This window comes from Enterococcus sp. 3C7_DIV0644 (assembly GCF_002141235.1).
GTDB lineage: Bacteria > Bacillota > Bacilli > Lactobacillales > Enterococcaceae > Enterococcus_D > Enterococcus_D entomosocium.
Genome location: NZ_NGLK01000001.1, coordinates 461184 through 576526, shown reverse-complemented (window position 1 = coordinate 576526; position 115343 = coordinate 461184). Strand labels below are relative to the sequence as shown.

The following is a 115343-nucleotide window of genomic DNA, read 5'->3' as shown; positions in this document are numbered from 1 at the left end:
GATGAGACGATCGAAGAGTTGGCACCCACGCCTCCCTTGGATGCCTTCGATAGTGAAGAGATGCAGGAGTTATTGGGGGAATTAGACGCTGAAGAACAGGAAAATCCTGAGAACTTCTACGATCGCACCGAAGGCAATGAAGAAATGGAGGAGCCACCGTCATCAGACTTGATCGATGGTCCACCAGATCTCTGGCAAGAACCGGTCCTTGTCGAAGCTCACTTCAGCTATTCCTTTCGACGAAACCAACAACCGGTCATGCAGAAAATGAGTGGGGAACTGCTGCTGCTCAATCCTGCTGATCCGGTTGCTGAGTGGACCTTTGAAGCAGCCAACTTGACCTATAGTTATTATCTTGAAGGGTATCGTTATTTTGTTCGAAACTGGGCGGAGTCGCAGCTAGCCAGCCCCTTTTCCACCAATGAAGAACCTACGGGATTCACGTATCTCGGAGAACAGGGAACGATTGACCAGTCGTCATTTGATTACACGACGACAGAATCTGGGTTAGGCAGTGCCTTTCAATTGCCAGAGATGATCAGTGCGTTTCCCGATGCTGCTGGGTTGTATCCGACCCAAACGGTGAAAACGCTAAGCAGCTTTGTCTCTGAAAGTCCTGCCCAGATCGATTCAGAAGCCATCATGATCGAATTCGGCTCTTTGAGCGATTACCGTCAGATCGATCGCAACACTTGGATCTATAATCCCGATGATGGCTGGTTTTATTATAGTTTCCCTTTGGACCGATCCTATCAAAGTGAAGACGGTTATGGCGTCACCCGTTCACTGATCGAACAAGTGATGATCGATACAAGTGTCGCAGACGATAGCCATCTTGCCTACGAACTTTTACCGAAAGTCGAAGTCATTCAAGCTTCTGATCGACAATCATTAAAGGAGGTCTTTCAGTTAGACAATGATCGCCCAGAGAGTGCTACTGCGATCATCTATCGGCATTTGTACTCACTTCAATAAGTTGCTAGAAAATAAGTCAAGGAGAGATTCACGTGAAAATGGTCATTGAAGAAATTGAATACCGTTATTTTCTTCAATACGGGAAGTATTTGGATTATTTCTACCAACAATATATGCAAGCGAATGTCGAAGATCCTGATGTTGAAAAAGGGATCGCCGAGATTCAGCGACTGGTTGAAGAAGAAAGGTATCATTATATCAGGGAACGAATCCGAATCACACGCAAAGCCAAAAAAAGTATTCCATTAGCTGACTACCCTGATTTCAATAAACTGATTCACTGGGGGTTTGCCCTTAGCAAATTATCTTTTCTTGACCCAGATACAAGTATCAACCAGCTAGAAGAAAAGGATTCTCCTTGATCGGGGGCTAGGCAAAAAGCAGGTGATGAAACTGAAAAAAGGCAGACAAGCACATAAAGTACTTGATGAATCAGGGTTCAGCCTTGTTGAGATCCTTGGAGCGATCGTCATTCTCGGGATCGCAATGGTCATGATCGCCATGCTGATCATCCAAAACAACCTGATCCTTAGCTACAATACCCGAATGGAAGAGGCCATCGCAGCACGAGATGATGTCAAGGAATGGCTAATCTACCGGGCACAGACTCAAGACTTGGCGGATTTGAATATCGGGATCTTTACGGCTAGACCTTCTTGGATGATGGTCGATCCAGATGATCCCTCAGAAGTTCGCCGACACCATTTGGTCCTCGATAATTCAGGGATTCAATACAATGCGCAAGGGCAACCGATGTATGAAGAAATCCCGATTGCTGTAGATGATCTTAATCGGGGCCGATTTATTCGCAAGGTGGTATACGATCATTCTGGCGCTCATTTGCCGCAGCCCCTGGTAAATTCGGAAGAAAATCGCCTCTATATGGGAACGTACTTGTCGGAGAATGAAGAAACCACCAACTATTTGGTCAAGGTCTCCATTCGCGAAGACCCCAGACATGGACTGCGAGAAGACAGTTACGACCGTCGTCAGCTCGGGCTCGGACTTATTATTCAGGTCTTCGATAAACAAACGGGCGCATTTTTGACAGAAACGTATCTGCATTGGGTAGTAGACTATTGAAAGGGCTGGCTGTTCTTGCGGAAGTTGCAAAGGAGGGGCGCAGATGAAGCATCGATTACAGGATGAGCAAGGAATCACGCTTGTCGAATTGTTAGGGGCGATGGTCATATTCGGCATCATCATTGCACTCTTTTCTGGGACACTCTTTTTGATCGTCCAAGCCTCTGTTCGTCAAGGTCGAATTGCTGCCTTTCAAGGGATAGCGAATGAAATCTTGGCGCAAGCAGACCGAATCGCCAAAATTGATGGTATCTATGAACATGCGGGGTATTTAGGAAAATATGATAGTCTTCTTTTCCACGAGGAACATATTGTCAAAACAATGCCCGAAGGAACCTTAGGGGCAACGATTACGGAAGAGGGCAGTCCGCGAATGGTTGTGACTGATATCACAGATACCAACAATATTCGTGCCAGAGTCTATGATACGAAAGATCCTACGATTAAGTTAAAGATCATTCAACAAAAAAATGAGAATGAAGCGACGTTGACCCATCACTATACGCCAAATTATCGCGATACGTTCAGTATCCAGACCAAGTTTTTCGTTTTATTTTACACGGAAACGATCAACTTTGCGGATTATTATGATGATTTGACTGGGTGGTGGCAGATGGAGGATCTGGTCACTGATTACCACAAGCAGATTATCTATAAACGAGAATTTACGATCAATTATCGTGACAATGAGAAAGCAAGAGGGGGGGTACCCGGGAATGGAAGATGGTAGACAAAATGAAGCTGGTTTTGCGCTGATTTATGCCCTCGCGGCGATCATTCTTTCCTCTTTGATGATTGGCTTGGTCTTCCTTGTTGCTCGAAATGTCAATTCACAAATTCGAACGATAGATAGCTTCCGTCGAGTGGAAGATGTACACGAATATTCCTTTCAACTCGCTTCTCAGGAGCTAAAACTGAGAATAGATGATTTCATCACTCGAACCATGCAGAATGGCGGCTTCTATTCTAATAATAATGAATGGCAAGACCATCTAGATAACGAACTGAGATTTGTGCTGGACGAAGTCGATGTGAATGAGAACATCGATGATAAATTTTCTTTTACCTCCTCTGTCGTTGACTATGAATATAATGAGATCGCCCCTTATGTAATGACCAAATCTGGTGGGGAGCAAGGATGGATCCAATCCGCCTCGATGCTGCCAGATAAAACCAATCTTCAAATCATTATTCAAATTCAATCGCAAGTCACGGATCAGACGCAATTGGCTGAAGGGCAACCGCGAGTACATACAGCTTCTGCCGAATATATCTATGAAATGCAGCTTGAAGAAGAAGACCTCGAACAAAGACAAACACAGCTGGATATTTGGCGAAACATTTTTTATCCCTATTACTTACCCTCTACAGCAGGGCAAGCGGTATCCGCCGATACTTGGGTTCGAAAATTGTTTGAAGTCGCCGATTTTCAACGCGTACGTCCATCGTTTGATTATCTCGCTTTTGAATCGGATGACTTCTTGCAATTCGGGTTTGCCAACAATGTCCTGCAAGATTTTCAAGACGGCAGATTTTTAGATTTTCGAACAAAGCCGATTCTTAATTGGCTGCATTTCGATGGTTCCTTTTTCTTTAATCATGGGGTCCAGATGGAAGGACAGGGAAGCGGGCAATTTTCGGCAAAAAGTCTGCTTGCGATCCAGAATGATGGCGGACAGCCTAGTAACGGGTTGAACGTGATCAAAGACATCTTCTTGCAAGCCGGTTTAGGAATGTATATCGATTTGGGCAGTCGAGCTGGCAGTCGCTTGGTCCTATCACAAGCATATACGGATATCCTTGCTGGAAACGTATGGATCAACAACACCAATAGTTCGGCTTCGAGAGTTGAGCAAGAAGGGGTTCTTTTTGCTGAAGGCCATCTAAATGTTTCCGTAAATTCACCGGATGCGGGCACTGGGTTAGGCGAATTAAATACCAATTATTTTAATTTTTATCATCGAGAAGCCACGAAACAGAACCCTGCGGCAGATGGTAGTTTGACGTTTATGAAGCCGTCGATGGTTCTGACGAGCAGCAATTTTTATGCGGGACCAGTCACGGAAGGCTCGATCGTGCATAGTACCGAAGATACGGAACGAAGGATTACTGTTTATGGTGATTTTATGCTGACGAATACGATGATGCCTAGTGGTGGAACGATCGATGATTTCTCGTATTTTCAGAATCAAAATCAATTCACAGTGCCCCATGACCCGTCAAGAATCACATTGGATGGCAGCAATACCATAATGGAGGTTCACGGGCTTTCATTTATCGATGCGCCGAAAACTGCTCGTAGATTGGCATTAGCAGAAGCCGGCAGTTCCGCGGTTTTTGATTCTTATTATGAAGATCCAGCGTATTGGAATCAAATCACCTTAAAAAATGGTGCCCAGCTGATCTTGGGTCATACAGGCGTTGAACCCTTTCATTTAGCTGTGGATAGAGAGTCGACCTTTGTCATGGAAATACTGCCAGATTTGGCATTATTTGACCCGACTTTTTTAGCAACAGGGGCTCATAACCGTCGTCTTGAAGGAACGGTCGTTCTCGTACCTTACTATATGGATGACCAGGTGGAACTAGAAAATCAACTGCAACAATTAGGCGTCAATTATCGCGTCCGCGACTTTGAAAGTCAGGCGCAATCGGGGGAGGTAACGATCCTCAGAAGTTTTTTGGATCGAAACATGTGGTCTGATGATGAAGCATATTTAACCGTTACACGAATGTTTGACTATATCAACAAACTCGATTATTGAAAGGAGGGCGCCAGTTGCCGCAATCAAGTGAAAGAACGCCACGTAGAAAACCTAGAAGGCCTCTCAAAAAGTCAGAGAACACCACAAGTTCAACCACTGCTGAGAAAACACAAACAGGCAACCTGTTTGACTTAGAGATCAGCTCAGAGGTTTTGTCACTGATCCCCCGCTCGTTTGCCAAACAGCACAGCGTCTTTCCATTAGAAAAAAAAGGCAACCGCTTGACCGTTGCGATGGCAAACCCTGGGGATTATGCGGCGATCAATGAAATGCGTTTGATCACTGGGTTATTGATTCGTCCGCAAAAAGCCCACAATGCCGATATCCAACAACTGATCGTTCGCGATTACCCTTCTGAGATCAGTTTGGATGGCTTGAGCGACTCTCTCGTTGAAACCATCGATCCAGAAGGTGACTCAAAATTAGATGATTCGCCAATCGTAAAATTGGTCAATACCCTGCTGCAAGATGCAGTGGATCGGGGCGCCAGTGATATCCATTTCGATCCCCAAGAAAAAGGATTAGTTGTCCGCTTACGGGTCGATGGGGAGCTTCGTACCCATGAAAACTTGCCTAAGAGTATTCAGACTGGTGTGACTTCACGACTGAAAATCATTTCCTCCTTGGATATCACCGAAACACGTGTGCCACAAGATGGTCGGGCAATGATTCGTAACGGGGGCAACGTGGTTGATTTGCGGGTCTCGGTTTTGCCTGTCATTCATGGGGAGAAAGTTGTGATTCGGGTGTTGGATCGCTCCAGTGGCATTCGGCGCCTAGATGAGTTTCGCTTTGAACCGAAGGTATTGGCAACCTTTAAAGCGATTTTGCATAAACCCCACGGGATCATTCTTGTCACTGGACCGACAGGATCAGGGAAATCCTCTTCCTTGTATGCGGCGCTGCAAGAGTTGAACACGCCTGAGATCAATATTATCACCGTCGAAGACCCAGTGGAGTTTCAGCTGCAAGGCATCAACCAAGTGGCAGTCAACAGCAACGTCGGTTTGACCTTTTCCGCTGGGTTACGGTCGATCTTGCGACAAGACCCCAATGTCGTGATGGTGGGAGAGATTCGAGATGGCGAAACGGCGGAGATTGCGATTCGGGCTTCCATGACCGGGCACTTGGTATTATCCACCCTGCATACCAATGATTCCGTCAGCACCATCAATCGCTTAGTCGACATGGGGGTAGAACCGTTTCTGGTCGCTAATGCGTTAGAAGGCATCTTAGCTCAACGGCTCGTCCGAACCCTTTGTTCTTCTTGTAAGACAGTAGGACCAGCCAGCGACAAGGACAAGCAGTTATTTGAATCCTATGGCATCACGGTTACGGAACTGGCACAGCCTGTGGGCTGTCCAAAGTGTGGCAATACGGGATTCAAAGGGCGAATGGCCGTCCAAGAGCTGTTGACGATCGATGCCAAGCTGCGTCGTATGATCACGAACAAAGCGACCAACGACCAGCTGATGGATTATGTTCAGGAACGAAAGATGCGCTTTTTGTTGGATGATGGGTTAGACAAAGTGCAACAAGGCTTTTCCACCATCGAAGAAGTCTTGAAGGTGGTCGCCGCAGAAGAGTGAGGCACGGATTGATTTATCGGTGATCTAGGGATCACCGAAGAACTACATACATTATTTTAAAAGGAAATGCACATAGAAAGGGGCTGGTTTAATGGATCAAACGAGAGTGGCAACACAAGAGCGAGCAACCAAAAGGGCGACGAGAGAAAAAACAGCTCCGACCCGTACCCGCATTCGGGAAAATCGTGAACTGAGAGAAAAAAAACGTGCCCACAGTCGCCAGAGCGATCAAGACCGATCTGTCTCGACGCGGGAGATCATTCAAAAAGCAGAACGGCAAGCAGTGACAAAAACGACGACTGCCAGCAGTACACAGGGCGTCAATCGCAACGAAGCGGCGCAATTTGCTGCCATGCCACCTAAAGAGCGGATCGATCATTGGTTGATGATCGCCGTCGAACAAAAAGCATCGGATATCCATTTAGTCGAAGGCGTACCGCCGATTTTTCGTCGCCACGGCGACTTGCTACCGATCGAAGGGGTTCCGACCATCGACACCAAGGACATCGAAGCCATTGCCGAAATCCTTTGCAACCAACGGCAATGGGAGGAATTCAAGGGAAAAGGCGAGACCGACTTGGCCTACGAACTAGGCGACATCTGTCGCTTTCGGGTCAATATTTTCCGCCAAAAAGATACCGTTTCGATCGCCTTGCGGCAGATCCCCATCGAGATCCCGAAGCTAAGCAAACTCGGTATGCCGACCGTCTTGCGGACTCTGATCCATAAAAGCCAAGGCTTGTTCTTAGTTACAGGGCCGACCGGTTCAGGGAAATCAACGACACTGGCTGCGATGCTGGACTATTTGAATGATACCAAAAAGACGCATATTTTGACGTTGGAAGACCCGATTGAGTACATCCATAACCACAAAAAAAGCATCGTTGCCCAGCGCGAAGTCGGCAGCGACACCATGTCCTTTGGCAATGGCTTACGAGCTGCCCTGCGTCAAGATCCAGACGTCATCTTAGTAGGGGAGCTACGAGATTTTGAAACAATCTCGATTGCTTTGACGGCAGCGGAAACGGGACACTTGGTATTAGGAACCTTGCATACGTCAAGTGCCCCAGCGACTATTGAACGGATCGTCGATGTCTTTCCTGCCGATCAGCAGACTCAGATTCGTACACAGCTTGCTGGCGCATTACTAGGGATCTTGTCCCAGCGCTTGCTGCCAACGATCGATGGCAACGGACGGGTAGCAGCAACCGAAATGATGCTCAATACCCGAGGGATCGCCAGCTTGATCCGTCAAGGGAAAACCCACCAGATCCATAATATGCTGCAGATGGGAAAAAACGAAGGCATGCATACCATGAGCGCTTCTTTAGAAGAACTCGTTGCTGCGGAACGGGTCGATGCCGATGTGGCAGATAACTTGATGGAGGAAGGGGGCGAATAGCCGATGGCACTCTTTGCCTATCAAGGCACCAATGTCCGAGGCGAAACGTTTTCTGGCAGCTTACGTGCCAATTCCTCCGTTGAAGCCCGCCAAAAGCTGCGCCAAAAGCATATCAAAGTCAACAGTTTGATCGAACAGCCAGAAACCTTGGCGAATAAAGAGATTCAACTCTTTACAAAAGTTTCGTTAAAACTGCTGGTAGGGTATTTGCGCCAGTTTTCGACATTGATCGCTTCGGGGATCACGATTGTTGATGCCTCACGAATGCTGGAAGAGCAACAAAAAAACCCGAATTTCAAGAAAATTCTTGGCGAAGTTCGGGATGAGATTGATAGCGGACGCCCGCTCTCAGAAGCCTACAAAGATCATCCCAATGCCTTTCCGACACTTCTGACCAGTGTCATCGCTGTTTCGGAGATGTCTGGATCACTGGAAGGAAATTTGAAGGATATGGCGGATTACTATGAAAAAAGCGCCGAAAACCGCAGCGGGATCGTCACAGCGATGGTCTATCCGATTATTTTAGTGATTTTAACCTTAATCGTGGGGATCATTTTATTGGTGATGATCGTACCGATGTTCGTGGAAGTATTTGAAGGATTTGATGCGGATCTGCCGACGATCACCGTCGTAACGATGGCGATCAGCGAGTTCCTTCAGACCAGAGGGTGGGTTTTAGCCGTCTTGATCGTCGGATTTTTCGTCGGACTGTGTATCGCGCGACGCAATCCAACCTTCGATTTCGCTTTTCAAAGTTTTCTATTACGTATTCCGTTGGTGGGCGATATGATCACCAAAAATAGTTTTTCATTATTTATGACAACCATGTCGACACTGCTTAGCAGCTCTGTCGGTATGGTGACCGCCTTGAATATGAGTCGGGATGTCGTTTCCAATAAATACATCAAGCGAATCATCGATAATTGTGCCTTTCAAATTGAAGAAGGTGGCAAGATCAGTGATATCTTTCGTGGCAACATGATGGTCCCGATGTTAGTGACCCAGATGGTCGAGATTGGCGAAAGTACTGGTTCCCTAGAGGACATGCTGAAACGATTGAGTATCATCTATCAAAAAGAAGTTGATGAAACCAGTAAGCGACTGAAAACGATCATGGAACCGATTGTCATCTTGATAATCTGTGTGATCGTTGGCTTGATCGTTGCGGCGATCATGATCCCGATGTTCGATTTATTCGGTGCGATCCAAGGGTAATGAATTTTGGTATTATCAAGCCACCTAGACGGCTTGTTTAATATATATGGAAGAAACAGGAGGAGTAAACACACTATGATTGATGCAATTTTAGCAGAAGAAACAACGGACAATCGATTGAATAAATTATTGAAAGACGAGCGCGGCCTCTCCTTGGTCGAGTTGCTGGCAGTAGTCGTTATCTTAGCGATCATCGCTGGGATCGGGGTTATTGCGATTGGGAACGTGATTCAAAATGCTCGAGAAGATGCAGTTGTTTCTGATATTCAACAAGCTTTCTCAGCAGCAGTGCTCTATCAATCAACTAATAGCAACTTGAATGACGGGACAGCTAACGCGGTTTTAGATTTTACCTTAGAAGATGTAATGGATGATGGATTACTAAACAGTACATCATGGGAAGATACTGATAATGTTATGTTTTATATCGGATCAACAGGTGCTTTAACAATGTATGCTCCAGCTGGCGTTTTAAAGGCTGGACAAGAAAATAGCAACGAGATAGGTGTTCTCGGTACTGGGTTAACACAAAATCAAATCAATGGTTTAACTCGAGAGTATGTATTTGGAGATCCTCAACCAGCTCCTCCACCGTTATAAGATATTAATTTTTTTAGGAAACTAAAAACACCTCAAGTCACTAACCTGACCTAAGGTGTACGGCAACTCAACCCCCCAGGAAAAAAGGAGTTTTTTATGAACGAAATTTTGCAACAGATCCCAATGGGCCTAATCATTGGTTATCTTTTCATCATAGGAATGTGTCTAGGTTCTTTTTTCCTAGTGGTTGGTTGGCGGGTTCCCAAAAAGGAATCCCTGCTGACTCGCTCGCACTGTGATGACTGCCAACAGACATTAGGTGCAAGGGACCTCATTCCAGTTTTATCATACCTTATTTTAAAAGGCAAGTGCCGTAAGTGTCAAAAAAAGATCCCGCTGATTGCTTTTCTTTATGAAGTGTTGATCGGCATGCTATTTACGGGTACGACCTTGCTGTTTTGGGGCACTGCTGAAGTGATTGCCGCTTGGTGTTTATTAGCCTTATTAGCCATTATTTCTGCCAGCGACATCTTCTATCAGCTGATCCCCAATAAAGTGTTAGCCCCTTTTTTCGCCGGAGGGATCGGTTTACGGTTGATCCAACCGCAAAATGAGTTTTGGTGGTATTGGCTCGTCGGCTTCTTTGCTGGCTTCTTGCCATTGTATCTATTAGCGGAGCTCAGTAAAAAAGGCATGGGTGGCGGCGATATCAAATTATTTGCCGTCTTAGGTGTGTATATCGGCCCAGTGCAAGTCTTGACGGTTTTATTTGTCGCTTCTTGCTTGGCAGTGATCTTTTACGTGATCCAAATGCTACGGGGCAAAGTCAAAAGCCGCTACATTGCTTTTGGTCCCTTTATCGCCATTGCTACCGGCATGGTTTATCTTGGCAGCGGCTGGTTCCTTTGAATTGGGTTGCTGACCTTGGCGTTTGCTTGATTTGCTAAGCAAGCGTTGTACATAGAAATAACGTTGGTTCCTTCATATAAAACCAACAAGAAGAAAGCAGGTCCTCGTATGTTTGGCAAAAAAACAATTCCCCGCTTAGTAGGGATCGACATCCAAAAAAACTGCATCCGTTACTGTACCAAAAAAGGTGACCGTCTCAAATACGGCGAGCTGGTTGTGAATGGTACGATTTTTAAAGATGATAAGCTGCGCAATCCTGATAGTCTTGAAGCCGCCTTCAATGAGATTGCCAAACGCTTGGGATTACGCACGATGAGTGTGGTGATCACGGCACTAAATTCTCGTCTGCTGATCAAACAGATCCCAATCGGTAAGATGAACTCGGAAAAAGAGATTCGCGAGTACTTGTATTTTGAATTGGGGGAGTCCATCTCTTTGCCTTTTGAAAACCCGATTTTTGATCTACTGATCCTTGGTAAAGGTAACAAGGAAAAAGCACCAAAAGCACAAAAGAAAAAAGCCAGCAAGAAGGAAGAGAAAGCAGAACCGCAAGCTGTGGTCATCCAGCGGAATCGGTTTACCATCAATGGCAATGTGCCAGTCGTGGTCACATCAGAGCCGATTTTGATTCAACTCGGCGACACATTGAAAAAAGGCGGCCATCAGCTGATGGGCGTCGATTGCAGTTTTCTGGCGTATAGTCGTATGTTTCAGCGACAGATCAACTGGAGTGAAAATTTTGTGCTGGTCGAGTTAGATGCTGGCATCGCTAATATCACCTTTTTTGAAGAATTGGTGCCGACTTACGTGCAGTATGAAGATTATAATCAAGCCAACTGGAAATATATTGAAAAAGCCCAATCTGTGCAAGTGAACTTTAGGGAAAGTGCGGAGATCCAAGCACTGGAAGGGTTAGCAGAAACCTTGAATTCGGTGATTGCTTACTATTATCAGGAAATCTCGCCTGATTGTGAATTGAAAAAAATCTACTTAGTCGGCGGTCATCCAATGCTGCGGAAAGAAGTCCAAGAAATATTTCATGAGTTGTCTTCTTTGCCGGTCAAAACGATTTCCGCAAAAGTAAGTGAAACCAGCAAGAAAAAAATTCCCGACCGCTATATCTTGGCTGCGGGATTAGCGACGAAAGAGGTGTAACCATGAACATCAATCTATTGCCTAATAAATTTATCCGTAATCGGGCGTTTGAAGTCATTCTTTCGGTTTCGCTTCTCCTTTCGTTAGTAGTCGTTGGGGTTTGTGGGTTAGGCTTTTGGTATTATCAAAGGCTGGTGACCAATAATCAAAGCAATATCATGTCTAGTCAAACAGAGCGCATCGTTTTCCAGCGCCAGTTAGAAGAGATGCTAGCGTCAAAATCTCAAGACCTGCAAGAATTCATTGCCTTGCAAAAGCAAGAGAAATATTTCACAGCGCCTATTATGGAAACCTTTGAGGAAGTGGCATCAGGAATCGATGTGACCATCAATTCGTATAATTTGCTGCTAAATGGCGAGGGGACAATGTCCGAAACAGCCCAAGACGGTACACCATTGTTTCCTTTGGTGAGCATGGCAGTCCAAGGGGATGTTTATGAAAGTCTGATTCGCCTTAAATCGGCTTTTGAAGCAATCGATTGGGTACATCATGTGACTTATCAATCTTTTTCTCATAGTTCAACGCCGCAAGATGGGCGCATCACTGTCTACCTCTCACGAATCGCTGCACCACAAGTGATCAGTGAAGAGAGCGAAGAGGAAAGCGAGGTGGAAGCGGATGACTAAAGTCTTTTTCTCCAAAAAACACATCATCATCTCCGCGGTAATTGCGCTAGTTCTCGCTACCTCCGTACTTATTTTCTGGCTATTTTTACTGAATCCCAAACGTGCCGAAGGGATCGAATTGGCTCAGGAATTAGCTGGGATCGAAGCAGAGATCCGCGACATTCAGGAACAGCTGGTTTACCTACAAGGGGAACCAGACCTTCTTTCCTCAGAGACGGTCAATGAGGTGCCGATCATTCCCAATGGCATGGCGATCGAGTCTTATTTTACCGATCTCGCTGCCCTTGAAACGGAATTGCCGATCACGATTTTGCAATCGACCTTTAATGAGGAGATGCTTTACCCTACACCAGAACAAATGGCAGATCAGACTGGTGACAATCCTTTGGCTACGCAATTTCGGGTCACAAGGATCGGCTTTGACCTCCTGAGTGAGACGAATGAAGGAATCGTGCGTTTTATTGATCGGATGGAAAACCTGAATCGCTTTTTAAAAGTTGAATCAGTCGAATATCGGCAAGGAAGCAATACGTCAGGAGCAGATGCGTTTTCGGCAAGTGTCGTTATCAAGCTGTATTATCTATCAAGCTTTGAAACGGGACAAGAACTGTTGGAGTAATCAAAGGAAAGGGGTGCCTAGATGAAATCATTTACTGTTCTAGCGACTGTCTCGAAAATCAAACTGGCTGCCGCTGCATTAGGGGTCTTTATCGTTATTTCTGTCTTGTATGCGGTCTTTGCTATCCATGGTGGCAATTCTTATGAAGTGTCCGGTCACTTTGACCCAGAAACAGGACAATATGTATTGACGATCGAATCGGAACAAGCCGCTGGCGAGACGCTTTTCTTGATGGCAAATCATGAAGCGCTGGTGTCATTAGAAATGTTTGAAATGCTTGAGCTTGAGGAAGCGACCTTGCATCCAGCTGAACAAGAGGGTGTTTATGGTGTGGCGATCGAAGTGGCGCCTACGGAAGAAACGTTGTCCTTGGCATTACCAGTTTCTTTAGGAGAAGAAGAAGCCATCGAATTTGTCCTTAAGCGGGGAAATCGGACGCTGCAAAAAATCGCTCCGCCTTCTCTCGAGGAACGACAAGCCTTGCGATTGGAAGCTGACAAGGCTGTAGAAGAAGTAGCCTTGCTTGACATTCAGCAGCAGGAAACCAATGAGTCAGCGGCAGTCGAACTGCTTTCAGAACGGGCGACACAGGGAGAGCGTGCCGAAGTTTCGGACTATCAAGCGCTGCGGGCTGCTTTTAGTGATTCATCGATCTCTGAAATCGTGTTTCTCGCTGACATTACCGCTGATTATACGGATGAGGCCAACAATCGTTTAACAGCGTTGGATCGGTCGGTGTCCATCGATGGGAATGGCTTTACCTTAACCACACCGAAGCGTTTCAACACGAACGGGACACCAAACTATAGCACGAATCCTACTGGACGTTTCTTTGAACTGACGACTACCCATGATCATCAGCCAGCGGTCTTTGAGTTGAAAAATATGACGATCGATTTTCAGGGAAACAATCTAGGATTAAACGCGTTGATCTATCAACAATCGTTGGCAGCCTCAGCTTTTTGGACGGTCAAAATAGAAAATATCGAGGCAAAAAGTGGTGTGCTAGAGGGAAGTACAGGCAATAATTTCCTTTATTTGCAACAAGGAAATCTCGAGATTCGCGGAACATTCCATTGGGTGGCTCACAGGAACCCAGCCGCGGGCAACAGTTCAGATACTGGCAGCTTTAATGTCAAAAGTGTCTTGATCACAGATGAGGCGGATGTCAAGATCTCAAATACGCAGCCGATTTTTCGGCTCCGACCAGACAACAATAATATCTCAACCTCGTTTCGGGTCAATAAGGGTTCCAAAGTAGATCTCTATAGTGTCCAGTGGCAAGCAATTTGGGCAAATCTCGAAGGACGTACTAACGAGGTGATTTTTGAAGTCGATGGAGAAGGCACGGTCTTAAATGCCTCATCACAAATGAATTTAGCGGGAGCGAACGGCGCAATCATTTCCTTGATTGGACAACGGGATGAAACGCAAAATAAGTTTTCTCGTACGATTATTTCTGGTGGTGCGGTCGTAAACTCCTATTCTAGAGCGCCTGCTCCCACGAGTGGTGTACCGAGAGGAACCACTGCTTTTGTCAATCAAATTTCAAAAGCGGGATCGACCACCAAACTCGGCGGCAATGTGACGGTAACTGGGGAAGGGTCGCAGTTTAATATGTTTGGTGATGGGCAACATCATGAGTATGGTTCAGTTATGCGGTTTCGCTTAGTCGGGGAACAGACCTTTGTGCTTGCCGACCAAGGGAAAATGAATATCGTCAAATACCACGGAAATGCGGCTGCAGTGCGGATGTACGGGCGGAACAACGAGTTCTATGTGGAGTCAGCCGGTCAGTTGAATATCTTTAACCATGCAGGCACCAGAACTGCGGCAGATGATGGCATCTATATTGATGAAACAGGTTTTGCCGTATTTGATCAGTACAATGATGAAGAACGAGAATTTGACCCATCTGCTGATTCCACCATTACTGCCAGTAATGGCTCAGATACGGCTGGTCGACAAGGCATTCAATTTCCTCTTGATGGCAGTGGAACTTCGGTTTTTCATGCACAAGGTGAAAACAGTCGAATCCATATCTATGCACATCGTGGACCTGCTGTTTGGATGCAAGGCGGAGAAGCCGAGTTCTTAGCTGGAAAAGACGCGACTTTTCGAATGGAAGGTCGGACCCTAGGTGCAAATAATGGAATAATCAGTTCGGTTGCCAGAAGCAATTTTGTGATTGATGAACCACTGTTTTATGACTTCCGAAATAATCGTCCGAATGGCGGACAAGCTTTTTCTAATTCGAACCGTAACAGTACCTTTATGTCTAATCGTGTTGGACTAGCGGTTTGGGAAAAGCGCAACGACGTGAATCTAGATGGTGATCCGGACAATTTCTGGAATCCACTGAGCTATCAACTAGGCAATGTCAATTTTGCACAAATCGTTAGTCCGCAGCCGGGAGAGCCTTTTTCAAATGAATTCAACAGTACGACTTTTAGGGGCGGGAATGCCTACACGCGATTTTCTGCCAATAATTATCCGCCAATGATCCAGCACTTAGTGACCCCGACCAATGCCGACAAAACCTTTTATGCCAAAGCGGTCGTTCCGTATGAATACACGGGGGCGATTCGCGATGCTTGGGATGATGAGGTCTGGGTGGAAGTTGCTTTGAAGGACGAAGCGGGCAACCAGCTTGAAACGCAATGGCTTTCCTCCAAATCAACTGTCGATGTTTTTGGTGAGGTGCATAATGGTGTGATCGCATGGACGCGGGACGACTTTTTCAAGACAGGTCAACGTTTTGAAGTGCTGCGTGCCCACCGAGGATTAGACCCAACGATGGAGGATGTTGATGATTCGATTTTCATTCATGCAACAGAAGAGAGTATTGCCGCTTTGCCTGATGCGGTCGTCGTGGATGTACGACCACCGACTGGTCTGCAAGTGGCAGAGGATCAGGTCTTTAATGAACGGACGACAACAGTTTCGGGGATCATGGATTTTCATTCTCCGCAAGACGACCAGCCAAAAGAGCGAGTCGCCATTTATGCGAGTACCGCGCAAGGATTGATCCGTGATGCTTCAGGTGACCCATATGTCATTACGCTTGATGCCGAACAAGGCAACTCCGTGCCATGGCAGTATCAATTACCTCGTCGCCTTGATCCTGAAGAGGATGTGTATATCGAATTTTACGCAAAAGATTTCGCAAATGATCGTTACGACGATTTCGTAGGAACCTTACCAGATACGACCACGACGGAACCCAATGGTCAGTTGGGGAGCACGAATCCGTCCGCCAGCGATTACGAGGACTATTTAGGGTATCGTGATGCCATTGGCGATGATCGTTTCCCACCAGCGCTCTCCTTTGAAGTCACCAGTATTCGACCTTCTGACCCATCGATTACGTTGCGAGTACCGCAAAGCTTTGATCGTGATGAAGAAGGCAATCCGATTATCACCGTCGGCAATCAATTGATCTTGCGGACGATCGTAGAAAGCAACGATGCGCGAAATTCTGGGAAAGACGATATTGAAAATGCTGTCGTGACGCTAGATATCTCGCCGAATTTATTGACGTTCTTAAATGTCGATGCGCTCGTGTATCAAGACAATATCGCCTCGGCAACTCTTTCTGGCGATCGTATCACGATCCACTTAGAACGCCCAATCGCACCTGGAGATCGCATAGAATGGAACTTGATTGCTCGGGTGGATGAACAGGCAGCTGCTGGTAATGTTCTGACCCCGGTAACGATCAACGGTAGAGTTTCGGGGAATCAACCAGAGACGGAAAACATTTTGATAGGGGAAGACAGTCTCACGCTTCAGACCGGTACACGCGCTGTCACTGGTGAGTTGATCAACCTTGCTGTTCATAACAATCAGCTGCAGATTTTTTATTCCAATCTTAGTACCTTTGACGTCTATATGGATGGCACCTTTTATCGAACATACAACGTGCAGCAAAGACCCGTAACGGATTCTGTCACCCTTGATATTCCTGTTCATGACATCCGTAATTTGATTTCTGTGCGCTACAAAGATGAAAATGGCGCAGACCGTGTTTCTTATTGGAACAATATCTGGGACTTCATCGATTAAACGTGAATAACCTTTTTTAAAACAAACAGAAGAAGAACAGTCTTTCACTGCTGGATCCGCTTGTTGACCAAATTGCCTTGGTCAACAAGCGGGGAGCTATGTAGGAAAGGCTGTTTTTTTGTGGGGAAATTACTGGAGGAAAAGGGGAAAGCAGGGTTTTTGTTCCGCAGGTTTTTTCGTGCTAGACTAAAAAGCAGAAGCACGTGAAGCAACAGCAAAACGGAGGGAACAAAGAAAGGACGTGCCGCAATGGCAACAACAGCCAAAGAAACCAAAGTACATGATGTATTTGAATCGATCGCTTCCCGTTATGATCGAATGAACGGTATTATCTCCTTTCAGCTGCACAAACGGTGGCGCAAGGACACCATGAAACGGATGGCAGTACCAATGGGTGCTGAGATATTAGATTTATGCTGCGGGACCGGGGATTGGGCGTTTGCTTTAAATGAAGCGGTCGGTCCGACGGGGCAAGTGACCGGCGTTGATTTTAGCGAAGAAATGTTAACGGTTGCCAAAGCAAAGGCAAAGAAAAAGCAACAAACGCAGATCCAGTGGCAGACTGGCAATGCGATGGCATTAAGCTTTCCAGACGAGCACTTTGATTATGTGACGATCGGGTTCGGGTTGAGAAATGTCGCGGATCGCCAACAAGTCTTGGCGGAGATCCATCGGATGCTGCGCCCAGGCGGGAAAATCGTTTGTCTGGAAACATCACAGCCCACACTGATCGGCTGGCGGCAACTGTTTACTTTTTATTTTCACCATGTCATGCCGTTATTTGGCAAACTGTTCGCCAAAAGCTATCAAGAATATTCCTGGCTCCAGGAGTCTGCGCGGGATTTTCCTGACAAGGAGGCATTGAAACGAGAATTTCAGGCAGCTGGCTTTGATGTGTTACAAGTCAAAAGCTATGCAGGAGGTGCGGCGGCGATGCATATGGGCGTTAGACCTCAAAGCTAACGGCGTTTTTTTTCGATAGAAGAGCGACGAAATGAAAGAGACCATCAAGCGGATTGATGGTCTCTTTGCGTTGAGCAATTCAGAAAGTCTGTACTAGTTATTTTTTGTTTGGTCGTAAAACGATGTTGGTGTATAACCAGATGGTCACCACGTAATAAATGGCATAGAGAGCAATAAAGATGCCAAAGGGCAGCCATAGATCGTGGTACGGATCGATCATCAATGTTGTGAACATTTGTAATCCGAACAAGACATGGATCATCCCTAAGATACCAGGAACTAGGAAGAGCACTCCAATCTCTTTGCGGATCGATCCTTTCAATAAGCTAGTCCGGGTTCCGATTTTTTTCAACATCGTATAGCGTTGAATGTCGCTGTTGGCCCCAGAAAGAATTTTAAACATCAAGCAGCTTGCTAACATCGTCAAGAAGGCGATCCCCAAGAAAAAGCCCATAAATTCAAAACCGGAGAAGAGACCATTATACGTGTCATAGACGAAGACCCGTTGCGAAAAATTCGTATCGGCAGTTTCAGTAGTATTGGTTTCTTGGTTTGTTTGCGCCAATTCATGTAATGCATCGTAACTTGCTTGAAAGTCTTTGACTTGCACCATTCGCAAGCTGGATTCAGGGGCATTGATTGTATCAAAAGCGGTTTGATCGACAACTTGGATCTCTTTGCCTCGTTGTTCTTGCAAGAGGTAGCTACGCAATTGGTCCTGCGCGGTGATATCTTTGGCTAATTGGTCTCCCGACAGCTTGTTGTAGGTAACGTCGATACTCATCTGATTCGTACTGGTGCTGAGCAAGTTGTTCTTGTTGAATTGATCTTTATTGTAATAAAGGGTGTCGTCTGTTTCCTTCAGACTATATGTGACATCAAGAGTCGGCTTTAAGGCTGCAACTTTTTCGTCAGAAGCATTTTGGGCATTATTCAAATACAAGTCATAAGGGGCAACGGATTTTGCCATAATTGGGATCTCGTTTTTGAAGCCCAGACCAACAGTCAAAGCACCTAATGCTAGAGCAAAGAGCATGGCTACCATCGATAGCATCTGCGTATAATCACGAATCCGAAAGCTTAGCTGAGACAAGGTGAAATTGTTTAACCTTTTCAAAGCAATGGCATCGGTCCTCTTCAGCAAAGATAAAATCGTGATGATCACGGAACGAAAGACGAGGTAGGTCCCTAAAATAATAGTAACTAGGGCAACACCGATCCCCACCAATTGGAATTTCATCAAGTCGCTCATCATATAATAACCGACTGCTAAAGAACAAATCCCTAAGACAGTTTGCAAAAAGAGCATGAAAGGACGTTGCTTGACTTGCGCCGGTGTGCTGGTTTCTCGTAACAAGGCTAAAATTGATTTTTTGGCAATTGCCCGTGCATTAAAGATAGCAGCGATCAAAAAGAGAATCGAGAAGAATGCAAGTGTCACGACTAATGCTTGTAGATTAAAGGCCGCATAATGGCTGATCTGTAAATTTAATTGGTTCACTAGTAAGGTATTGACACCACTGGCTAATCCAATACCTAGTAATGAACCAACAGCAGTGGCGGCGATCCCGACCAAGAATGTTTCAATGAAAATCATTTGGGCGATCTTACGTCCTTTGGCTCCTAGCATCATAAACATGGCATAGTCTTTTTGCCGCATCGCCATTAAGAAAGAATTGGCGTATAAAATGTAGGCAAAGGTGATGATCCCCAATAAGACAGAACCAAAGCGAAAGATAAAGACCACCATACTGATGATCGAGTTGCTTTTTAAAAAGGCTTCATTGCTGGCCATTGATTCGAACATATAGAAGATGGCTGAGGCCATGACTAAACCAGAAAAGAGGACGATATAATCCTTCAACCGGCCTTTGATTCCGGTAAGTGATAATTTCCAAAGCATGTGTTCTTCCTCCTTATTGTTCCAAGTTTCCTAGAATGACAAGGATCTTGCGGTAAAATTCTTCCCGGCTTTGATCCTCACGTTTCACTTCTTGATGGATCTTCCCGTCCTTGATAAATAAAATACGTTGGCAATAGCTGGCAGAAAGGGGATCATGAGTGACTAATAAAATCGATACTTGGTCATTGGTATTCAAGTCGTCCATCATATTTAATAAGTCTTTGGCACTTTTTGAATCCAAGGCACCTGTCGGTTCATCTGCAAAAAGAATCGTTGGTTCCGTGATCAAGGCTCGAGCGGCTGCCACCCGTTGTTTTTGTCCACCTGAGATTGCTGCCGGATAGTTGTCGAGTATATGCGTGATAGACAAACGTTCTGCGACTCGTTTGATCCGTTGTTGGATGATCTTTGGTTTGACCCCTTGTAAAGAAAGGGGCACCGCAATGTTTTCAGAAGCTGTTAAGTTTTCTAGGAGATTGAAATCTTGGAAGATGAAGCCAATTTCACGGCTGCGAAAATCTGCCAAGGCATCGCCTTTTAGTTTGGTGATGTCGCTGTTGTTGATGCGGATCGTACCTTTGGTTGGATGATCCAAGGTTGAAAGAATGTTCAACAAGGTAGACTTACCGGAGCCTGAAGCTCCCATGATTCCGATAAATTCACCTTTTTCAATATCAAAGCTGATGCCTTTCAAGGCTTCGGTTTGTTTTTCGTTGGCTTTTCCGTAAACTTTAGTAAGTTCACTTGCTTGAATAATTTTTTCCATGATTAAGTTACGCTCCTTTTAATTGAGTTAGTGCTTTTGCGGGAATGTCTTTTTCTTTGACCTCTTCATAGCTGGTCACGCCTTTTTTCTCATTCCAAGTAAGTTTCAAATAGGCTTCTTTACGCAAAGGCCGCTCTTGGAAACCATTGAAATCAAGGGTTTTGCTTTTGCCATTTTCGTCATAAGCCGGTAGTTCATAGTGGTATTGAGTATAGACATTGCCACTGTCATCTTTAGAAGTCGTCTTTTCGCCATCTGTCGTGATTTGGACATAATAGCTGTCGCCCCCCATGATGACTGATTCAGCAATTTGCAATGCACCAAATCCCACAAGCACGACAACTGCTAGTCCAATCAAAAATTTTTTCATAAATAGGTCACCTCGTTTTTTATTATGATGAAAGTATAACGCTAGTTTTCTGAAAAGGAGTGTGAAAAATCTATCAATAAACTTTCAATTTTGTCACGAGGAACGAACAAAAAAACGTTTCTGAATTGTGTGATCCACAAATCAGAAACGTCATTTGCTTGTTACTCTTCAGTCATATTTTTTGCGAAACAGTTCAACGACTAGTTGTCCCTCATCATACATAATGGCGGCTTCATCGATCATTAATCCCAATAAATAGTAATCTTTTTCTTCATGGATCGTTTGATGACCGCCCAACAGTTCAACGTAATAGTTTTCCAAGGTACTGTCTCTTGGTGTATTGAGCATGTTGATAAAATGTTCTAGATCAGAGGGCTGTTCAGGGAAAGGGCCCTGCACGACTGCTTTGAAACCTTCTGCTTCAAAGGCCATCTCGCTCGTTATCTTTTGACAGTCATGGGACAAAAAGTAGGTGACTACTTCATCGACGATTCGTCGTGCCCGTTCTTTTTCAATCATTTTTTTCGCCGCCTTCTGATTTGTTGGTATTCATCTAACAATGGTACCATTGCCGCCGCGACAAATCCACTGGAAAAACCGTTATTGTATAAGTTCAATCCTCCATGTAAATAAGTGATATTTGTGACCAGTGCTGCATGGACGATGCCTGCTAAGATACCAGCTACAGGACCATAATACCCACTGATCGGAGCTAAACTTGTTCCAAAGATCGCTGTGAGTAATAAGCTGAAGGTGGATACATCAGAAGTCAAACCGACTTTGGTGGCTAAGACCACCCCAATCATCACGGGCAAACTATTTTTCCAATGGTTTCCAAAGGCACTGAAACCAATCACGGTCAATACAGCCCCTAAAAGTGGACCGGAAAGCTCGCCTTGCAGCAGGAAAATAAAGACTAACATCAAGAGCCCCATCATTGCCATGTTCATCATGGTGATTCCTAGTGAAAAAATTGTGACATAATCGGTCATCAGTTTCCCAGAAGTTTTAAAAAGATCCGTTAAACCTTTTATCGATCGTTTATTTAAAAAATAACCAATAAAAAACAAGAAAAAACAAAGGATGAGCAAGAAAGCCGTCAGATAATAGTGATAGTCAGTCGTCAATTGCTTGTTCGAATAGACTTCCATGTCGAATAATCGTAAAAAGCTAGTGAAAAACATGGTGATAATACCGGTGGCAAAGCCAATATTGTACAAAGAAAATCCTTGATGGAATTGTAAAAATTGTGCTGCCAGTGGGGGGAGTGTTAAGCCAATCAAAATGCCGATTCCATAACCTAACGCGATTCCTAGGGGCAAAGGTAAGCCTAAGCCAAATGCTAAGTAACTAATGACGGGTGAGGCAGCACTGCCAAATAAAGCGACAAGTGAGTACTGGGTTGAGGGCCGTTGCTGTATGTAAGAGTATAGATAGACACCCAAGGGAATGGGGATTGAGTTAAAGATGTTTTTTCCAAAAAAAGAAAAGCCGGATATGGTAAAGAAAGCGGCGATCATCGGACCACTAATAATGGTTCCTTGCTTTTTAGCAAGCAGGATACTGATCAAAGTCAATAAGCCGCTATTCAAAAAGGCGCTTCCGAGATTGCCGATTGCAAAATAATCAGAAATCAAATTGCTAGGGGCATTCAAAATAGCCAACGATCCTTGCCACAATGCCTGAGGCGGCGAGGAGAACAAGCCGAGTAGAATCAACACACAGCTGTAAGCCAGAAGCAACCGCTGAGTTAAGAGCTGTGAGATCGGTGCAAAAGGTTTCGATTTCGTTTGTAAGAAAATTCGTTTGTCTGACATAGTTTCACTGAACGCTCCTTTTTTTCATAGTATCACATCTTTTCTCGTCTAAGAAGGTTTTTTTGACAGTTTCCACAAGGCGCTTTTCGAAAAATATGAGAGAAAAGGAACGCCATAAAAGAAAAACTTAAGAATATTTGAAAAAAAGCAATAGCGATTTATCAATGATTTTCGTCTTATTTTCAATAATTTCATAGATTGATGAAATTATTGACGGAAAGAGTTTTGAGAAAATTGTTATAATTTAGTTAATCTCGTTCAGATTTTCTAATAAAAAAGCCATTTTAAGATAAAAAAACTGTTTGCTTGGTTTTTTTATCAGTGAATCACAAATGAGGGGATTTAATAAGGAGGAAGAGTATGAAGAAAACGAAGTTTGGCATGATTACTTTATTGGCAGCGCTTGTTTTAGGGGCTTGCGGACAAAGTAACGGAGGTGGAACAGGTTCGACAGATACAGGAGAGTCGTCATCAGACGCTGCAGCATCCGATATCAGCACATTACCGCTAGCGGTAGTCAATGATGATGAAGTGATTGAAGGTGGAGTTTTAGACGTTGCTGTAGTAATGGACACTCAGTTCCAAGGATTATTCCAGTGGGAGTTCTATCAGGATGCCTATGACCGTGACTTTATGTTACCAAGTCATGAATATCTATTCTTACAAGATGAGGATTTTAAGATTATTGATGGTGGACCTGCAGACTTAGACTTGGATGTCGAAAACAATAAAGCGACGATCACATTACGTGATGAACTAAAATGGTCGGACGGGGTAGATGTTACAGCCGAAGATGTCATTTTTTCTTATGAAGTCATTGGTCATCAAGACTATGATGGCGTTCGCTACAATAATGACTTTACTAATATTGTTGGAATGGAAGAATACCATAGCGGTGAAGCAGATACGATTTCTGGGATCACAGCAGTTAGCGATAAAGTAGTTGAGATCGAATTTAAGGAAATGCATCCTGGAATGCAGCAATCCGGTGGAGCAATTTGGAACGCGGCATTACCAAAACATACCTTTGAAGGTATTGAAGTAGCAGATATGCCATCCAGTGATCCTGTACGGACAAACCCAATTGGTTTTGGTCCTTACAAGATGACGAATATCGTACCTGGGGAAACCGTAGAGTATGTTCCGAATGAACATTATTATGGGGGAACACCAACATTAGAAAAAATTGTTATGCGTAATGTTCCATCTGCATCGATCAATGAAGCACTAAATGCAAAACAATATGATTTAGTATTGAAAATGCCAACAGATACGTTCGATACGTATCAAGATATGGATGGCTACCAAATGTTAGGACGACCAGAACAATCTTACACCTATCTTGGTTTTAATTTAGGAACATGGAATGACGAAACAAATAGTGTTGATTTTGATCCAAACGCAAAAATGGCCAACAAAGCATTGCGTCAAGCAATGGGCTATGCTATCGATAATGATGCGATTGGTGAGCGTTTCTACCATGGCTTGCGTTCAAATGGTACAACATTGATCCCACCGGTTTATGGTAGTTTGCACAGCACTGATGTGGAAGGCTACCACTTAGATATGGATAAAGCAAATCAACTCCTAGATGATGCTGGCTTTATCGATGTTGATGGTGATGGCTTCCGGGAAGATCCAGATGGCAATAAATTAACTATCAATTTTGCTTCAATGTCAGGTGGAGAAGTGGCACAACCACTGGCGGATTACTATGTCCAACAATGGCAAGAAATCGGTTTGGATGTCCAATACTCTACAGGACGTTTGATCGACTTCCAAGCATTCTATGACAAGTTGAAAAATGATGATCCAGATATCGATGTTTTCCAAGCTGCTTGGTCTACTGGATCAGATCCATCACCAACTAGCTTATGGGGACCAAATTCAGCCTTTAACTACACTCGTTACGAGTCTGAACGCAATACAGAATTGTTAGCAGCCATCGATTCAAATGATTCCTTCGATGAAGAAAAACGTAAAGAAGCATTTGATGCATGGCAAGAATATGCATTTGAAGAAGCGTTTGCTATTCCGACATTGTACCGTAACCAAGTATTGCCGGTCTCTGATCGTGTCGCAAACTTTACGTGGGCATATGATCCAGATCATAATCCATGGGCGACTATCGGAGTGACTTCAGAATCTCGCTAATCGATTTATTGAATCACTGAAATCAAAAGTGAACAACGCTTTTGTCGTTTTCTGAAAAGCCAGCTCAGTTTACTTCTATAGTTAACCGGAGGGATGAGTTGTGCAAAATCAAATCTGGGTCAGGATAAACCAGATACGTTTTAAGATTTTAGCCCGAGAACCAGTTAGGTCTGCGCACCTAACTGGTTTTTTGTGTACAAGTTAGGCCAGCATTTGACTGAAAAACGCCTGTCCTTCAATGAGCAGACAGGCGTTTACGAAAAAGATAAATCATGCTTGTAAGGATATAGGATGATTCAAAGGGAAGAATGTTAAATGGAGATATTCGTCACGGTATGAATCAAGTTTTGCAGGTCATTTTTATGGTTCTGGTAACCGGCTTGTTCGATAACGATTAAGCTGTTTCTTAACACTTCTTTGTTTAATTGAGAAGATTGCAAATAGGAGTAAATTTCTTGATACAAGACTTGATGGATTTTCAAATAAAAATACAGAGGTGTATTAGGCAAGGGATGAGACAAAAGCATAAACTTGTTAAGCAGATAGGAATCCTTACTTTCACTGGCAAAGGCGCAGCCATTTAAGATCACAACACTTAACAGATTTGCATAAAAGGGATCATTGGCGTAGTGAAGGATTTTTTTGATCCCATGATCTAAGTAATAACTGATGGTTTCTTGGTCAAAAATAAATAACAAATTTGAGAATAAGTTCAACTCAAAGCGCCCCCAGGTTTCGATATCAAACAAGTATTGCTTTACCAGTTCAACTTCTTGGGTGTAAGCTCCTCGATTCATCAGAAATGATTCACGGTTGAGCAGCAGCAGGCCTTGGACATACAAAGAATAATAAAAAAAATTTTGTGTCTCAAAGTAGCGTTCCTCAAGGCTAGTCAAGTAGTCGATAGTCAGTGTTCGATCATAGTATCGGGTATAGAAATCTTGCACCAGCTGACGTTTTTGACCTGTGGCTTCGCTGTCGATCAACAGACTGAACTCATGAACCGTGATATTCATTTTGTCTAAGTAGTCAAACAAGGTTTGTGAAGAGAGATTTGTTTTGCGATTTTCGAAAGAAGAAAGGGTGGTGCGAGAGGAAATACCTTCGGCAAGCTTGGCTTGCGAGATTTTGCGATCTGTGCGCAGTTTTTTGATTAAAGAGCCTTGCTGTTTCATGGGGGACCTCCTTAATTGTGACGCATTTCTGAACAATGTGATTTTAATAACATGTTATCAAATATAATAGGGTATAGCAAATAATAAAGGAGGTCGTTTTTCATGGAATTTGAACCATTTGGTCCTTGGGAAATCAACCCATTTAAAAACTAGTACAGGCTTTCATTTAGATACTTGTCATTGAAGGATCAGTGACAGATTGATAAATGAAATTTAGTTTACGTCCTGCTTTTTTCGCGGCGAACTGCGAACATTCTAAGCAGGAAAGAGAAGATCTTGAAGAATCGAAAGGTTATTTGGTTGATTCCCCCACTCAAAGAGACCTTTTCGTTTGTGGAAGTCATGAAACGCATGAATCGCGCAAGGTGGTCAGTCCCGTTGAATGTCTGTCATGCACCAGACCTTCCCCAATTTTCTGATTCTTTGTGATTGATCGTCTTTCAAGCATCATACTTCCAGCTATGACCGTAATGCACGAAGATTACGGTTTTTTGTGGTCTTATTGTGCTACACAGTAAACCTTGTATTTCAAGTGAACTAAAAGACCAAAGCTAGAAAAGAAATTCAGTGAGAAAGATAGTGAAAAAAAGTCAAAAACAAAAAAGAAAAACGTTTGCAAAAAAAGTGTTGACATTTTTTCTCAGAATGAGTACTATTATCTCAACGGAACACGAGAGTGTTCTCATTACTGGATTCGTTACTGTTCGGCAGGCAAGACCAGAGGAAAAAAGTGCATTGATTACCCAAAGTTTCTTGGGTTGTACACTTTTTTGCTTTGGTCTTCTTTTTTTGCTCCATTATTTCTATTCGCTAAAAAAGAACCGGTTCCAAGGTAAGGTCCAGTCATTGATCATCAAAGGAGGGGAGAAGTAAAACGCAATGAAGTGCCAGCTAGGTTTGACGATATCCTGCAGTACTGCCTGGAGCAGACATTCACCTCGTCACTTAATGGCAAGTCAGAGAAAGAAAAAAATACAAGACCTTCTGCATAGACGTCAAACGATGCAAAGCTGTGTATGCGCTATGCTGATCAAGGAGGATCGTTCGTGAAGATTATCAAGAGGATCAACAACAATGTTGTACTTTCAAAAGAAGATGAAGTTGAAGTGATCCTAATGGGAAAAGGGATCGGCTTTCAAACGAAACCGGGTGACCTGATTCCGGCTGAGCGAATCGAAAAAAAATACTACCCAGAAGATGACTTGACAGTGGAACATATGTCGAAAGTCATGACGAAGGCTGACGAGAAACAAATGGCCGTCATTTATGAAATCGTGCGTCTTTTTCGGGAAAGTGTTGGAACCGATTTCAATCCAAACGTTTATTTCACACTGATGGATCATATCTTGTTTGCCATCAGTCGTCAAAAGCAAGAAATTGTTTTGACCAATCCCATGCATTGGGAAATCAAGAAAATCTATGCCAAGGAATATGCGGTCAGTGTCCAAGCGGTCGAGTTGATCCGCAAAGAGCTGTATCCCGATTTTTCGCAAGAAGAAGCTGCGTTTATCACTTTGCATTTCGTCAATGCGCAAATTGAAAAAAGCGCCAATCAAAGTGCCTATGAGCACACCGAGTTGACCAACAATATTTTACGGATCGTTAAGTATAGCATGAACATCGAGTACGATGAGAATTCTTCCTACTTCCAACGGTTTGTGACCCACATTCGCTATTATTTAATTCGACAAAGTCAAGAAAAAGAAGAGCCAGTATTGGCTAATCCGATGATTGCCTTGGCTTTCAGCAGCTATCCGAAAGAAAAAGAAACCGCAGATTCGATCAAAGAATACTTATTTGAACAAAAGGGCTGGCATGTCAACGATATGGAATTGATGTATTTGATTCTGCATATCGGTAACTTAGCCGCTCACTCAAAATTAACCTAAGAATGGAAATGGATTCGTTACAGTTCGGCTGGCAAGACCTGCACTTTCTTACAATACTCGTTGAGGAGACCCGTCTCGTTTTTTATGGGTGATACTCCTGCTTGTTTATTGTAGAAATGGCCGGTCTTTTTATTTTTATTAAATGATCTATTAAAAAGGAGAAATCAAAATGGCAAAATATACTGAATTAGCACAAGACATTTTGGCCCACGTTGGCGGCAAAGAAAATGTCTCTTCTGTAAAACACTGTGTGACTCGCTTACGTTTCCACTTAAAAGACGAAAGCAAAGCAGACACAGATTATTTGCAAAAACGTGACGGTGTCGTGACCGTTGTCAAAGCAGGCGGACAATACCAAGTGGTTATCGGTAATCATGTGCCAGATGTTTACGATGAAGTGCTGAAAGTCGGCGGATTAGCCGATGGCGGCAGTCTTGATATCGACGAAGGCGACGAAAAGAAAGGCAGTTTGTTTGACCGCTTTATCGATGTCATCTCAAGCTTGTTTCAACCGTTCTTAGGTCCATTAGCGGCAGCCGGTATTTTAAAAGGGATCACGGCGCTACTTGCAGCAACTGGGATGGAAGCGACCAATGGAATCTATGTAGTAATGAATACCCTAGGCGATGGTTTGTTCCAATACTTACCTATGATCTTAGCCGTAACTGCTGCAAAGAAATTCAAGATGAATACCTATACAGCATTAGCGATTGCAGGTGCGATGGTCTATCCTGGTTTAGCAGAAAGCGTTGCTGAAGCGAGCAAAGTCTTTGGTCTAACCTTGACCTTACCAGCAGGTGGCTACTTTAATAGCGTACTGCCGATTATTTTAGCGATTTTTGTCGCTTCGAAAATTGAACAGTTTATGCGCAAAGTTACACCTGATGTAGTCAAAATGTTTGTGGTTCCTTTTGTAACGATTTTGATCACTGTGCCGTTGACCTTCTTTGTGGTAGGTCCAGTCGCAAATACAGCATCTAGCTGGATCGGTATTGCTTTCCAAGCGGTTTATGATTTCAGCCCAATCATTTATGGATTTGCTTTAGGGGCATTATGGCAAGTATTGGTAATGTTTGGTCTTCACTGGGGTCTTGTGCCATTGGCGATCATGGATATGGCGCAAAACGGCTCTTCGATTATTTTGACCGCCGCAGTGCTACCATGTTTCACGCAAACGGGTGTGCTAGCAGCGATTTGGTTGAAAACGAAAGAACCAAAAGTCAAACAAGGCGCAATGCCAGCATTGATCTCATCGATCTTCGGTGTGACTGAACCTGCGATCTACGGTTATACTTTGCCAATGAAAACACCATTTATCGTTTCTTGTTTAGTTTCAGGTTTCGTTGGTATCTACTTGTCAATCTTTAACGTTACTGGTTACGCAATGGGCGGTATGGGTATCTTCTTGTACCCTGCATATATCGATCCAGCAACAGGCAGCTTCCATAGCGTGATCCACTTAGCCATCGGTACAGTTATTGCAATCGTAGCGTCATTTATCATCATGATGTTATTGAAAGTACCAACTTTGTATACAACTGTTGATTCACCAGTCGACGGTCAAGCAACACCAGCAGCACCAGCACCAGAAGCGAAAACCGTTTCTGCCAGCGTCAAAGATGAAACAGTCAAAAGCCCAGTAACCGGTCAAGTGGTTGCTTTAGCAGATGTGGAAGACAAAGTCTTTTCTTCAGGTGCTATGGGAAAAGGGATCGCCGTTGAACCAGCGATCGGTGAAATCACTGCTCCAGCAGATGCAGAAGTCAAAATCTTGTTTCCAACAAAACATGCCATCGGCTTAGTCACTGAGGATGGGACAGAATTATTGATCCACATCGGCATGAATACGGTGGAACTTGAAGGCAATCACTTTACTGCCTACATCAACCAAGGAGACAAAGTCAAAGCCGGTCAAAAATTGATCTCATTTGATACTGAAGCGATTCGTGCGGAAGGCTATTCCTTACTGACACCAGTCATCGTCACAAACTCTAACGACTACAGTGACATCCAAACGACACAGTCAAAAGAAGTAACAGCGAACGACAATTTGATCGAAGTCGTAAAATAAATGCGTTTATCGGCACGTCGTAGGATCAGTAAGAATGCTTTCTTGCTGATCCGCTGTGTCGATCAATAAAGAAAAAGAAAGTAGGCTAATCATGACAGAAAAACAATTTCCAGAAGGCTTTTTATGGGGCGGCGCCACTGCAGCCAACCAATTTGAAGGAGCATGGAACGAAGGCGGACGTGGCCCAGCGACATCCGATACGGCGATCGCTGTCAAACCAGAAGACCGCAAAAACATGGCAGAATTTGCTGCACCAATGACTCGGGAAAAAGTCTTGTTTGCCTTAAATGACAAAGAAGGCTTGTATCCAAAACGTTGGGGATCAGATTTCTACCATCGTTACAAAGAAGATATCGCCTTGTACGCAGAGATGGGCTTTAAAACGTTCCGTCTGTCCATCGCTTGGTCAAGAATTTTTCCAAATGGTGACGATGTTCAGCCAAATGAAGAAGGCTTGCAATTTTATGACAACGTGTTTGATGAGTGTGCAAAATACGGGATCGAACCCTTAGTGACCCTCTCTCACTACGAAACACCTATCGGGATCGCGTTAAACTGTGGCGGCTGGAAAAATCGCCAAGTGATCGATTTGTTCGTCAAATACGCAGAAACTGTGTTGACCCGCTACAAAGACAAAGTCAAATATTGGTTGACCTTCAATGAAATCAATATCATGGGGATCTCTGGCTATGTTGGCGGTGCCTTGTTATCCGAAGATGGCACGCAAAACCTTTCTGACATGTATCAAGCTGTGCATCATCAATTTGTGGCTTCTAGTTTAGCAACAAAATTTGCCCACGAAATCAATCCTGATATCAAAGTAGGGATGATGTTGGCACGGATGCAAGCCTACCCAGCTACACCAAATCCAGCAGATGTGATGGAAGAAATCAAGCGTGACCACGAGAATCTCTTCTTCTCTGATGTCCAAGTTCGTGGGAAGTATCCAGCGTATACGAAGCGCTTCTTTAAAGAAAACGGCATCGAAGTGACCTTCGAAGATGGCGATTTAGACATTCTTGCGCAATACCCTGTCGACTTCATGTCCTTTTCTTACTACATGAGTTCTATTGCCCGCCACAATCCTGAAGAAGGCGGCGAAGCAACGGCCGGCAACTTTTCTTTAGGCGAATCAAACCCATACTTGGAAGCCTCTGACTGGGGGTGGCAAATCGATCCAATCGGCTTGCGTGTGACTTTGAATAACTTGTACGACCGCTACCAAGTACCATTGTTTATCGTTGAAAACGGCTTAGGTGCCTTGGATACGGTGGAAGAGGATGGTTCGATCCATGACAGCTATCGAATCGATTATTTGAAGGCGCATATCGAACAAATGTATGAAGCGATCGAAGATGGTGTGGAATTGATGGGCTATACGCCTTGGGGTTGTACCGACTTAGTTTCGGCTTCAACGTCAGAAATGTCGAAACGCTACGGCTTTGTCTATGTAGACGCGGATGATGAAGGAAACGGTAGCTTTGACCGTTCCCGTAAAGATAGTTTTTACTGGTACAAAGAAGTCATTGCTACCAATGGCGGTAGTTTGTTACAGGATTAAAAATAAACCAAAGCGGCTCTCAAAAAAGAGAGCCGCTTTTTTGTTGTGCTCAGTAAAAAAAGAAGAGAAAGGGGGGTAGCAGCTGCCATGCTAGAAAGATCAATGAAACAGTCAACGCCCATTTTTTCATTTTGGGCTTAGGCACAAGGGATTCGGGCATCAAATAGACGAGAGAGAATACTGTAAGAAAAAACAGCAGGGTCAGTGGTTGGACGACAAAGGTCAGCCAGTTCATAGGGTAAGCTCCTTTTATGAGGATAGATGATTTGTTCTTTTGTGTTATTATTTTGCAAATTCATTATATATTTAGTTCGTTAAAAAGGCAAGGAGCTCATGGAATAACGATCGTGTGCAGGAAGGGGGGAGAAAAACGAGTGGCACATCCTTGTATTTTGATTCGAATCTTTCTAGAGTAACACAGTAAGCTTGAGGTTAGAATCAGAACTAGCAATAAAAAAGCCCCTTTTCAGGGGAGGGGAGTTCTTTAAAAAGATAGGAAGAAACCCGTGTATTTGATGAAGCTATTGGTCCTTAGTTACTGGGGACCTGACTAATTTACGTGGAAAACCCGCCACTGTCATTCACCGTTTTCTGATCCTCAAGTAGAAAATAAAACAAAGAAGACTAGCCGAAATCAAGAAACCCATAAAATAGAAAGTTAGCTGCATGTCAGGCATCGTATAGGAATACTCTAAAATCTTACAAACAAAGATCACTAAAGAAACCGTGATGGATAAGGAAACCCATGTGAAACGCGGCAATCGTTTCGTTACGATGATCAATCCTAACGAAAAAAAGATGACTGGTACCCAAAAGATCAAGCGAGCAAGTTGGATCATTTTATCTCTCCTCATTCAAATTGATTTGAGTAAAAGGATAGCTTACAACGTTTGTTATTAAAAATAATAACCATTGTTTCTGAGCATTTTTTCGGAAATTGTGTCTTTAACTTAAAGCATGAGCGTAATGTTTCTCTTTAAATTCTTTTGGTGTTTGCCCGGTAACGGCTTTGAAATTGCGGATAAAATGGCTTTGATTGGCGAATGCCAACTGGGTGCTGATTTTTTCGTAGGAAAAATCTGTGAACAGCAATAGATGCTTGGCTTCGCTGATCTTTCGTTCCTGAATGTAGCTGTGGATCGTTTTGTTCATTTCTTTTTTGAACTGATTACATAGATGGGTCTTATGTTTTTGAGTGATGGCTGCGAGATCATCAATGGTCACTTTTTCATAGAGATGGCTGTCGACATAATTAACAATCGTCTTGACCAACAGTGATTTTTGCGCCAGCGGATAGCTATGCAGAAGCTCCATAAAGCGGTAGGTGGCTTCTTTGATATAGCGGAGGCACTCCTCGGCAGAATGAATATAAACCAGACCTTGGATCAATGAATCAGATAAGCCGAATGCTTGGTTGACTGGTACTCCTTCATCAATGCTCATGCGGGTCACGACAGCGACAAAGGCCGAAAACTTTAGTTTTAAGCCTTCCAGTTCATGAGGGGAAAGGGAAACACTGTAGGTCTCTTTCATTTTGTTAAATACCCAGACTACTTTTTCCGGCTCGTTTCGTTTGATGTAGTCAAGATAGCGCAATTCAAAATGATAGGAATCAAAGGTAGCTTCATGCACACGGCGTTCATAAAGATTGGTTTCCAAGCTAAGATCTGTTTGCATGGATCGGTCGTGGGATTCAGTTTGGTAATGCCAATGGATTTGGTCTTTTGCCAACGGCTGCTCCGCAAAAAGCGTATAAAGTAGCTGGATGTATTCTTCAAAGGAGTATTTGTCTTCTTTGGAATAGTGCACATTGTAGTGGTATTCATGTTCAAGAAATAGGTAAGACGTATCTGGTGTACCAATCACTCCACAGGGTCCGATGACCATATAACAGGTTTTTCCAGCTAACTGAAACGCAAAACAACCAAGCATATATTTGCCGAAATGATAGAGATTTGCAACTGGGCCGTTCGTTTCTTCCAAATAGTGTTTCAGAGGATTCTTGGCTGGTAAGGTGAGTGGGGGATACAGTGGAGTCCCTTCTTGATCCAAGAGAATCATCGGGATCAAATATTTGCGATAAAGCAGATCCATGGCGGTCGTAAGTGTTGTTTTGTTCATGAGACACCTCAAAGTCCAAACATTGTTTTTTCTTTTAGTATAACGTAAATTTTTTAGCATTCAATAAACAATTTATTATAAACACTAGTTTTTTAGTATATCTAAGGAAGGATTCTTTCTATAATTCAGATAAATAAAACGGTTACAGGAAGGAGTAAACATGGATAGTAAAAAATTGAAAGAATTGTTTCAGCAATTGACGCCAGAAGAAAAAATCGCTCAGACGATTCAATTGAATGGCAGTTTAGTCATTGAAAATGAGGTGATGACTACTGGCCCGATGCAAGATTTAGGGCTTCCACCAAATTTGAAGATTCACGAGATTGGTTCGATTTATAATGTGAACGATTACCAAAAATTGATTCAGTTACAGAGGGAAACGTTAGCACACAGCCGACTAAAGATTCCTATGCTGTTTATGTCGGACGTCATCTACGGGTTTCGAACGATTTTTCCGATTCCCCTTGCCCAAGCAGGTTCCTACGATTTTAATTTGATCGGGCAAGCCGCTGAGATGACCGCCAAAGAATGTTACCAAAATGGCCTTCATGTGATCTTTTCACCCATGCTGGATCTTGTTCGCGATCCTCGCTGGGGCAGAGTGATGGAGTCGCCAGGAGAGGATGTGTATACGGCAAAACGTTTTGCTAAAAGCGTCGTGACCGGCTACCAAGGCAATCTTGATCAAGGAGTGGCAGAAAATCACGTTGCTGCTTGCATCAAACATTTTGCTGGTTATGGTGCACCCGAAGCGGGCAGAGAATACAATACGGTCGATATGTCCAATCAGCGCTTATTCAATGAATATTTGCAACCCTATCAAGCGGCGATCGAAGCCCAAGCACTGCTAGTGATGACGGCCTTTAACCTATTGAATGGTGAACCTGCAACGGGTAGCCGCTGGCTGAACCGAGAGATTTTGCGCGAACGTTTCGGTTTTGATGGGGTACTGGTCTCCGATCATGCCGCCATCAAAGAATTGGTCTCCCACGGTTTTGTCAAAGATGAACGGGAGGCCGCTCAGAAAGGTTTGGAAGCGGGCGTTGATTTTGATATGATGACATCGGTCTATGCGACGCACTTGCCAGAACTGATTAAACAACCCGAATTAGCCGCGTTGCTGGATGAAGCAGTCTGGCGAATTCTCGTACTAAAAAATCAATTAGGTTTGTTTGAGGAACCCTATCGAGGGTTGAAAACGCAACAAACTGGAGAAGTTTTGTCGGATGAAGCCAAAGAGCTAGCCGTTAAGCTAGTAGAAAAAAGCTGTGTGCTGTTAAAAAATGAGGGCAGCTTACCTTTGAAAAAGGACCAAACCGTCGCTGTGATCGGTCCTTATGGAGAAAGCCGGTTGACCTTAGGTTTTTGGGCGTCAGTCAGCGGCAAGCCACAAGACACGATTCCTTTAAAAACCGGTTTGCTGCAGCATTTCGCACCCGAAAACTTGATCTTTGCTCGTGGATACAATCTATTCGACTCGTATGAGCAATTTGGTCCTTTAAAAGCCGGGATCGAACAGCTGAATGGACCGATCGAACCAGAAGATCAGTTGCTTTTGGAAGCCATGGAAGCCGCCGAAGCCGCCGAAGTTATCGTCTTGACTTTTGGAGAGCAGTTTTTGGAGAGCGGCGAAGGGGCATCAAAAGCTCATTTGCAGCTGCCATTGAAACAAATTCGTTTGATCCAAGCGTTGAAAAAGACTGGCAAGCCTTTGATTGGCGTGCTTTACACTGGCAGACCGTTAGTCTTAACACAAGTGGAAGCATTATTTGATAGTCTGTTGCTCGTATGGTATCCAGGAACGATGGGCGGGATCGGGATCGCCAATCTGTTGAGTGGGCAGGCTTCTCCGACGGCAAAACTGGCGATGACCTTTCCTCGTAGTGAAGGACAGATCCCACTATACAGTGCCCAGCTGCCAACGGGCAGACCTTTGACAGATAGTGAGCATTCTGATCGCTTTTTGTCAAAATACCGCGATGAATCAAATGAACCCTTATTCTCATTCGGAACAGGTCTTAGTTATAGTTCGTTTACTGGAGAATGGCTTGGTAGTGAAGTATTTAGCGAGACGATCCAATTGGCTTATCGAGTGAAAAACCAATCAGCAACAGCTGCAGAAACCGTCATTCAACTTTATCTCATGCAGCGTCCAGCGGCAGTGGTTCGTCCAAGTCGCCAATTAATCGCAAGTGACCTCATCTCATTCGCGCCCCAGGAAGAAAAAGAGCGCAGATTGTCATTGCCATTGTCAGAACTTGTTTTCTATGACAATCAAGGGAAGAAACACATAACCAAAGGTACTTATCGATTTCTAATGCGGATCGATCAAAAAGAAACGATGCTTAGTGTAACGATCTAAACTAAAGGAGTGAGAGAAAATGGAAAAATTAGAAGCATTTTTAAGTAGCAAACTATTACCAATGTCACAAAAATTACAACAAAACAAAGTATTGGCCGCTTTGATGGAGGGTTTTATTCGAACAAGTCCCATCACTTTAGGAATTGCGTTTATCACGATCATTGGAAATTTTCCGATTCCCGGTTGGACGGACTATTTGACGAAAATTGGCATCTTCCAGCATGTTGAAGCGATCACCAACGGAGCAACTGGCGTTTTTGCCTTGTATGTTGTATACAGTTTGGCGTATTCTTACGCAAAACTATTAGGAAGCAATGAACGCAATTCAGCGATTATTTCTTTAGCTAGTTTCATTATGTTGATGCCACAAACCGTCGCAACAACTGTCATGCAAGATGGCCAAGCAGTGGAACAAACGATTGGTGCCTTGAAGCTTGATTTCTTAGGCGGACAAGGACTGTTTATCGGCATGCTGACCGCTTTGTTGGTCACTCGCTTTTATGCTTTCTTATCGAGAAAAAACATTATGATCAAGCTACCGGATAGTGTTCCCCCAATGGTAACCCAATCTTTAGCACCAGTGTTTGTTGTCACGATCATTTTTGCAGTCGTCTTTGTCTTACGTGTCTTATTTGGGTTTACTTCATCCGGTTCGATTTTCCAATTCTTTATCGATGTGATCAATGCGCCGTTGAACTCCTTAGTTGCTAGCCCGCTATCGATCATCATCATTATGGAAGTATTAGCTGTTTTATGGTTTTTCGGAATTCATAATGCAGTTTTACAAGGACCGCTCGGGGCGATTAGTATGACCATGGTCGTTTCAAATATTGCTGCTTACCAACAAGGACAAGCGCTGCCTTATCTGATTCCTTCAGTGATTTATATGGGCATGTATGCTGCTGGCTTCATGGGCTTTGTGACCTTCTTTATGATCCGCAGCAAATCGGCAAAAATGAAACAATTAGGAAAATTGTCGTTTATCCCGTCGATCTTTAACATCACAGAGCCAATCATGTTCGGGATGCCGATTATTTTGAATCCGTTGTTCTTTATTCCGCAAGTCTTTACACAATTGATCGCTGGCTTTGTGACCTGGGGATTGGCAACAACGATCCTCCCAATCAGCTTGAATCCAACCATGAGTCTATTGCCATGGACCACACCGACTTTTATCAAAATGCCCTTTTCAGGAGGACTTAACTACACGATCTTAATGATCATCTGTATGCTGATCGGTATTGTTATGTGGTATCCGTTTCTAAAAATTGCGGATAAAAAAGAGTACGAATTAGAAATGGCTGCTGAAAAAAAGCAAGCAAGTGAAGCAGCAAAAATGACAGAAAAAGTCGTGGAAGAAATTCAAGCGTAAACAAAGGAAGTGGCACATTTGGTTTATTTAGGAATTGATATCGGTGGGACGCACATCAAAACGGGATGGGTCGAACACGACGAGGTCAGTAAACGACGCACCATTTTAACCCCTGTAGCTTTTGAACCCTTTAAAGAAGCTATCAAAGGGCTATTGCAAAGCTATGCCCGTCAAGTTTCTTTCACGAAAGTGGCTATCGCAGTCCCTGGTTCAGTTAATGAAACAGGGACGGTCTTCTTTGGTGGTGCCTTGCCATACCTTGATGGGGTAAATTTGCCAGAATTGATCTGCCAGTTAAGCGATGGCATTGTGACAGAGGTTACTGTCGAAAACGACGCAAAAGCCGCCGCGCTAGGGGAAATGAAAGCCGGCAATCTGCAAGGGATCCAAAATGGTGCGGCGATCATTTTAGGAACCGGCGTGGGAGTTGGTCTTTGTCTCAATGGAAAACTCTATCGTGGGCATCATGGACAAGCTGGTGAAGTCAGTTTTATGATTCGTGACCGACAAATGAGAGGCGCGGACTCTTTTGTGGGGATCGGTCTTTCGGCTGTCGGATTAATTGAGCGTTTGGCTGCTAGTATGGCTATCGCGCCTGACGGTCCTTTGGTCTTTGATACCCTTACGAAAACTGCTGATCCTGAGGCAGAGGCTTTATTTTTAACTTATACCAAAGAAATCGCTGTCTTGTGTTTCGATCTTCAGTGTCTTTTAGCTCTGGAGAAAATCGTTATCGGTGGCGGGATCAGCCGTCAGCCACGCTTGATCGAAGCCATAGCTAGCAGCTATCAAGCTATTTTTAAAACCGCACCAATCATTGAGAAAACGCTGCAGCCAGTTGCGATCCAAGCCGCTTATTTTCAAGCGGACGCCAATTTGATCGGCGCAGCCAAGGAGGAACCGTGGGATGAGTAAATTTCCGGAAGCATTTTTGTGGGGAGCATCCACTAGTGCTTATCAAGTAGAGGGCGCATGGGCAGAAGACGGCAAAGGTCCCTCAGTGCAAGATATCAAAGAGATTCCGCAAGGGACCACTAATTTTAAAGTAGCATCAGATCACTATCACCGATATGAAGAAGATGTGAAATTGTTTAAAGAATTAGGGTTAAAAGCCTATCGTTTTTCCATATCATGGAGTCGAGTCATGCCCGATGGTCAGGTCAACCCAGCAGGATTGGCGTTTTATCAAAAACTGATCGATCTGCTACTAGAAAACGAGATTCAACCGATCGTCACCGTTTTCCATTTTGACCTGCCCGTTGCGATCGCGAAGCAAGGTGGGTGGGAAAACCGAGAGACGATCCAAGCATTTGCTGATTACTGCCAAGTACTGTTCGAAAACTTTGGTCATCAAGTCCCGCTATGGCAAACCATCAACGAGCAAAATGTGATGGCACTTGCTGGTTCGGTCATTGGTACGAGTCAAAAATCCATGAAAGAAAAATTTCAAGAAAATCACCATATGCTAGTGGCCCAAGCATTGGTGACCCAACAGTTTCATGCCGGTAATTTTAGCGGCAAGATTGGCCCAGCACCGAATATCGCCAGTGTCTATCCAGCTTCTGAAAAACCAGCCGATCAGCTGGCAGCTCTTTCTATGAGTGCGCTGAGAAATTGGTTATTCCTAGATGCGGCTGTTTTCGGCACATACAACCATAACGCATGGCATTTGTTAGAGACGATTGGTGCAGCACCGACAGTCACTGAAGCAGATCGAAAGATTTTGGCAGCTGGAACATGTGATTACATCGCATTGAATTATTATAATACGATGACCGTCAGCAGCTATTTTCAAAAAGAGACAAAACTCGATCAACAGTCTGGTTTCGGGATTCCTGGCTTTTTCCAAGTAGTAGAAAACACCCATTTGCCAATGACTGAATTCGGTTGGCCTATTGATCCAGAAGGCTTTCGCTTTACGTTGAACGAAATCTATTCCCGTTATCGTCTGCCTCTTTTGATCACGGAAAACGGCATCGGTGCCAAGGATGTTTTGACAACTGATGGTAAAATCCACGATGATTATCGCATCGACTACTTGCAGCAGCACTTAAAACAGATGGCATTGGCGATCGAAGACGGTGTCGATGTGATCGGCTATTGCCCGTGGAGTGCCATTGATCTCGTCAGTACTCACGAAGGCATCGCTAAACGGTACGGGTTTATCTATGTCAATCGTACGGACGATCAGCTGTTGGACTTGGCGCGATACAAGAAAGATAGTTTTTATTGGTATCAAAACGTTATCGATAAAAACGGGTTAGGAGAGTAAGCGATGTTTTTTCAGGAATATCTATTTGATCCAGAAGCGCAAGCCGGTTTGACAGTGTACCTGCATGAGGAAAAAGCCGAGTATGAACGGGTGGGCGATCGTCCGTTTGTCTTGGTGATTCCCGGTGGCGGCTACTCCTTTTGCAGTGAGCGGGAAGCTGAGCCGATTGCCTTAAATTTTGCTGCCCAAGGCTTTCACGCCGGGGTCTTACGCTATCATGTAGGGACACATCGCAGTTTCAGCCATTCCTTAGCAGATGCAGAAAAAGCGATTACTAAAATCCGAGAACTTGCAAGTGAATGGGGAATCGATGCCGAAAAAATCGCTGTGATCGGCTTTTCTGCCGGCGGCCATTTGGCAGCGGCGTTATCAACACTCTCCTCAATGAAACCGAGCTTATGTATTTTAGGCTACCCAGCGATATTGTCTTCATTTGCTACTGTGATGAAGATCGATGCCCCTTCATTAGAGGAATGTGTCACAAAAGATACGCCGCCCACCTTTTTGTTTTCAACCTTTGAAGACAATGTCGTTCCTATCGAAAATTCATTGGCGTATCTGCAGGCCCTAGAAGATCACGAGGTTCCCTTTGAAAGTCATATTTTCCAAAAAGGACGTCACGGTCTTTCTTTGGCGACCGAACGCTTCGGTAATCGTAAAGAAATGGTTGATCCACGTTTTGCCCGTTGGTTTGATGAATGCGTCGAATGGCTAGAGTTGAACTGGGCAGATAAAGTTGCCCAGCCAGCTTTGTTTCCTGATTTAGGGCAGTGGCCAATTCGGGCATTACTCGAGTCAGGTGAAAACAAACGCTTGCTGTTGCAGGCTTTTCCATCATGGGCAGACAAAAGCCGCTTAAAAATCGTAAAAAACATCAGCTTGCAGCAACTACTAACGATCATGCCAGAAGCTTTTGAGAATGTTTCTTATCAAGCGCTTGTTTTGCAGCTGATTGATCCTAGAAAGGAAGAGTAAAAATGAAAGCAATCCTGGTCCATGAAAGCTATAAGGCTTCAACAGAATTGATCACCCAAGAGCCACAAGCGATTGAACAGTTATCAGCTGTTCGTAACAGTACTGCTGCTTGTCAGTTGCTGCTGCACGATGGCAACCGCAATCATTATATTATTGGCGACGAGTTTTCGATCCCCGATGAAATCGAGATTCCCATGATACGCGTTGAGATTTTTAGCGAATTGCCGGTCAAAGCGCAATTCGTCGACTATTATGTCGGTCAGCAGGAATTGGCGTACGCCGATAAATTACTTGAACGAACTGCCAAAACCTATCCTGGCGATCGCTTTGCGCCTCTTTATTTGGAGTGGCAGATCGATGAGACAATCAAACCGAAAGTTTATCCCGTGAAAATCAAGGTCTATCGGGCACACTTGACTAGCCAAGAGGAGTGCTTGTTAGAAAAGAACCTAACGATTGAAGTGGGCACTTTTACTTTTCCAAAAGAATATTTAGAAACGTTCCACTTAAATATGTGGCAGCAGCCCAGCAATTTGGCTCGCACCTTTGACGTTCCGTTATGGAGCGATGCCCACTTTGACTTGATCAAGGAAATGGCTGAGAGTCTCGCTGCGATCGGACAAAAAGCGATCACAGTGATCGCCGGAGAGATCCCTTGGAAGGGCTGGTTCAATTACATCGTCAAAGATTATCCCGCCAATTTATATGAGTATTCGATGGTAAAGGTCAAAAAGACGCCAGACGGAGAACTTTCCTGCGATTTTTCTGTGCTGACACGTTACCTTGATTGTTTTTTTGCTGCGGGCATCAAAGATGAAATTGATGTGTTTGGTTTATTAGGGGTCTGGGAACCGCCATTTTTTCCGTTAGTCAACTTGGACCATCCAGAAAAATTGGTGATTCGCTTTTATGATGAGGGGAAAGGCGCCTTTGGCTTTATTAATCAAAAAGCTGAGTTGCAGGAGTATCTACGCCAAGTATTTGATTATTTTAAAGGAAAGAATCTGTGGGAGAAGGTTCGCATCGTTTCTGACGAACCGAAGAAACATCAAATCGACAGTTTCCGAGCCTCGTTAGCTGTTTTAAAAGAAATTGATCCGTCGATCCAGATCAAAGCTGCTTTTGATAAAGAAGACGTGTTATTTGAGCTGCTGCCAGTGATCGATCATCCTGTGACTTCCTATTACTGTACTTGCAACCATTACGAAACACTAGCACAAAGCCATCCGGGCAAGATGCAGTACTATGTCTGCAATTATCCCGACAAACCAAATACCTTTTTGCATAGTCCCCTGTTAGAGACGCGAATGCAAGGAATCTTATCGTATCAGTTCAAAACAGACGGCTTTCTGCGTTGGGCCTACAATTGCTGGCCAGAACATGCTCGGTCCGATATTCGGTACAATACGAGCTCACTACCGATCGGTGATCTTTGTTTCGTCTATCCTGGCAATCACGGACATTTATTGTTGTCCCTAAGGTATAAACAACTACAGCGGGGGATTGAAGATTTCTATCTCTTGAAGACCGCTCAAGCTGCACAACCGCATCAAACCGACGCCGTAGTAGCAGATTTTCTTAAAGTTACAGACACGAAACACTGGATGATCGACAGCCATCACAGTCATCCCGATGTTTTTCTACAGACCGCGGAGGAGATTGAGGTCTTTCATCGGGCCCTCCTCGAACTGCTAGAAAAGTAGCAAAATCAAACACTGCACCCAGAAATTTCACTACGATTTTCCAGAAGAATAGTGAGATACCTGTGGGCGTTTTCACTACTGATTCACGCAGCTTTTTCGTTTTACTAGGCATCTGTTTTCTTACAGATGCTTTTTTTCTGGTGAGCGTTTCGTTTTTCATTCCCTCCATCTTCCTTTACACTTTTAAGTAAGGTCATAACAAACTATGACAAATAGAAGTAGAAATAATCAAGGAGGAAACGAGCATGTCAGAAAAAATCAACAATCCGTTAACGAAGTATTATGATGGCAAATTTGAAAAACAGGTGCAAGAAGCACCGGCAATTCAAGGAAAGATGCAGCCAGTACCTGATTGCGGGGAAGAAAGCTACGCAGGTTCAGGCAAATTAGCTGGACGCAAAGCATTAGTGACCGGTGGTGATTCTGGTATTGGTCGAGCAGCAGCGATTGCTTTTGCCAAAGAAGGCGCCGATGTTGCAATCAACTATCTTCCTTTTGAAGAAGAAGACGCGCAAGAAGTCAAGGCAGTCATTGAAAAAGCCGGACGCAAAGCAGTTTTGATCCCAGGAGACTTGAAAGATGAAACTTTCGCTCGTCAATTGGTTCATGAAGCAGCCAAAGAATTAGGCGGGTTAGATACGTTGGTTCTAAATGCTGGGATGCAACAAGCGGTGAAGGACATCAAAGAGTTGACTACACAACAAATTCAAGATACCTTTACAACGAATATCATCTCGATGTATTGGACAGTCCAAGAAGCGTTGGATTATCTGCCAGCTGGTGGGAGCATCATCACGACCACTTCGATCCAAAGTGCGGAGCCTAGTGCCCATCTTTTAGACTATGCAGCCACGAAAGGTGCTATTACTTCCTTTAGTAAAGGGCTAGCTGCTCAATTAAGTGAAAAAGGCATTCGGGTCAATACGGTGGCTCCTGGTCCAATCTGGACACCACTTCAAATTTCGGGTGGACAGCCACAATCTGCGATCCCAGAATTTGGTCAAAAAGAACTGATGAAACGCGCTGGACAACCAGTCGAATTAGCACCAGTCTATGTTTTCTTAGCCTCTGATGAAGCAAGTTATGTAACTGGTCAAGTTTACAGTGTAACTGGCGGTAGCTTCTTCGCTTAAAATTCCCAGGACTAAAATAGTAGAAAAAAAGCTCGAGCAAAGAGGCTCGGGCTTTTTTTGCGGATGAAAATGGAATCGGCAACTTATTTTCCTTGTTCGGCAAACATCTTGGTCATCATCAGTTGATTGATCTTTGCAAAAACGGCTGCCCACTCTTGCTCGGCTTGCAGGTTAGACAGTAAGACTAATTTTTCGGAAAACATCACTTCTTCATAATTATCCGTGATCAATAAATCTGCGGCTTCCATTTGTTTGACGAAAGTCACAGAAGCTTTAGAATAAATCGAACGAATCCTCGTCTCAATCATTTGCTTTGTGCGGTATTGAATCGTCGTTTGAATATAGATCGACACGGTCGGGGGCGTATTCATCTGTGTTTCCAAATACAAGAGATGAGCCAGATAAGGCAACTGTGTCTGTTCAAAATACTCTTTATCCAAGTCAGCAAATGGATACTTTTCAACATGGGTCAGTAAAAGTGTGCAGATTGCTTCATAGGTTCTGTCTTTAGAAGGAGCATTTTCAGTCAACAGTTGGTGTTCTAGCTGCCACACTTCCAGAAGATCGATGCCGATAATGATCGATAGATTGAAGACCAGTAGACAGCTGCTTAATAATTTTTCGAATTCGGCGGCTTCCTGACTTGGAGCAAAGGTATCGTGCCAATCTTTGATCATTGCAGTGAAAAAGCGCACAAGATCAGTATCAGAATGTTTGATCTCTTGGATGATCGTTTGATTCTTTTCTTGGGGAACAACCCCTGGCAAAAAGACATGCAAAAAGAAATTCAAGTAAAGATACTCTGACTGAAGCATCTTTTCTGAGGCATAATCGGCACTCAAAAAAAGTGATTCGAGAATTTCTTCTGGTAAAAAACAATAGAAATTCATCAATCCCATGTATTTTTCAGGAATCGGCGGCAAATATTTTTTCTGGATCGTTCGGCTGACCACTGCTTGCCAAAATGCAGCGAGTTTATTTTTCGTCAACGGATCAAAGTGAGAAACAGCAAAGAATGCCGTAAATTCTTCGACATTTTTATGGGAAACACTCGGCAAAAGCCACAAATCAGCAGGCGCACTTTGGGTCAAGAAACTGTAGGTGAAAATACGGATATCAAGCTCTTTTCCAGCAAGAACGATGCGATTATTCAGGTCTGTTCGAATTCGGATTTGAAATTTTTCCAATAGTTGGTTGATTTTCTTGATCAACCGATACATATGCGATTGGCTGACATGCAAATCCAAACATAATTGAGTCAAGGTCATTTGCGGGCGCCCAATCAAGTAATGAATCAGGTTGTATTGTGTGGAGTTGAGCAAGTAATGATACATCAATTGTGCATAAAAAGGTTCATCATCCTCTGTTCGATCAAGAAAATACTGATTGTAATGATTTTTTGATAGAAGCAGGTGAGGTGAGAGCAGCTGCAAATCTTCATTTAAAAAATAGATATATTTTTGCAGGCTTTTTTGCGGGATATTCAAAACTTCTGATAGTTGGACCAATGTCACTCCGTTGGAATTGCAGACAACTTTGAAAATCTCTAATTTCTTTTCTTCTGCGGGAGAAATGAATTCTCGATACATAAGGGATTCTCCTTTTTGGCGTTTTTTTTACGCTAAATCTGTGAACCGTATGATAACCATGATGGATTATACTTATGATAGATGAGAATAGAATGAAAAAACACCAATTAAATTATTATTTTTTAAGGCTGTTTTTTCGATGACCCTCGGTTTCTCATTAAAAAAAGTGAAGGAAGAGATGAAAATGAACAAAAAGGTACGAATGTTAGGTTTGGTCGGAATGGGTTTAGGAATGGCGCCCACTGCGGCAGCTGCAGCAGAAGCGAATCCAACGGCTTCAATGACGAGTCAAGCAACACTAACGATCGAACAAGGAATCTTGTCACTGGATCAGGTGACCAATTTTAACTTCGGTACAAGCAGTATCCAAGATATCGCTACCGATGAACAAGTGATTCAAACAACGTCGGATGAAGTGACATCGATCACGGATTACCGTGGACCAAATCAAGCTGGCTGGCAGTTGACTGCGCAATTATCGAAAATGACGAATGCCAGCGATAACGAGCTAGCAAATGCCAAAGTCACTTTAAATGGTTCAACGGCTTCGGGCGATGCAACGCTAGTATCGGGCACCGAATTGATGGTAGGAGCAACAGAACCTACATTGATCGCTTCTGCTAATGGGACGACCGGCTTAGCAACCAATGACTTTAACTTTTCCAATGCTTCATTAACCGTACCAAAACAAAATGTGAACAGCGGCACTTATAGTGGAACGATCACTTGGACATTATCAAACACCTATCAAGCAGAATAGCAAGGAAAGGGCGACAATGAAAAAACAAATCAAGTGCTTCGTACTCATTAGTTTCTTTATCAGTTTGTGTTGCTTTACGAAAGTCACCGGTCATGCACAGACCACACGGTTCACTGTAACCCCAGAACTTCCCCAAAATCAAGTCAGTGACGTCAGTTATTTCGACTTACTGGTAAATCATGAGACCGAACAGAATTTGACCGTTGCCCTTCATAATACAAGTTCAGAGCCGTTGACCATTAAAGCAGTAGCACTAAATAGTTATACGGCCTCTACTGGGATCATCGCGTACCAAGCAGAACAGACCGCCGAAGAGAACCAAGGAATCTCGTTTAGTCAATTGATTGAAAATCCGAGACAGACGATCCAGCTTGACCCTGGAGAAAGTCGTCAGGTCCATTTTACCCTTTCAATGAAGGCAAAAGAATTTGCAGGAGAAATACTTGGTGTGTTTGACTTTGAAGAAGAACCGGCGGAAACAACTGAAAGTCAGCAAACAAATCTGCAAGCCAACTATAAAATTCAACAAGGGATCCGCTTGCGTCAGAATGTAGCAACCATGCCTGACCCCCAGTTGTCTTTGGTCAATTCTGAGGCGGTGGAAAGATATGGTTCTACAGCTCTCAAAAGTAGGATCCGCAATGATCAGCCCACAGCCTTTGGCAACATCACTGTCAAAACAGTGATACGTGAGCAAGATAGCGGCAACAAGGTCGGTGGGTTTTCTGCAGAGAATTTTCAAATAGCTCCGAATTCGGTTTTGGAGCTGTTTAGTGCCTTTGATCAGAACATTCTCGAAGCGGGGACCTATCTATTACGGATTGAGTTGAATGCGCCTAAAGGAACATGGGTGTTTGAGGATTCGGTGGTGGTTGATCGCAAGCAAGCCAACCTTATCAACCGTCAGACAACGTTAGGTGCAGCGTATCTTCAAAAACAGTACTGGCTCTATGCAGGAGGGCTACTTCTCTTCCTGTTTGTCCTACTTCTCTTGTTCATTTTATATAGGAGACGTAAAAAAGCAGAAGCAGATGTTAGGCTGTCAGTGCAAGAAGAATCAGAATGAAGAAAGCGGAGGACAGTGATGAAAAAGTTTGGCATTATCCGATGGGGCTATGTGTTCTTTTTTAGCATTTTGCTGCTATGTGGGAAACAAGAAATCGTCCATGCTGCGGTATCTGCGCCAGATTTTCCTACGTTAGCGATTGACGATTCTCTGATCACTCCTGTGGGACAAGCGGGGTCGCCACAAGGGGAACCGGGCGTCAATTATGTTCAGATTAATGATGGAGCTACCACCAACTCCAGTGGTGGTGTCTGGTTCAATAAGCCGGTTTCTTTTACTCGCTCTTTTCGGTTAGAAATGGCATTTTGTATCGATAATACAGCAACGGACAGCGATGGGCTCGCTTTTGTGATGCAAAGCAGTGGCTTAAATGCGCTGGCAGAACAAGCAGGACCGACGATTGGCGTCTGGTCAAATACAGGAGGAACGACTCCTTTAAATACGGGGGCAATCCCGCAAAGTTTTGCGATTGAATTCGATACGTTCTATAATAATGCCGGTTTGACTGGGGACGGTATGATGGATCGCGATGTTCCTTCCGGCCATCATATCGCATGGAATTTTCCCGGCTCAAATGACGCATATACCACCGATGGCTGGCTGATTATCGATAAAGTCTTAAATCATCGTGATACGGTATCAGTAAGTGATATTTCCGATGGGGTGTGGCATAGTTTTACAGTAGTTTTTGATCAGCCAACGCAAACGTTGCGTTACACCGTACCAGATTTCGGTGTTGATGTGACGGTACCTGTTGATGACACCTTCAAATCAAATTTGAACCTGACTAATAGTGCACCGGTCTATTTTGGTTTTACTGGTGCAAACGGGGGCTATGTTCAAGAAAAAGCAGTGGCGTTTGTCGATGTTGAAGGATTAGTAGAACTTGAGATGCGAACCGGTGTTTTTGAAAAAGACCCAGTCAAACTATTGTTGGATACTGGTACGACACTTTCCCAGCCAGCCACTGTCGACAATAGCAAAACCATTACTTATGCGACCTATCTCTCCTATAAAAGCACCAGTGATCTAGCTGACTTGGAATCGGGAATCTTGCTCTCATCGCTTTTTCCAGAAGGACTATCATTAGTTCCCGAGGCGGTTTATTTTGGAAAAGCCAGTGAAATCATGGTTAATGGCATGCCGGAAGGCGGAACTGCATTACCTTTTGTCATTGAAAATGGGCAATTGGTTGCGACACTGCCTGACATGGTCAAAGGGAATGAATACATCGTTCACTTTTCCGTCAATTACACAGAAGCGCCGCTCAATCAGAATTTAGATATAGCCATCCCTGTCCAAACTGTTTTTAATGGAAATGCTTTTGTTTCCAGTATGACGTCAGGTGATCCAGAAATTCATTATTATCAAATGACTGGAATCTTTCCACCAACGCTTACAACAGGTTCGGCGTCATTGGCAGAATCAAAAGCAGACCTGCAGATCGTGCGGCAAAAGCGCAATTCCTATATACCGATCACGATTGATGACCAAAACTCGACCCAAGCCAAAATATATGTCACGGAGTTCTTTACGGAGGATGTGACAATCACCGAAACCGATTTCTCTGAAGCAGCGTTGGTTGAACGGGGAACATTGTCGGAGCCGCTAACGGATACATTGGTGTTAGACACCGAAGAACTAGAACCAGGCACAACCTATTATCTGGCTTCCTATGTGATCGATACAGAAGGCAATCGATCGGCGACACGTTATTATGGGATTGACTTTCGTGGGATTGTAGAATTTCAGCGTGCACCTGCTTCAATCACAGCGACAGTGACCTTGAATGAACTGGTACGATCCATCAGAGACGATGGCTTTGCTTATATAGCGATTGCTTTTGATCAAGAAGCCCTTTTGTCTATCAGCAATACCAGCGAAGGAACCTGGCAGTTAAGTGGACAGATAAAGGATTTTATGCAAGAGCAGCAACTATTGGCAGAGGAAATTCAGTTGGTACTCTATGATCCGGTGACCAATCAGCTGGTGGCTTCTGTCACTTCTGAAGAACAAGTGATTTTCCAGCAGGAGCCAACAGGAGCAACGGACTTAACCTTGGATCTTCAGGAATATGATTGCTACTTTCGCTTTGTCCCCAAGTTAGATTTGATTTTACCAGGTACCTATACAGGCACAGTCAACTGGCTGTTGGAGAGTACAATCATTAATGAATAGAAAAAAAACGCCTAGAAGGCGTTTTTTTCGTCTAAAAGTTTATGTCGGTCCCTTTAACTTTGGCGGCTTTTCGCAATTTTTAAAACTAATGATAGGCCTGCTAAAGCAAAACTGCCGTATTTAACGAATTTTTCCAAGGATTCTAAGGTTTGCTGTTTTTTGTGTTTGCAGTCTGGACAGCTTTTTTCATGGGCATTCATTTTTTTTCCACATTTACAATGACTCTTCATCTGTGATCCACTCCTCGTTTCGTTTTATTTTGATGACTTTCTATAATTTAATTATACATGTTGTATAAGGTTCTGTCTGAAATTATGCTGTGTAAGACGTTTGTTAAAATGAGAAAAAACCTACGTTTATTGGGGGGCGTGGAAGTGTGTAATTGCGAGGCTATTGGCAGTTACAGAGCCCGATGGGTAGGAATCGCTATAGATAAAAAAGGAAGGAAATCTGACAATTTTCTCATTTTCGATAGGTGCTGAATCGCTTTGCTTATCAGTTTAGCAAAATTTTGCTATTGTGGAGTAAGATTAGGGGACAAGAAAATACGCTTCTCTTTTTTTTCTATATTCTATCCTTAATCTGAGAACGAAAATCACCGATAGTATGCTATATATAAGAACAAGGAGCCATCCTTGACAATGTCGAATATGGCATTTGAATGAAAGGATTGATGAAATAAGTGATTTCTTCAATAATTTATACCGATACAAAGGCTTATTTAGATAAAGTGCTAGACCAAGCACTGTTGGATCTACTAAAATCTGATTATCCTAAAGTCTATGAACACGTGCAAAACTTGATTGTTGCTATGGAACAAACGATCCAACAAATTGACAGCACAAATTTTTGGCGGTTGATGCCGGAAATTTTAGGCTATGATTCTCGCTTTGTTTTGTTGAACTCGCTGCAATTGTCAGAAGACAAACTGTTGACGGAAATCGAGATTATTCAGATGATCGAACGTGATTTTCCGAATTTGAATAAAGAATTTTGTGGCTATTCCTTAAAAGAACAAGAGCATGAGAGTTTGATCTTCAGTGTTCAATAAACACTTCTCGTAGGAATATCAAGTAGAGTAAGAAAACGACTAGCTGATCTAGTCGTTTTTTTTTATCAAGAAAAAGAATAATTAAACATGTTATTTATCATTAAAATAAAAAATATTTTGAAATTATGAATAAAATAGATTATTATTGGTATATAATCCTTTTAGTGAAAGAAAAAACAATCGAAAAAAGGAAGAGGAAAGCCAGCTGACTGAAATAGCTGCGATTGTTTTAATTTAGAAAATAAGAACCAGCCTCATCGGCATGGAAAGGAGCAATTATGGATTACTTGAGTTTTTCAAAAAAAGAGTGGGAAGTCTTAGTTTGTTTTTGGGCTGTGGATGAACCTCTGTGCTGTACAGAATTTAGTGAACGTTTCGGCTTAAACCGTAACACATCACTGTCCGTGATTCGCAAGTTAGTAAACAAAGGAGTTCTGGAGATTGCAAGTATCAAAATGAGCGGATCAGTCTTGGCTCGTCGCTTTCAGCCAGCTGTAAGTGAATTGGAGATATTACAGACAGGCCTAACCGATGACCAGATTTTTGAATTAGTGAAAATCGCCATCAGAAAAATCGAAGATCCTGAACAATTAACCCAGTTGCTAAATGTGATTGGTGAATTGAAAACTAAAGCTTCTTAAAGAATACTCGTTTGCATGATAAAAAAATGATCCGCTGTGAAAACAGCGGATCATTTTTCTTGTTCTTGAAATTTTTGTACCATTTTTGTCGTCAATTGATGGAGCACGGACAGTTCTTCCGGTTCAAGAGGCAAGAATTCGGTCACTCTGTAGGGGATCTCTAACGCTTGTTCATGGAGCGCTTTGCCTGAGTCAGTCAATGTGACCCGCAAAGAACGTTCATCGTCTTGATTTCGATTTCTTGCTAGGTAGCCTTTTGCTTCAAGCTTTTTTAAAACCGGTGTCAGTGTGCCAGAGTCGAGACATAATTGCTTCCCCAATGCTTTGACACTGATCGCTTCATCTTCCCATAACACCAACATCACTAAATATTGGGTATAGGTCAAATTCAACGGGTCCAGTAAGTCTTTGTACTGTTTGATAATTTCTTTTGAAGCGGCGTATAGAGGAAAACACAATTGGTTTTCTAACGCTAAGACATTCATGTTTTCACCCCTTTTTCTAATATCCGCCTCTTATCATAGCTGTTTTTTCAACGAAAGTCTACTCGCTAACGGCTTTGACAGTCACTTCAATGTTGCCAGCTGTGGCTTTTGAATAAGGACATACGGTATGAGCGATCTCAAGCAATTCTTGTGTTTCTTCTGTTGACAATCCTTCGATTTGACCTTCGATCTCAACACCCAAGACAAAACTGGATTCGCTTTCTGCGTATAAGGTCACTTGTGCGCTCACCGTAGAAGCACCATCGATTCCTTTGCTGCTTTTCACCAATTCAAGGGCACTGTTGAAGCAAGCACTAAAACCAGCTGCAAAAAGTTGTTCTGGATTGGTAGCATTTTCGACACGTTTGCCAGGTGCAGTGATGTTTAGCTCAAATGAATGATCGGGACTGTGTACTTCTCCTGAACGGCCACCAGTGTTGATCATTTTAGTCGAATACATTTTTTTCATCATTTCTTCACTCCTGATTTTTATATTTTGTACAATTAAATTGTATGCAATTTAAATGAAAAATGCAAGGAATTGGTTTTCGTTCTATTTTTTTTTCTAAAAAAAAGCGGAATCAGCATAAGTTTACTGTTCTCTTGGGTGAAACGTGCTATCATAGTTAGTAACACTTGTAATAGATTAACAAATGAGTTTGAAGCTTCAAATTTACTGCATGAAGGCAAAGAGGGTGAAAATCATCGTAGATTATATGGAAAAACGAGCGGTAGGGCGCTATTTTCGATCGTTGACGGATCATTATTCAGGCTATATACGGCTTTATGGCACCTATACAGAATATCGGGTGATTGCAGGGATTCCTGCTGAAAATGTCATGTTAGAGATTATCGGGGTTGAAAACGGTGTCTTATTGACCCGTGTAAACAATACATTATTTGAAAATGGAAGAGGGTTTTTACAATGATCATTATCCAAATTATTTTAGTTATTTTAGTATTAGTGATTCTGATTTGGCTGATTGCAAGCACTGCTGTGATCGTTCGTCAAGGGGAAGTCAAAGTTGTCGAAAGTTTTGGGAAGTACGTTCGAACGTTGGAACCAGGGCTTCATTTTCTTGTTCCGATTTTGTATACAGTTAGAGAAAGAGTGTCCTTGAAACAGATTCCTTTGGAGATCGAACCCCAAAGTGCAATCACAAAAGATAATGTAATCGTTCAAATTGATGAAGCAATCAAATACCATGTCACAGATGTGCGTGCCTTTGTCTACGAAAATGAAAACTCCGTTGTTTCAATGATCCAAGATGCCCAGTCGAACTTGCGGGGAATCATCGGGAAAATGGATTTAAATGAAGTTTTAAATGGGACTGAAGAAATCAACGTAGCATTGTTTACTTCAATCAAAGATATCACGGCAGGCTATGGGTTAGCGATCGACCGAATCAACATTGGGGAAATCAAAGTTTCGCAAGAAATCATTGAATCAATGAACAAATTGATCACTGCCTCTAGAGACAAAGAATCGATGATCACAAGAGCCCAAGGTGAGAAATCTTCTTCAGTCTTGAGTGCAGAAGCCAAAGCTTCTCAAATGACGATCGACGCCGAAGCCCGAGCGGAACAAACTCAAATCGATGCCGAGGCGCGGGCAAAGCGTGTACGGATTGATGCCGAGGCGGAAGCAGAACGAATCGCGAAAATCACTGAAGCTGAACGCAAACGGATTTTAGCCATCAATGAAGCAATCAAAGAAAGCCAGCTCGACGAGCGCTCACTATCATATCTAGGGATCGAAGCCTTCAGAGATGTGGTGAATAGCAATACCAATACGGTCATTCTGCCATCAAATATGACGGAACTGGGAAATATTCCAGTCGTCAAACAACTTTGGGAAAATGCACCATCTAAATCGGCTGAATAAGTTAAGCACAACAATTGAAAAAGGTTCCCATACTCCGAAAAGAAAGAGGAGTATGGGAACCTTTTTTACTTCGTTTTTTCCGCCGATTGATTATCGACGATCAAGAGGGCCATCATGACGTACCCGATCCAACTATCCCGAGAGTATAAAATGTAGCGAGGGGACCAAGAAGCGGCATATTTCTGTTTGTATTCGCGTAACCCTTCAAAAGAATAGAAACGAGAACCAAAGGTGTAAACGAGATAGGCGATCCGCTCTTGCAAGAAACTGCTGCGGAAAGTACCAACGTTGGCTAATGGTGCCATGCCTAAATCAAATTGTTGGTAGCCTTGTTCTTTAAAATAGTCGAATAGCTGAATAAACAAGAAATCCATCGTTCCATTCGGCGCTTTTTCAGGATCGTGGCGCATCAAATCAATGGATGCTAGGCCTGTTTGATAGGTGGGCATAAAGGAAGCGAATGCGACGATCTCCTGTTGCTGATTACGGACGACAGCAATTGGTGCGGTGCTTAGATAGGATTCTGAAAAGAACCCAAGGGAGAACCCTTTTTCTTTCCGTCCATCTAGCCAGTTGTCAGAAATTTCCTTAAGCGTTGCAAATGTTTCGGCTGAAAAGGGTGGGGTGAGCACATCAAAAGTAAAGCCTTCTTTAGTGATCTTATTGTTCAATGCCCGCTGTCCCTTCATTTTCTTTCCTGAGAGGGTGAAGCTAGGTAGATCCACATAAGCTTTCTCACCGAATTTGATAAAGTCATACCCAAATTCATGCAGCAGCATCACCATTTCTTCACTACTTTCATAAAAGACCGGCAGATAATTCCATTGATCCATTTCTGTTAAGAAAGTTTCCAGTGCCTGTGGAAAGTCTGCTTGCTTCCCAGAAGGATCCCCCATGACTAAACATTTGTTATTAAAGGTCGTAAATTGAAAAAAGACCGTCGGCTCGCCAATTTCTGGATACACGTATACTTTCTTGTCTTTTAGATACACCAGATGGCTGTCGCTGTTGCCACCGTAAGTATTTAAAACATGTTTCACTTTATCAGTGGCAGCACTGACGCCTAATTGGTGTTTTGGTCCCATCAAGTACCGGGCAAACAGCAGCATCGCAATGGCGACGAATAAAATCGCAACGAACCCTTGCAGCCATAATTTTTCAGAAGGGAAAAGCAAAAAATCCATCGAATGGTGATGCGTTGGATGTCGATTGATATGAGGCATATTGTAGACCCCGATAATGACATAGAGGATCGTCAACGAACCAATTAACAAACCATCGATCGTCAGCCATTCCCACGAGAAGACGAGTTGTTTACGGAACAACTCGCTTTTTGAAAAAATCATGATTGCTAATAATAATAGAAGAAACAGCATGGTCGAAAAACGGAAGCCAGCAAAAATAGCATAACCGATTGTTGCTGCAATCAACAAAAGCGTCGGCACGTACGCGCGACTGACACGGGCAGATATCCCTCGACCGGCAATTAAAAAGAGGTAACCGAGAAAAATACTCGGGTACTGCATCACAAAATTCAAGCGAATCGGATTGAGGTGGGCTAACCATTTGATTTGATCAAAGGCTTCTGGAATCGTGGCGGAGAGCACCAACATCGTTCCCGTCAAATAAAGCAGCAACACTTCGATCTTGTGGAACACTTCCAACAACAAGCTTTTTGGAATACCAGAAAAGCGCTGGTTGAGGGAGACGCCGACATTTTTTGAGAAAAAAAGCAAACCGATCAAAAAGGGAATGATGTAATAAAACAGGCGGAAAAGCAACAGCCAAGCAATGACACTTTCACGGGGAATCTGCAGTGAGCCCATTCCCATGATCATCATTACATCAAAGGTTCCAAGTTCTCCGGGAATCATCGAAACGATCCCAATCACGGAGGCAGCGATGAAAAGTGGCAACAATTGAAACACATCCACCGAGATGCCCATCAAGAGACCAGTCGTAAAGAAGGCTGCAAAAACACCTAGCCATTCTAATAAGGAAGCGGCGATCAACTGCAGACGATCACGCCGTTGCAGTCCACCTAAGTAAGCATTTTTTTTGGAAAAACTAAGGGCATAGACAACTGGAAAATAAAGACTACCGCCTAACAGCCAGATCCAATACTGTTGCAGATAATCTGTCGTTGGACCAAATAAGACGAAGGCTAGTGCAGCAAGGGATAAAATCGAAAGACCAGACATCAGGTAAATAAAAATCTTCGAAATTGCTTGGGCAACTTCTTTGCCTTTTTTTCCTTTGCCGTAAAATTCCGAGCGTAATCCGATGCTGATGAAGCCGCCGAAGCCGATTAAGTTGTTCATAGTGTTGATCATCCAGCTGGTTTCCAGCAAATAACGGCGATCAGGTTTGTCCCCTAATAGGCGGTTCAAGACAATGTCATATAAGACCATTGGCAAGACACATAATAACCCAATGACAGCCATTAATGCCACTCGCCAAAGTGCCAGTTGCGCAAACAACTCTTTTAATTGATCAATGGAGATCGTCTTGCTTAATGAAAGCAGTTCGCCCAACACGATCACGGCTACTGCAATCAAGAAGAGTGTTTTAAACAGTGAGCGGTGGTCGCGGAGCCAAGTAAAGATTCTCATAGTTATTCACCGACCTTTTCTAAAAAAGATAATACTTTCGTGTTAAATACCTCTGGATTCTTTCGTGCAAAACTATGTCCTTGTCCTTTGACGACGATAAAATTGGACTGAGGGATACTGTTTGCAATATAAAATGAATGGGAAAGCTTGATCGAATCACGTTTGCCGACCAAAATCAATGTCGGCACACTGAGGTGATTCAAATCGGCTGTAGATAAACCGATTGGACGAAACAACAATCCCAAAATAGGGAGAAAGCCCCGCATTCCTTTTGAGAATGGGGAACAAAGCCAAACGATCAGATATTGCAAGACACTCCCCATTCGAGAAAAGAGTCTAACTCCCCGTGGCTCAGTATTGCCCGAGTTTAAAATCATACAACTAACATACTCAGGGTAAAGATGACAAAAGACCATTGCTAGATTAGCCCCATCACTAAATCCTAATAGGGCGATTTTAGACAAATTTTCTTGCTGAATGATTGCTAAAAGATCCGTTGCCATTTTAAAAAAATCGATCTTTTTCTGTGTGTTAGTGGACTTGCCATGCCCACGGCTATCGATTAAGTACAATTGATGTTTTTGTCGCAATGCGTCGACCTGCTTTGAGAAATAGGCACTGCTACCGCCATTTCCGTGCAATAAAAAAAGAGGGCATCCTGAACCGGTTTTTTCGTAATAGAGGACAGACCCATCCGGTAAGGGTGCGTAACATTTTTCAACTTCCATTTTTTCACCTACTTTCTAAGAGTATACCTTGAAGTCAGTAGCTATCACAAACATATCACTAGATAAAATGAGAAAAAATAACATTCTACTCATTTTTTCTTTAGCAGATATTTAGGAAAAGGCTTTTTTCTTTACAATGTAAATAAAAATAATCGGCTAAGTTAATTAATTTGTTTTCAGAAAATTCTTTACAAACACGGTTTCGTTGATTATAATCGAACTAACTAATTGAGAATGATTTTCATTTATGAGAGAGAGGCTAGCCAATGACCACTATAGCAGATGTTCTGATTATCGGAGGAGGGCCCACGGGGCTCTATGCGAGTTTTTATGCTGGATTACGTGATCTATCGGTCGTATTGTTTGAAGCACAAGCCGAATTAGGCGGGAAGATCAATTTTTATCCTGAAAAAATGGTCTGGGATGTGGGTGCATTGCCGCCAACCAAGGGGAAGAAAGTCAAAGAACACTTGATTGAACAGGCTAAGTTGTTTGATCCAACGATCTATCTGAAAACGAAAATCATCGAATTGACCAAGGAAGACGATCTTTTTTATGCAGTGGATGACCAAGGGAGGACCCATGTTGGACGCACCGTTTTAGTTTGTATTGGCGGCGGTGTCGTTTCTCCGCAAAAATTGCCTTGTTTCATCCATAATAATGTCGACAACTATATCCACTATCAGTTTCCTGACCAGCAAGCGATCCAAGGCAAACATCTTGTGATCTCTGGCGGCGGGGATGCAGCAGTTGATTATGCGATTGAAGCGGCGTCTTATGGGGCAAAAGTTTCGCTTTGTTATCGGGGCGAGAAATTGAAGGCCCATGAAGCACAAGTAAAGAAGATGAAAGCAGAAGGGATTCAAGTGCTGATGAATCACACGATTGACGGGGTGAATCAAGCCGAAACCTTCAATATGGTTCTAAGATTAAAAGACAGTGCTAACCAAGAAACGATCGATTTTTTATGCGATCATTTGTTGATCCAACATGGCTATGACCGGGACAGTGCCTTGTTAGATAAAGTTTCCTTTGATCTCGCACGTCATGAAGATTTTTATCTCAATTGCGAGATCCCCACAAAAACTAGCCATCCCGGTGTGTTTGCAGCTGGTGACATCCATTACTTCAAAGGCAAAGTGAATCTTTTGGCAGGCGCCTTTCAAGATGCTGCGCAAGCAGTCAACCAAATCAAACACTATTTAGAGCCGACCAGTGTCCCACAGGCGATGGTTTCTTCCCATAATGAGAAATTCAGTGAAAGAAATCGACAGCTGCTGGTGAACGAGTAGCAGCGATTCTTTGTGAAAGAAAAAAAGCAAAAAACAGGATTCCCTTGGGAGTCCTGTTTTTTTGGTAGCCTCAGAACAGAAATTCGTTTCACTAGAAGTGAATGTTTGCCACTCCTAAAAAATAAAATCTCTCAAATAAATGATGCAATTGATGAAAATTTCAGCTATTATTTTCAAGTTGACTAATTGGAGGGGATGACATGAATCAAACAAGATATGCAGAATTAAAACAAGCAGAAAGAGGCGCTATCTTAAGTATCGTTGCCTACATTTTTGTTTCCATCGCCAAACTAGTTATTGGTCGTTTGGCAAACTCTGAAGGATTATGGGCGGATGGATTAAACAATGCGACGGATATCGTAGCTTCTATCGCTGTTTTGATCGGTTTGCGTTTGGCTCAAAAGCCAGCAGATGAAGACCATAAATATGGTCATTGGAAAGCAGAAAATGTGGCGAGTCTCGTAACATCCTTGATTATGCTGGCGGTCGGTCTGCAGGTTTTATGGTCCTCCATTCAAACGATTCTACTCGGTGAAACGCAAAGTCCCGATATGATTGCGGCAGTCGTCGGTATCATTTCAGCTATTTTGATGTATAGTATGTATTACTACAATAAGCGATTATCCGCTCGCGTAAAAAGCTCCGCTTTGCTAGCAGCTGCTAAAGACAACCGCAGCGATGCGTGGACGAGTATTGGAACGGCGATCGCTATTTTTGCCGCCTCATTTGGTATCGGTTGGTTAGACAGTTTGACTGCGATCGTGGTAGCTCTTTTGATTATCAAAACCGCCGTTGACATTTTTCGCGAGAGTGCCTTTTCACTTTCTGATGGGTTTGATGAATCGTTAGTCGTGGAGTATGAAGCGGCAATCGCTGGTTTTTCTGAAGTGAAATCTGTTAAATCGATTCGAGGAAGAATGTATGGTGCCAATGTTTTTCTCGATGTCGTCGTGACGATGGACAAATCTTTGACGGTTGAAAAGAGTCATAACGTGGCAGATGCTATTGAAGATCTCTTAGCTGATCATTTTCAGGTGTTTGATACCGACATCCACATTGAGCCAGCTACCGAATAAATTTTCTGGCAAAACCTTGGTAGGACAAGGATGTAAACCACCCGTTTCCTGTTTGTAAACTGAAAAGTTCTTACGGAACCTGCTCATTCATGGCAAACTAGAGGTAACAAAGGAAGAAAGTAGGGAGCCCTATGAATAATAAGCAGGTAGTAGAAAATGAATTAGTTATTTCTTTAGATAAAATGGATGAAACAGAAATGATGGCAATTTGCCAACAATATATTGCGGCTATCGATGATAGCCAAGTCCTCTTCGCTTTACTGAAAAAAGTTCAAGCCTCTAAAGCAGCAGTAAGCAAATAAAAAAAACCGGCATCTTATGCATTGATGTTCCCCACAGCGAAAGCGAAAGGAGCATTGATCAACAGGAAAAGATGCCGGTTATTTTTTGATTCGTTCAAGTCTTTTTAAAAACTTTTAAAGGACGTTTAATAGTGCGGTTAATTCATAGACGAGCAAAGAGGCTATTCCTAAAGGAATAATGCGTCGAAATATAATCTCTTTCAAGCGCTTGCCTGCTTGTCGTTCTTTTTCATAGTTAGGATCATGAGCGTGTGCTTTAAATTGCTGAGGAGAACGAGAAAAGATCGAGCCATTGGTCATCGATAAAACCCATCCAATCAACACCATGAAGAAAGAAACAAAAATGATTGCCAATAAAAGTAGTTGTAAGAGTTGCATCATATTGCTACCTCCTTTTTGTAGCTATTTTTTCACTTCTAGTTTACCATCTTTTGAAACTTTTAGGGATCTTTATTCAACGTGCCCTTTCTTTTTTTGGTTCTTCCCTTATAATAGAGATATTTATAAGCGAGTTTCTGTTTCGCACAGCAACAGAGAGAAGGGATTCTTATGGCAATTACACAAAAAATCATTCAATCACCAGAAGACTTCCAAACGTTGGATCGTTTGATCAAAGAAATCTGGCCAGAAGTGTTTACACCAATCATTGGTTCGGATCAAGTCGCGTATATGCTGGCTCATTATCAATCACCAGCAGCGATTCAAAACGAAGTCCAGCAAGGAGCCGTCTATCTTTTACTAATGGAAGGTAACCAAGCAGTGGGGTATACAGCGTATGAAGAAACGCCGCAGCAGATTTATTTAAGTAAATTGTATCTCCACCAATCCACTAGAGGCAAAGGCTATGCCAGCCAAGTCTTTGATTGGTATGAGGAAATCGCCTCAGGCAAAACGTTGCATTTAAACGTCAACAAACAAAATCAGCAGGCGATCGCTGTTTATGAACATCGCGGCTTTGAACGCGTTTCTGAACGCACCGTTACGATTGGTTCGGGATTTGTTATGGATGATTTTATTTATGAGAAGAAGATTGCTGGAGACGAAGGGGCGTAACAAGGAGAAAACGAATGGAACTCACTGCCAAGAATAAGTCGTTCAGTAAGAAAGAATGGCAACTATTTCAATATGTTTTAAATCAGCAAGCAGAAGTCTGTTCGATGTCTATCCGTGAACTGGCTGATACAACAAAAACTAGCTCAACGACTGTTCTGCGGTTTTGTCGAAAATTTGATTGCGAAGGTTTTTCAGAATTTAAAATCAAATTGAAAAAGACGTTACAGAAACAAGGAAAGACTGATCGATTATTCAAACAAGATAAAAAAGCCCTGCACTATTTTTTTGAACGTATGGATGAATCCTTCTATCGAGAAACATTATTAACGATCGCCAAACGAATAAGTAAAGCAAAACTTTTGATCTTAGCCAGTGATAGGGAATCGACACTTGCTTTGAGCTATGCTCAACAAAAGTTTACACGTTTAGATAAGATCGTGAGCGTAGAGGAAGAAGCAACATCGATTAAATCCGTTTGGCGAACCTTAAGTAGCGAAACCACGTTGCTGGTCTTTTCTAATAAAGGCGCCGATCCATTCCTTGAATCTTTGATCACTGAATGTAGCCTCGCTGGAATTTCAACCATTTCACTGACAAATCGTTCAACAACGTCAATTGCTAAACTATCTGAGCGAAATTTTGCTTATTATTATTCCGATAATCAAGAAGCTGATTCATTGTCCTCACAAATTCCAGCCATTTATTTGGTGGAACTTTTATTTGATTTAGTTACAGATTGTGAAGATCGCTGAATAAAATGAAACTACCTGCGTCTATCAGAGAAGTTCTTCTGATAGGCGTATTCTTTTGGCAATTTTTTCAATTAAATAGATTGCTGGTAGTTGAGAAGTCAGTTCAATGGTTTTCTCTTTTTTCTGACTGGCTTTAAAAATGGTCTCTCTTTCGATGTAATAGGGCACCGTCAAGTCGGATAACTGGCTGATGGTTGAATCTTCGGTATTCGTGATGGCAATAATCTGACAATCTTTTTGATTTAACTTTTGTAAGTATCGAATCATTTCTTGTGTTTCCCCAGAAATCGACAAAACAATGATACCGGTTTTGCACAATATGTCTTCTGGAAACCAGTCGATAGGATAATTTGAGGGATCGTCAACTTTTAATGCCGTTTTTCCCAAGTCAGTAAAATAGAGTGCGCCATATTCCGCAATCGTTTCAGATAAGCCTGATCCAATAAATAGAACGAAGCTTTTGTTCTTAAGAATCTCTGTTGCTCGATTGATTCTCTCAGATAAAAAGGGCTGGTTTACTCGCTTTAAGAAATCAATTGTTTGAGATTCATCACTATCGGATATTTTGGATTTTACGAGAGAATCTAAGTAAAAGCGCAAATTGATCTTAAATTCGGTAAACGTATCACATTCAAATTTCTTGCAAAAGCGGCTAATACTAGCAGTACTGGTATGAGTCTCTTTGGCAAGTTCTTTCATCTTCATTTTAGACACTGAAGCCAAGTTTTTTGATACAAATCGGTAAACCTCGTATTCTAGTGCAGTAAGTTCAGGATTGTAGTCAAGAAAAAGCATGATGCACCTCCGTAACAAAGTGTTTTTTTTGTGGAACAAATGACAAGGGATGAAAACGTTCTCTATTTAGGATTATAACATTATATTGATTTTACTTCATGCTATACTTTCGTTGTTCAATAATGTAAGCGGATGCTTCGCTTAGTAAAAAAGGAATTGTAGGAGGGCGACATGGAGTATAATTTTTCGAAGGACTTTTTCTGGGGTGCAGCAACGAGTGCGACACAATCAGAAGGAACGATAGCTGGAGACAATAAAGGAGAAAACATTTGGGATTATGCATCAAAAAACTATAACCATCGGTTTTTTGAAGGAGTTACAACAGAACATACATCAAGGTTTTATCAGGAAATGGAAGCGGATTTGGATCGAATGGCGGCACTTTCTTTTAATTCTTTTCGGACTTCGATCTCTTGGTCACGTCTTATTCCCGAAGGTATAGGGGAAGTTAATCCAGAAGCTGTTGACTTTTATACCAGAATGCTTGATGGGTTAAATCAAAGAGGCATCAAACCGTTTATCAATCTTTATCACTTTGACATGCCAATGAAATTACAAGAAATCGGCGGATTTGAAAATCGTGAGGTCATCGAAGCGTATCGGGCGTATGCGAAAATTTGTTTTGATCTATTTCATGAGAAAGTTGCGTACTGGTTTACCTTTAATGAGCCGATGATTCCAGCAGAAGCCGGCTATTTGCATGACCGACACTATCCTTATGTAGTAGATTTTAAACGGGCGGCACAAGTACTTCACCATATCATCCTTGCTCACTGTGAGGCAGTTAAGGTCTTTCGACAAGGAACTTATCAAGGAAAAATCGGTATCATCATGGATGTGATCCCAGTTTACCCAAGAAGCCAGCATCCTGCCGACTTAAAAGCAGCGGAAATGGCAGACCTCTTCTATACTCGCTCGCTTAATGAAGCGATTTTAAAGGGTCGTTACCCACAGGAGTTAAAGGCTATTTTAACGCGCTACGACCAAATGCCACGAATGGAAGAACAAGATCTTGCTTTGATTGCTGAAACAACGATTGATCTGTTAGGGATCAATTATTACCGTCCACGGCGAGTGAAAGCCAAAGAATTTTTGCCTAATCCCGAGGGAGTTTTCTCACCAGAATGGTTTTACGATGATTACGAGATGCCTGGCAGAAGAATGAATACTTCAAGGGGGATTGAGATTTATCCTCATGGCTTGTATGATATCGCTAAAAAAATCCAGTTAGAATATGGGAATATTGATTGGTTTGTTTCAGAAAATGGCATCGGGATTCAGGGAGAAGAAACATTTATCGAAGGGGGGCAAGTGCAAGACAACTACCGAATTGCTTTTTTAAAAGAGCATTTAATTAAGCTTCATCAAGCAATGATGGAGGGGAGTAACTGTCTGGGGTATCATATGTGGACATTTGTGGACTGTTGGAGTTGGCAGAATGCGTTCAAAAATCGCTATGGCTTTTATCGTCTGGATTTAGAAACGGGAGAAAAAACGATGAAAAAGTCTGGTCTATGGTTTAAAGAAGTGATTCAAAGAAATGGTTTTTCAAACGAATTTTAGGAGGGTTTTATAATGAAAGTTTTAGACTCGGTTGCAATGAAGTTATTACCGATTGCCAATGCTATTGGACAGCAGCGGCACTTGCAGGCAATTCGAAATGGGTTGATTTCTATTTTGCCGCTCACGATCGTTGGCTCTTTTTTCACCATTATTTTAAATTTGCCGATTCCTGGTTATACCGAATGGGTCGCTCCTTATTTACCGGCACTTGACATACCTTTTCGATTTACGGTGGGGTTAATGTCTCTTTATGCCTCATTTACGATCGGCTCCAACTTAGGTGCTAGTTACAAACTCGATCGAATAACAAGTGGGTTTTTATCCATGTTAGCGACGATTTTAATGGTCGTTCCAATCAATTTGGCGGAAGGCATCAGCACGACAGGAGATGCCGTACTTGCAGGAAGGTATTTACCCATCGCTTCACTTGGATCACAAGGATTATTCGGTGCGATCATTGCGGCGCTAGTTTCAGTAGAGATTTATCATTTTACAAAAGCAAAAAACTTGGAAATCAAGATGCCAGAAGGCGTACCGCCTGTTGTAGGCGAATCCTTTGCGGCACTCCTACCAACCTTGCTGGTTATCTTAGTCTTTTGGATTCCGCGCCACTTTTTCGGCTTCGATTTAAATGGATTACTGACGATCGCCATCTCTCCTTTAAAAGGTTTCTTAACAGGCAATAATTTGGTTGGCGGAATCATCACACAATTTGTTATCTGCGTTTTCTGGGTATTGGGTATTCATGGCCATGCCGTTTTAGGACCCATCATTCGTCCATTTTGGGATCAAGCAATTTTAGAAAATGCGGAATTATTCCAAAACGGTATGTCTGCCTTTGATCTACCAAATCTTTTTACCGAACAATTTTATCAATGGTATGCGCAAATGGGTGGTACTGGATCAACGCTTGCATTGGTTGTTTTGTTTATGTTCTCTCGTTCAAACTATTTAAAACAATTGGGGCGTCTTTCCATTTTACCAGGGATTTTTAATATTAATGAACCGATGATCTTTGGGACGCCAATTGTGATGAATCCACTGTTGGCAATTCCGTTTATTCTTGTGCCAATCGCTAATACTATCTTAGTCTATATCGTTACCGCTTTGGATTGGATTCCTAAGATGATGGTCAAACCACCATTTTCGATTCCCGCACCTCTTGGCGCATTGATTACCTCAAATTGGAATTGGGTTGCTTGTTTGATGGTCTTCGTCTGTTTCTTCGTTTCATTAGCGATTTACTATCCATTCTTTAAAGCATTTGAGAAACTTCAAGTGGCGCAAGAGCTAGAAACAGCTAAAGAAGGTGAGTAGAATGGTTCAAGTAGTGAGTTGTTTGCTCTTGATTTTTCTGACCCATCTTCTTTTAGAAAAAAATAATGCCAAAATCACGCTGGCTTTTTGGAAACTATTACTTGTTTCCTTACTTTTCTTACTCAGTTTGTTTTTCTTGTTGATCCGCACTCCTTTGGCACCAGTTTTCATTTTGTTACTTATTATCAATTGTACCGTCATCCAAAATCGATTTATGTATCAGTATCGACCGAAAGGACAACGATAGGACGCTTGATGGTTATTGTAGGAAATGTTATTGCGAAAAGATTATTCTATCTACTGTTTAAAAAACTATTTACGAACCCAGATCCTCTGTGCTATTATCCTTGTATAAACATTATAATGTTATAAACTAAGGAGGCAATTATGAAAGGGTTTGTAGAATTTATTGAACAGAAATTGATGCCGATTGCAAATAAAGTGGGGATGCAACGGCACATGGTAGCGATTCGAAAGGGGATCATCGCTACTTTACCATTAACGATCGTTGGGTCGTTCTTTACGATTTTGCTGAATTTCCCCATTGAATCGGTCGCTGCGGTGATCGAACCGTATCGGGAAGTTTTGGATATTCCATTTCGTTATACAGTCGGATTATTGGCATTATATGCAACGTATGGGATTGCTTCATCGCTAGCCAAAAGCTACAAGCTGGATTCATTGACTGCGGGTATTTTAGCAACGATGTCCTTTCTTGTAACCGCTGCACCACCGTTGCGAGTCTTTGATTCTGTGGAAGGTATCATTGATGCCGGACGTTATATCAATGTGGCCAACCTAGGCTCCGGCTCTTTGTTTGGCGCGATCGTTACGGCAATCTTGTCCGTTGAAATCTATCGTTTCTTTATCGTAAAAAACATCACCATCAAAATGCCAGATGGCGTGCCGCCAGAAGTGACGAATTCATTCATGGCGTTGATTCCCGGTGGAGCGATCCTGATTTTATTCTGGGTGATCCGTCATATGCTTGGTTTTGATATCAATGGCTTTTTAAGTAATTTGTTGATGCCGTTAAAAGACGTGCTAGCGGGTAACAGCTTGTTTGGTGGTTTATTGACTGTCTTCTTGATCTGTTTCTTCTGGGTACTGGGGATTCATGGACCAGCCATCATGGGTCCTGTCATTCGTCCATTTTGGGATATTTCCATTGCTGAAAATATGGAAGCCTTCCAAGCATCTGGCAATGCGCATGAATTGCCTAATATTTTTACAGAACAATTTTTACAATGGTTCGTATGGATCGGTGGAGCCGGTACGACCTTAGCGTTGGTCGTTTTGTTCTTCTTCTCCAAATCAAAATACTTGAAACAATTGGGCCGTTTATCCATCTTGCCAGGCTTATTCAATATCAATGAACCAGTGATTTTCGGTGCACCGATCGTAATGAACCCAATCTTAGGCATTCCGTTCTTGGTGGCACCATTGATTACGACAACGATTTCTTACTTCGCGACCATTACGGGTGTCGTACCGATGATGGCTGCCAGACTTGGTTTTGCCATTCCAGCACCAATCGCCGCCTGGATGAGTACGGACTGGAGTATCGCAGCAGCGATTTTAGTGATCGTCAACTTCTTTATTACACTCGCAATCTACTACCCATTCTTTAAAGTCTTTGAGAAACAGCAGATTGCCCGCGAACAAGAAGAAGAAACTGCCGCTTAAGCAAGACAAAAAAGAGTGAGGTGCAAACATGGGGATTTATGCCATTTGTTTATTTTTTGGTTGTCAAATTTGGTTAACAAAATCAACACAAGGGAAAAAAATTAAAGAAGTGCCGTTTTGGCGGATGCTTTTGTTCGGGATTCTTGGCGTTGCTGCAGCGATCCTACTGAGCCGTCAGTTTCCGTGGGGACCATTTTTGACGATAACGGCGACGATTGTTTGCAGTTCGCTTTTACTGACACGTTTTACTACTTTTTATGAAGAAATGAGGATGAGATAAGTTGAAAAGACAACTAGGAGTATCGGTGTATCCCGATCACAGTGATTTTGAAACAGACAAAGCCTATCTGCAATTAGCCCATGATTATGGCTTTAGCCGCATTTTTATGAGTATGCTGGAAGTGAGTGACGGCAAAGAAAACGTGCAGAAAAAGTTTAAAGCGTTGATTGATTTTGCCAAAGGATTAGGCTATGAAACGATTTTAGACGTGGCACCAGCCATCTTTTCGGAACTAGGCATCTCCTATGATGACTTGACCTTTTTCCATGAACTAGGTGCCGATGGGATTCGTTTAGATTTAGGCTTTGACGGCAATAAAGAAGCGATGTTGACCTACAATCCCTTTGGCTTAGCTGTTGAATTGAATATGAGCAATGATGTGGCGTATTTAGACAATATTTTGACCTATCAAGCCAACATTCCTTACTTATACGGCTGCCACAATTTCTATCCGCAAGAAGGGACTGCCTTGCCCTATGATTTCTTTGAAAAATGCAGTCGTCGTTTCAAGGAAAAAGGCATTCGAACCGCCGCATTTATCTCTTCTCAAACGGGAACGATCGGACCTTGGGATATCAATGATGGCTTACCGACCTTAGAAATGCACCGAAGAATGCCTGTAGAAACTGCCGCAAAGCATTTGTTTGCCACAGGCTTGATTGATGATGTCATTATCGGCAATGCTTATGCTTCGGAAGCAGAATTGGCGGCACTAGGAGCGATTGATCGCTACCAGACCGCATTTGCGATTGAATTTGTGCCTGAAATCAATGAAGTTGAACGCCAAATCGCCCTGGACGAGCAGCATTACCGTCGAGGCGACATCACCGATCGGATGATCCGTTCCACAGAAGTTCGTAAAAAGTATAAGAACCATGACAATCCTGTCCATGACCACGAAGGCGTCTTTCAACGAGGGGACGTTGTGATTGGCAATGATCGTTTTGGCAAGTACAAAAACGAGCTGCAAGTCGTGCTAGAGCCTCACTCAGATCCACGAAAAAATAAAATCGGTTCGATCGTCGAACAAGAGTTAGTTCTGCTGCCCTTTATCCATCCTTGGTCGAAATTCACTTTCACAGAGAGGAAGGTGTAACGAAATGTTTGATTTGATTATTCGTCAAGCCCGCACGATCGATGAAGAAGTATTTGATATTGGGATTCAAGACGGCAAAATCACTGCTCTGGCACCCACGTTGCAGGAGCAGGCGAAACAAGAGCTGACCTTAGCAGAAGGGGAGTTCTTGTCAGCTGGTTGGATCGATGACCATGTCCATTGTTTCGAGGAAATGACGCTCTATTATGATTATCCAGACGAGATCGGTGTCAAACAAGGCGTCACGACCGTTATTGATGCGGGGACGACTGGCGCCGAAAATATCCATCGGTTTTATGATTTAGCCAAAGAAGCCAAAACCAATGTCTTTGCTTTAGTCAACATTTCCAAATGGGGCATCGTAGAGCAGGATGAACTTGCGGATCTGTCAAAAGTCAAAAAAGAATTGGTCAAAGAAGCGCTGCAGAAGTTTCCTGACTTTATCGTCGGGATCAAAGCCCGAATGAGTAAAACGGTGATCGGCGAAAATGGCATCACGCCGTTGAAATTAGCCAAAGCGATCCAAGCTGAAAATCAACCGTTGCCTCTGATGGTCCATATTGGTTCAGCACCACCGAATTTAGCAGAGATTCTCGCTGAATTGGAAGCAGGTGATGTGGTGACCCATTGCTTTAACGGCAAAGCCAATGGGATTTTGGATCAGACGAACCAAACCATCAAGCCTTTCGTCTTTGCTGCCTATGAAAAAGGCTTGGTCTTCGATATTGGTCATGGGACAGACAGTTTCAATTTTGATGTGGCGGAGACGGCCTTTGCCAATCAGCTAAAGGCTTCTTCCATTAGTACGGATATCTACATCCGCAATCGTACCAATGGACCTGTTTTTGATTTAGCGACGACTATGGAAAAATTAGCGGTCGTAGGGTATGATTGGCGTGAGATCATAGAGAAGGTGACCAGTGCCCCTGCGAAGCAATTTCATTTACAGAACAAAGGCGAGATCGCATTGGGATATGATGCTGATTTTACGATTTTCCGCTTTGAAGAGGGCGAAAAGGAATTGACGGATTCTAACGGCAATCGCCGAATCACGACACAACAGATCGTGCCGCAAAAAGCGGTGATAGGAGGGGAACTTTTTGACACTGAATATTGAAGAACTAGGCTTGAAAGAAGTCATCAATGCTTCTGGCAAAATGACGATTCTAGGTGTCTCGAAAGTCAGCGAAGGCGTGCTTGCAGCCCAGCGCTATGGCGGGGAGCATTTCTTTGAAATGGCAGATCTAGCAGAAAAAACCGGTGCCTATTTAGCAAAATTGTTGAAAACGGAAGATGCGCAAATCGTTTCTTCCGCTTCGGCGGGAATCGCCCAATCAGTGGCGGCACTCATCGGTCAAGGAGACAGCTATCATTTGTACCACCCATATAGTGAGAAAATCAGCAAGCGGGAGATCATTTTGCCCAAAGGCCACAACGTAGATTATGGCACACCGGTGGAAGTGATGGTGGCGCAAGGCGGCGGAAAAGTCGTAGAAGCAGGCTATGCCAATATGTGCACACCCGAGCACATTGAACAGATGATTACGCCCGAAACGGCGGGGATCCTCTACATAAAGAGTCATCATACCGTTCAAAAAAGTATGCTGACGGTAGCAGAAACGGCCCAAGTTGCCAAGGCACACGATCTTCCATTGATCGTTGATGCGGCTGCTGAGGAAGATTTGTTTGCCTATACCCAAGCAGGTGCTGATTTAGTGATCTATTCAGGTGCGAAAGCACTGTCAGGACCAAGTGCTGGCTTAGTGATCGGCAAGCAGCCCTATGTCTCTTGGGTGCGCCTGCAATCCAAAGGTATTGGTCGAGCAATGAAAATCGGTAAAGACAATATTCTCGGATTTACCCAAGCCGTGACGGATTATCTAGCGGAGGGAACAGAATCTGGCGCTTCGATGCAAGAGCGCCTACAACCATTTATTGCGGCAATCAATGAAATCACTGGTTTCGAAGCAAAAATCGTTCAAGACAGCGCCGGCAGAGACATTTATCGAGCGAGTGTCAAAGTGAAAGAACCAAGTGCCAAAGCAGTGATCGACGCGCTAAAAGCGGGAGAACCAGCGATTTATACCCGTGAATACCAAGCCAATAACGGCATTATTGAATTTGATATCCGAGCAGTCAATGAACAAGAAATGGCAGTGATCACCGATCGCTTACAAGAAATTATGTTAGGAGCAACCCAAAAATGAAAACTTCACCCAATTATTTCGCTGACCGTGTCTGTCTGAATGTGTTAGCAAACTCTATTGAAAATGCGAAAGCTTGTTATGAAGCAGCAGAGGGCAACATCGTCCTAGGTGTTTTATCAAAAAATTATGCTAGCGATGAGGCAGCCATCGTTGACATGAAAACCTATCAAGCGGCAACAAATAATGCCCTTTCTGTTGGACTTGGTGCTGGCGACCCCAACCAAAGTGAAATGGTCTCCCGAATTTCCGCTGTTCTACAGCCACAGCATGTTAACCAAGTGTTCACGGGAGCGGGGACCTCACGAGCTTTGCTAGGACAATCTGAAACGATCGTCAATGCCCTTGTTTCACCAACGGGAAAAGTCGGCTATGTCAATATTGCTACTGGACCATTGAGTTCACAAACTCCAGCTGCAGAAGTCCCCGTCGAAACAGCGATCGCTTTATTAAAAGATATGGGGGCTAGTTCTATCAAGTATTTTCCAATGAAAGGGTTGGCTCATAAAGCAGAGTATCAAGCAGTAGCAGAGGCTTGTGCTGCGAATGATTTTTATTTGGAACCGACCGGCGGCATCGATTTAGAAAACTTTGAAGAAATCTTGCAGATCGCTGTTGATGCAGGAGTGAAAAAAGTCATTCCACATATTTACAGCTCGATCATCGATGGCGAAACAGGGGACACACGCCCTGAAGATGTACAGAAATTAGCAGAAATGACGAAAAAGGTGTTGGCAGCAGCCAAATAGGGGGGATCAATGATGCGGATCGGTGCTTACGGTGAGGTAATGATGCGATTGACGCCACCAGAATATCGAACACTGGAACAGACCCACTCTTTGCGGATGGATTTTACAGGAACAGGGGTCAATCTGTTAGGCAATTTGGCGCATTTCGGCTTGACCACCTCGATGCTGACACAAGTGCCAGCCAACCGTTTAGGGGATACGGCGAAAGCCAGCTTGCGTTCCTATGGGATTCAAACAGCATTTGTTGGCAAAAAATACAGCCATATCGGCAGTTATTTCGCCGAGATCGGCTACGGCGCTCGTCCGACTTACGTGACTTATCAAAATCGCCATCATAGTTCCTTTGGCGTTTCAGGTCCAGAAGAATATGCCATCGATGGATTTCTAGAAACAGTCAATCTCATTCATATTTGCGGGATCTCTCTTAGTTTGACTGAGAGAACCTGGCAAACTGCATTGGCTTTGGCGAAACAGGCCCATGTAAAGCAGATTCGCGTCTGCTTTGATTTTAACTTCCGCCCAAGCTTGAATGAAGAATTAAATCGGGAGGTACTAAAACAACGGTATGAAACGATTCTACCTTATTGTGATCTAGTTTTCGGCTCTGTCCGTGACTTGGAGGAGCTGCTGGCATATCCCTTAGAGGAAACAGAAGGCGCCGAGCTTGCGTTGATCCAATCCTTTATTGACCAGTATCAACTAGAATGGTTCTGCGGGACACGCCGTCTATCCGTGGAAGACAAGCAGTTTATCAGTGGAAGAATCATTACGGCGCAGGATGCCTATGAAACGGCACCGCAGCTGCTGCAAGTCTTGGATCGGATCGGGGCAGGGGATGCCTATGCCGCTGGTGTATTATTAGGCTATGCCGAAAAATGGTCGCTCCAACGCACCGCTGATTTTGCAATCACGAATGCTGTATTGGCTCATACGATGCTGGGAGATGTCCCCTTAACCACCAAAGAACAAGTGGAACAAGTCTTACAGGCACCAGGGAAAGACTTGATTCGCTAGAAAAAACACTTGCATCCTTCTCCTAAAAGCGATGGATGATTGCGCAAAAGCAGCCGATTGTTCTGCTTTTGCGCAGTTATCCATCAGGAGAAGGACGCAAGTGTTTTTATTGTTTTAAAAAGGTTTCTACTTTTTTCTCAGGGATCACCCACAACAATAGCACGAGACTATCCAGCGTGATGATAAGTAGTGGATGGACCAGCCAGCCGAGGAGCAATGCCAGCACGTTGATAAACAACGTAAAGTAGAGTTTCTTGTATCCGCGAAACAGTTCTACGATGGCTTGATTGTCAGGGTTGGCACGCACCAAGGACTTTCCTACAAGGAAATAGCTGAAATCCGTCAATAAAATGACAGCTCCGTAAAGCAGTTGAGGGGCAAGAGCGACTGGATAACGACTGACCCATGACGTTACAAAAGGAAAGAGGGTTAGTGCCAGGATCAATAAATGATTCGCCCACAAGGTCCAACCGTCGATTTTAGATACTACTTGAAATAGATGATGGTGATTGTTCCAGTAGATCGCTAACATCACAAAGCTGATCAAATAAATAATAAATTGCTGTTCCACTCCTAAAAAAGAAGCAAAGGTATCGCCTTCGGGCTGGTGCAATTCCAATACTAATAAGGTCATTACGATCGCAATGACCGCATCCGTAAAGGCTTCGATTCGATTTTTTGACATGTACATCCATCCTTTTAAGTTTCTGTTTACTGGATCAGTGTACGCGATTGTCAGAAATTCGTCGAATGATTATTCTCGGGACAAAAGCCAACGTTCCAGCTATTTCGCAATTGGCCCATTGCCTAGTGCACCGAATAAAAACAAATCGATCGCTTCTGGCATCTTGTCTTCTTTTTCTGGTGAGTCCAAATGAGCCGCCATCAGTACTAACAACTGACTGGTGACAAATTCTGGGTCGACATCCGAACGGAGATTGGAATCACTGCGACGAAACAAGTCAAGAAACGGTTCTTTGTAATTTTTCCGCCAAAGCAAGTACAGTTTTTTTGAAGTGTCCTCAGAAACGGTATGCTGAATGTCGTGCATCATCATATAAAAATTGATGCGATGCCGACTTCTTAAAAAAAGAAACATGTTTAAGATTTTTTCAGAGATCGTCAAGGAAGTATCTTCAACAGTCTGATTTAATTTTCCAGAAACCTCTTGTGCCAAAGAGACCATCACTTCATAATAGATGGCTTCTTTGCCTTTGAAGTGATAATAAAGATTGGGTTGGGTGATGCCGACGGCTTCTGCGATCTGTCTAGTAGAAGTTGCTTGATACCCCTGCTGCATAAACAGGTTTTCTGCGACTCGTAATATTTTTTCTCGCAAGTTCAAAGTCAGCCCTCCCAACGTTCCTGACGAAGCATTTTTTTCGCGGTAAACAAAAGTTGGATTTTCCGTTGTTTCGGTACCGCTGTTTTTTCAGCAAATACTTGATAGTTGTTTTTGCGGATCACAGTCAAGATTTCCCGATAGATCAAAGCAGCTGCTAATAGAGCTTCACGGCAATCTTCATCGATTTGCGGCATCATGACAAAAGATTCCTGATAAAGCGTCTCAGCAAGTTGCGCTTCGTGTTCCCACATCTCGATAAACTGCTGGTTTTGATTGCCAGCTGCTAATGCCTCTCGCGAAAGGTTGAATTGCGCCAAGACCGTTTGTGGCAAATAGATGCGGCCCATTCGCAGATCCTCGCCAATATCACGTAAAATATTGGTGCGTTGCATCGCTTCACCCAATTTTATGGCGGGCTCTTGAATCGCAGCGGCTGTTTGTGAGAGAATCGGCAAGAGCATCAGACCCACACTGCCGGCTACGTAGTAACTATAGTCGGAAAGCTCTTTTTCAGAGGTGGGCTGCTGGAAGTCAAGGTCTTGTTTTTGTCCCACCAATAGATCGAAAAAGGGTTGAAACTGTAGGTCAAACTGTTGGAAAGAAAGGGTCAATGCCCGCCAAATGGCTTCATCAGGATCTTCTTCCTTGATGGCTTGCGGCAAGTCGATCGCATCGCCGGTTAATAGTTCTTGTATTTCTTCCAAGCGTTTTTTCATGGCTTCGATCAACAATGGGTCATGCTTTTCATCGACGGCATCATCGGCACGTCGGCAAAAGGCGTAGACGGCATAGACGGCGCGTGCTTTGTCTTTTGGCAATTGAGAAAAGGCGGTATGAAAGTTTTTCGAATGCTTTTTTATGATGGCCTCACAGTATAAAAAATCGTTGTCGTATTCATCAAAGACGCTTAATGATTTAACGGTCATCTTTTAACAACTCCTCCACAGCTAACTTGGCACTTTGCATCACGATTGGCACACCCGCTCCCGGATGCGTACTGCTGCCGCAGAAGTATAGGCCTTCTGCATAATCAAATTTATTATGGGGACGATAGTAATTGCTTTGCGCCAAGGTTGGTTTCAAGCCAAATGTCGCACCGTTGTAGGCATTGAACCGATCATTGAACGTATCTGGCGTATACATTTTTTCATACACGATGTGTTCATCGATATCCGTAAAGATCGTTTTTTCTTTTAATAATCCAATGATCTGCTGGCGGTAGCTTTGAATCGTTTCATCCGTCCATTGATCAAATTTAGATAATTCAGGTACTGGGACTAAAACATAAAGACCTTCTTGACCATCAGGTGCTAAGGAAGCATCTTTCAGGGTTGGACGATACAAGTAGAAGGATGGATCTTCTGGCAGCTTGCCAGCCTCGAAAAGATCGTCTACATTGCGTTTGAAATCATTGGCAAAATAAATGCTATGGAGTGCGCTATCTTCATATTTTTTGTCCAGTCCTAAATAAAGCAAGAAACAAGAACAAGAGTAATCCATCGAAGCGATTTTTTGATTGGTGTATTTGCCGCGTTTTGATTCATCAGGAATCAAGCTTTCCATAGCATAAGGAAAATCAGCCGCACAAATCACGGCATCTGCGGTGATCGTTTCTCCATTGACACGAACGCCTTTGGTTTGCTTGTTTTCGATCAATAATTCATCGATTGGGGTATTGTAATGGATCGTTCCGCCTAATTCTTGGAACAAACGTGCCATACCAGTGGCTAATGTATACATGCCGCCTTTGATGAAATAGACCCCATACATCAACTCGATCATAGGGATGATGGTATAAAGGGACGGCCCTTGGTAAGGGGAGACACCGATATACAAGGTTTGAAACGCTAATGATTTTCGCAGGCGATCATCTTTGACAAATTTAGAAATGGAAGAGTAGGCGTCACTAAACGTTCGCAGCTTTAACCCTGCCCATAATGATTTGGGATTGTAAAAGTCTCGCCATGTCCGAAACGACTTGGTGATGAAGGACTCTTTGGCGATCACATAGCGTTTGTAAATATCTGCTAAAAAGGCAAAATAGCCTTGAGCATCTTCTTCCGAGATCGCTTCTAGCGTTTTGGTCAATTCTACTAAGTCGTTTGAGAAGGTCAGCGGTTCGTCTTGAGCAAAATACAGCTGCAGCATCGGATCGACTTTCTCCATAGGAATATAGTCATTCGGATCAACGCCAGCAAATTCAAACACTTCACGATAAATTTCAGGCATCATCACGATGGTGGGTCCCACATCAAAGGTAAAGCCGTTTTCCTTGATCTGATTCATTTTGCCCCCAGGTTGACCTTCTTTTTCGTAGAGGGTGACGTCATAGCCAAGTTTTTGCAAACGGACAGCAGCAGCTAATCCTGACACGCCCGCACCGACAACAATAATTTTTTTCATGCTTGCTCCTTCTGCGAATCACTTGATTCGGCTTCTTCTTTCGTGTGTTCTTTTTCTTCTAAAACGCCATCCTTCATGACGAAGACCCGATCACAATAATCTGTCAAACGGGTATCATGGGTCACCATAATGGTGGCTTTTTGTTTTTCTTTGGTTTCTTTTGCTAAGATTTTGACGACTTCGACGGCTTTTTTTGAATCAAGACTCGCCGTTGGTTCATCTGCCAAAATGATGGTGGGATCATGATAGAGCGCTCGGGCAATAGCCACACGCTGCCTTTCACCACCAGATAGTTCATCGGGGTATTTGTTCTGCAGCTTTTCAATCCCTAGTTGTTCAAACAATTCAGTAGCTGATTGCTCTTGGGGTTCTTTGCTGACCTTATCCACCAATTGAAGTTGCTTTTTGACCGTCAAAAAAGGGACAAGGTTGGAAGCTTGTAAAATAAAGCCGATCTTTTTGAAACGAGTTTTTGCCCGTTGCTTTTCTTTTTGTTTACTAAAAGGTTCGTCATTGATAAATACTTCGCCTTCAGAGGGAGCTTGTAGACCACCGGCAATCGTCAGAAAGGTACTTTTCCCAGAGCCGGAAGGACCGATGATGGCGACAAATTCGCCTTTTTCTACCGAAAAGTTGGTTTCTTTCAAGGCTTCAATCGTCGCGTCCCCATCTTTAAATGATTTTTTGACTTGTTTGAATTCAATGGCACTCATGTTTTTTCCTCCTATCCGATTGCTTTCAATGGGTCGATTTTTACAATCGTTCGCACCGAGAAGAAAGCACCTAGCATCGCGATCAGAATCATCATTACACTGATACTAGCAAAGAATAATAGATTGATTTGGAATGGCACTGCCGCAGGTAACACGAGGGCGGTACCGATCGTTGCCAACCCACCGATCAAAACACCCGAGGTGGCCAACAAGAACGTTTGGGCGATCACCGAAAAAGCAATGTAGCGGCTAGAGATCCCTTGGGCTTTCATGACACCGAAAATTTCTGATTTTTGCATCGTTAGTACATAGATAAAAATACCGATAACGATGGCAGCGATCACGATCAAGAACCCGATCATAAAGCCAAAGGTCAGCACTTGTGCGTTGTAACCAGGCAATTCATTAATAAATTTGCTGATATCCGTAGCGACTAGATCATCTGGCACTTCTTTGATTTTGCCACGAGTTACGATCGCGTTGATACGGGCATTTTCTGAATCATCTTCTTTTTCAAAACGAATTTCTTGATAGGCACCGATCGAGGTGTAGAGGACCGGAGCAACACTGAAGCGGGCGTTATCTGTAAAACCGACGATTTTCAATTTTTTGTCACTGCCGGCTAATTTGATGGTGTCACCAATGGAAATCCCGTATTCTTCCTCAATGCTGCTGTCTGCGACCGCTTCATCATCTGACGCAAACATCTCGCCATCGATAATATTTGGTGCTAGAAATTGATCTGGATCAATGCCGAAAAAGGTGACATCGACTTTTTCACCGTTGTCTTCTTTAGTCACTACCCCAGCGGTTTGCGCCAAAACAGCTTTTTCTGGTGCATCGACTTCGTCATAAAGACTGCGAGGAAGCATCGACATGTTTAAATTATCATTTGCTTCTTCAGTCAACAAAATTTGATCTGCCTCCCATTTGTCGACCGCCATCCGATTATCTTGAGCCAACCCATACGCTAAGCCAGTTAAAAAAAAGACCAGATAGGCGATTAAAAACATGACCCCTGTGACTAGGGCGTAACGCAATTTGGAATGGCGTATTTCATTGATTGCCAAAAACATAACGATTCCTCCTATTATTTTATCACTTGATAAAATAAAAATACCATTTTTTTTATTTTCAGCAAACTATCTTGCTTACAAAGAGTAAATTCGGTGAAAAAAGGAAGGTTATTTAGAAGGGCGTCTGTTGATTGAAGAAAACCAGTTGCTGCCCCCTGATTTCAATAGGAGCGTTGGAGCAGCGAAGGAGCGGGGGATTTTAGTGAAAAAGAACTAGGATAACAGTAAAAGCCCTCTGATTCAGCGCACGCAAACACTTGGCGTATTTTGAAATCAGAGGGTTTCTATTTAAAGTCTGGTGCTGGATCAAAGTGTCAATCGTCAGTTTCTTTGCTTGTAGCGATAACTAACGGCACGATTTTTTCAAAGGTGTGGCGGAAGCTTTCAGGTTGTGCTAATTTTTGATAAATGATCGCCAAACCGTCTTGGTTTTTGCGATAATCCAACCAAACCTTCAGCTCACTTTGAGGACCATATTTCTTTGAAATGTACTGATACGCTTCTTGGTGCAATTGTTCTAGATCTGTGAGTTGCTTTTTCTCATAAGCAAAAAGCAAGGTTCGCTTGAGGATTCGCTCAAAATCTAAGTCACGATCGGCTTCGGAAATAATTTTGCCATAAAGCGAGCGAGGCTCATAAGGCAGCGAAGCACGATGGTCTTCTACTGCTTCGCCGATCATTGAAATGACTGGAGGAGAGAAAAAGTGTGGCAACACAGCATCTTGTTCAACGATCTTGCGGGAATTGCTTTCGTGGTTTTTGCGGCCATAGAGCAAGCCGATATCATGGTAGGCAGCTACCGTATAGACGATATTCAGGTCAACAGGCAATGTTTCAGCAATCTCAAAACTATTTTGGATCACTTGGTGGACGTGCGCTGGGGAGTGACTGCTATCCAATTGGTTGTATTGTGGGATGATGGAGCTTTCAATATAGTGCTTTAGTTGTGGATCAATCTTCATTTGTCTGGTTCTCCTGCCTTTCTTATGCTAGATGAGGGGGAATTGAGCCAGTGCCAAACCGATCACTCGTTTCTAGACCTAGCGGCTGACGACAAAAGCCAAAGGGCTGTCCATCAATGGTGATTTGCTGCTTGAGCCACGGAAGGTAACTGATGGTATCTGTTGGATCGCCGGCAGCTGCTTGTTCCATTTTCTGCCATTCATCCGACGTAGAAATCGTTGCAGCACCTTTGAGTAACCCTTGCCAAATCACCTGGATCTCCTCGGGACAAAGGTTTCCTGCCATTGATGACAGCCCGTTAAACCCTAGTGCGACCTTTTCCGCCAAGTCCGCTTCACCACCAGCATAAAAACGAAAATCGGCAGCCGTCTTTGTTTTTAGTTGAGGCACTCGCTCCTTACTGCAAGCTTCTTTTGAGCCGATCACCCGAGGGTCAGCGATCAAGGTCAAGAGACTTTCTGCAGATAAATCAAAGCCCGTGCGGCGGGGATTGTTGTATAAAATAACTGGTTTTTCGCAAGTATGGATCAATCCCTGAGCATAGAGGACGGCTTCCTTTTGGGTCAGGCAAAGATAAGGGGGAAAGCCTAAAACCACACCATCGATTCGGGGATTTTTGCTGATTGCTTCTGCCAACGCGAGCGTTTCATGAAATACGATGCCAGCTAAACCGAAGAGGACTTCGAAATCGGCTGCCCAGCTGGTTTCTTGCGCTAAGGCATGTAGAAGCTGTTTTTTTTCTGTTAAGGTCAATGAGTGCTGTTCACCGGTGGAGCCGCACACCAAAACCGATTTGATCCCTTGCTTTTGCAGTTGCAAGATATGAGCGATCGTCCTTTTCGTGTCAAGTCTTTCTGCATGATCAAATGCTGTTGGGACGGCAACATGCAGTGAGTGATTCAATGAAGTCATCCGATTCATCCTTTCTTGTGATACGTTTAGCCAGCGATGTTCTTCTTGCTTCTGGTGCAAGCCAAGGAAGACGAAATAACTGATTATCCACTAAGTGTAGCAAACTTCTCGTTTCAGCAAAAGGCTTAGCAAAATATTTTTAAAACGGTGGTTGCGTTTTCAAATAAAGCATGGTATTATGCAAGTAATAAAACAGGCATGTGACTGGTAATGCAGGCAGGACCTATAAAAAACATGGAAGGGATCGTTGGATTCCGTTCAATGTTTTTGTAGGTGTTGCCTGCTTTTTTCTTTGTTTGGCCAACAAAGGAAAACTAATTAAAGGAGAAGAAAATTATGAATGTAAAAGAAACGGCAACTGCCATCGTTGAGTTGATTGGCGGAAAAGAAAATATCGCACATTTGGAACATTGCTCCACACGCTTGCGCTTTACCTTAAAAGACAATAGCCTCGTACAAAAAGATGCCTTGGAAAAAGTCGATGGCGTGATTGGGGTGCGACAAAATGTCCAATGCCAAGTCATCATCGGCAATGATGTCGTCGAAGTGTATGATGAGGTTATGAACGTGTTAGGTCATGAGCTAACAGCGGATGGAGGAAGTGAAGGCAAACAAAAACAATCGTGGGGTGCGGTCCTGCTTGATTTTATTATCTCGATTTTTCAACCGTTGATTCCAGCGGTCGCTGGTGGGGGCGTCTTGAAATCCTTACTGCTACTTGCTTCTGTCACTGGATTGATGGACAATACCAGCCAAACGTATCAAATTTTGAATCTGATCGGTGGCGCACCATTGTATTTCTTACCGATTTTAGTGGCGATCACCACGGCAAATAAATTAAAGGTCAACCAATTGGTGGCGGTTTCCGCTGTCGGTGCCTTGATTTTGCCTGAACTAACAACACTATTGACAGATGGCGCAGCTTTCATGGGCTTCGGTTTACAAAATATCGCTTATGCGTCACAAGTATTTCCAGCCATTTTAACGGTTTTATTTTACGCTCAAATTGAAAAACTGTTTACCCGAATCTCACCAAAACCGATCCGTATCTTCTTTGTTCCAATGATGAGCTTAGTTATTACGGTTCCAGTTGCTTTATTGATTTTAGGCCCATTAGGCTTTGAAGTCGGAACGATTTTTTCAGCAGCGATCATTTGGCTGTATGCCCATTTAGGTTGGGTGGCAACAGGGATCTTAGCCGCTGTTTTACCATTGATGGTGGTTACCGGTATGCACAAAGCTATGATTCCTTATGCTGTTTCGTCTATGAGTGAGATGGGGGCAGAGCTGTTATACTTACCTGCCTCATTGGCACATAACATCGCAGAAGCCGGTGCTTGTTTTGCGGTGAGTGTTCGGACCAAAGACCAAAAACTTCGTTCAACCGCTGTTTCTGCAGGCATCTCCGCCCTTTTTGGCATAACCGAGCCTGCTTTGTATGGGGTGACGATCCTGCACAAACGAGTGCTTTACGGCGTGATGGCTTCCAGCCTAGTTGGTGGTGCAGTGGCTGGGTTATTTGCCATCAAGGCCTTCGCATTAGTTGGTCCCGGTCTAGCAAGTATCACTATGTTCGTCGATGAAGCCAACCCGATGAATCTTGTGTGGGCATTAGTCACGTTAGGGGTATCCTTTGCTGTTTCCTTCGTCCTTGTCCTTTTCTTATTCAAAGACAAAACAGTGGAAAATAAGACAACAGTTGCCGATCCGAAAGCCGAAGTATTGAGTAAACCAGTAGAAGGCCAAGTGGTAGCCCTATCTGAAGTCAACGATGAAGTCTTTTCAAGCGGTATGATCGGAGAAGGTTTCGGGATCATCCCGACGTCTGGCGAATTGATCGCACCGGAAGATGGCGAAATCACGATGTTGTTTGAAACCAACCATGCGATCGGGTTAAAAACTCGTAATGGCGCAGAATTGCTCTTTCATATCGGCTTGGATACCGTTCAATTAGAAGGCAAACACTTTACCCCTTACGTGAAAGCGGGGGATCAAGTGAAACAAGGGCAACCACTGATTCAATTTGATCTAGATGCCATCAAAGCAGCTGGGTTTGATCCAATCGTGATCTGTGTGGTCACCAATCAAGAGAACTTTACGGTCAAACCGATCGAATCAACCGATGAGCGCAACGAACAAGGTGTTTTATCGATTGCACCGATCGTCTAAACCAATGAGCAATGCAACAAAAACAATGTAAAAGGGGATTGAAAAAATGACTGAAACAACTTTTCCAAAGGACTTCTTATGGGGTGGCGCTATCGCCGCAAATCAAGTAGAAGGGGGATGGAATCTTGGCGGCAAAGGCTTGTCGGTAGCGGATGTGGCTACTTACAAACCTCATGTCGACGTGAAAAACTTTGCAGCACATATGAGCGTGACTGTTGAAGCCGTCAAAGAAGCAATGGCGGATTCAACGGATACCATCTATCCAAAACGCCGAGGGATCGACTTCTATCATCGCTATCCAGAAGATTTGGCTTTATTTGCGGAGATAGGTTTTAAAGTATTGCGTTTATCGATTGCATGGACCCGATTGTTCCCAACTGGGGAAGAAACGACACCCAATCCAGAAGGGATCGCTTTTTACCGCAATGTCTTCCAAGAAATGCAGCGTTTGGGAATCAAACCGATCGTAACGTTGTCTCACTATGAGATGCCGTTAGCGCTTAGCTTGAAGTACAATGGCTGGGTGGAACGTAAAGTGATCGATGACTTTGTCCGTTTTGCGACCGTTTGCTTTGAAGAATTTGGGGAGTATGTGGAGTATTGGCTGACCTTTAACGAAATCGACAGTATCCATCGTCATCCCTTTACAACAGCAGGTCTCATTCCTGAGCAATCAGAAGCTGGTAAGGAAGAGCAAGACGTGTATCAAGCCCTCCATCACCAATTTGTGGCCAGCTCATTAGTGACAAAAATCGCCCATGAAATAAATCCCGACAACAAAGTCGGCTGTATGATCACGAAGTTGATGACGTATCCATTGACTTGTGACCCATTGGATGTTGAATTAACTTTAAAGAAAAACTTGGAAAATGATTTTTATGCGGACGTTCAAGTCAAAGGTGCTTATCCGCGAATGATTGAAAAAGATCTGGAAAAACGGGGCATCAAGATTGAAATGGCACCAGAAGACCGCCAAATCTTAAAAGATCACACCGTTGATTTTCTTTCTTTCAGTTATTATATGTCTATGGCTGAATCAGGCGACCCACATGCGGAACGGACACCGGGCAATACGGTTTTAGGGGTAAAAAATCCCAAGCTGCCGTCAACTGAATGGGGCTGGCAGATCGATCCTAAAGGCTTGAAAATCTCCTTGCTTTCATTGTATGATCGGTATCAAGTGCCATTGATGATCGTTGAAAATGGTATGGGTGCCGTGGATGTCCTTGAAGACGGTCAAGTGCATGATCCGTATCGGGTCGATTATTTCAAGGCACACTTCAAACAAATGAAGGAAGCCATCGATGAAGGAGTCGATTTGATTGGTTATACTTCATGGGCACCGATCGATCTGGTCAGTGCTGGGACGTCACAAGTGACGAAACGCTACGGCTTCATTTATGTGGATGCCGATGATGAAGGAAACGGCAGTTATGACCGTTTGAAAAAAGATTCCTTCGATTGGTACAAAGAAGTGATCGCTACCAATGGCGCAAGTTTGGCAGAATAAACAGTGAGGAGCGAGAGTGCATGATTTACATCAAGAAAGTCTTAAATTCAAGTGTCGTACTTGTTGATAAGGAAGGCCAGGAAATGATTGCACTTGGGAAGGGGATCGGCTATGGAAAGAAAGTCGGCGACAGCATAGCCGATACCCAGATCGATCAAGTTTTTCTGCCAATCGATGAAAAAAAATCGGGTCAGTTTGCCGATTTGGTGGATGAGATTCCGTTGTACTATTTTGAAATGACCAAAGAAATCGTTCAGCTGGCGCAAAAAATGCTGCCCTATCCGCTAAATTCAACGATTTACCTTACCTTATCGGATCACTTGCACTTTGCTGTGGAACGTCAGCAAAAAGGCTTGAGTGTGACGAATCGACTCTATTGGGAAATCAAGAATTACTATACGGAGGAATTTCGAGCCGCCGAACAGGCACTACGCTTGTTGAAAGAGAAGTATCAAATTGATCTGCCGGAAGAAGAAGCCTCCAATATCGCGTTTCATTTGATCAATGCCCAGTCGAACACCGAGGAAAATCAAGATGGGTTGAAAAAAGCCAAATTGATCGGGTTGATCGTCAATATGGTACGCTACTCGATCCAGCAAGACGTCAACACCAATTCGATCCATTATAATCGCTTTATCACCCACGTGCGTTTCTTCGTTGACCGGTTCTTTTTGGATGGTCTGCTGCAAGAAGAAGACGAAGGACTATACCGTCAAATGTGGGCTCTTTATCCAAATGCTATGGAGATCGCGACAAAAGTCAAAGCCTATATCGATAAAGAATATCAAACGAAGATCCCTGTCAATGAAATCGTCTATCTAGGCGTTCATATCAATCGGTTGATGAACCATTCAGCGATCAATTCCTAAGCGTCCTCATTTTTAACAAACACAAACAAGCCGTTTCCCTTTGCTGGAAGAAACGGCTTGTTTGTATTTAGTAGGCTTGCTTGTCAGGAATCACGCCTCGAACGCCGCCTTTTGGTTCCTCCACGTCGCCTTGGTAGCGTGGGATCAAATGACAATGGCAATGAAAGACCGTCTGTCCGGCAGCCTCCCCGCAATTGAAGCCGATGTTGAAGCCGTCTGGTCGATAGGTTTCCAACAAATAGGCTTTGCCTTCCTGCAACAAAGCCTGCAAGTCTTGTAATTCCTTTTGGGTGAGGGCAAAATAATCCCTTCGATGTTCTTTGGGGATCAATAGCAGGTGTCCAGGGGTGACGGGAAACTTATCAAAGATCGCATAAAAGCGTTCGTTTTCAAAGATCGCATGTTTTGAGGCAGTACAAAAAATACAAGTCAAAATCTTCCGCTCCTTTTTCTCAGCTAGATAGCGTATCGATACTTATCTTTAGTGTACCAAAAGCTGATTCGAAATGAAACGCACGACAAAAAGCATGTCATTATGAGTCATTTGCGAGTAAAATGAAAAAAAGTTTGCTGATTCGCTTGACTTAGAGTGCACTTCAACCTGTATGCTTAGTGTAACTTAAAAAACAGGAGGACGAGCAAATGAACTATGTAAAATTTGGCAATACGGGACTTGATGTGTCACCATTATGTTTAGGGACAATGGGATTTGGCGATCCCAATAGTGGCTTTCATGAGTGGGTGTTAGAAGAAGCAGATAGTCGCGAAGTCATCAAAAAAGCCTTGGATCTAGGCATCAACTTTTTTGATACGGCAAATGTCTATTCTTATGGAGCGAGCGAAGAAATCGTCGGTCGAGCATTGAATGATTTTGCTCCGCGGGATGAGATCGTGGTTGCCACAAAACTGTATTCAAAAATGAAGCAACGGCCAAACAGTGGAGGGCTGTCTCGAAAAGCGATCTTTTATCAAGTCGAACAAAGCTTAAAACGCCTACAAATGGACTACATTGATTTGTATATCATCCATCGTTGGGATTACCACACGCCAATTGAAGAAACCATGAAGGCCTTACATGATTTGGTGGTTTCTGGAAAAGTGCGCTATATTGGTGCATCCGCGATGTACGCTTGGCAATTTGCCAAAGCACAAGCAGTTGCAGAGAAAAATGGCTGGACCAAATTTGTTTCGATGCAAAATCACTTAAACTTGCTTTATCGAGAAGAAGAGCGAGAAATGATGCCCTTGTGTGCCGATCAAAAAATTGCCGTGACGCCATATAGTCCTTTGGCTGCTGGACGTTTAACAAGAGATTGGGGTGCAGAGACCAAACGGTACTTAACGGATAAAACCGCCAATCAAAAGTACGACAAAACGATGGAACAAGACCGGGAGATCGTGGCACGAGTCGCAAAGATCGCTGACAATCACCAAAGCAAACGGTCGCAAATCGCCTTGGCTTGGTTATTGCAAAAAGAACAAGTGGTCGCACCAATTATTGGCGCAACAAAAGAAAGCCACTTATTGGATGCTTTACCTGCCCTTGATCTAAAGCTGACTGCCGAAGAGATTGCTTATTTGGAAGAGCCTTACTTGCCTCATGCAGTGGTAGGAGCGGAATAACGAGTAACAAAAGGGCTTCTGGCTCGTAGCATACAAAACGATCTAGGAAAAAATGCAAAACAAGGAAGTGAAGTCATGAATATCAAAAAAGTCAGTGAACTGAGCGGTGTCTCAGCTGATACCATCCGTTACTATGAAAAAATTGGGCTGATTCCGCCGGTCAAACGCAATAAAAACGGTGTTCGTGAATTTGATGATGACGACTTAAAATGGATCACCTTTACTAGGCAAATGCGTAATGCTGGACTATCGATTGATGGGTTGAGTCATTACCTGGCTTTATTTGAAGAAGGGCGAGGGACGGTTCCTGAGCGCAAGCAGCTCTTAGCAGAACAAATTGCGGTACTCAGGGAGAAAATCTCAGATATGACGGAAGCTGTTGAACGTTTAGAATACAAACTAGAACATTACGACGAGCATGTTCTGCCGACAGAAGAACGATTGCGTCAACGAAAAGCCAATTTGGTCACTAAGTCTTAATGACTGAATTCGCTACTATGGAAATTGAAACGTTCTGCTCAATGGAATCCAATAGAAAGGAAGCTTATGAAACGACTTGCGATTTTAGGTGCTGCTGGAACGATTGGGCAGCTGATACGCCAAACACTTTTAGAAAGAACCAATTTCTCCCTAGTACTCTATGCCCGCCAGGCAACGGAGCGTTTACAACAGATTGATGCTGCGCGTGAGACGATCATTGATGGTGACTTTCTCGATTTAGGACGACTCGTTCGGGCATTGCAAGGTTGCCAGTCGGTTTTTTTGACGGATATCCATGATTCGCGGGCAACGCTGCGGGTGATCGAGGCGATGAAATTAGCAGAGGTCAGCCAATTGATCAGTGTCGCACCAGAAAGAAACCTTTGTCATCCAGAGGCATTAAAGCAATTGGTGTCCGCAACTGATCTTTCCCTTTCCCCGAAAAAGCATCAGCTGTTATTGCAGCAAAAAAATCGCTTGATGTCCTATCAATTGATTAAAGGATCAGAATTGTCGGTTTACTTTGTTCATTTGCCGTCAGAGAAGAAACGTATGGCGAATAGAAGAGCATGGCGGGAATCTGTTGTAGAAGAAATCCTTTCCGCTTGTGATTGCTGTGCAGCTTAACAGCAATCTTAAAGGAATGAAAAAATAGCAGAATACTTTCTTGAAGGTCAGAATCAATTTTTTCATGTTTTCATGAAAAAATTGGTTCTTTCTTTTACGATTTTTTTGATAGAATAGACAGAAGCTTTTATACATAAAAATAGTTGCCAGATCGAAAGGAGAACGTTGATGGAAACACTTATCAAAAAAAATCTTGCTTTATTGCTTGGGGTGCTATGGATCTGCATCGCATTAAACTTCTTCCTTTTACCTCACAGCATTGCTTCTGCCGGCGTCGGGTCGATTGGCTACCTCATCGAAACTGGCTGGTCGATCAATCGCCATATCGTTGTCTGGGGTATAAATTTATTGATGCTGGCCCTTGCGTTTTTACTTTTGAAACGAGAGGTCTTTGTCAATACGGTTATCGGTAGTTTGGCATTTCCCGTTCTTCTAGCACTTTTACCAGAAATTATGCTGCTGCGCTTTTATTCCATCTCATTGATTTTAGGTAGTTTCTTCTTTAGCTTCGGCATCTTTTCGCTCTACAAAATTGGTGCGTCTAATGGCGGCGTGACGATTCCGCCACTAATTTTGGAAAAATACTATGGCATTCGCAGATCTAGTGGGGTTTTCTTAACCAATTTGATCATCATCTTATTGAACCTTCTGATCTTTTCTTGGCAAGAAGCACTTATTTCTGCCTTTTCAATCTACTTGATTGCCTTCTTCATGCGCCTCTTCATGAGAATCGAACAAAAAATGCAGGCCAAGAAATCTGTGAAAGTCCAAGGAACAGCAAAATAGAGTAACATTTCAGAAGCAAAACATCGGTGCAAAAAATCTGCACCGATGTTTTTTAATATTTTCTTTTTCTTAGAACAGCTATGGAACCAGTCAAACAAGCGATGATCAAAAAGCAAGTTAACAACAGTGCTGGCAGCAGTTCCCCTAGTTTGATTTGGTCGGTTAAGTAGTTAGGAAATTGGCTGGAAAGGGAATATGGATTCCAGTTTGTTACTTGACTCCATAGGTTGCCTAACATGCCCATCAGATAACAGACGCCAATAAACAACAAACCTTGATAGATACTTTTAGCAAAGCTGGAACCTAGCAGCAGGATGCTGATTGCTAGTAAACCGAAAAGCCAATAGCTGACCAAAGCGCTAGGGACTTGAGCAGCGCTGGAATCATCGAAATAAATCATCGTATAAAAAGCACTGACACTGGCACTTATGAGGTAACTCAAAGACCAAAGAATCATTAAATAGCAAGCTTTTGCTATGACGATCGTGGTTTTTGGTAAGCCTCTGGTGATCAGCTGAATAAAGGTACCCTGATTTATTTCGGCTGAGAGCGTATCGGTAAAAAGAATCACAAATACTAGCAGGCCAATCGTGCCGATGTTGCTGTAAAACTGAAGCCACGCATCGATCGATGTCGGATCAGCAATCGTGATTTCAATCGATTCCGGCATCATACTGGCCATCAGTTCTGGCATGATTTTGGCAGTAAAGGGAGAAAGCATACCAATCAGGGCAAACAGGATCAAGCAAATCAGTAGTTTTTTGCTGCGAAGACCGCCGAGAAACTCTTTCTTTAAGAAAACAAGAAACGCATTCATTTGATCACCTCCAAATAAATCGACTCTAACGATGGTTCGATTCTTTGAAAGGATTCTGGGACAATGTGTTGTTCGTTCAGCAATTGTAGCAGCTGTGAACCGATATTGGTTCCAGTTTGTTCATCGATCAGTAATTGATTGTTCTTTCTTTTCGCCGAAATACCGTGGATTGCTAACACTTTGGCAAATTTTAAATGGTCACCTTCGTCGGTAAAGACAATCCCAAAGACGGTTTTTCGATAACGGTTTTTCAAGGAATCCATCGTTTCGAACGCACGGATCTGACCTTTGTGCAAAATCGCAATATAATCTGACAGCTGTTCGACATCTGCGAGAATATGAGAGGAAAAAAGCACTGTCGTTTCTTCTTTGATTTTTTCCAATACATCAAGAAATGCTTTGCGTCCTAGAGGGTCTAGTGCGGATGTTGGTTCATCACAAATCAAGATGGCGGGGCGGTTGATCAGAGCTTGGGCTAACCCTAGACGTTGCTTCATGCCGCGAGAAAAGCCAGCGATTTTTTGTTTCGAAGCTTTCAGGCCTACCAACTCTAAGACTTCCATCACTCGCTGAGGCTGAAAAGATTCTTTATTTGGCTGAATTTTTCCGCAGAAAGTCAAATATTCTACAGCTGTCATAAAAGAGTAAAACTGCGGCACATCTGGCAAATAGCCGATCCAGCGATTGGTCTTGGTTGAGCCAAATTGTACTGGTTCGCCACAGACAGTGATTTCGCCTTCATCAATAGGGAGTAATCCTAAAATCGCTTTCATGGTGGTTGTTTTGCCGGCGCCGTTTTCCCCTACAAATCCCACGACACTCCCTTTGGGGACCGAAAAGGATAGGTCTTGTAGCACTTGTTTATGCCCAAAATGTTTGGATAAGTGATTGATCTCGATCATCTTCATTGTTGATCCCCTTTTCCAAAAGCAAAATAAAGGATAGGACCGATCAGGCTAACAAAACAGGCGATGAAGAGCCAAAGAATACGAGAGCCGAACTTAAATTGTTCTTGTTTTAAAATATCTCGAACTGCCAAAACGATCAAGATCAATTGCAAAAGAATCAGAGGGATCAGTATGGGCAAATAATCAGATATATTTTCTGGTACGTTTAGTGAAAAACTATTCATGTGAGTCACTCCTTTGCGAATTAGATACTTGTTCAGCCAGATTGCTCAAGCGCTGAAACAACTCTTTAAATGAGGGTTTTTCTTGATACGGTTCAAACAAGGGTGTCAGCTGTGCTATTGCAAGAAATTGTTTTTTGACACTACCTGAGTTACGCGGGATCTGACTCCCTAATTCTAATTCACTGATCCACTCATCGATGCTGTTGAAATAATCATCTCCTTTCAAAACGATTTCCTCTGGAGTAGCTTCTAATGTTTTGACATACAGCGTTAATGCTTGTAACAATAAGCTTTCTTTTCCTAAAGCAGCAAACGAAACCATCCCAGCGGCTAGAAAATTCAGTAAAGAAAGGGGATGCAATTCGGCCAGTTGGAAGCTCTCGCTGAGTGCCAGTCCACGTGCATAGTTTTTTTCCAGTTGCTCCTCGTCTTGTGTGAGCATTGCTAAATAATTCGTTAGCAAACTCATAAAAATAATTAAGTACTGGTAAATCGCACTTTGCGTAACGATCTCAGCTTGTTGCAACTGATTTTTTTGCTGAAATGCTGCGGCAATCAACGGTTCGCTAGGTAAAAAAGAGAGAGTTTTCGTGCCAAGGATCGCCAAGACTTCTTCTGGCTTGTTTCTCATCAGAAGACAATAAGCATCGATCTGTTTCGCTTGTTGTGCCAGCTCACTGTCTCCTTGGTCCATGATCCGTTGGTACAGGGTTTCTGCTTCCTTCAAATAGGTATTTTTCTTTGCTTCCATCAAAGCGTCTTCGTAAGTTTGCCCTTTCGGGACGCCTTCTACGGGGACATCCGGCAACAGATTCCAATGATTCAAGTAAAAGGACCCCATTTGTAATAAGAATGGATAACAAGAGTAATACCGTTTGGTAAAACTTTGAGCAAGAGCGAGAACTTCCGTTGGTGTTTTTGTTTGGAAGGCGTCTTTTAATAATTGGTAGATTCGCTGGATCTCTTTAGGTGATAGCTGCGAATCTAAAATCAATAATTCATCGACGCTGCAATCAAAATACGCCGCTAATAAGGGCAGTGAAGTGATATCTGGATACGTCTGTCCCGTTTCCCATTTTGAAACGGATGCTTTTGACACGTTCATAAATGCTGCTAATTCTTGCTGCGTAACGCCTCTGTGTTTTCTTCTCCGGGCGATTTCCTCGCCAATTGGTAAGTCCATAGTACACCTCCGATAGGTTTGTTTGATATACTTCTATCATAAGAGGAGAAGGGATAACTTACAATGGATTACTAGTTAACTTTTGGTTGATTTGATTAACCATAGGTTGATTATTAACGTAGGTGCCCCCATCTCTGACAAAGAGATGATCTAGAAGGAGAGGCAGAATGATGAAAATTGTAGCAGCGATTAATTCCTTCAAAGGAAGCGCCACTTCCGCAGAATTAAATCAAGCGGTCTTAAGCGGGTTTTCAGACCAGTGGGAAAAATGTAGTATTCCCATCGCTGATGGGGGAGAAGGCTCGATGGCAGCAGTTTTTGCTGCGTTTGGAGGCAATTACGAAACGGTTCCAGTGACCGACCCATTAGGTGGTAAGTTGCAAGCCCGTATGTTGGTCACAAAAATCAATGAAGAAAAAATCGCTTTGATTGAATCTGCGGAAGTGGTCGGATTGCAACTCGTGGAACCTAGTGACGAGACCACCCGCAATAGCTCTTCTTTTGGTTTAGGCCAAATGGTCTTAGCAGCTTGCAGACAAGGAGTGAAAAAAATTTACCTGACCCTTGGCGGTAGCGGCACTTCTGATGGGGGCGTAGGCTTTTTACTTGCGTTAGGAGCAACCATTCAAAGAAACGTGCGAATGGAAAACAATCCTTTGCTACAGGCAGAATCTCTGGAGCTCAGCCAGTTGAACCCTCTGCTTGCACAAATTGACCTGTTTGCTTTAGCCGATGTAACAAATCCTTATTCAGGTGAACAAGGATTTGCGTCAGTTTTTGGTTCACAGAAAGGGGCAACCAAAGAAACGATCCAGCAGTTGGATCAACAAGCAAAGCGTTTGGCTGAACACATCAAGCGGACCACGGGGATCGATTTGGAAGTCCCTGGTGCTGGTGCAGCTGGGGGCCTTGGTGGTGCGGTTTATTTGGCAGGTGGTCAGTTGGTTCCGGGATTTTCGACGATTGCTTCCTTGATTGGATTTGAGGAAAAAATCAAAGGAGCAGACTTATTGATCACCGGTGAAGGTCGTATCGATGGCCAAACAGCTAGGGGGAAAGTACCCTATGGTGTCGCTTTGATCGCTCAAAAACGCCAACTCCCAATTGTTGCAATCTGTGGCTCCCGAACCGAACGTCTCGGTGAACTGTCGCAATTGCTTCCAACAGTCTTCAGTATCCAACAAGGACCAGTTTCCTTGGCAGAAGCGATGGAAAAAAAGCGAACCTTGATTAATGCTCAACAGATTGCTCAAGCCATCGCCGGCTTTGTGGAGCAGTGGCAAAAAAAGACCGGATCAGCTCCTTCAGAAGGCACTGATTTTCCAACCAAATAAGAAGCAAACACCAAAAAACTTCGTAGGGAAGGCAATCGCCAGTACGAAGTTTTTTGGTGTTGCGCCTTTTTAAGCCAAGGTGGCTTGTGCTTCAATCTCCACTTTAAATTCAGGGGCAACCAAGCCGGCAACGATGACGAGACTCATGGCCGGTTTGTTTTCTGCCAAAATGGTTGTGAATGCCGTACGGACAGCAGCTAAGTAAGCAGCATCCGTTAAAAAGACGGTCATTTTGACCACTGATGACCAAGACAGTTGATTGGCTGATAAATGCTCTTCGATTTTCTTCAAAACGATGGCTGTTTGCTCTTGCGGGTCGTCAGGTGTGGCTCCGTCTTGTGACGGCGTTTGACCAGAAATGAAAAGAAAAGGTCCCTGCGTGATTTTTGTATCGGTATAGATTGCCATTAATTTGGCTCCTTTCTTCTATCTTACCTTTGGATGATAGGGACAGATAGCAATTGATTGGGTGTGTCTTAGTTTACTTGATTACACCTGCAAAAACAATCAACAAACGTTTTCTGTTGGTTTTGTGAAACCACGGGACGAAGCCGCCCTTCCCCTTTAATAAAAACACTCATTTTTTTCAGGCTCCACTGAAATTATCGCCAGAATTTTATGGTTTTAATGTCTTATACTATGTTCAGATCAAATAAATAAACAAGGAGGAAAAAAATATGAATTGGTACAAAAACACAACAGAAGAACTATTACATACGTTGCAAACAACACGGCAGGGCCTTTCCTCCGAAGAACGCAACCAGCGTTTAGCAAAGCAAGGTGAAAATAAAATTACTGAGGCTGCGCAGATCCCTACATGGAAGAAAGTCGGCAAGCATTTTACAGACTTACTGATGTTGGTCTTAATCGTCGCAGCCGTTTTAAAAGGGGTTTCGGGTGATTATATCGAAAGCGGCATTATTATGGCGGTCGTCGTCATCAATGGATTAGTCGGCTACTGGCAAGAGCGTAAAGCCCAAGAGTCACTGGATGGGTTGAAGCAATTCATGGGGCAAGAAGCAACAATTTATGTTCATGGCCGCAAGAAGAAAATTGCTGTTTCTTCCTTAGTAAACGGAGATTTAGTCGTTTTAGGACCAGGAGATGTCGTACCAGCAGATATGCGCTTGATCGAAACCCATGATCTTGTGATTGAAGAGTCTATCTTAACCGGCGAATCTGAGCCAGTTCAAAAAATGACCGAACCCATTACTCAAGAAAGTACGATTGGTGACCAGCGGAACATGGCGTTTTCTGGTACCCATGTAGAAAGCGGAACTGCCAGCGGGATCGTCGTTGAAACAGGAGACGATACACAAATCGGCCAGATCAATCAAGCAATTCAGTCTGTGAAAGCGCAAGAAACCCCGTTGATCAAAAAAATGAAGCAATTGAATCACCAAATCTTTAAAGGCATTATCGGATTAGTGATTTTCTTGATCTTCTTTACTACCTTCCGCTACGGCTTTGATCTTGATCTCTTGTTCTCATCAGGTATCGCATTAGTTGTAGCAATGATTCCTGAGGGCTTGCCAGCCGTGCTGACCATGATTTTATCGATGGGTGTCAAGGAAATGTCTGAGGAGCAAGCAATCATCAAAACGATGCCATCAGTGGAGACACTAGGTGCCATGACGGTGATTTGTTCAGACAAAACAGGAACCTTGACCAAAAATGAAATGACGGTCGTCGATGTCTTAGTTGAGTCAAACGTGGATAAAGCAACGGTGCTTGATATCATGGCAAATTGTCAAGATTTGAAGCAAGACGAAGGACAAAAGGCGGCTGAACTCGTTGGAAACCCAACCGAAAAAGCCTTGTTACAATACGCAGAATTAGCGCAGCAACCATTGCGTAAAACAGTCGATAAAATTCCTTTTAGTTCCTCTTACAAGTACATGGCAACACGCCATCAAAATCAAGAAGAGCCGAATGACTCGGTAGTGTTTGTCAAGGGTGCGCCCGAAGTGTTGCTTGAGAAAAGCCAACTGACTTCAGATCAAAAGCAATGGTGGTTAGATGAAAGTGCAAAATTAGCAGCGAAAGGGCAGCGACTGATCGGCTTTGCGCATCTGACGCTGTCGGCACAGGAGTCCTTGTCCCACGAAGCACTCATCAATTTAACCTTTGTTGGGATCGCTGGCATCATTGATCCTCCGAAAGACAGTGCCATCAAAGCGGTAAAAGAGTGCTTGCAAGCGGGCATCCAAGTCAAAATGATCACAGGAGATCATGGCAAGACCGCTCAAGCTATCGGCAAGCAAATTGGATTGAAGCACACGAATCACGTGTTGGAAGGGCTGGAAATCGATCTGCTGTCTGAGGAGGAGTTGCAGCAAGCAGTCCAAAAGACAGATATCTTTGCTCGAACGACCCCAGAGCATAAATTACGGATCGTTAGTGCTTTGCAGGCGAATGAAGAGATTGTCGGAATGACCGGCGATGGTGTAAACGATGCACCAGCGCTGAAAAAAGCCGACATTGGGATCGCTATGGGGATCAAAGGCAGTGAAGTAACCAAGCAAGCAGCCGATATGGTTTTGGCAGACGATAATTTTCATACGATCGCCAATGCCGTCCGAGTGGGTCGACGGATCTACGATAATTTGAAGAAAACCATCAACTTCTTCTTACCAACGGCTGTTGCACAAGGATTGATCGTTATTGCGGCACTCTTGTTGAACCGACCACTGCCACTGACACCTGTACAAATTTTATGGGTAAATATGGTGACAACCATCACGCTTTCTTACGCACTCGGTTTTGAGAAGGCAAGTGCGGATGTCATGAATCGACCACCACGGCCAATCAAAGAAGGTATCTTATCTTGGTACAGTCTGTTCCGCATCTTCTATGTCTCGCTGTTAATCATGATTCCTTCCTACGTCTTAGCGATTCAGTTTGAAGGAACGGTCCTTCAACAAAGCATGCTACTGCAAAGTATCGTCTTTGCTCAAGCAGTCTACTTACTGAACTGTCGTGAGCTGGTAAAGCCGGCGTTGAATCGCCAACTCTTTGCCAATAAAGCACTCTTAGTCTCCCTGGCACTACTGATTGTATTGCAGGCAGCGATTTTCCTAACACCTATCGGACACCAGCTTTTAGGGATTGGTTCTTTGACGCTGATGCAGCAGTTGAGTATTGCAGCCAACGGGGCACTTCTTTTCACAGTCGTCGAAGGTGAGAAATTTATTACAAACAAGCTGCAAGGACGTCAAAAAGCTGCCCCAGTGAAACAATAAAGGCAGCTTGATGATTCTAGTGATAACTTAAATAATAGGTTTGAATGAGCTCAGTCACTTGATTGAGCTCATTTTTGGTCGGTACCATCGATAAATAAAAGACTGGGACAGGGGCATCATCTAATGGGAAGTTTGACAAAACAAAATCAACGTCGGTTGCCGATAGCCCTTCTAGTTGACCTGGTTCGATCGCCGATAGTAGAATACGTGCTCCGAGAAAGTCATTCAATTCTTGCATAAGGTAAGCTTTCCATGCTGGCTCCCCTTGAAAGATAAAGTATCCCTTTGCCCGGATAGGGTTGATTTGTAAAATAGCCTGTTGGATCAACAAGGTGGTGGTTGACCATAAAGGAAAACTCGTTTCCCTTTGACTGTTTGTCTGTTCTTCTAAAAAGTCATGGATCGTTGCTTCTATCGGTAGCGAATAGGGCTGATTCAAGCGCTGGATCTCGTGAAATTCTAACCCAAACCATTCTGAGAGTTTGGCAGACTCTTGCGTTTTGATCAAGAGCAGCAACAGATTCTCAATCAGCTGCGTCCCGCTAGCGAGAGGTAGCTGCAACGAGCGGGCTAATTGTTCGACAAAATGGGTCGTTTTATCGTGAATGGTTTGATACGTTTCAAGAGTCGCTTGAATCGTTTGGGACCAATCGTTATTGTAGTTCCAGCTTTCTAAAAAACAGTAGAAGCTAAAGAAGTGTTCGCTGCATTTTAAATATACGCCTTCTTTTTGGTAGAGATAACTTAATGGCTGTTGGAAAAGACCGTAGAGGGGATCATCCCCATTAAATTCGAAGGAATCCATGCGGCAATTGGCCTTGATACGGATTGTATTGATAAAAAACCAGCAAGTACCGAAGATTTGTTCTACGTCGATTTGGAGTTTATCTTTGCCCAGACGCTGTAAAAAATGTTGATAGTGGGACTCATGAATTGTATATTCCTCAAAAAAGTAATTGTTATGGGTATAAGGCAGTAAAAGTCGATGGAAAAAGACCCGAATATTGATCTCACTTCCTTCAAAGCGGATCACGCGATTTGTGATGCGAATCCGTAAGGAAAAATCCGTCAAACTTTTATTTAATTTTGTAATATGCCGCCGCAAAGTTTCATAGGAAGTTCCCGCTTGGCCAAGAATTTCTTGCGTGCTAAGTTCGCTGGAAAAAAGCAATGCTTTCATTAAAGAAACACCGATTGATTGAGGGAAAAACGTTTCCCATAGCTGACTCATCAACAATGGCCCATCATGGGTCAAAGCAAAGCCATTACTGGCGGCTTCAATCTGCCAACCTTCGGGTAATTGTTGACGAATATAGGTTATATCAGAAAAAACCGTTCGTTCCGTCGTATCGATCAATTTTGCTAGTTGCTTGGCAGTGATCATTTTGTGATTCGCCAGTTGTTCCAAGAGAAGGATCTGACGTAATAAATCCTTCTCGGTAATGATTTTTTTCATCATCCCATCCATGACAAAAACTTCCTTTCTGAGTCTTTCGTGTTCTTTTTGATTTTATACGAAAAAGGCAAGTTTTGCTATTTCCAATTCACCGAATGATGTTTTTCTATTAAAAAAGATGGAATGGGTATCCTTCTGAGTAACTGTCTAAAGGAATGAGGTTTTTTATGTGTTTTAACGGTTAGAGGTCTATCATATGTTCGTATTTCTTCATTCGCAAATACAAAGAATAACTTTCTTTCGATAATTTTATTTTTGAGGAAAAAAGACTCTTTTTGCGAGAGGCGTAGAGTTTTCGATGGAGAGCAGAGTCGATGATCCATTCAATTTCTGCTTGTTCTTCCTCTGATAAATCGGCATTTTTCTCATTGGATTGAATGAGAGAGTAAGTAAATTCTAAGCAGCTCATTTTATAAATAAAGGTGGAGAAATATAATTTGTCTATGTGCATTTAATCACCCTTTCTTATATCCGGTTCAATCATATAGAATAATATTTTGAATAACAATTCTGTTTTTTCATGATGTCATGAAAATTTTGGGTAAATGTCGATTTTTTGGTAAAAGTTAGCGAATATTTCGTAGCTTGATCTTCACGTAAGGGTTATAAAAAAACAAATATTATTTAAATGGATCAGCAACTATAATTAAGTAATCTGAAAGAAGTGAAGGGCATTTTTGGCCTAAAGAATGTGTCGTCATTTTGGTTAAGACAAACCGTTGCAGGATGTTTTCTTGTTTTGTCAAAAGGAGTCAAAAAAATAAAATTCGCTTTTTCCTGTTGACAGATCAACAAAAGCCGCGTAATATAGCTACCAATAACTCATTAAGACTAAACAAAAGAGAAGTATGAGGACGTTCGTCTTGCAGAGAGCTGATGGTGGTGCAAATCAGCAGATTGACGCTTCAGAAATGGACTTTTGTGTCGAAAGGCTGAAATCAGTAGGCTTTTTCCGGGAACTCCCGTTACAGAGAACGATCGTTGATAGACGATCTAGAGAACCAATTGAGGTGGCACCGTGAGTAATCGCCCTCAGGCAGACAAGTTTGTTTGCCTGAGGGCTTTTTTGTTTTTCTTGCCCTTCAACCAATAAAAAAATAAACGTAAAATCAAACTAAGAGAAGTACTTGAGTCTTTTTTGGTTACAGAAAGTCGGCGGTGATGAGAGTCCGGCACCAAGAAATCAAGGAAATGGCCTTAGCCGATCATTTTTTGAACCCTTTTTTGGCAGTAGGAAAATGCGGGAACTCCCGTTATAGAGGAAGACCGTTGTTAGACGGTTGATAGAGAAGAAGTTGTTTATTTGGGCAACTTCAATTGAGGTGGTACCGCGATCATTCGCCCTCAAGCAGACGTTTTTATGGCGTTTGCTTGAGGGCTTTTTGTTTACAAAGAAAGGAGCAGCTTATGTATCGAATGGAACGAATCAACAGCGATTGTTTGACACCTGTCTCAGTTTTTTTACGGATTCAAGGGGCGCATAAATGTTTATTGGAAAGTATTCCCAGAGAAGAAGATACCGGACGCTATTCGATCCTTACCTTTGATCCCGTTCAGAAAATGACCTTTAAGGATGGTGTTTTTCAAGTGGAGGATCTTTTGAAAAAAACGGTCAACAAGTACCCGTGTCAGGACCCTTTAAAAGAAATGGAAGGGTATGTAGTCAAAAAGGAAATTAGCGCTTTACCGAATCTACCGCTGCAAAGTGGGGCTATCGGGTATGCGGGCTATGATATCGCCGCTTGCTATGAAGACATCGGACAACTGCCCGCAGATGAATTGCAAGTGCCTGATATGGCCTTTTGGCTTTTCGAAACTTTTCTCGTTTTGGACCATCAGACGGAAACTTTAACGATCATTCTTGAAAATTGCTATAGCCAAAGAGGAACCGTCGAGATGGAGCAGGTAATGCAAGCAGTGAAGCAGCAGTTAAGGACACCAGTCGCCGCTGAGACCCGTGTATTGTCAAATGAAAAACTGCATTTTACCAGCAATGTTACTCAACATGCCTATGAAGCGATCGTTCAAGAGGCGAAAGCCCGAATTACGGCGGGAGACATGTTCCAAGTCGTTCCTTCGCAACGTCTGAAAGCGTCATTTAAACAAGAGCCCTTTGACTATTACCGCAAACTACGAGTGACAAATCCTTCCGCGTATCTCTATTATCTTGATTTCGATCACGGATTTAAAGTGATTGGAAGCTCACCTGAAAGCCTGATTCGCGTTCAAGGCGACGAAATCACCACGAATCCGATCGCTGGTACCCGCAAACGAGGGGCAACCAAAGCAGAAGACGAAGCTTTGGCAAATGAACTATTGGCAGATGAAAAAGAACGTGCAGAGCATCAGATGCTGATCGATCTTGGGCGCAATGATTTAGGGCGGATCGCTGAACATGGGACGGTTCATGTTCCTTTATACATGGTGATCGAGAAATACCGCTATGTCATGCATATCGTTTCGGTAGTGGCTGCCAAGCGCAGAGCAGGTGTGACGGCAATGGATGCCTTGAAAGCAACCCTGCCAGCAGGCACGGTCAGCGGGGCACCAAAGATTCGTGCCATGACTCGCATCTATCAATGGGAAGCTGTTCGAAGAGGGGTCTATGCGGGAGCCGTTGGTTATTTTTCACGAAATGATCAAGCGGATTTTGCCATCGGGATTCGGACATTGGTATTGAAAGACGAGATCGCATATGTCCAAGCAGGGGCGGGGATCGTTTATGATTCTGATCCTTCATCTGAATACCAAGAAACATTACACAAAGCCAAAGCACTATTGGAGGTGTCAGCCAATGATTTTACTCGTCGATAATTATGATTCCTTTACGTATAACTTAGTCCAGCAATGTCCAGCGGATACGATCGTCTTGCGAAATGACGATCCAGAGCTTTTTATTGTTGCAAAAGAAGCAGATGGCATCATTTTTTCCCCGGGACCAGGCCGTCCCGAAGAGGCAGGATTCATGATTTCTTTGATCAAAACATACCATGATAGCAAGCCGCTTTTAGGCATCTGCTTAGGTCATCAAGCCATTGGTGAAGCGTTTGGTGCCAAAGTGGTCCAAGCACCAGCTATTATGCATGGCAAGCAATCGACCCTTACATATCAGAAAAAAGGCGTATTCGAAACCTACCTAGGAGATATGACTGTCATGCGCTATCACTCGCTTGTCATTGAGCCAGCGACACTTTCAGCGGAATTTGAGGTTTTGGCTGAAACAGAAGGGATCATCATGGCGATTCAGCATCGCGAAAAACCAATCGTAGGACTCCAATTCCATCCAGAATCAATGGGAACAAACGAGGGGGCATTTTTCATAGAACAGTTTCTTAAACTCGTCTCGGATAATACAGAAAAAACACAAGATGAAAAAAGGAGGAATCTTTAATGCAAGCACTAAAAAAGCAGCCGCCGCAACAAATCACTCAGCAATTATTTAATGGCCGTCATTTAAGTTATCAGGAGATGCGTCACTTTGCTCAAGGAATTTTAAGCGGGGTGTTTTCAGAAAGTCAATTGGGCGCAGCATTAGTTGCGATGAAGATCAACGGCATCACAGCTGCCGAATTGACTGCTTTAGCAGAAATTATGTTAGAGCATGCCGTGACCATTCCTTATGAAAGAGGAGACACCATGGACAATTGCGGCACTGGTGGCGACCACGCCAATAGTTTTAATGTCTCCACTTCGGCTGCCTTCGTTTTAGCAGCTGGGGGAATCACGATGGCAAAACACGGCAATCGCAGTATCTCTAGTCGTTCAGGCAGTGCCGATGTCTTAGCATGCTTGGGGGTGGCAATTCAAGCATCACCAGAAAAAATCGCCGATCTATTAGCGACAGTCGGCATCGCTTTTCTCTTCGCCCCGTCGTTGCATCCGGGCATGAAAGCAGTGATGAAAATACGGCAAGAATTAGCGACACCAACGATTTTTAATCTATTAGGCCCTTTGATCAATCCTGTTCCGTTGACTACGCAACTGATCGGTACTTACGCTGGCGAGAGCTTGGTAGACACCGCTCAGGCGTTAGGCAGTCTTGGTCGGCAACGAGCAATGGTGATCCATGGATGTAATGGGATGGATGAAGCCAATTTGGCTGGTGAAACGGCGATCAGTTTTTATCACGAAGGAAAGGTGACGAATTTTTCTTTGGATCCGCAAGCGTATGGCTTTACGCCAGCACCGATCGAGGCGATCGTCGGCGGAGATGCGGCTCAAAACGCCGCGATCTTAACAGCAGTTTTGAAAAATCACCCTTCCGTTTATCTAGAGACAGTGGTCTTAAATGCAGGGTTAGGCTTTTATACCAACGGCAAAGCCGCCACCCTAGCGGAAGGCTTTGCGATGGCACGAGCGTGTATCGCTTCGGGCGCGGCCTACGACAAACTGCAGATGCTGATTCGTCAGTCAAATAGCCATTAACTACGAGAGCTGTAAGGAGGAGAATCATGGATTTTTTAGAAACGATCATCCAGAAAAAAGTTGAAGAAGTTGCCGCGATGCCACAAGAAATCGAAAAGGTCGTAGCGAAACGTCCATCATTTTATCAGCAAGTCAAGGACCAACCACAAAAGATGCACCTCATTGCTGAAATCAAGCGTGCTTCACCCTCAAAAGGAGATATCAACCAAGGGATTGACCCAGTCACACAAGCGCAAGCTTATGAAGCCGCGGGTGTCAGCGGGATTTCCGTTTTGACCGACCAGCAGTTTTTTAAAGGCTCGCTGGCAGATCTTGAAGCAGTCAGTAATGCCGTTTCGGTGCCTATACTATGCAAAGACTTTATTATCGACAGAAAACAATTGATTCGCGCCAAGAATGCGGGTGCCAGTATTGTTTTATTGATCGTGGCCGCTTTAAAACCAGAACGCTTAGCCATACTTCATCAAGAGGCAATAGCACTAGGGTTGGAAGTACTCGTTGAGACTCATAATGCGGCTGAATTTCAACAAGCCCAAGCCTTAGGGGCCAAAATCATCGGCGTCAACAATCGTGACCTAAAAACCTTTGACGTTTCCTTGGATGTCAGTGTTGCTTTAGCACCTCAGCCGTCAGAGGCGGTTTACATCAGTGAATCTGGTATTCGAACTTCCTCCGATGTGCTGCAGCTTGCACCGTTTTATCATGGAGTCCTCGTTGGAGAAACGTTGATGAGAAGCAATCGAATTGCTGAAACAGCTGCAGATTTGCAGGTGAGCCGCCGATGACCAAAGTGAAAATTTGTGGACTCACCGAACGGCTGCATGTCGAAACTGCCATCAGTGCAGGAGCAGATTACCTTGGCTTTGTTTTTGCCGAAAGCCGTCGGAGAATCGATCCGACACAAGTCCGCAAGATAACGGAGCAAGTACCCCAAAATGTAGGGAAAGTCGGGGTTTTCGTTTCTCCAAGTTTTGAAGAAGTGCAAGCGGCAATTCAAGCCGCCCAGCTGACAGCGATTCAGCTCCATGGAAAGGTTCTGCCATCTTTGCAAACAGCCATCCAGACAGGCATTTTTGCGCATCAAAAGATCGCAGTGATCCAAGCCTTTGATGGAGAAGCAGAGACTTTAGAACAAGATTTCCTAAGCTGCGAGGCAGATTTTGGGTTATTGGACGCTCCAGTAAGAGATCACCCTTATGCTGGCGGCAACGGCCAATCCTTTGATTGGCAAAAAGCGGCGAGAAAACCGTTACCGTTGTCTGAGCGATTTTTTATTGCTGGCGGTTTGCACGCGGAAAATGTAGAAGAGGCGATCCAACTTTTTAGGCCTTATGCTGTCGATGTTTCTTCAGGCGTTGAAACCCAGGGGAAGAAAGACAGTCGGAAAATCGAACAATTTATTTACTTAGTAAAGGAGAAGATAAAATGACCCAATACCCCACAGAAGCAGGTTTTTATGGTTCTTTTGGCGGGCAGTTTGTGCCAGAGACATTGATGTATGCAGTCAAGCAATTGGAAACTGTCTATCGTGAAGCACAAGCGGACGCAAGTTTTCAAGTAGAATTACAGGAATATTTGCAAGAGTATGTAGGAAGAGAGACCCCCCTTTATCATGCACAGCGCTTGTCACAACACTTAGGCGGTGCCAAAATTTATCTGAAGCGAGAAGATTTGAATCATACGGGCGCCCATAAAATCAATAATGCGCTAGGGCAAGTGTTATTAGCAAAGCGGATGGGGAAAAAGAAAGTGGTAGCGGAGACAGGTGCTGGACAGCATGGCGTCGCCACAGCGACTGCGGCCGCGTTGTTCGGTATGGAATGCACGATTTTTATGGGTGCGGTAGATGTTCAGCGGCAAGCACTAAACGTCTTTCGAATGGAATTGTTGGGAGCAAAAGTGGTTTCAGTCACTTCAGGCAATCAGACATTGAAAGATGCTGTCAATGAAGCGCTGCGTTACTGGGTCGCAACCGTCGAGGACACCCATTACGTGATGGGTTCCGTACTCGGTCCACATCCTTTTCCAGAGATCGTTCGAGATTTTCAAAGTGTGATTGGCAGTGAGACACGACGGCAACTATTAGAAAAAGAAGGACGACTACCGACGACAGTCGTTGCTTGTGTTGGCGGCGGCAGCAATGCGATGGGAATGTTTTACCCTTTTATCGATGATCAGACCGTTCGTTTGATTGGCGTTGAAGCAGCTGGGAAAGGTGTGGATACTACTGAGCATGCGGCGACCTTGACGAAAGGCAGTATCGGTATTTTACATGGTACCAAAATGCATCTGCTGCAAGACGATGATGGGCAAGTGATCGAACCTTATTCGATTTCAGCTGGTTTGGATTATCCAGGGGTCGGTCCCGAGCATTCTTACTTGAAGGAGATTGAGCGAGCGGAGTATTTCGCTGTCACTGATGAAGAAGCCGTTGACGCCTTTTATCTCTTGTCTCAAATCGAAGGCATTATTCCTGCTTTGGAAAGTGCTCATGCCGTTGCCTATGCCCTAAAGCTAGCCCCAATCATGACACCCGAAGAACGCTTAGTGATCTGCTTGTCTGGGCGAGGGGACAAAGATGTTCAACAAATCAAAGACCGGAAAGGAGCAGCGAAATGACCAGCAAAACATTGACGATGAAACTAAAGGAGCGCCAAAAACAAGGCAAGCCACTATTTGTTCCTTATATTATGGCGGGTGCCAACGGACTGGAACGCCTGCCAGCAGAAATCGAACTGTTGACGACACATGGCGCAGCGGCCATTGAAATCGGCGTGCCCTTTTCAGACCCAGTCGCAGATGGAGCGGTCATCCAAGCAGCTGGAATGCAGGCATTAGCCAATGGGACCACTTTAAAAAAGATCATTGCTTTGCTGCAAACCATCCATTCCGAGGTTCCACTGGTATTGATGGGGTATGCCAATTCATTCTTTCATTATGGGATTGAACAGTTAGCAAATGAGTTAAAAGCGACAAATGTGAAAGGGTTGATTATTCCAGATTTACCTTTTGAACATCGATCACTAGTAACCCCTACTTTTGATGCGGCGGATCTCGCGCTGATCACACTGGTCTCTTTGACCAGTCCTCCAGACAGAATTCAGACGCTGATCGAAGACGCGGAAGGATTCGTTTATGCTGTGACAGTGAACGGTGTCACTGGAGAAGATCGCCAATACAACGAACAGCTGGATCAGCATTTGCAAGCCATTTCGGAAAAAAGTCCGATTCCAGTATTAGCTGGTTTCGGGGTCTCGACCCACGCAGATGTGCAGCGCTTTGCCAGTGTGTGTGAGGGGGTAGTGATCGGTTCAAAAATCGTAGCAGCGCTACAAAACGAGCCACTGCCTAAAGTCAGTGAGCTGTTAGCAGAACTCGTTGGTAAGCCATAGAAAACAATGTGAAGGAAAGAACCCGAATGGGGTTCTTTTTTTATGAGAAAACTAGTATTCGAGGTACTGATGGGCTGCTATGGAAAAAAGAACGTGATGTGTGAAGAGGAAAAGAAAAAAGGCTGATTGAAGATCAGCCCCAAATTGTCGTGATTATGCCAGTGTATCGGTGTCGATGGTTACTGTCTCGCAAAAATGCCCTCTGCCCCCAACGTAAACATGTTGGATTTCCTTTCGCGAAGTCGTAACGAGTTTGACAAAGATTTCAGAAGGTTCACCTAAATTGCTGCCTTGTTCAAAGCGATACACTTCTTTTTCGAGGGCACACTTTTGATACAAGAAGCAAGCCAAGGCGGCATTGGAAGTGCCTGTGGCAGATTCTTCATTGATGTCAAACAATGGAGCAAAGTTACGACAAACGATTCGTTCTTTTTCCATTGCATATAAGTGCATGCCAACTACTTGTTGAAGCGCACTTACTTTTTTTATTTCCTCAAAATCAGGTGCAACTTGCTGCAACTGGGCCGTTGTTTTGATTGGAATAAGGATATCCTTTAATCCAGTAGAAACGATTTGAATAGGAATTTGATCATTGATAGCATTGGTATCAAAACAGTCAGTTAATTGTTCTAGTGAAAGCACATCTGAAAACAGTGGTTTGTTCTGTTCCATGAAAATGACACCGTCTTTGATGGTGATCGACAAACGTCCGGCGTTGGTGTCGATGCGATACTGTTGCCTGGAAAGTTTGTTTAGATACGATAATAGTGCAAAGGAGGCAATTGTTGCATGTCCGCATAAGTCAACTTCTTCTTTTGGCGTAAAATAGTCAAATCGGAAATCGGCCTGCGGGGATTTCGATAAAAAAGCTGTTTCTGAAAAGCCTAACTCTTTTGCGACGGCTAACTTTTGTTGTGGCGTAAGAGGCTGTTCCAACAAGACGACTCCAGCCTTGTTGCCACCCGTTTGATTTTTACTAAACCCACTTGCGATATGTACCGTTATCTCCATAGGACACCTGCTTTCTTTGTTCTTGTTAAGCATAGCATAATTTTTGCAGGAGGAGGATATGAAAACGGATTGGGTAAGCGTGTTATACTGAAGGTACGACAGAGGAGGGACTTTATGAAGAGAGGGAAAGTAGTTGTAGTGAGTGGCGTTACAGCGTCGGGCAAAACGACATTGGTTCGTGAATTGAGTAGATTGGCAGATGGAATAGTGATCTCCTTTGATGATTATAGTATCGATGCATTGCCCTCAGCACCATCTTTTGATTATTTTTTACAAGATCCCCGCGCAGCGATCAATCAATATGACATCAGTCTGCTACTGAAAGATTTGAAGAGAGCGATGAGCATTCAACCAATCATTTTTGTGGACTTTCCCTTCGGATATGAGCACCAAGATTTGCGTCAGTTGATCGATACGGTGATTTATTTGAAAACACCACTAGATATTGCTTTTGCTCGTCAGATTAAACGGGATTATACGAACGAATCAAAAGAAGCGATTTTGACTTGGGCAGATACTTATCTTTCCTATGCAAGAGAGCTATTTGTTTTACACGAACAGATCATTGCTGAAACCAGCCGACTATGTACTGGATGGTGCTCTACCAGCTGATCAGCTAGCAGAACAAGTCAAGTATTATCAAGTATTTTAAGAAGCGCTTTTAAGCAAGATTTAGTCTACTGAGTTTTGTTTAATCTCCCTTACTATCTGTTTCAGAGGTCAAAAATGCCGCTGCTTCCTCTAAAGAGAGCGCTGCTCCATTGAATGTGGGCCACGCATTGATACCGTCACATTTTTTTCTCGGAATCAAGTGAAGATGAAAGTGAGGGACTGATTGACCCGCTGCTTGATTTGCTGCGCTTAGCAAATTAATCCCATCAAATCCTAAGCGAGTGACACAATGATCTGCTATTTTTTGAACCGTTTGAATGAGGTGAGCAAGAAGAACGGGGTCGCAATCTAAAATACTGGTGTAATGTTTTTTAGGAATAACCAGCATATGATAATCCACGTCTTTGGCATGATCAAGGAAGGCGCAAACACTGTCATCTTCATGGATTACATGGCTTTTTATTTTTCCAGAGACGATGCGGCAAAAAGGACATTCTTCCATCAAAATTCCTCCTATGGAATAAATTTTATTAGTTGTGTTCGAGAAGTATAATATCTAAAAATGTGAAGCTACGGGATTATGGGAAACCATAAACGATCTTTGTAATTAAGCCGCTCTTTGAGAGGATAATATCATATTTATTTAGCAGTTAAAACTATATGTGATAATTAATGATGTTTTAGATAATTAGTTAATAGGTTGTTTGCAAAAGAAAAGCACCGTGCTGCTGATTTGTGGTAAAAGTGACGTTTGAAAAAAGTGGTTTTTAAAAATTTATCAAAAAAAATCGTTAGGAATCAAGATTCCTAACGATCTGCTAGTGCAATGCACGATAATATAACGTTCCAGGAGGGATTCGAACCCCCGACCGTTCGCTTAGAAGGCGAATGCTCTATCCGGCTGAGCTACTGGAACAAATAATTTTCAGCGAATGCTCACTTCGCCTAAGCTGTTGAAATCAATCAGCAACAAATAACATTATAGAAAAAGGGCGCAGCAATGTCAATCGCTTTTCGCCCTTTTCTTATTTTTTCTTTGAAAAAAGGAAGCGCAGCTGCCCTCAACCTTTCTCAGGTTCCTCAAGAATTACGCTATCTGCTTCTTTCGTAATGAGAATCACACCATCTCCTAAAGGGACAAGCGTGGAGGTCAGCTGAGGATGGTTCATCACGGTATCCAAGAAAAGATTCAATTTGCGATGGATCGCTCGCTGGTTACGAGGGATTTCTTCGATGGGGTGTAGAATCGTTCCAGCTTGAAATACGTCATCCACCATCAGCACACCGCCTTTGCGTAATAGACGCAGACATTCTGGTAAAAATTCAATGTATTTTGATTTGGCGCTGTCCATGAAGATAAAATCATAAGGGCCACTCAATGTAGGTAGGACGTCTGCCGCTTGTCCTTCTAATAGCGTGATTTTTTCTTCATTTCCTAAGCGAGCGTAGGTTTCTTTGGCTTTGCGGATCATGACGTCAAAGCGATCGATCGTTGTGACATGACCATCTTTCACACATTGCGCCATCAAGCTTGAAGAAAAACCGATCGCTGTGCCGATCTCAAGGATTTCTTTTGGCTGGAGCTGTCCTAATAAAAACTGCAAAAAGACCACTGTTTCATGTGGGATGATTGGCACTTCTTTTTCATGAGCGGCTTGCTCGATTTCACCAAGTTCGCCGGGTAATTGCTTTTGTTTTTCACGCATAAACGCCACTAGTTCTGGTTTGACTACTGGACGATGCATCATTTCGTTGCGCATCTTCATCCTCCTAATTTATCGCTGCCCCTTATTATACGAATAACTCACCTTAAGTTCAATCTTTTCGAGTCTTTGGAACAACAAAAAAACCAGTCATAAGACTGGCAGGATAAAGGGGTGAAAAATATTTTTGGGATATTTCTATCATAACGGTGTTATGTGGAGGTTTGGTTAAAATCCTGTGAAGATCTCGTCAGGTTCTGCTTAAATTTTCATCAAGGAAGAAAAGCAACCCATCAACAGGGCAAAAACGAACTTTTTATCGAAATATTCAGAAAATTCAGGGAAAAGTGTTGACAGAGGAACCTGCTGTTTGGTATCTTCATAACAAGATAAAAAAAGTGATAGGTGACGACGATGGATAAACGATTGAAACAAACAGCTGCATTTTTATTATTATTATCGTAAGGACTCTTTTTCTATGACCCGCCTTTTTTAAGGCATCATTTGAAGAGTCCTATTCGCATTGCATGAAGGAAACCCTTTATGGAGTGCTTTTTTTATACCATTTTTTCAATTGTGTTTGAATGAGGTCGCGCCAAGCGTGCTCCTACCACTGCTAAGGAGGAAATAGTGATGAGAGAAATCCAGTTTTTTGATACGACATTGCGAGACGGTGAACAGACCCCGGGAGTCAACTTTAATACGAAAGAGAAGGTTCAACTGGCGCTGCAATTAGAAAAATGGGGCATCGATACGATCGAAGCAGGTTTTCCGATTGCATCAGAAGGAGATTTTCAAGCAGTCAAAGCGATTGCTGGGGCGGTGACGAAAATGACCGTTGCAGGACTTGCCCGTTGTCAGAAAAAAGACATTGATCGTGCCTATGAAGCTCTTTATCAAGCCGTCGATCCACAGATCCATGTCTTTCTAGCAACGAGTAAGGTGCATCGCCAGTACAAGCTGAATATGACGAAAGCAGAAGTACTCGCTTCCATCAAAGAACATGTGGCTTATGCGCGTGAACGCTTTGAAAAAGTTCAATTCTCGCCAGAAGATGCCACCCGCACCGATAAAGCCTTCTTGCTTGAGGCGGTTCAAACAGCGATTGATGCCGGCGCGACGATCATCAATGTGCCCGATACAGTAGGGTTTACCAATCCTACGGAATATGGAGCGCTTTTTGCCTATTTGATCGCCAATATCAAAAGCGAGCAGCAGATCACTTTTTCTTCCCATTGTCATGATGACTTGGGAATGGCGACAGCCAATGCGCTGGCGGCTATTGAAAATGGTGCTGATCGGGTGGAAGGAACGATCAACGGGATCGGCGAACGAGCTGGCAATACTGCATTAGAAGAAGTGGCCTTGGCGTTGCATATTCGCAATGATTTCTATCAGGCTACCTCCAACATCAAATTAAACGAAACAAAACGAACCAGCGATCTGGTGGCACGTTTGTCAGGAATCACGGTACCGAAAAACAAAGCGATCGTCGGAGGCAATGCTTATGCCCATGAATCAGGGATTCATCAAGATGGCGTCTTGAAAAATCCTGAGACCTACGAAATTATTACCCCACAGTTGGTGGGGGTAGAAACCAACTCGTTGCCTTTAGGCAAACTTTCTGGCCGCCATGCGTTTGTCGATAAAATGCAGCAACTGGGCTACCAGTTTGACCAAGAAGAAACCAACGAATTGTTTAAACGCTTCAAAGAATTGGCAGATAAAAAGAAGCAAGTGACCGAACAAGATTTGCTGGCTTTGGTGGCCGATCAAGGCCGCAGCCAAGAAGGCGGCTGCGAGTTGGACGCCGTTCAGCTACAATACGTGTCCAATGGCCATCAAGGAGCAGTGGTTTCTATCATCAAAGACGAGGAAAAACAAGTGGCATCAGCCATCGGTGCCGGCAGTATCCAAGCTATCTACAACTCGATCGATCAGATTTTCCAGCAGCAGCCGAAGTTGTTGAATTATGAGATCACTGCCTTGACCAGTGGGGAAGATGCGCAAGCGGAAGTGCACGTGGTCATTGAATGCCAGGAAACCAATGAAAAAATCAGCGGGATCGGCTTAGACTTTGATGTCTTGCAGGCGTCAGCCAAAGCATATGTACAGGCTAGCGCAGCTCTAAAGAATCGAGGTGTCCTTGTTTGAAAAAGATCGTGGTTTTAGCAGGAGATGGCATCGGACCAGAAATTATGGACAGTGCCCTTGCGGTATTGAAAGCGGCTTGTCCTGACCATCTCCAGCACTTTCATTTTGACCAGCGGCCATTTGGTGGAGCGGCGCTGGCACTTACTGGAGAGCCATTGCCGCAAGAAACACTACAAGCTTGCCAGCAGGCGGATGCGGTCCTTTTAGGAGCCATTGGTGATCCAGCTTGGGAAAACGCACCGACAACACCCGAGAAAGGACTTTTGAATCTGCGTCAAGCGTTAGGTCTATACGCCAATATTCGACCCATCAAAGTAGTTGATGCGGTGATTGCTTTGTCTCCCATCAAAGAAACGATCCTTCGAGGGACAGATTTTGTCATCGTTCGTGAGTTGACTGGCGGTATCTATTTTGGCGAAAAAGCAGAAAAACCTGAAGAAGCCTACGACATCAATCATTATCACCAAGCAGAGATTCGACGGATTTTGCGTAAAGCCTTTGAGATCGCCCGTACGCGGAAGAAGCGGGTTCTCTCTGTCGATAAAGCAAATGTGTTGGCGACTAGCCGGCTTTGGCGCCGATTAGCGGAAGAAACGGCACAGGAATTCCCAGATTGTCAGTTGACTCATCAATATGTTGATTCCGCCGCTATGAAAATCATCCAAAATCCCAAAGACTTTGATGTAATCGTGACCGAAAATCTCTTTGGCGACATTTTAAGTGATGAAGCCTCGGTTTTGCCGGGGTCATTAGGGGTGCTACCAAGCGCAAGCCATGGCGCAGAAGGGGTTTCTTTATATGAACCGATCCATGGCTCGGCACCGGATATTGCTAGGCAAAATTGTGCCAATCCGGTTTCCATGATTTTGTCTGTCGTGATGATGCTAAGAGAGTCCTTTCAAGAGGAACAGCTGGCAGATACCATCGAAAGTGCGTGTTATGAGGTAATGAATGCGGGGATCTTGACGCGTGATTTAGGTGGGACGGCAACGACAACTGCCTTTACAGAAGCGGTTATTGCACAGTTAGGAGTGAGCAATTATGGGGAAAACGCTGTTTGATAAACTATGGGATCGGCATGTGATCACAGGAGAAGAAGGGCAGGCGCAGCTGCTTTATGTCGATCTGCATATGATCCATGAAGTGACGACGCCGCAAGCCTTCGAAGGATTGCGGCAAGCGGGACGGACAGTTCGCTGTCCCGAAAAAACCTTCGCAACAATGGATCATAATGTGCCTACCAAAGATATTTTTACCATCACCGATCTGGTTGCAAAAAAGCAAATGGATACGTTACGTAAAAACTGTCATGATTTTGGGATCGAATTGTGTGACAATGGCTCTGCCAACCAAGGAATTGTCCATATGGTTGGCCCAGAAGTAGGCTTGACCCAACCAGGAAAAACGATCGTTTGCGGTGATTCCCATACTGCCACCCATGGTGCTTTCGGCGCGATCGCATTTGGGATCGGTACGAGTGAAGTGGAGCATGTCTTTGCGACACAGACGATTTGGCAGACAAAACCGAAACGCATGGGAGTTGAGATCACCGGTCAGCTGCAGCCGGGGGTGTACGCCAAAGATATTATTTTGGCATTGATCGCGACGCATGGCACAGATTTTGGTGGTGGCTATGCCGTAGAATTCTTTGGCGAAACGATCCGCAACCTGACGATGGAAGAGCGCATGACCATTTGCAATATGTCGATCGAAGGTGGGGCAAAAATGGGCTTGATCGCACCTGATGAAACGACCTTTGCTTATGTGAAGGATCGACGCTTTGCGCCACAAGCGTTTGCCAGTGCGGTGACGGATTGGCAAACCCTTTATACCGATGAAGGTGCCAACTATGATGCCCTGATCACCTTAGACGCAGCAACCTTAGAACCTTACATCACTTGGGGCACCAATCCAGAAATGGGAGTACCGGTCAGCGAAACGTTTCCTGAAGTGCGAGATCACAATGATCAGCAAGCCTATGAATATATGGCACTGCACCCCGGACAGACGGCTGCCGATATCCCCATCGAATACATCTTTATCGGATCGTGTACCAATGGTCGTTTGTCTGATCTGCAAGAAGCAGCGGCGATTTTGAAAGGTCAGACCATCAAAGAAGGGGTCACTGGCATTATCGTTCCTGGTTCACGCCCTGTTCGTAAAGCAGCGGAAGCTATCGGTTTAGACAAAGTCTTTATTGAGGCTGGTTTTGAATGGCGGGAGCCTGGCTGTTCCATGTGCCTAGGAATGAATCCTGATAAAGTACCAGAAGGCGTCCACTGTGCCTCCACGTCAAACCGCAATTTTGTTGGACGGCAAGGGAAAAACGCTCGGACGCACCTTTGTAGTCCAGCAATGGCGGCAGCAGCTGCGATTCATGGGCGTTTTGTCGATGTACGAGAAGTGGTTGGAGGTGTTGGTTAATGGAAGCTTTTACGCAATTTGAAGGTACGACGCTGCCTTTGATGAATGACAATATCGATACCGATCAAATCCTACCGAAAAATTATTTGAAGCGCGTCGAAAAAACGGGGTTTGGCGAATTTTTATTTGACGATTGGCGCTATTTGCCGCAACGCAAGCCTGATCCAGCATTTATCTTGAATGATCCAGCATATCAGACCGCTCAAGTCCTCGTCACTGGTGATAATTTTGGTTCTGGCTCTTCTCGAGAGCATGCGGCTTGGGCGCTGTTGGATTACGGCTTCAAAGCCGTGATTGCTGGTAGCTTCGGTGATATTTTCTATATGAATGCCACCAAAAACGGGCTGCTGCCCATCGAGCTGCCTTTGACTGTTCGCCAAAGGATCGCCTCGCTGCCTGCTTCTGAAAAAATCAGCATCGACTTGCCGAGGCAATGTGTGATCGTTGCCGGGGAGGAGCATTTCTTTGCAATCGATGCTACCTGGAAACACAAATTGATCCACGGTCTCGATGAGATCAGTATCACCTTGCAGGAAGCGGCGAAAATCACCGCCTATGAGCAGACGATTCCAGCGTATTGGCAGTAGGGCTAGGGGACTGGTCGTTATTCGTTGGCTGGTATTTGTGAAAGAATGTTTCTTAACCCTCGCCAATCAGCTTCGATTTGCGGAGTCAACGTCCGATTATAAAAGATCGCAGCGGGATGATACATCGGCACGATCAGATATTCTTTTTCCGACCATTGATAGCCATCCTTTGTCGGATTGCTTTCTTGAATTTTGGAACGGATCACTTCGCCATGGTGGTCTTTGATATAATAGGCGTTGCCTAATAATCGCTGTAGTCCGATATTGCCAACAGTTGCAATGACGGGCGGATCCACGATGGACAACTCGTAGTCAAGCAGTGGTGCGTGTAGCAAGACTTCCTTTTTGGTAGGTGTCCGATTGGGATGGACGATCTCATGGGCACCGCTGCGCTTGTTGATTCGTTCTTTGACGGAATATGGACGGCTGCGGACAGCGCTGGTGATGTAGACATCCTCACGGGTCAAACCGGCTAAAGCCAACGATTTCATCAATTCTTTTCCTGCTTGTCCGCTAAAAGGAATAAAATTCTCGATTTCGGTTCGACCAGGGGCTTCACCAACGATCATCAATTTGGGCTGCAGCGGTCCTTGACCTGGAACAAATCCTTCCAACGGATAACTGCGGGATGCCTGTTGAACGGCAGTGGCTAATTCTTTGGGGTATTGCATGAAAACTCCTCCCATTCTGTTTCGCTTGTGCTCTTTCTTCTATAGTAATAGAAAATAAAAAATGCACAAAAGGAAATGTCTAGTAGCAAAAGAATTCTGTCTTTTCCTTAATTAGTGATTGACTTTAGGAAAACATTTTGATAAAGTTAATCTGTTGTAATTGTGGACTCCACAGCTACAACCGCACAGAACAAGTAGTAAGTACGAAAGTCACTTGGGATGGCGAGTCTAAGTATATTATAAGGAGGTGCTGTAGAGCATGTACGCAATTATCAAAACTGGTGGGAAACAAGTAAAAGTTGAAGTGGGTCAAGCAATCTACGTTGAAAAATTAGACGTTGAAGCTGGACAAAAGGTTACTTTTGATGAAGTTATCTTAGTAGGTGGCGAATCAACAAAAGTAGGTGCCCCAATCGTTGCAGGAGCAACTGTTGAAGGAACTGTTGAAAAACACGGCAAACAAAAGAAAGTCGTAACTTTCAAATACAAACCTAAAAAACATTCACACCGTAAACAAGGTCACCGTCAACCTTACACAAAAGTTGTTATTGACGCGATCAACGCTTAATTCTTACGAAAAGCAGGGTAACGAATATGATCAAAGGGACATTCAAACGAAATGACTCTGGTCGGATTGTTTCTTTTGAACTAGCTGGACACGCACAAGCAGGAGAATACGGCAAAGACATCGTCTGTGCTGCAGCATCCGCTTTAGCGATCAGTGCAGTCAATGGGATCGATGCTTTGGCTGGCGTTGCGCCAAAAGTTGAAGCAGATAACGAAAATGGTGGGTACTTATTAGTCACACTGCCTTCTCGTTTGACCCAAGAGCAGTCGAATATCGCACAAATTCTTTTAGAAAATTTGTTGATCGGCTTGCAATCAGTTCAAGAAGAGTACAACGATTATATCCAAATCAAAACTACTAAAGAAAACTAGGAGGTGCATCTCATGTTGATGAAAATGAATTTGCAATTCTTCGCTCACAAAAAAGGTGGGGGTTCTACTTCTAACGGACGTGACTCTCAATCAAAACGTTTAGGTGCGAAACGTGCTGACGGTCAAACCGTTTCAGGCGGATCAATCCTTTATCGCCAACGCGGTACTAAAATTTACCCAGGGGTAAACGTAGGTATCGGTGGAGATGATACATTGTTTGCAAAAGTTGACGGCGTTGTTCGTTTCGAACGTAAAGGCCGCGACAAAAAACAAGTATCTGTTTATCCAGTAGCGCAAGAAGCATAAGAAATAAAACGCTCAATCCTTTGGTAAGAAAGGGATTGGGTGTTTTTTTGTTTTTCTAAATATTTTTTGACCATACTTTTGACCATACTTTTTAGAAATCAACATATTTAACCAGCTTTCTTGTGGTCTCTATTTTTTTATCCTTGGTCATATGTGTATAGGTATCCATTGTGGTTTTTATATTAGCGTGACCTAACCTTTCTTGGACTTCCTTCATACTAGCATCTGCCTCAAATAGCAAACTAGCGTGAGTATGCCTAAAACCGTGAAGCCCAATATTAGGCAAATTTGCTCGTTCAGAATAAATTTTAAATCTTTCAGTAACTGCCTGATTAATTGTAAAGGTGTTTTTCTCATTGGTGAAGATGAAGGCAGGTTTATTGAAGCCATTTTGAAATAAATATTTCATCTGCATTAGCTTCCATTCTTTTAAGCTTGTGATTGTTCGTTCGTCTAATACTAATTTTCTATTTGATGCCGTAGTTTTAGGTTTTTCTGAAACATAATATTCCGTTGCCTTTGTAACAGTCTTCGAGATAGAAAGTTCTTTACTTTCAAAATCTAAGTCACTCCAATTCAAAGCAAGACATTCGCCAATTCGACATCCGCTGAATGCTAATAAACGAAATATCGCATAATCCCTTAATCTGAAAAATTCATTTTTTTCCTCATTAATCACATTTAAAAATATTTGTAACTCTTCTTTTGTATAAAATTTTATCTTTAATTTTTTTTCAGCAGATTTATTTTTAGGA

The 115343-nt window shown here is 43.5% G+C and carries 106 protein-coding genes, 1 tRNA gene, 1 pseudogene and 3 other annotated features (1 of these 111 only partly in view); of the genes and pseudogenes, 72 read left to right on the top strand and 36 right to left on the bottom strand.

What is annotated here, in order from left to right; genetic code table 11:
* The 15 genes from A5877_RS02855 to A5877_RS02785 form a co-directional block, all read left to right on the top strand.
* Nucleotides 1-975, top strand: partial view of a hypothetical protein gene (locus A5877_RS02855; protein WP_086316325.1) — the 3' portion only. It extends 480 nt beyond the left edge of the window; 975 of the gene's 1455 nt are visible here — the last part of the coding sequence; its start codon lies beyond the left edge, outside the window; the stop codon is at nt 973-975.
* Between the two features lie 38 nt (nt 976-1013).
* A complete protein-coding gene (locus A5877_RS02850) occupies nt 1014-1337 on the top strand; it encodes a hypothetical protein (RefSeq protein ID WP_005235105.1) in 324 nt (107 codons plus the stop codon).
* A 25-nt stretch (nt 1338-1362) separates the two neighbouring features.
* Nucleotides 1363-2058 carry a prepilin-type cleavage/methylation protein gene (locus A5877_RS02845; RefSeq protein WP_086316324.1) on the top strand — a complete coding sequence of 232 codons (696 nt, stop codon included), beginning with the start codon at nt 1363-1365 and terminating at the stop codon, nt 2056-2058.
* 43 nt (nt 2059-2101) lie between these two features.
* Nucleotides 2102-2788, top strand: coding sequence for a type II secretion system protein J (locus tag A5877_RS02840; protein ID WP_005235107.1), 687 nt, complete (start codon nt 2102-2104; stop codon nt 2786-2788).
* Nucleotides 2775-4823: a phage head-tail adapter protein gene (locus A5877_RS02835; protein WP_086316323.1), complete on the top strand. Its 2049-nt coding sequence runs from the start codon at nt 2775-2777 to the stop codon at nt 4821-4823. Before A5877_RS02840 ends, A5877_RS02835 begins: the two co-directional genes overlap by 14 nt.
* A 14-nt stretch (nt 4824-4837) precedes the next feature.
* Nucleotides 4838-6412 (top strand): GspE/PulE family protein, encoded by a 1575-nt coding sequence (locus tag A5877_RS02830; RefSeq protein WP_223347100.1) that lies wholly within the window; start codon nt 4838-4840, stop codon nt 6410-6412.
* A gap of 91 nt (nt 6413-6503) precedes the next feature.
* Nucleotides 6504-7814: a type IV pilus twitching motility protein PilT gene (locus A5877_RS02825; protein ID WP_086316322.1), complete on the top strand. Its 1311-nt coding sequence runs from the start codon at nt 6504-6506 to the stop codon at nt 7812-7814.
* Between the two features lie 3 nt (nt 7815-7817).
* Nucleotides 7818-9029 (top strand): type II secretion system F family protein, encoded by a 1212-nt coding sequence (locus A5877_RS02820; protein WP_086316321.1) that lies wholly within the window; start codon nt 7818-7820, stop codon nt 9027-9029.
* A 75-nt stretch (nt 9030-9104) separates the two neighbouring features.
* On the top strand, nt 9105-9629 hold the full coding sequence (locus A5877_RS02815) for a type II secretion system protein (RefSeq protein WP_008378681.1): 525 nt from the start codon (nt 9105-9107) through the stop codon (nt 9627-9629).
* A gap of 96 nt (nt 9630-9725) precedes the next feature.
* Nucleotides 9726-10478 (top strand): A24 family peptidase, encoded by a 753-nt coding sequence (locus A5877_RS02810; RefSeq protein ID WP_008378680.1) that lies wholly within the window; start codon nt 9726-9728, stop codon nt 10476-10478.
* Between the two features lie 108 nt (nt 10479-10586).
* A complete protein-coding gene (gene pilM, locus A5877_RS02805; RefSeq protein ID WP_086316320.1) occupies nt 10587-11633 on the top strand; it encodes a type IV pilus biogenesis protein PilM in 1047 nt (348 codons plus the stop codon).
* Between the two features lie 2 nt (nt 11634-11635).
* Nucleotides 11636-12259, top strand: a complete 624-nt coding sequence (locus A5877_RS02800; protein ID WP_086316319.1) for a hypothetical protein — start codon at nt 11636-11638, stop codon at nt 12257-12259.
* Nucleotides 12252-12878 carry a hypothetical protein gene (locus tag A5877_RS02795; protein ID WP_086316318.1) on the top strand — a complete coding sequence of 209 codons (627 nt, stop codon included), beginning with the start codon at nt 12252-12254 and terminating at the stop codon, nt 12876-12878. The genes A5877_RS02800 and A5877_RS02795 overlap by 8 nt, the downstream gene beginning before the upstream one ends.
* A gap of 21 nt (nt 12879-12899) precedes the next feature.
* On the top strand, nt 12900-16943 hold the full coding sequence (locus tag A5877_RS02790; RefSeq protein WP_086316317.1) for a pectate lyase-like adhesive domain-containing protein: 4044 nt from the start codon (nt 12900-12902) through the stop codon (nt 16941-16943).
* A 249-nt stretch (nt 16944-17192) separates the two neighbouring features.
* Entirely contained in the window at nt 17193-17906 is a 714-nt protein-coding gene (locus A5877_RS02785; protein ID WP_086316316.1) for a demethylmenaquinone methyltransferase, read from the top strand.
* 97 nt (nt 17907-18003) lie between these two features.
* On the opposite strand, the gene A5877_RS02780 is transcribed toward A5877_RS02785, so the two are convergent.
* From A5877_RS02780 to A5877_RS02760, 5 genes are all read right to left on the bottom strand, one after another.
* On the bottom strand, nt 18004-19809 hold the full coding sequence (locus A5877_RS02780) for an ABC transporter permease (RefSeq protein WP_086316315.1): 1806 nt from the start codon (nt 19807-19809) through the stop codon (nt 18004-18006).
* Nucleotides 19810-19822: 13 nt separating this feature from the next.
* Nucleotides 19823-20575: an ABC transporter ATP-binding protein gene (locus A5877_RS02775; protein ID WP_005235131.1), complete on the bottom strand. Its 753-nt coding sequence runs from the start codon at nt 20573-20575 to the stop codon at nt 19823-19825.
* Nucleotides 20576-20582: 7 nt separating this feature from the next.
* A complete protein-coding gene (locus tag A5877_RS02770; protein WP_005235132.1) occupies nt 20583-20945 on the bottom strand; it encodes a YxeA family protein in 363 nt (120 codons plus the stop codon).
* A gap of 168 nt (nt 20946-21113) precedes the next feature.
* The gene (locus A5877_RS02765; RefSeq protein ID WP_008378669.1) at nt 21114-21464 is read right to left on the bottom strand and encodes a hypothetical protein; all 351 of its coding nucleotides are present in this window, start codon (nt 21462-21464) and stop codon (nt 21114-21116) included.
* Nucleotides 21461-22762: a DUF1576 domain-containing protein gene (locus A5877_RS02760; protein WP_086316314.1), complete on the bottom strand. Its 1302-nt coding sequence runs from the start codon at nt 22760-22762 to the stop codon at nt 21461-21463. The genes A5877_RS02765 and A5877_RS02760 overlap by 4 nt, the downstream gene beginning before the upstream one ends.
* Nucleotides 22763-23122: 360 nt before the next feature.
* Here A5877_RS02760 and A5877_RS02755 point away from each other — a divergent pair, with 360 nt between their 5' ends.
* On the top strand, nt 23123-24916 hold the full coding sequence (locus A5877_RS02755) for an oligopeptide ABC transporter substrate-binding protein (RefSeq protein WP_016613448.1): 1794 nt from the start codon (nt 23123-23125) through the stop codon (nt 24914-24916).
* A 311-nt stretch (nt 24917-25227) separates the two neighbouring features.
* Here A5877_RS02755 and A5877_RS02750 read toward each other — a convergent pair whose 3' ends face one another.
* Entirely contained in the window at nt 25228-26091 is an 864-nt protein-coding gene (locus A5877_RS02750; RefSeq protein WP_005235141.1) for an Rgg/GadR/MutR family transcriptional regulator, read from the bottom strand.
* Between the two features lie 1046 nt (nt 26092-27137).
* Between A5877_RS02750 and A5877_RS02735 the strand changes: the two genes are divergently transcribed.
* The 3 genes from A5877_RS02735 to A5877_RS02725 all read left to right on the top strand — a co-directional run bounded on the left by A5877_RS02735 (nt 27138) and on the right by A5877_RS02725 (nt 31612).
* Nucleotides 27138-27980, top strand: a complete 843-nt coding sequence (locus A5877_RS02735; protein WP_008378663.1) for a PRD domain-containing protein — start codon at nt 27138-27140, stop codon at nt 27978-27980.
* Nucleotides 27981-28149: 169 nt separating this feature from the next.
* Nucleotides 28150-30051 (top strand): beta-glucoside-specific PTS transporter subunit IIABC, encoded by a 1902-nt coding sequence (locus tag A5877_RS02730; RefSeq protein ID WP_005235158.1) that lies wholly within the window; start codon nt 28150-28152, stop codon nt 30049-30051.
* 91 nt (nt 30052-30142) lie between these two features.
* On the top strand, nt 30143-31612 hold the full coding sequence (locus A5877_RS02725) for a glycoside hydrolase family 1 protein (protein ID WP_086316313.1): 1470 nt from the start codon (nt 30143-30145) through the stop codon (nt 31610-31612).
* A gap of 581 nt (nt 31613-32193) precedes the next feature.
* Here the strand turns inward: A5877_RS02725 and A5877_RS02715 are convergent.
* On the bottom strand, nt 32194-32451 hold the full coding sequence (locus A5877_RS02715) for a hypothetical protein (protein WP_005235163.1): 258 nt from the start codon (nt 32449-32451) through the stop codon (nt 32194-32196).
* A 106-nt stretch (nt 32452-32557) separates the two neighbouring features.
* A complete protein-coding gene (locus A5877_RS02710) occupies nt 32558-33733 on the bottom strand; it encodes an AraC family transcriptional regulator (RefSeq protein ID WP_254907414.1) in 1176 nt (391 codons plus the stop codon).
* Nucleotides 33734-33893: 160 nt separating this feature from the next.
* Here A5877_RS02710 and A5877_RS02705 point away from each other — a divergent pair, with 160 nt between their 5' ends.
* The 7 genes from A5877_RS02705 to A5877_RS02675 all read left to right on the top strand — a co-directional run bounded on the left by A5877_RS02705 (nt 33894) and on the right by A5877_RS02675 (nt 43550).
* On the top strand, nt 33894-36095 hold the full coding sequence (locus A5877_RS02705) for a glycoside hydrolase family 3 N-terminal domain-containing protein (protein WP_086316310.1): 2202 nt from the start codon (nt 33894-33896) through the stop codon (nt 36093-36095).
* A 19-nt stretch (nt 36096-36114) separates the two neighbouring features.
* A complete protein-coding gene (locus A5877_RS02700; RefSeq protein WP_086316309.1) occupies nt 36115-37467 on the top strand; it encodes a PTS sugar transporter subunit IIC in 1353 nt (450 codons plus the stop codon).
* 9 nt (nt 37468-37476) lie between these two features.
* On the top strand, nt 37477-38382 hold the full coding sequence (locus A5877_RS02695) for an ROK family protein (protein WP_086316308.1): 906 nt from the start codon (nt 37477-37479) through the stop codon (nt 38380-38382).
* Nucleotides 38375-39739 (top strand): glycoside hydrolase family 1 protein, encoded by a 1365-nt coding sequence (locus tag A5877_RS02690; protein ID WP_086316307.1) that lies wholly within the window; start codon nt 38375-38377, stop codon nt 39737-39739. The genes A5877_RS02695 and A5877_RS02690 overlap by 8 nt, the downstream gene beginning before the upstream one ends.
* Before the next feature lie 3 nt (nt 39740-39742).
* Complete coding sequence (locus A5877_RS02685; RefSeq protein ID WP_061054302.1) at nt 39743-40714, top strand: alpha/beta hydrolase; 972 nt, start codon at nt 39743-39745, stop codon at nt 40712-40714.
* A 2-nt stretch (nt 40715-40716) separates the two neighbouring features.
* Nucleotides 40717-42417 (top strand): DUF4091 domain-containing protein, encoded by a 1701-nt coding sequence (locus A5877_RS02680; RefSeq protein WP_086316306.1) that lies wholly within the window; start codon nt 40717-40719, stop codon nt 42415-42417.
* A 245-nt stretch (nt 42418-42662) separates the two neighbouring features.
* Nucleotides 42663-43550 (top strand): SDR family oxidoreductase, encoded by an 888-nt coding sequence (locus A5877_RS02675; protein WP_005235175.1) that lies wholly within the window; start codon nt 42663-42665, stop codon nt 43548-43550.
* A gap of 83 nt (nt 43551-43633) precedes the next feature.
* Here the strand turns inward: A5877_RS02675 and A5877_RS02670 are convergent, their stop codons facing one another.
* Nucleotides 43634-45139 carry a helix-turn-helix domain-containing protein gene (locus A5877_RS02670; RefSeq protein ID WP_005235177.1) on the bottom strand — a complete coding sequence of 502 codons (1506 nt, stop codon included), beginning with the start codon at nt 45137-45139 and terminating at the stop codon, nt 43634-43636.
* Between the two features lie 139 nt (nt 45140-45278).
* On the opposite strand from A5877_RS02670, the gene A5877_RS02665 reads away from it, so the two are divergent.
* The 5 genes from A5877_RS02665 (at nt 45279) to A5877_RS02640 (ending at nt 50835) form a co-directional block, all read left to right on the top strand.
* Nucleotides 45279-45899 (top strand): WxL domain-containing protein, encoded by a 621-nt coding sequence (locus A5877_RS02665; protein WP_005235179.1) that lies wholly within the window; start codon nt 45279-45281, stop codon nt 45897-45899.
* A gap of 16 nt (nt 45900-45915) precedes the next feature.
* Nucleotides 45916-46965: a DUF916 and DUF3324 domain-containing protein gene (locus A5877_RS02660; RefSeq protein ID WP_086299331.1), complete on the top strand. Its 1050-nt coding sequence runs from the start codon at nt 45916-45918 to the stop codon at nt 46963-46965.
* An 18-nt stretch (nt 46966-46983) separates the two neighbouring features.
* Complete coding sequence (locus tag A5877_RS02655) at nt 46984-49143, top strand: legume lectins beta domain protein (protein WP_086316305.1); 2160 nt, start codon at nt 46984-46986, stop codon at nt 49141-49143.
* 682 nt (nt 49144-49825) lie between these two features.
* Nucleotides 49826-50194 (top strand): hypothetical protein, encoded by a 369-nt coding sequence (locus tag A5877_RS02645; protein ID WP_005235188.1) that lies wholly within the window; start codon nt 49826-49828, stop codon nt 50192-50194.
* 278 nt (nt 50195-50472) lie between these two features.
* A complete protein-coding gene (locus tag A5877_RS02640) occupies nt 50473-50835 on the top strand; it encodes a hypothetical protein (protein WP_008378626.1) in 363 nt (120 codons plus the stop codon).
* Between the two features lie 50 nt (nt 50836-50885).
* On the opposite strand, the gene A5877_RS02635 is transcribed toward A5877_RS02640, so the two are convergent.
* Entirely contained in the window at nt 50886-51320 is a 435-nt protein-coding gene (locus A5877_RS02635) for a MarR family winged helix-turn-helix transcriptional regulator (protein ID WP_008378623.1), read from the bottom strand.
* A 58-nt stretch (nt 51321-51378) separates the two neighbouring features.
* The gene (locus A5877_RS02630; protein ID WP_034872372.1) at nt 51379-51789 is read right to left on the bottom strand and encodes an organic hydroperoxide resistance protein; all 411 of its coding nucleotides are present in this window, start codon (nt 51787-51789) and stop codon (nt 51379-51381) included.
* A gap of 184 nt (nt 51790-51973) precedes the next feature.
* Between A5877_RS02630 and A5877_RS02625 the strand changes: the two genes are divergently transcribed.
* On the top strand, nt 51974-52249 hold the full coding sequence (locus A5877_RS02625) for a hypothetical protein (RefSeq protein ID WP_016620494.1): 276 nt from the start codon (nt 51974-51976) through the stop codon (nt 52247-52249).
* Nucleotides 52246-53205, top strand: a complete 960-nt coding sequence (locus A5877_RS02620; protein ID WP_005235198.1) for an SPFH domain-containing protein — start codon at nt 52246-52248, stop codon at nt 53203-53205. Before A5877_RS02625 ends, A5877_RS02620 begins: the two co-directional genes overlap by 4 nt.
* A 65-nt stretch (nt 53206-53270) precedes the next feature.
* On the opposite strand, the gene mprF is transcribed toward A5877_RS02620, so the two are convergent.
* Together mprF and A5877_RS02610 are read right to left on the bottom strand one after the other, a co-directional pair.
* The gene (gene mprF, locus A5877_RS02615; RefSeq protein WP_086316304.1) at nt 53271-55817 is read right to left on the bottom strand and encodes a bifunctional lysylphosphatidylglycerol flippase/synthetase MprF; all 2547 of its coding nucleotides are present in this window, start codon (nt 55815-55817) and stop codon (nt 53271-53273) included.
* A gap of 2 nt (nt 55818-55819) precedes the next feature.
* Nucleotides 55820-56545, bottom strand: a complete 726-nt coding sequence (locus A5877_RS02610) for an alpha/beta fold hydrolase (protein ID WP_008378615.1) — start codon at nt 56543-56545, stop codon at nt 55820-55822.
* Between the two features lie 266 nt (nt 56546-56811).
* Here A5877_RS02610 and A5877_RS02605 point away from each other — a divergent pair, with 266 nt between their 5' ends.
* The 3 genes from A5877_RS02605 to A5877_RS17125 all read left to right on the top strand — a co-directional run bounded on the left by A5877_RS02605 (nt 56812) and on the right by A5877_RS17125 (nt 59215).
* The gene (locus A5877_RS02605; RefSeq protein ID WP_008378613.1) at nt 56812-57837 is read left to right on the top strand and encodes an NAD(P)/FAD-dependent oxidoreductase; all 1026 of its coding nucleotides are present in this window, start codon (nt 56812-56814) and stop codon (nt 57835-57837) included.
* Between the two features lie 200 nt (nt 57838-58037).
* Entirely contained in the window at nt 58038-58913 is an 876-nt protein-coding gene (locus tag A5877_RS02600; RefSeq protein ID WP_086316303.1) for a cation diffusion facilitator family transporter, read from the top strand.
* A gap of 131 nt (nt 58914-59044) precedes the next feature.
* Nucleotides 59045-59215 carry a hypothetical protein gene (locus A5877_RS17125; RefSeq protein ID WP_005235207.1) on the top strand — a complete coding sequence of 57 codons (171 nt, stop codon included), beginning with the start codon at nt 59045-59047 and terminating at the stop codon, nt 59213-59215.
* Between the two features lie 114 nt (nt 59216-59329).
* Here A5877_RS17125 and A5877_RS02595 read toward each other — a convergent pair whose 3' ends face one another.
* Nucleotides 59330-59596: a hypothetical protein gene (locus A5877_RS02595; RefSeq protein ID WP_233499042.1), complete on the bottom strand. Its 267-nt coding sequence runs from the start codon at nt 59594-59596 to the stop codon at nt 59330-59332.
* Nucleotides 59597-59764: 168 nt separating this feature from the next.
* Between A5877_RS02595 and A5877_RS02585 the strand changes: the two genes are divergently transcribed.
* A complete protein-coding gene (locus A5877_RS02585) occupies nt 59765-60268 on the top strand; it encodes a GNAT family N-acetyltransferase (protein ID WP_086316302.1) in 504 nt (167 codons plus the stop codon).
* Between the two features lie 14 nt (nt 60269-60282).
* Nucleotides 60283-61020, top strand: a complete 738-nt coding sequence (locus tag A5877_RS02580) for a MurR/RpiR family transcriptional regulator (protein ID WP_086316301.1) — start codon at nt 60283-60285, stop codon at nt 61018-61020.
* Nucleotides 61021-61044: 24 nt separating this feature from the next.
* Here the strand turns inward: A5877_RS02580 and A5877_RS02575 are convergent, their stop codons facing one another.
* Nucleotides 61045-61815 (bottom strand): MurR/RpiR family transcriptional regulator, encoded by a 771-nt coding sequence (locus A5877_RS02575; RefSeq protein WP_086299339.1) that lies wholly within the window; start codon nt 61813-61815, stop codon nt 61045-61047.
* A gap of 171 nt (nt 61816-61986) precedes the next feature.
* Here A5877_RS02575 and A5877_RS02570 point away from each other — a divergent pair, with 171 nt between their 5' ends.
* The 10 genes from A5877_RS02570 (at nt 61987) to A5877_RS02525 (ending at nt 71724) form a co-directional block, all read left to right on the top strand.
* Complete coding sequence (locus A5877_RS02570) at nt 61987-63378, top strand: glycoside hydrolase family 1 protein (protein ID WP_086316300.1); 1392 nt, start codon at nt 61987-61989, stop codon at nt 63376-63378.
* Nucleotides 63379-63390: 12 nt separating this feature from the next.
* The gene (locus tag A5877_RS02565; protein WP_086316299.1) at nt 63391-64695 is read left to right on the top strand and encodes a PTS sugar transporter subunit IIC; all 1305 of its coding nucleotides are present in this window, start codon (nt 63391-63393) and stop codon (nt 64693-64695) included.
* Between the two features lies 1 nt (nt 64696).
* Nucleotides 64697-64942, top strand: a complete 246-nt coding sequence (locus A5877_RS02560) for a hypothetical protein (RefSeq protein WP_086316298.1) — start codon at nt 64697-64699, stop codon at nt 64940-64942.
* Between the two features lie 140 nt (nt 64943-65082).
* Nucleotides 65083-66381, top strand: coding sequence for a PTS sugar transporter subunit IIC (locus tag A5877_RS02555; RefSeq protein WP_005225702.1), 1299 nt, complete (start codon nt 65083-65085; stop codon nt 66379-66381).
* A gap of 28 nt (nt 66382-66409) precedes the next feature.
* Nucleotides 66410-66661, top strand: a complete 252-nt coding sequence (locus A5877_RS02550) for a hypothetical protein (protein WP_086316297.1) — start codon at nt 66410-66412, stop codon at nt 66659-66661.
* Between the two features lies 1 nt (nt 66662).
* On the top strand, nt 66663-67757 hold the full coding sequence (locus tag A5877_RS02545; protein WP_074535646.1) for a DUF871 domain-containing protein: 1095 nt from the start codon (nt 66663-66665) through the stop codon (nt 67755-67757).
* 4 nt (nt 67758-67761) lie between these two features.
* Complete coding sequence (locus A5877_RS02540; RefSeq protein WP_016613420.1) at nt 67762-68874, top strand: amidohydrolase/deacetylase family metallohydrolase; 1113 nt, start codon at nt 67762-67764, stop codon at nt 68872-68874.
* Nucleotides 68858-69964 carry a DgaE family pyridoxal phosphate-dependent ammonia lyase gene (locus A5877_RS02535; protein ID WP_008378592.1) on the top strand — a complete coding sequence of 369 codons (1107 nt, stop codon included), beginning with the start codon at nt 68858-68860 and terminating at the stop codon, nt 69962-69964. Before A5877_RS02540 ends, A5877_RS02535 begins: the two co-directional genes overlap by 17 nt.
* The gene (locus A5877_RS02530; protein WP_086316296.1) at nt 69961-70710 is read left to right on the top strand and encodes a KDGP aldolase family protein; all 750 of its coding nucleotides are present in this window, start codon (nt 69961-69963) and stop codon (nt 70708-70710) included. Before A5877_RS02535 ends, A5877_RS02530 begins: the two co-directional genes overlap by 4 nt.
* A gap of 9 nt (nt 70711-70719) precedes the next feature.
* Nucleotides 70720-71724, top strand: a complete 1005-nt coding sequence (locus tag A5877_RS02525; protein WP_086316295.1) for a sugar kinase — start codon at nt 70720-70722, stop codon at nt 71722-71724.
* Nucleotides 71725-71830: 106 nt separating this feature from the next.
* Here the strand turns inward: A5877_RS02525 and A5877_RS02520 are convergent, their stop codons facing one another.
* The 8 genes from A5877_RS02520 to A5877_RS02485 all read right to left on the bottom strand — a co-directional run bounded on the left by A5877_RS02520 (nt 71831) and on the right by A5877_RS02485 (nt 79136).
* Nucleotides 71831-72409, bottom strand: coding sequence for a TMEM175 family protein (locus A5877_RS02520; protein ID WP_034872253.1), 579 nt, complete (start codon nt 72407-72409; stop codon nt 71831-71833).
* 99 nt (nt 72410-72508) lie between these two features.
* Nucleotides 72509-73069 (bottom strand): TetR/AcrR family transcriptional regulator, encoded by a 561-nt coding sequence (locus tag A5877_RS02515; RefSeq protein ID WP_010747950.1) that lies wholly within the window; start codon nt 73067-73069, stop codon nt 72509-72511.
* Between the two features lie 2 nt (nt 73070-73071).
* Nucleotides 73072-73995 (bottom strand): phytoene/squalene synthase family protein, encoded by a 924-nt coding sequence (locus tag A5877_RS02510; protein WP_008378577.1) that lies wholly within the window; start codon nt 73993-73995, stop codon nt 73072-73074.
* Nucleotides 73985-75472, bottom strand: coding sequence for an NAD(P)/FAD-dependent oxidoreductase (locus A5877_RS02505; protein WP_005235239.1), 1488 nt, complete (start codon nt 75470-75472; stop codon nt 73985-73987). The genes A5877_RS02510 and A5877_RS02505 overlap by 11 nt, the downstream gene beginning before the upstream one ends.
* Nucleotides 75469-76185, bottom strand: coding sequence for an ABC transporter ATP-binding protein (locus A5877_RS02500; RefSeq protein ID WP_086316294.1), 717 nt, complete (start codon nt 76183-76185; stop codon nt 75469-75471). The genes A5877_RS02505 and A5877_RS02500 overlap by 4 nt, the downstream gene beginning before the upstream one ends.
* Nucleotides 76186-76196: 11 nt before the next feature.
* Complete coding sequence (locus tag A5877_RS02495; RefSeq protein ID WP_016613416.1) at nt 76197-77261, bottom strand: ABC transporter permease; 1065 nt, start codon at nt 77259-77261, stop codon at nt 76197-76199.
* A gap of 314 nt (nt 77262-77575) precedes the next feature.
* Nucleotides 77576-78223 (bottom strand): HD domain-containing protein, encoded by a 648-nt coding sequence (locus A5877_RS02490; RefSeq protein ID WP_005235250.1) that lies wholly within the window; start codon nt 78221-78223, stop codon nt 77576-77578.
* Between the two features lie 22 nt (nt 78224-78245).
* A complete protein-coding gene (locus A5877_RS02485; RefSeq protein WP_086316293.1) occupies nt 78246-79136 on the bottom strand; it encodes a dihydrodipicolinate synthase family protein in 891 nt (296 codons plus the stop codon).
* Nucleotides 79137-79472: 336 nt separating this feature from the next.
* Here A5877_RS02485 and A5877_RS02480 point away from each other — a divergent pair, with 336 nt between their 5' ends.
* Genes A5877_RS02480 through A5877_RS02470 form a run of 3 tightly spaced genes read left to right on the top strand, consistent with a single transcriptional unit; the run spans nt 79473 to nt 83684 of the window.
* A complete protein-coding gene (locus A5877_RS02480) occupies nt 79473-81305 on the top strand; it encodes a beta-glucoside-specific PTS transporter subunit IIABC (protein WP_086316292.1) in 1833 nt (610 codons plus the stop codon).
* Between the two features lie 46 nt (nt 81306-81351).
* The gene (locus A5877_RS02475; RefSeq protein WP_005235257.1) at nt 81352-82815 is read left to right on the top strand and encodes a glycoside hydrolase family 1 protein; all 1464 of its coding nucleotides are present in this window, start codon (nt 81352-81354) and stop codon (nt 82813-82815) included.
* Between the two features lie 20 nt (nt 82816-82835).
* Nucleotides 82836-83684 (top strand): PRD domain-containing protein, encoded by an 849-nt coding sequence (locus A5877_RS02470; RefSeq protein WP_005235258.1) that lies wholly within the window; start codon nt 82836-82838, stop codon nt 83682-83684.
* Nucleotides 83685-83751: 67 nt separating this feature from the next.
* Here A5877_RS02470 and A5877_RS02465 read toward each other — a convergent pair whose 3' ends face one another.
* Entirely contained in the window at nt 83752-84117 is a 366-nt protein-coding gene (locus tag A5877_RS02465; RefSeq protein WP_005235259.1) for an HIT family protein, read from the bottom strand.
* 209 nt (nt 84118-84326) lie between these two features.
* Here A5877_RS02465 and A5877_RS02460 point away from each other — a divergent pair, with 209 nt between their 5' ends.
* From A5877_RS02460 to A5877_RS02445, 4 genes are all read left to right on the top strand, one after another.
* On the top strand, nt 84327-85307 hold the full coding sequence (locus A5877_RS02460) for an aldo/keto reductase (protein WP_005235260.1): 981 nt from the start codon (nt 84327-84329) through the stop codon (nt 85305-85307).
* 75 nt (nt 85308-85382) lie between these two features.
* Nucleotides 85383-85787 (top strand): MerR family transcriptional regulator, encoded by a 405-nt coding sequence (locus tag A5877_RS02455; protein ID WP_005235261.1) that lies wholly within the window; start codon nt 85383-85385, stop codon nt 85785-85787.
* 66 nt (nt 85788-85853) lie between these two features.
* Nucleotides 85854-86414: an NAD(P)H-binding protein gene (locus A5877_RS02450; protein ID WP_086316291.1), complete on the top strand. Its 561-nt coding sequence runs from the start codon at nt 85854-85856 to the stop codon at nt 86412-86414.
* A gap of 168 nt (nt 86415-86582) precedes the next feature.
* A complete protein-coding gene (locus tag A5877_RS02445) occupies nt 86583-87200 on the top strand; it encodes a YitT family protein (RefSeq protein ID WP_008378566.1) in 618 nt (205 codons plus the stop codon).
* 52 nt (nt 87201-87252) lie between these two features.
* On the opposite strand, the gene A5877_RS02440 is transcribed toward A5877_RS02445, so the two are convergent.
* The 4 genes from A5877_RS02440 to A5877_RS02425 are packed head-to-tail and all read right to left on the bottom strand — an operon-like array spanning nt 87253 to nt 90332.
* On the bottom strand, nt 87253-88017 hold the full coding sequence (locus A5877_RS02440; protein WP_005235271.1) for an ABC transporter permease: 765 nt from the start codon (nt 88015-88017) through the stop codon (nt 87253-87255).
* Nucleotides 88014-88925, bottom strand: a complete 912-nt coding sequence (locus A5877_RS02435) for an ABC transporter ATP-binding protein (RefSeq protein ID WP_005235273.1) — start codon at nt 88923-88925, stop codon at nt 88014-88016. The genes A5877_RS02440 and A5877_RS02435 overlap by 4 nt, the downstream gene beginning before the upstream one ends.
* Nucleotides 88922-89149 (bottom strand): PLD nuclease N-terminal domain-containing protein, encoded by a 228-nt coding sequence (locus tag A5877_RS02430; RefSeq protein ID WP_005235274.1) that lies wholly within the window; start codon nt 89147-89149, stop codon nt 88922-88924. The genes A5877_RS02435 and A5877_RS02430 overlap by 4 nt, the downstream gene beginning before the upstream one ends.
* The gene (locus tag A5877_RS02425; RefSeq protein ID WP_086316290.1) at nt 89142-90332 is read right to left on the bottom strand and encodes a helix-turn-helix domain-containing protein; all 1191 of its coding nucleotides are present in this window, start codon (nt 90330-90332) and stop codon (nt 89142-89144) included. The genes A5877_RS02430 and A5877_RS02425 overlap by 8 nt, the downstream gene beginning before the upstream one ends.
* Before the next feature lie 167 nt (nt 90333-90499).
* On the opposite strand from A5877_RS02425, the gene A5877_RS02420 reads away from it, so the two are divergent.
* Nucleotides 90500-91666: a glycerate kinase gene (locus A5877_RS02420; RefSeq protein WP_086316289.1), complete on the top strand. Its 1167-nt coding sequence runs from the start codon at nt 90500-90502 to the stop codon at nt 91664-91666.
* Between the two features lie 69 nt (nt 91667-91735).
* Here the strand turns inward: A5877_RS02420 and A5877_RS02415 are convergent, their stop codons facing one another.
* Nucleotides 91736-92074, bottom strand: coding sequence for a RidA family protein (locus A5877_RS02415; RefSeq protein WP_005235278.1), 339 nt, complete (start codon nt 92072-92074; stop codon nt 91736-91738).
* Between the two features lie 269 nt (nt 92075-92343).
* Here A5877_RS02415 and A5877_RS02410 point away from each other — a divergent pair, with 269 nt between their 5' ends.
* On the top strand, nt 92344-94908 hold the full coding sequence (locus A5877_RS02410; RefSeq protein ID WP_086299354.1) for an HAD-IC family P-type ATPase: 2565 nt from the start codon (nt 92344-92346) through the stop codon (nt 94906-94908).
* 16 nt (nt 94909-94924) lie between these two features.
* On the opposite strand, the gene A5877_RS02405 is transcribed toward A5877_RS02410, so the two are convergent.
* The gene (locus A5877_RS02405) at nt 94925-96376 is read right to left on the bottom strand and encodes a helix-turn-helix domain-containing protein (RefSeq protein ID WP_086316288.1); all 1452 of its coding nucleotides are present in this window, start codon (nt 96374-96376) and stop codon (nt 94925-94927) included.
* 812 nt (nt 96377-97188) lie between these two features.
* Nucleotides 97189-97401, top strand: a binding site (T-box leader).
* A gap of 66 nt (nt 97402-97467) precedes the next feature.
* Nucleotides 97468-97713 (top strand) — a binding site (T-box leader).
* Between the two features lie 58 nt (nt 97714-97771).
* Between A5877_RS02405 and trpE the strand changes: the two genes are divergently transcribed.
* Genes trpE through trpA form a run of 7 tightly spaced genes read left to right on the top strand, consistent with a single transcriptional unit; the run spans nt 97772 to nt 104181 of the window.
* Nucleotides 97772-99178, top strand: a complete 1407-nt coding sequence (trpE, locus tag A5877_RS02395; protein WP_005235286.1) for an anthranilate synthase component I — start codon at nt 97772-97774, stop codon at nt 99176-99178.
* Nucleotides 99159-99755, top strand: a complete 597-nt coding sequence (locus A5877_RS02390; RefSeq protein ID WP_005235288.1) for an aminodeoxychorismate/anthranilate synthase component II — start codon at nt 99159-99161, stop codon at nt 99753-99755. The genes trpE and A5877_RS02390 overlap by 20 nt, the downstream gene beginning before the upstream one ends.
* Nucleotides 99755-100789 carry an anthranilate phosphoribosyltransferase gene (trpD, locus tag A5877_RS02385; protein ID WP_086316287.1) on the top strand — a complete coding sequence of 345 codons (1035 nt, stop codon included), beginning with the start codon at nt 99755-99757 and terminating at the stop codon, nt 100787-100789. Before A5877_RS02390 ends, trpD begins: the two co-directional genes overlap by 1 nt.
* A gap of 26 nt (nt 100790-100815) precedes the next feature.
* Complete coding sequence (gene trpC, locus A5877_RS02380) at nt 100816-101574, top strand: indole-3-glycerol phosphate synthase TrpC (protein ID WP_086316286.1); 759 nt, start codon at nt 100816-100818, stop codon at nt 101572-101574.
* The gene (locus A5877_RS02375; protein WP_005235294.1) at nt 101571-102218 is read left to right on the top strand and encodes a phosphoribosylanthranilate isomerase; all 648 of its coding nucleotides are present in this window, start codon (nt 101571-101573) and stop codon (nt 102216-102218) included. The genes trpC and A5877_RS02375 overlap by 4 nt, the downstream gene beginning before the upstream one ends.
* Nucleotides 102215-103408, top strand: coding sequence for a tryptophan synthase subunit beta (gene trpB, locus A5877_RS02370; protein ID WP_016613400.1), 1194 nt, complete (start codon nt 102215-102217; stop codon nt 103406-103408). The genes A5877_RS02375 and trpB overlap by 4 nt, the downstream gene beginning before the upstream one ends.
* Nucleotides 103405-104181 (top strand): tryptophan synthase subunit alpha, encoded by a 777-nt coding sequence (trpA, locus tag A5877_RS02365; RefSeq protein ID WP_005235298.1) that lies wholly within the window; start codon nt 103405-103407, stop codon nt 104179-104181. The genes trpB and trpA overlap by 4 nt, the downstream gene beginning before the upstream one ends.
* Before the next feature lie 153 nt (nt 104182-104334).
* On the opposite strand, the gene A5877_RS02360 is transcribed toward trpA, so the two are convergent.
* Complete coding sequence (locus A5877_RS02360; protein WP_005235300.1) at nt 104335-105192, bottom strand: PhzF family phenazine biosynthesis protein; 858 nt, start codon at nt 105190-105192, stop codon at nt 104335-104337.
* Nucleotides 105193-105306: 114 nt separating this feature from the next.
* On the opposite strand from A5877_RS02360, the pseudogene A5877_RS02355 reads away from it, so the two are divergent.
* Nucleotides 105307-105844, top strand: a pseudogene (locus tag A5877_RS02355) (AAA family ATPase).
* 39 nt (nt 105845-105883) lie between these two features.
* Here the strand turns inward: A5877_RS02355 and A5877_RS02350 are convergent.
* The 3 genes from A5877_RS02350 to A5877_RS02340 all read right to left on the bottom strand — a co-directional run bounded on the left by A5877_RS02350 (nt 105884) and on the right by A5877_RS02340 (nt 107564).
* Entirely contained in the window at nt 105884-106306 is a 423-nt protein-coding gene (locus tag A5877_RS02350) for an HIT family protein (RefSeq protein WP_005235304.1), read from the bottom strand.
* Nucleotides 106307-106646: 340 nt separating this feature from the next.
* A tRNA-Arg gene (locus A5877_RS02345) sits at nt 106647-106720 on the bottom strand.
* Nucleotides 106721-106865: 145 nt separating this feature from the next.
* Nucleotides 106866-107564: an O-methyltransferase gene (locus A5877_RS02340; RefSeq protein WP_034872576.1), complete on the bottom strand. Its 699-nt coding sequence runs from the start codon at nt 107562-107564 to the stop codon at nt 106866-106868.
* 576 nt (nt 107565-108140) lie between these two features.
* Here A5877_RS02340 and A5877_RS02335 point away from each other — a divergent pair.
* From A5877_RS02335 to leuD, 4 genes are read left to right on the top strand one after another with little or no spacing between them, the layout of a single operon-like run.
* Complete coding sequence (locus A5877_RS02335) at nt 108141-109661, top strand: 2-isopropylmalate synthase (RefSeq protein WP_086316285.1); 1521 nt, start codon at nt 108141-108143, stop codon at nt 109659-109661.
* Nucleotides 109658-110722, top strand: a complete 1065-nt coding sequence (gene leuB, locus A5877_RS02330; protein WP_005235314.1) for a 3-isopropylmalate dehydrogenase — start codon at nt 109658-109660, stop codon at nt 110720-110722. The genes A5877_RS02335 and leuB overlap by 4 nt, the downstream gene beginning before the upstream one ends.
* Nucleotides 110703-112085, top strand: a complete 1383-nt coding sequence (gene leuC, locus A5877_RS02325) for a 3-isopropylmalate dehydratase large subunit (protein ID WP_005235315.1) — start codon at nt 110703-110705, stop codon at nt 112083-112085. The genes leuB and leuC overlap by 20 nt, the downstream gene beginning before the upstream one ends.
* The gene (gene leuD, locus A5877_RS02320; RefSeq protein WP_005235316.1) at nt 112085-112672 is read left to right on the top strand and encodes a 3-isopropylmalate dehydratase small subunit; all 588 of its coding nucleotides are present in this window, start codon (nt 112085-112087) and stop codon (nt 112670-112672) included. Before leuC ends, leuD begins: the two co-directional genes overlap by 1 nt.
* 17 nt (nt 112673-112689) lie before the next feature.
* On the opposite strand, the gene A5877_RS02315 is transcribed toward leuD, so the two are convergent.
* Nucleotides 112690-113343: a uracil-DNA glycosylase gene (locus tag A5877_RS02315; RefSeq protein WP_008378509.1), complete on the bottom strand. Its 654-nt coding sequence runs from the start codon at nt 113341-113343 to the stop codon at nt 112690-112692.
* Nucleotides 113344-113512: 169 nt separating this feature from the next.
* Nucleotides 113513-113583 (top strand) — a sequence feature (ribosomal protein L21 leader region).
* A gap of 19 nt (nt 113584-113602) precedes the next feature.
* On the opposite strand from A5877_RS02315, the gene rplU reads away from it, so the two are divergent.
* Genes rplU through rpmA form a run of 3 tightly spaced genes read left to right on the top strand, consistent with a single transcriptional unit; the run spans nt 113603 to nt 114588 of the window.
* Entirely contained in the window at nt 113603-113911 is a 309-nt protein-coding gene (gene rplU, locus A5877_RS02310; protein WP_005225751.1) for a 50S ribosomal protein L21, read from the top strand.
* Nucleotides 113912-113937: 26 nt separating this feature from the next.
* The gene (locus tag A5877_RS02305) at nt 113938-114282 is read left to right on the top strand and encodes a ribosomal-processing cysteine protease Prp (RefSeq protein ID WP_005225752.1); all 345 of its coding nucleotides are present in this window, start codon (nt 113938-113940) and stop codon (nt 114280-114282) included.
* A gap of 12 nt (nt 114283-114294) precedes the next feature.
* Nucleotides 114295-114588, top strand: coding sequence for a 50S ribosomal protein L27 (gene rpmA, locus A5877_RS02300; RefSeq protein WP_003126181.1), 294 nt, complete (start codon nt 114295-114297; stop codon nt 114586-114588).
* Between the two features lie 91 nt (nt 114589-114679).
* Here rpmA and A5877_RS02295 read toward each other — a convergent pair.
* A partial coding sequence (locus tag A5877_RS02295; protein ID WP_139843940.1) for a site-specific integrase occupies nt 114680-115343 on the bottom strand: 664 nt, incomplete at its 5' end.

What these genes read in the sequence shown, in the direction of transcription:
- A5877_RS02670 (WP_005235177.1), bottom strand. Translation starts at nt 45,139, where the DNA reads ATGTATCGAGAATTCATTTCTCCCGCAGAAGAAAAGAAATTAGAGATT.
- A5877_RS02490 (WP_005235250.1), bottom strand. Translation starts at nt 78,223, where the DNA reads ATGAAGATTGATCCACAACTAAAGCACTATATTGAAAGCTCCATCATC.
- A5877_RS02485 (WP_086316293.1), bottom strand. Translation starts at nt 79,136, where the DNA reads ATGACTTCATTGAATCACTCACTGCATGTTGCCGTCCCAACAGCATTT.
- A5877_RS02700 (WP_086316309.1), top strand. Translation starts at nt 36,115, where the DNA reads ATGGAAAAATTAGAAGCATTTTTAAGTAGCAAACTATTACCAATGTCA.
- A5877_RS02635 (WP_008378623.1), bottom strand. Translation starts at nt 51,320, where the DNA reads ATGAATGTCTTAGCGTTAGAAAACCAATTGTGTTTTCCTCTATACGCC.
- A5877_RS02685 (WP_061054302.1), top strand. Translation starts at nt 39,743, where the DNA reads ATGTTTTTTCAGGAATATCTATTTGATCCAGAAGCGCAAGCCGGTTTG.
- A5877_RS02795 (WP_086316318.1), top strand. Translation starts at nt 12,252, where the DNA reads ATGACTAAAGTCTTTTTCTCCAAAAAACACATCATCATCTCCGCGGTA.
- A5877_RS02415 (WP_005235278.1), bottom strand. Translation starts at nt 92,074, where the DNA reads ATGGCAATCTATACCGATACAAAAATCACGCAGGGACCTTTTCTTTTC.
- A5877_RS02845 (WP_086316324.1), top strand. Translation starts at nt 1,363, where the DNA reads ATGAAACTGAAAAAAGGCAGACAAGCACATAAAGTACTTGATGAATCA.
- A5877_RS02555 (WP_005225702.1), top strand. Translation starts at nt 65,083, where the DNA reads ATGAAAGGGTTTGTAGAATTTATTGAACAGAAATTGATGCCGATTGCA.
- A5877_RS02780 (WP_086316315.1), bottom strand. Translation starts at nt 19,809, where the DNA reads ATGCTTTGGAAATTATCACTTACCGGAATCAAAGGCCGGTTGAAGGAT.
- A5877_RS02560 (WP_086316298.1), top strand. Translation starts at nt 64,697, where the DNA reads ATGGTTCAAGTAGTGAGTTGTTTGCTCTTGATTTTTCTGACCCATCTT.
- leuD (WP_005235316.1), top strand. Translation starts at nt 112,085, where the DNA reads ATGGAAGCTTTTACGCAATTTGAAGGTACGACGCTGCCTTTGATGAAT.
- A5877_RS02815 (WP_008378681.1), top strand. Translation starts at nt 9,105, where the DNA reads ATGATTGATGCAATTTTAGCAGAAGAAACAACGGACAATCGATTGAAT.
- A5877_RS02790 (WP_086316317.1), top strand. Translation starts at nt 12,900, where the DNA reads ATGAAATCATTTACTGTTCTAGCGACTGTCTCGAAAATCAAACTGGCT.
- A5877_RS02770 (WP_005235132.1), bottom strand. Translation starts at nt 20,945, where the DNA reads ATGAAAAAATTTTTGATTGGACTAGCAGTTGTCGTGCTTGTGGGATTT.
- A5877_RS02730 (WP_005235158.1), top strand. Translation starts at nt 28,150, where the DNA reads ATGGCAAAATATACTGAATTAGCACAAGACATTTTGGCCCACGTTGGC.
- A5877_RS02600 (WP_086316303.1), top strand. Translation starts at nt 58,038, where the DNA reads ATGAATCAAACAAGATATGCAGAATTAAAACAAGCAGAAAGAGGCGCT.
- A5877_RS02765 (WP_008378669.1), bottom strand. Translation starts at nt 21,464, where the DNA reads ATGATTGAAAAAGAACGGGCACGACGAATCGTCGATGAAGTAGTCACC.
- A5877_RS02460 (WP_005235260.1), top strand. Translation starts at nt 84,327, where the DNA reads ATGAACTATGTAAAATTTGGCAATACGGGACTTGATGTGTCACCATTA.
- A5877_RS02540 (WP_016613420.1), top strand. Translation starts at nt 67,762, where the DNA reads ATGTTTGATTTGATTATTCGTCAAGCCCGCACGATCGATGAAGAAGTA.
- A5877_RS02475 (WP_005235257.1), top strand. Translation starts at nt 81,352, where the DNA reads ATGACTGAAACAACTTTTCCAAAGGACTTCTTATGGGGTGGCGCTATC.
- trpB (WP_016613400.1), top strand. Translation starts at nt 102,215, where the DNA reads ATGACCCAATACCCCACAGAAGCAGGTTTTTATGGTTCTTTTGGCGGG.
- A5877_RS02680 (WP_086316306.1), top strand. Translation starts at nt 40,717, where the DNA reads ATGAAAGCAATCCTGGTCCATGAAAGCTATAAGGCTTCAACAGAATTG.
- A5877_RS02315 (WP_008378509.1), bottom strand. Translation starts at nt 113,343, where the DNA reads ATGCAATACCCCAAAGAATTAGCCACTGCCGTTCAACAGGCATCCCGC.
- rplU (WP_005225751.1), top strand. Translation starts at nt 113,603, where the DNA reads ATGTACGCAATTATCAAAACTGGTGGGAAACAAGTAAAAGTTGAAGTG.
- A5877_RS02725 (WP_086316313.1), top strand. Translation starts at nt 30,143, where the DNA reads ATGACAGAAAAACAATTTCCAGAAGGCTTTTTATGGGGCGGCGCCACT.
- A5877_RS02350 (WP_005235304.1), bottom strand. Translation starts at nt 106,306, where the DNA reads ATGGAAGAATGTCCTTTTTGCCGCATCGTCTCTGGAAAAATAAAAAGC.
- A5877_RS02675 (WP_005235175.1), top strand. Translation starts at nt 42,663, where the DNA reads ATGTCAGAAAAAATCAACAATCCGTTAACGAAGTATTATGATGGCAAA.
- A5877_RS02340 (WP_034872576.1), bottom strand. Translation starts at nt 107,564, where the DNA reads ATGCGCAACGAAATGATGCATCGTCCAGTAGTCAAACCAGAACTAGTG.
- pilM (WP_086316320.1), top strand. Translation starts at nt 10,587, where the DNA reads ATGTTTGGCAAAAAAACAATTCCCCGCTTAGTAGGGATCGACATCCAA.
- A5877_RS02580 (WP_086316301.1), top strand. Translation starts at nt 60,283, where the DNA reads ATGGAACTCACTGCCAAGAATAAGTCGTTCAGTAAGAAAGAATGGCAA.
- A5877_RS02335 (WP_086316285.1), top strand. Translation starts at nt 108,141, where the DNA reads ATGAGAGAAATCCAGTTTTTTGATACGACATTGCGAGACGGTGAACAG.
- A5877_RS02625 (WP_016620494.1), top strand. Translation starts at nt 51,974, where the DNA reads ATGAGTTTGAAGCTTCAAATTTACTGCATGAAGGCAAAGAGGGTGAAA.
- A5877_RS02825 (WP_086316322.1), top strand. Translation starts at nt 6,504, where the DNA reads ATGGATCAAACGAGAGTGGCAACACAAGAGCGAGCAACCAAAAGGGCG.
- A5877_RS02840 (WP_005235107.1), top strand. Translation starts at nt 2,102, where the DNA reads ATGAAGCATCGATTACAGGATGAGCAAGGAATCACGCTTGTCGAATTG.
- A5877_RS02640 (WP_008378626.1), top strand. Translation starts at nt 50,473, where the DNA reads ATGGATTACTTGAGTTTTTCAAAAAAAGAGTGGGAAGTCTTAGTTTGT.
- A5877_RS02575 (WP_086299339.1), bottom strand. Translation starts at nt 61,815, where the DNA reads ATGCTTTTTCTTGACTACAATCCTGAACTTACTGCACTAGAATACGAG.
- A5877_RS02505 (WP_005235239.1), bottom strand. Translation starts at nt 75,472, where the DNA reads ATGAAAAAAATTATTGTTGTCGGTGCGGGCGTGTCAGGATTAGCTGCT.
- A5877_RS02820 (WP_086316321.1), top strand. Translation starts at nt 7,818, where the DNA reads ATGGCACTCTTTGCCTATCAAGGCACCAATGTCCGAGGCGAAACGTTT.
- trpD (WP_086316287.1), top strand. Translation starts at nt 99,755, where the DNA reads ATGCAAGCACTAAAAAAGCAGCCGCCGCAACAAATCACTCAGCAATTA.
- A5877_RS02630 (WP_034872372.1), bottom strand. Translation starts at nt 51,789, where the DNA reads ATGAAAAAAATGTATTCGACTAAAATGATCAACACTGGTGGCCGTTCA.
- A5877_RS02800 (WP_086316319.1), top strand. Translation starts at nt 11,636, where the DNA reads ATGAACATCAATCTATTGCCTAATAAATTTATCCGTAATCGGGCGTTT.
- A5877_RS02445 (WP_008378566.1), top strand. Translation starts at nt 86,583, where the DNA reads ATGGAAACACTTATCAAAAAAAATCTTGCTTTATTGCTTGGGGTGCTA.
- A5877_RS02495 (WP_016613416.1), bottom strand. Translation starts at nt 77,261, where the DNA reads ATGTTTTTGGCAATCAATGAAATACGCCATTCCAAATTGCGTTACGCC.
- A5877_RS02480 (WP_086316292.1), top strand. Translation starts at nt 79,473, where the DNA reads ATGAATGTAAAAGAAACGGCAACTGCCATCGTTGAGTTGATTGGCGGA.
- leuC (WP_005235315.1), top strand. Translation starts at nt 110,703, where the DNA reads ATGGGGAAAACGCTGTTTGATAAACTATGGGATCGGCATGTGATCACA.
- A5877_RS02510 (WP_008378577.1), bottom strand. Translation starts at nt 73,995, where the DNA reads ATGACCGTTAAATCATTAAGCGTCTTTGATGAATACGACAACGATTTT.
- rpmA (WP_003126181.1), top strand. Translation starts at nt 114,295, where the DNA reads ATGTTGATGAAAATGAATTTGCAATTCTTCGCTCACAAAAAAGGTGGG.
- A5877_RS02430 (WP_005235274.1), bottom strand. Translation starts at nt 89,149, where the DNA reads ATGAATAGTTTTTCACTAAACGTACCAGAAAATATATCTGATTATTTG.
- A5877_RS02660 (WP_086299331.1), top strand. Translation starts at nt 45,916, where the DNA reads ATGAAAAAACAAATCAAGTGCTTCGTACTCATTAGTTTCTTTATCAGT.
- A5877_RS02520 (WP_034872253.1), bottom strand. Translation starts at nt 72,409, where the DNA reads ATGTCAAAAAATCGAATCGAAGCCTTTACGGATGCGGTCATTGCGATC.
- A5877_RS02850 (WP_005235105.1), top strand. Translation starts at nt 1,014, where the DNA reads ATGGTCATTGAAGAAATTGAATACCGTTATTTTCTTCAATACGGGAAG.
- A5877_RS02750 (WP_005235141.1), bottom strand. Translation starts at nt 26,091, where the DNA reads ATGAAACAGCAAGGCTCTTTAATCAAAAAACTGCGCACAGATCGCAAA.
- A5877_RS02655 (WP_086316305.1), top strand. Translation starts at nt 46,984, where the DNA reads ATGAAAAAGTTTGGCATTATCCGATGGGGCTATGTGTTCTTTTTTAGC.
- A5877_RS02525 (WP_086316295.1), top strand. Translation starts at nt 70,720, where the DNA reads ATGATGCGGATCGGTGCTTACGGTGAGGTAATGATGCGATTGACGCCA.
- A5877_RS02775 (WP_005235131.1), bottom strand. Translation starts at nt 20,575, where the DNA reads ATGGAAAAAATTATTCAAGCAAGTGAACTTACTAAAGTTTACGGAAAA.
- A5877_RS02500 (WP_086316294.1), bottom strand. Translation starts at nt 76,185, where the DNA reads ATGAGTGCCATTGAATTCAAACAAGTCAAAAAATCATTTAAAGATGGG.
- A5877_RS02705 (WP_086316310.1), top strand. Translation starts at nt 33,894, where the DNA reads ATGGATAGTAAAAAATTGAAAGAATTGTTTCAGCAATTGACGCCAGAA.
- A5877_RS02835 (WP_086316323.1), top strand. Translation starts at nt 2,775, where the DNA reads ATGGAAGATGGTAGACAAAATGAAGCTGGTTTTGCGCTGATTTATGCC.
- A5877_RS02810 (WP_008378680.1), top strand. Translation starts at nt 9,726, where the DNA reads ATGAACGAAATTTTGCAACAGATCCCAATGGGCCTAATCATTGGTTAT.
- A5877_RS02425 (WP_086316290.1), bottom strand. Translation starts at nt 90,332, where the DNA reads ATGGACTTACCAATTGGCGAGGAAATCGCCCGGAGAAGAAAACACAGA.
- mprF (WP_086316304.1), bottom strand. Translation starts at nt 55,817, where the DNA reads ATGAGAATCTTTACTTGGCTCCGCGACCACCGCTCACTGTTTAAAACA.
- A5877_RS02410 (WP_086299354.1), top strand. Translation starts at nt 92,344, where the DNA reads ATGAATTGGTACAAAAACACAACAGAAGAACTATTACATACGTTGCAA.
- A5877_RS02565 (WP_086316299.1), top strand. Translation starts at nt 63,391, where the DNA reads ATGAAAGTTTTAGACTCGGTTGCAATGAAGTTATTACCGATTGCCAAT.
- A5877_RS02665 (WP_005235179.1), top strand. Translation starts at nt 45,279, where the DNA reads ATGACCCTCGGTTTCTCATTAAAAAAAGTGAAGGAAGAGATGAAAATG.
- trpA (WP_005235298.1), top strand. Translation starts at nt 103,405, where the DNA reads ATGACCAGCAAAACATTGACGATGAAACTAAAGGAGCGCCAAAAACAA.
- A5877_RS02360 (WP_005235300.1), bottom strand. Translation starts at nt 105,192, where the DNA reads ATGGAGATAACGGTACATATCGCAAGTGGGTTTAGTAAAAATCAAACG.
- A5877_RS02595 (WP_233499042.1), bottom strand. Translation starts at nt 59,596, where the DNA reads ATGATGCAACTCTTACAACTACTTTTATTGGCAATCATTTTTGTTTCT.
- trpE (WP_005235286.1), top strand. Translation starts at nt 97,772, where the DNA reads ATGTATCGAATGGAACGAATCAACAGCGATTGTTTGACACCTGTCTCA.
- trpC (WP_086316286.1), top strand. Translation starts at nt 100,816, where the DNA reads ATGGATTTTTTAGAAACGATCATCCAGAAAAAAGTTGAAGAAGTTGCC.
- A5877_RS02570 (WP_086316300.1), top strand. Translation starts at nt 61,987, where the DNA reads ATGGAGTATAATTTTTCGAAGGACTTTTTCTGGGGTGCAGCAACGAGT.
- A5877_RS02530 (WP_086316296.1), top strand. Translation starts at nt 69,961, where the DNA reads ATGAAAACTTCACCCAATTATTTCGCTGACCGTGTCTGTCTGAATGTG.
- A5877_RS02375 (WP_005235294.1), top strand. Translation starts at nt 101,571, where the DNA reads ATGACCAAAGTGAAAATTTGTGGACTCACCGAACGGCTGCATGTCGAA.
- A5877_RS02620 (WP_005235198.1), top strand. Translation starts at nt 52,246, where the DNA reads ATGATCATTATCCAAATTATTTTAGTTATTTTAGTATTAGTGATTCTG.
- A5877_RS02755 (WP_016613448.1), top strand. Translation starts at nt 23,123, where the DNA reads ATGAAGAAAACGAAGTTTGGCATGATTACTTTATTGGCAGCGCTTGTT.
- A5877_RS02605 (WP_008378613.1), top strand. Translation starts at nt 56,812, where the DNA reads ATGACCACTATAGCAGATGTTCTGATTATCGGAGGAGGGCCCACGGGG.
- A5877_RS02690 (WP_086316307.1), top strand. Translation starts at nt 38,375, where the DNA reads ATGAGTAAATTTCCGGAAGCATTTTTGTGGGGAGCATCCACTAGTGCT.
- A5877_RS02760 (WP_086316314.1), bottom strand. Translation starts at nt 22,762, where the DNA reads ATGTCAGACAAACGAATTTTCTTACAAACGAAATCGAAACCTTTTGCA.
- A5877_RS02420 (WP_086316289.1), top strand. Translation starts at nt 90,500, where the DNA reads ATGATGAAAATTGTAGCAGCGATTAATTCCTTCAAAGGAAGCGCCACT.
- A5877_RS02470 (WP_005235258.1), top strand. Translation starts at nt 82,836, where the DNA reads ATGATTTACATCAAGAAAGTCTTAAATTCAAGTGTCGTACTTGTTGAT.
- A5877_RS02585 (WP_086316302.1), top strand. Translation starts at nt 59,765, where the DNA reads ATGGCAATTACACAAAAAATCATTCAATCACCAGAAGACTTCCAAACG.
- A5877_RS02390 (WP_005235288.1), top strand. Translation starts at nt 99,159, where the DNA reads ATGATTTTACTCGTCGATAATTATGATTCCTTTACGTATAACTTAGTC.
- A5877_RS02305 (WP_005225752.1), top strand. Translation starts at nt 113,938, where the DNA reads ATGATCAAAGGGACATTCAAACGAAATGACTCTGGTCGGATTGTTTCT.
- A5877_RS02450 (WP_086316291.1), top strand. Translation starts at nt 85,854, where the DNA reads ATGAAACGACTTGCGATTTTAGGTGCTGCTGGAACGATTGGGCAGCTG.
- A5877_RS02405 (WP_086316288.1), bottom strand. Translation starts at nt 96,376, where the DNA reads ATGGATGGGATGATGAAAAAAATCATTACCGAGAAGGATTTATTACGT.
- A5877_RS02785 (WP_086316316.1), top strand. Translation starts at nt 17,193, where the DNA reads ATGGCAACAACAGCCAAAGAAACCAAAGTACATGATGTATTTGAATCG.
- A5877_RS02550 (WP_086316297.1), top strand. Translation starts at nt 66,410, where the DNA reads ATGGGGATTTATGCCATTTGTTTATTTTTTGGTTGTCAAATTTGGTTA.
- A5877_RS02435 (WP_005235273.1), bottom strand. Translation starts at nt 88,925, where the DNA reads ATGAAGATGATCGAGATCAATCACTTATCCAAACATTTTGGGCATAAA.
- A5877_RS02440 (WP_005235271.1), bottom strand. Translation starts at nt 88,017, where the DNA reads ATGAATGCGTTTCTTGTTTTCTTAAAGAAAGAGTTTCTCGGCGGTCTT.
- A5877_RS02455 (WP_005235261.1), top strand. Translation starts at nt 85,383, where the DNA reads ATGAATATCAAAAAAGTCAGTGAACTGAGCGGTGTCTCAGCTGATACC.
- A5877_RS02610 (WP_008378615.1), bottom strand. Translation starts at nt 56,545, where the DNA reads ATGGAAGTTGAAAAATGTTACGCACCCTTACCGGATGGGTCTGTCCTC.
- A5877_RS17125 (WP_005235207.1), top strand. Translation starts at nt 59,045, where the DNA reads ATGAATAATAAGCAGGTAGTAGAAAATGAATTAGTTATTTCTTTAGAT.
- A5877_RS02715 (WP_005235163.1), bottom strand. Translation starts at nt 32,451, where the DNA reads ATGATCCAACTTGCTCGCTTGATCTTTTGGGTACCAGTCATCTTTTTT.
- A5877_RS02710 (WP_254907414.1), bottom strand. Translation starts at nt 33,733, where the DNA reads ATGAACAAAACAACACTTACGACCGCCATGGATCTGCTTTATCGCAAA.